Origin of the sequence: Vibrio sp. 10N.261.52.C2 (assembly GCF_041471425.1) — a bacterium.
GTDB lineage: Bacteria > Pseudomonadota > Gammaproteobacteria > Enterobacterales > Vibrionaceae > Vibrio > Vibrio crassostreae_C.
In genome coordinates, this window is the sequence record NZ_JBFROH010000007.1 from 1 (window position 1) to 115343 (window position 115343).

At 44.9% G+C, this 115343-nt stretch carries 92 protein-coding genes and 3 pseudogenes (1 of these 95 running past the window's edge); 48 read left to right on the forward strand and 47 right to left on the reverse strand.

Annotation, left to right across the window (positions count from 1 at the left end):
- Window positions 1–28 precede the first annotated feature (28 nt).
- Both AB4307_RS01215 and AB4307_RS01220 read right to left on the reverse strand, forming a co-directional pair.
- Complete coding sequence (locus AB4307_RS01215; RefSeq protein WP_263130830.1) at window positions 29–1081, reverse strand: sensor histidine kinase; 1053 nt, start codon at window positions 1079–1081, stop codon at window positions 29–31.
- 2 nt (window positions 1082–1083) lie between these two features.
- Window positions 1084–1743, reverse strand: a complete 660-nt coding sequence (locus AB4307_RS01220) for a DNA-binding transcriptional response regulator (RefSeq protein WP_263130829.1) — start codon at window positions 1741–1743, stop codon at window positions 1084–1086.
- 402 nt (window positions 1744–2145) lie between these two features.
- On the opposite strand from AB4307_RS01220, the gene AB4307_RS01225 reads away from it, so the two are divergent.
- From AB4307_RS01225 to AB4307_RS01240, 4 genes are all read left to right on the forward strand, one after another.
- Window positions 2146–3102 (forward strand): integron integrase, encoded by a 957-nt coding sequence (locus tag AB4307_RS01225; protein WP_372130837.1) that lies wholly within the window; start codon window positions 2146–2148, stop codon window positions 3100–3102.
- A gap of 109 nt (window positions 3103–3211) precedes the next feature.
- Window positions 3212–4111, forward strand: coding sequence for a homocysteine S-methyltransferase family protein (locus AB4307_RS01230; protein WP_372130839.1), 900 nt, complete (start codon window positions 3212–3214; stop codon window positions 4109–4111).
- A 113-nt stretch (window positions 4112–4224) separates the two neighbouring features.
- Window positions 4225–5235, forward strand: a complete 1011-nt coding sequence (locus AB4307_RS01235; protein ID WP_372130841.1) for a Gfo/Idh/MocA family protein — start codon at window positions 4225–4227, stop codon at window positions 5233–5235.
- Between the two features lie 10 nt (window positions 5236–5245).
- A complete protein-coding gene (locus tag AB4307_RS01240) occupies window positions 5246–6766 on the forward strand; it encodes an SgrR family transcriptional regulator (protein ID WP_372130843.1) in 1521 nt (506 codons plus the stop codon).
- 96 nt (window positions 6767–6862) lie between these two features.
- Here AB4307_RS01240 and AB4307_RS01245 read toward each other — a convergent pair whose 3' ends face one another.
- The 4 genes from AB4307_RS01245 to AB4307_RS01260 form a co-directional block, all read right to left on the reverse strand.
- Window positions 6863–7957: an HDOD domain-containing protein gene (locus AB4307_RS01245; protein ID WP_372130844.1), complete on the reverse strand. Its 1095-nt coding sequence runs from the start codon at window positions 7955–7957 to the stop codon at window positions 6863–6865.
- Between the two features lie 236 nt (window positions 7958–8193).
- Window positions 8194–9249: an alcohol dehydrogenase family protein gene (locus AB4307_RS01250; RefSeq protein WP_372130846.1), complete on the reverse strand. Its 1056-nt coding sequence runs from the start codon at window positions 9247–9249 to the stop codon at window positions 8194–8196.
- Complete coding sequence (locus AB4307_RS01255; protein ID WP_372130848.1) at window positions 9246–9764, reverse strand: TetR/AcrR family transcriptional regulator; 519 nt, start codon at window positions 9762–9764, stop codon at window positions 9246–9248. Before AB4307_RS01255 ends, AB4307_RS01250 begins: the two co-directional genes overlap by 4 nt.
- A gap of 155 nt (window positions 9765–9919) precedes the next feature.
- Complete coding sequence (locus AB4307_RS01260; protein ID WP_372130850.1) at window positions 9920–11053, reverse strand: multidrug effflux MFS transporter; 1134 nt, start codon at window positions 11051–11053, stop codon at window positions 9920–9922.
- A gap of 97 nt (window positions 11054–11150) precedes the next feature.
- Between AB4307_RS01260 and AB4307_RS01265 the strand changes: the two genes are divergently transcribed.
- The gene (locus AB4307_RS01265; RefSeq protein ID WP_372111209.1) at window positions 11151–11924 is read left to right on the forward strand and encodes an AraC family transcriptional regulator; all 774 of its coding nucleotides are present in this window, start codon (window positions 11151–11153) and stop codon (window positions 11922–11924) included.
- 99 nt (window positions 11925–12023) lie between these two features.
- Here the strand turns inward: AB4307_RS01265 and uxuA are convergent, their stop codons facing one another.
- The 3 genes from uxuA to AB4307_RS01280 form a co-directional block, all read right to left on the reverse strand.
- Window positions 12024–13211, reverse strand: a complete 1188-nt coding sequence (uxuA, locus tag AB4307_RS01270) for a mannonate dehydratase (RefSeq protein WP_017068145.1) — start codon at window positions 13209–13211, stop codon at window positions 12024–12026.
- Window positions 13212–13428: 217 nt separating this feature from the next.
- Window positions 13429–14211: an FCD domain-containing protein gene (locus AB4307_RS01275; protein ID WP_017068144.1), complete on the reverse strand. Its 783-nt coding sequence runs from the start codon at window positions 14209–14211 to the stop codon at window positions 13429–13431.
- Window positions 14212–14318: 107 nt separating this feature from the next.
- Window positions 14319–15302, reverse strand: coding sequence for a TRAP transporter substrate-binding protein (locus tag AB4307_RS01280; protein ID WP_029235323.1), 984 nt, complete (start codon window positions 15300–15302; stop codon window positions 14319–14321).
- 299 nt (window positions 15303–15601) lie between these two features.
- Between AB4307_RS01280 and AB4307_RS01285 the strand changes: the two genes are divergently transcribed.
- The 9 genes and pseudogenes from AB4307_RS01285 (at window position 15602) to AB4307_RS01325 (ending at window position 25453) form a co-directional block, all read left to right on the forward strand.
- Window positions 15602–16114 carry a TRAP transporter small permease gene (locus AB4307_RS01285; RefSeq protein WP_017068142.1) on the forward strand — a complete coding sequence of 171 codons (513 nt, stop codon included), beginning with the start codon at window positions 15602–15604 and terminating at the stop codon, window positions 16112–16114.
- Between the two features lie 15 nt (window positions 16115–16129).
- Window positions 16130–17437, forward strand: coding sequence for a TRAP transporter large permease (locus tag AB4307_RS01290; RefSeq protein ID WP_017068141.1), 1308 nt, complete (start codon window positions 16130–16132; stop codon window positions 17435–17437).
- Between the two features lie 96 nt (window positions 17438–17533).
- Window positions 17534–18997 (forward strand): fructuronate reductase, encoded by a 1464-nt coding sequence (locus tag AB4307_RS01295; RefSeq protein WP_372130852.1) that lies wholly within the window; start codon window positions 17534–17536, stop codon window positions 18995–18997.
- A 12-nt stretch (window positions 18998–19009) separates the two neighbouring features.
- A complete protein-coding gene (gene uxaC / locus AB4307_RS01300; protein WP_102394443.1) occupies window positions 19010–20422 on the forward strand; it encodes a glucuronate isomerase in 1413 nt (470 codons plus the stop codon).
- 3 nt (window positions 20423–20425) lie between these two features.
- On the forward strand, window positions 20426–21418 hold the full coding sequence (locus AB4307_RS01305) for a sugar kinase (RefSeq protein WP_372130854.1): 993 nt from the start codon (window positions 20426–20428) through the stop codon (window positions 21416–21418).
- 9 nt (window positions 21419–21427) lie between these two features.
- Complete coding sequence (locus AB4307_RS01310) at window positions 21428–22054, forward strand: bifunctional 4-hydroxy-2-oxoglutarate aldolase/2-dehydro-3-deoxy-phosphogluconate aldolase (RefSeq protein ID WP_017068137.1); 627 nt, start codon at window positions 21428–21430, stop codon at window positions 22052–22054.
- A 129-nt stretch (window positions 22055–22183) separates the two neighbouring features.
- A pseudogene (locus tag AB4307_RS01315) lies at window positions 22184–22687 on the forward strand (YgjV family protein).
- A 272-nt stretch (window positions 22688–22959) separates the two neighbouring features.
- Window positions 22960–25008: a glycoside hydrolase family 3 protein gene (locus tag AB4307_RS01320; protein WP_372130856.1), complete on the forward strand. Its 2049-nt coding sequence runs from the start codon at window positions 22960–22962 to the stop codon at window positions 25006–25008.
- Window positions 25009–25072: 64 nt separating this feature from the next.
- Window positions 25073–25453, forward strand: coding sequence for a hypothetical protein (locus AB4307_RS01325; RefSeq protein WP_017057786.1), 381 nt, complete (start codon window positions 25073–25075; stop codon window positions 25451–25453).
- Between the two features lie 290 nt (window positions 25454–25743).
- Here the strand turns inward: AB4307_RS01325 and AB4307_RS01330 are convergent, their stop codons facing one another.
- Complete coding sequence (locus AB4307_RS01330; protein WP_372130858.1) at window positions 25744–26691, reverse strand: LysR substrate-binding domain-containing protein; 948 nt, start codon at window positions 26689–26691, stop codon at window positions 25744–25746.
- 120 nt (window positions 26692–26811) lie between these two features.
- Between AB4307_RS01330 and add the strand changes: the two genes are divergently transcribed.
- Together add and AB4307_RS01340 are read left to right on the forward strand one after the other, a co-directional pair.
- Window positions 26812–27810, forward strand: coding sequence for an adenosine deaminase (gene add / locus AB4307_RS01335; protein WP_372130860.1), 999 nt, complete (start codon window positions 26812–26814; stop codon window positions 27808–27810).
- 118 nt (window positions 27811–27928) lie between these two features.
- Window positions 27929–28486, forward strand: coding sequence for a sugar O-acetyltransferase (locus AB4307_RS01340; protein ID WP_372130862.1), 558 nt, complete (start codon window positions 27929–27931; stop codon window positions 28484–28486).
- A 205-nt stretch (window positions 28487–28691) separates the two neighbouring features.
- Here the strand turns inward: AB4307_RS01340 and AB4307_RS01345 are convergent.
- A pseudogene (locus AB4307_RS01345) lies at window positions 28692–29311 on the reverse strand (HAD family hydrolase).
- 277 nt (window positions 29312–29588) lie between these two features.
- Here AB4307_RS01345 and AB4307_RS01350 point away from each other — a divergent pair.
- The gene (locus AB4307_RS01350) at window positions 29589–30296 is read left to right on the forward strand and encodes a GntR family transcriptional regulator (RefSeq protein ID WP_017065208.1); all 708 of its coding nucleotides are present in this window, start codon (window positions 29589–29591) and stop codon (window positions 30294–30296) included.
- 203 nt (window positions 30297–30499) lie between these two features.
- Here the strand turns inward: AB4307_RS01350 and AB4307_RS01355 are convergent, their stop codons facing one another.
- Window positions 30500–31699 (reverse strand): enolase C-terminal domain-like protein, encoded by a 1200-nt coding sequence (locus AB4307_RS01355; RefSeq protein ID WP_004732372.1) that lies wholly within the window; start codon window positions 31697–31699, stop codon window positions 30500–30502.
- A gap of 261 nt (window positions 31700–31960) precedes the next feature.
- Between AB4307_RS01355 and AB4307_RS01360 the strand changes: the two genes are divergently transcribed.
- From AB4307_RS01360 to AB4307_RS01370, 3 genes are all read left to right on the forward strand, one after another.
- Window positions 31961–33394, forward strand: a complete 1434-nt coding sequence (locus tag AB4307_RS01360; protein ID WP_017068132.1) for a PTS transporter subunit EIIC — start codon at window positions 31961–31963, stop codon at window positions 33392–33394.
- Between the two features lie 113 nt (window positions 33395–33507).
- Window positions 33508–34476: a sugar kinase gene (locus AB4307_RS01365; RefSeq protein WP_372130864.1), complete on the forward strand. Its 969-nt coding sequence runs from the start codon at window positions 33508–33510 to the stop codon at window positions 34474–34476.
- A 15-nt stretch (window positions 34477–34491) separates the two neighbouring features.
- Window positions 34492–35121, forward strand: a complete 630-nt coding sequence (locus AB4307_RS01370) for a bifunctional 4-hydroxy-2-oxoglutarate aldolase/2-dehydro-3-deoxy-phosphogluconate aldolase (protein WP_372130866.1) — start codon at window positions 34492–34494, stop codon at window positions 35119–35121.
- A gap of 105 nt (window positions 35122–35226) precedes the next feature.
- Here AB4307_RS01370 and AB4307_RS01375 read toward each other — a convergent pair whose 3' ends face one another.
- The 3 genes from AB4307_RS01375 to AB4307_RS01385 form a co-directional block, all read right to left on the reverse strand.
- Entirely contained in the window at window positions 35227–35766 is a 540-nt protein-coding gene (locus AB4307_RS01375) for a disulfide bond formation protein B (RefSeq protein WP_372130868.1), read from the reverse strand.
- Window positions 35767–35775: 9 nt separating this feature from the next.
- Entirely contained in the window at window positions 35776–35931 is a 156-nt protein-coding gene (locus tag AB4307_RS01380; RefSeq protein WP_017061085.1) for a DUF5993 family protein, read from the reverse strand.
- Between the two features lie 368 nt (window positions 35932–36299).
- Entirely contained in the window at window positions 36300–36560 is a 261-nt protein-coding gene (locus tag AB4307_RS01385; RefSeq protein ID WP_017061084.1) for a DUF5062 family protein, read from the reverse strand.
- A gap of 448 nt (window positions 36561–37008) precedes the next feature.
- On the opposite strand from AB4307_RS01385, the gene AB4307_RS01390 reads away from it, so the two are divergent.
- The gene (locus AB4307_RS01390) at window positions 37009–37224 is read left to right on the forward strand and encodes a hypothetical protein (RefSeq protein WP_029235681.1); all 216 of its coding nucleotides are present in this window, start codon (window positions 37009–37011) and stop codon (window positions 37222–37224) included.
- A gap of 162 nt (window positions 37225–37386) precedes the next feature.
- On the opposite strand, the gene AB4307_RS01395 is transcribed toward AB4307_RS01390, so the two are convergent.
- A complete protein-coding gene (locus tag AB4307_RS01395) occupies window positions 37387–38043 on the reverse strand; it encodes a QnrS family quinolone resistance pentapeptide repeat protein (RefSeq protein ID WP_372104839.1) in 657 nt (218 codons plus the stop codon).
- Window positions 38044–38363: 320 nt separating this feature from the next.
- Between AB4307_RS01395 and AB4307_RS01400 the strand changes: the two genes are divergently transcribed.
- On the forward strand, window positions 38364–38954 hold the full coding sequence (locus AB4307_RS01400; RefSeq protein WP_371721527.1) for a TetR/AcrR family transcriptional regulator: 591 nt from the start codon (window positions 38364–38366) through the stop codon (window positions 38952–38954).
- 108 nt (window positions 38955–39062) lie between these two features.
- Here AB4307_RS01400 and AB4307_RS01405 read toward each other — a convergent pair whose 3' ends face one another.
- The 14 genes from AB4307_RS01405 to AB4307_RS01470 form a co-directional block, all read right to left on the reverse strand.
- Window positions 39063–40310 (reverse strand): anaerobic sulfatase maturase, encoded by a 1248-nt coding sequence (locus AB4307_RS01405; protein ID WP_372130870.1) that lies wholly within the window; start codon window positions 40308–40310, stop codon window positions 39063–39065.
- A gap of 119 nt (window positions 40311–40429) precedes the next feature.
- Entirely contained in the window at window positions 40430–42175 is a 1746-nt protein-coding gene (locus tag AB4307_RS01410; protein WP_104216328.1) for an arylsulfatase, read from the reverse strand.
- 124 nt (window positions 42176–42299) lie between these two features.
- Window positions 42300–42731: a tetratricopeptide repeat protein gene (locus tag AB4307_RS01415; protein WP_048610280.1), complete on the reverse strand. Its 432-nt coding sequence runs from the start codon at window positions 42729–42731 to the stop codon at window positions 42300–42302.
- Window positions 42732–42925: 194 nt separating this feature from the next.
- A complete protein-coding gene (locus tag AB4307_RS01420; RefSeq protein WP_102487543.1) occupies window positions 42926–44131 on the reverse strand; it encodes an iron-containing alcohol dehydrogenase in 1206 nt (401 codons plus the stop codon).
- A gap of 234 nt (window positions 44132–44365) precedes the next feature.
- Window positions 44366–44809 carry a hypothetical protein gene (locus tag AB4307_RS01425; protein WP_004732424.1) on the reverse strand — a complete coding sequence of 148 codons (444 nt, stop codon included), beginning with the start codon at window positions 44807–44809 and terminating at the stop codon, window positions 44366–44368.
- An 85-nt stretch (window positions 44810–44894) separates the two neighbouring features.
- Window positions 44895–46310, reverse strand: coding sequence for a coniferyl aldehyde dehydrogenase (locus AB4307_RS01430; RefSeq protein ID WP_372130872.1), 1416 nt, complete (start codon window positions 46308–46310; stop codon window positions 44895–44897).
- A gap of 274 nt (window positions 46311–46584) precedes the next feature.
- Window positions 46585–47067 carry a MarR family winged helix-turn-helix transcriptional regulator gene (locus tag AB4307_RS01435; protein WP_017061075.1) on the reverse strand — a complete coding sequence of 161 codons (483 nt, stop codon included), beginning with the start codon at window positions 47065–47067 and terminating at the stop codon, window positions 46585–46587.
- A 362-nt stretch (window positions 47068–47429) separates the two neighbouring features.
- Entirely contained in the window at window positions 47430–48644 is a 1215-nt protein-coding gene (choV, locus tag AB4307_RS01440) for a choline ABC transporter ATP-binding protein (protein ID WP_372130874.1), read from the reverse strand.
- A gap of 2 nt (window positions 48645–48646) precedes the next feature.
- Window positions 48647–49489, reverse strand: a complete 843-nt coding sequence (choW, locus tag AB4307_RS01445) for a choline ABC transporter permease subunit (RefSeq protein WP_372129492.1) — start codon at window positions 49487–49489, stop codon at window positions 48647–48649.
- A gap of 95 nt (window positions 49490–49584) precedes the next feature.
- Window positions 49585–50556: a choline ABC transporter substrate-binding protein gene (locus AB4307_RS01450; protein ID WP_137001587.1), complete on the reverse strand. Its 972-nt coding sequence runs from the start codon at window positions 50554–50556 to the stop codon at window positions 49585–49587.
- Window positions 50557–50675: 119 nt separating this feature from the next.
- Window positions 50676–52403 carry a choline dehydrogenase gene (gene betA / locus AB4307_RS01455; RefSeq protein WP_372130876.1) on the reverse strand — a complete coding sequence of 576 codons (1728 nt, stop codon included), beginning with the start codon at window positions 52401–52403 and terminating at the stop codon, window positions 50676–50678.
- Window positions 52404–52475: 72 nt separating this feature from the next.
- Window positions 52476–53936: a betaine-aldehyde dehydrogenase gene (betB, locus tag AB4307_RS01460; protein ID WP_372130878.1), complete on the reverse strand. Its 1461-nt coding sequence runs from the start codon at window positions 53934–53936 to the stop codon at window positions 52476–52478.
- A gap of 92 nt (window positions 53937–54028) precedes the next feature.
- Window positions 54029–54631, reverse strand: a complete 603-nt coding sequence (betI, locus tag AB4307_RS01465) for a transcriptional regulator BetI (protein WP_017070135.1) — start codon at window positions 54629–54631, stop codon at window positions 54029–54031.
- Window positions 54632–55062: 431 nt separating this feature from the next.
- The gene (locus tag AB4307_RS01470; RefSeq protein ID WP_372130880.1) at window positions 55063–56160 is read right to left on the reverse strand and encodes an alpha/beta hydrolase; all 1098 of its coding nucleotides are present in this window, start codon (window positions 56158–56160) and stop codon (window positions 55063–55065) included.
- 288 nt (window positions 56161–56448) lie between these two features.
- Between AB4307_RS01470 and AB4307_RS01475 the strand changes: the two genes are divergently transcribed.
- From AB4307_RS01475 to AB4307_RS01495, 5 genes are all read left to right on the forward strand, one after another.
- Window positions 56449–57153: a response regulator gene (locus AB4307_RS01475; protein WP_017065179.1), complete on the forward strand. Its 705-nt coding sequence runs from the start codon at window positions 56449–56451 to the stop codon at window positions 57151–57153.
- A 35-nt stretch (window positions 57154–57188) separates the two neighbouring features.
- Window positions 57189–58508 (forward strand): sensor histidine kinase, encoded by a 1320-nt coding sequence (locus AB4307_RS01480; RefSeq protein WP_372130882.1) that lies wholly within the window; start codon window positions 57189–57191, stop codon window positions 58506–58508.
- Window positions 58509–58643: 135 nt separating this feature from the next.
- A complete protein-coding gene (locus tag AB4307_RS01485) occupies window positions 58644–58919 on the forward strand; it encodes a hypothetical protein (protein WP_372130884.1) in 276 nt (91 codons plus the stop codon).
- A 564-nt stretch (window positions 58920–59483) separates the two neighbouring features.
- Window positions 59484–61853, forward strand: a complete 2370-nt coding sequence (locus tag AB4307_RS01490) for a M4 family metallopeptidase (RefSeq protein ID WP_372130886.1) — start codon at window positions 59484–59486, stop codon at window positions 61851–61853.
- Between the two features lie 143 nt (window positions 61854–61996).
- Window positions 61997–63553, forward strand: coding sequence for a M28 family metallopeptidase (locus AB4307_RS01495; RefSeq protein WP_372130888.1), 1557 nt, complete (start codon window positions 61997–61999; stop codon window positions 63551–63553).
- Window positions 63554–63695: 142 nt separating this feature from the next.
- On the opposite strand, the gene lhgD is transcribed toward AB4307_RS01495, so the two are convergent.
- The 4 genes from lhgD to AB4307_RS01515 all read right to left on the reverse strand — a co-directional run bounded on the left by lhgD (window position 63696) and on the right by AB4307_RS01515 (window position 69999).
- Window positions 63696–64910, reverse strand: a complete 1215-nt coding sequence (lhgD, locus tag AB4307_RS01500; RefSeq protein WP_065584461.1) for an L-2-hydroxyglutarate dehydrogenase — start codon at window positions 64908–64910, stop codon at window positions 63696–63698.
- Between the two features lie 26 nt (window positions 64911–64936).
- Window positions 64937–67114, reverse strand: a complete 2178-nt coding sequence (locus AB4307_RS01505; protein ID WP_171732689.1) for a TRAP transporter permease — start codon at window positions 67112–67114, stop codon at window positions 64937–64939.
- A 213-nt stretch (window positions 67115–67327) separates the two neighbouring features.
- A complete protein-coding gene (locus AB4307_RS01510) occupies window positions 67328–68341 on the reverse strand; it encodes a TAXI family TRAP transporter solute-binding subunit (RefSeq protein WP_372130890.1) in 1014 nt (337 codons plus the stop codon).
- A gap of 317 nt (window positions 68342–68658) precedes the next feature.
- Window positions 68659–69999, reverse strand: a complete 1341-nt coding sequence (locus AB4307_RS01515; protein WP_102321268.1) for a sigma-54-dependent transcriptional regulator — start codon at window positions 69997–69999, stop codon at window positions 68659–68661.
- A gap of 230 nt (window positions 70000–70229) precedes the next feature.
- Here AB4307_RS01515 and AB4307_RS01520 point away from each other — a divergent pair, with 230 nt between their 5' ends.
- Together AB4307_RS01520 and AB4307_RS01525 are read left to right on the forward strand one after the other, a co-directional pair.
- A complete protein-coding gene (locus tag AB4307_RS01520) occupies window positions 70230–72293 on the forward strand; it encodes a sensor histidine kinase (RefSeq protein ID WP_372130892.1) in 2064 nt (687 codons plus the stop codon).
- A gap of 112 nt (window positions 72294–72405) precedes the next feature.
- Entirely contained in the window at window positions 72406–72570 is a 165-nt protein-coding gene (locus AB4307_RS01525) for a hypothetical protein (protein WP_016785428.1), read from the forward strand.
- A 20-nt stretch (window positions 72571–72590) separates the two neighbouring features.
- Here AB4307_RS01525 and AB4307_RS01530 read toward each other — a convergent pair whose 3' ends face one another.
- Both AB4307_RS01530 and AB4307_RS01535 read right to left on the reverse strand, forming a co-directional pair.
- On the reverse strand, window positions 72591–73124 hold the full coding sequence (locus AB4307_RS01530) for an AAA family ATPase (RefSeq protein ID WP_016785429.1): 534 nt from the start codon (window positions 73122–73124) through the stop codon (window positions 72591–72593).
- Window positions 73125–73177: 53 nt separating this feature from the next.
- Window positions 73178–73715, reverse strand: a pseudogene (locus tag AB4307_RS01535) (hydrolase).
- Window positions 73716–73905: 190 nt separating this feature from the next.
- Here AB4307_RS01535 and AB4307_RS01540 point away from each other — a divergent pair.
- The 7 genes from AB4307_RS01540 to AB4307_RS01570 all read left to right on the forward strand — a co-directional run bounded on the left by AB4307_RS01540 (window position 73906) and on the right by AB4307_RS01570 (window position 81000).
- The gene (locus AB4307_RS01540; protein WP_372130894.1) at window positions 73906–74475 is read left to right on the forward strand and encodes a porin family protein; all 570 of its coding nucleotides are present in this window, start codon (window positions 73906–73908) and stop codon (window positions 74473–74475) included.
- A gap of 233 nt (window positions 74476–74708) precedes the next feature.
- On the forward strand, window positions 74709–76331 hold the full coding sequence (locus tag AB4307_RS01545) for a phosphoethanolamine transferase (RefSeq protein ID WP_372130896.1): 1623 nt from the start codon (window positions 74709–74711) through the stop codon (window positions 76329–76331).
- Window positions 76332–76657: 326 nt separating this feature from the next.
- A complete protein-coding gene (locus AB4307_RS01550; protein WP_372130898.1) occupies window positions 76658–77593 on the forward strand; it encodes a CorA family divalent cation transporter in 936 nt (311 codons plus the stop codon).
- A complete protein-coding gene (locus AB4307_RS01555) occupies window positions 77593–78168 on the forward strand; it encodes a mechanosensitive ion channel family protein (RefSeq protein ID WP_017062014.1) in 576 nt (191 codons plus the stop codon). The genes AB4307_RS01550 and AB4307_RS01555 overlap by 1 nt, the downstream gene beginning before the upstream one ends.
- A gap of 268 nt (window positions 78169–78436) precedes the next feature.
- Window positions 78437–79264 carry a GNAT family N-acetyltransferase gene (locus AB4307_RS01560; RefSeq protein WP_065584472.1) on the forward strand — a complete coding sequence of 276 codons (828 nt, stop codon included), beginning with the start codon at window positions 78437–78439 and terminating at the stop codon, window positions 79262–79264.
- A gap of 152 nt (window positions 79265–79416) precedes the next feature.
- Window positions 79417–80256, forward strand: a complete 840-nt coding sequence (locus tag AB4307_RS01565) for a helix-turn-helix domain-containing protein (RefSeq protein ID WP_017062012.1) — start codon at window positions 79417–79419, stop codon at window positions 80254–80256.
- 111 nt (window positions 80257–80367) lie between these two features.
- Window positions 80368–81000 (forward strand): esterase/lipase family protein, encoded by a 633-nt coding sequence (locus AB4307_RS01570; RefSeq protein WP_017061192.1) that lies wholly within the window; start codon window positions 80368–80370, stop codon window positions 80998–81000.
- A 127-nt stretch (window positions 81001–81127) separates the two neighbouring features.
- Here the strand turns inward: AB4307_RS01570 and AB4307_RS01575 are convergent, their stop codons facing one another.
- On the reverse strand, window positions 81128–82102 hold the full coding sequence (locus AB4307_RS01575) for an arginine deiminase-related protein (protein ID WP_017061193.1): 975 nt from the start codon (window positions 82100–82102) through the stop codon (window positions 81128–81130).
- Window positions 82103–82688: 586 nt separating this feature from the next.
- On the opposite strand from AB4307_RS01575, the gene AB4307_RS01580 reads away from it, so the two are divergent.
- Both AB4307_RS01580 and AB4307_RS01585 read left to right on the forward strand, forming a co-directional pair.
- Window positions 82689–84539: an ABC transporter ATP-binding protein gene (locus AB4307_RS01580; protein WP_102398384.1), complete on the forward strand. Its 1851-nt coding sequence runs from the start codon at window positions 82689–82691 to the stop codon at window positions 84537–84539.
- 286 nt (window positions 84540–84825) lie between these two features.
- Window positions 84826–85530, forward strand: coding sequence for a DUF445 domain-containing protein (locus AB4307_RS01585; RefSeq protein ID WP_102398383.1), 705 nt, complete (start codon window positions 84826–84828; stop codon window positions 85528–85530).
- Window positions 85531–85640: 110 nt separating this feature from the next.
- Here AB4307_RS01585 and AB4307_RS01590 read toward each other — a convergent pair whose 3' ends face one another.
- A complete protein-coding gene (locus AB4307_RS01590; protein ID WP_004732526.1) occupies window positions 85641–86129 on the reverse strand; it encodes an Lrp/AsnC family transcriptional regulator in 489 nt (162 codons plus the stop codon).
- A gap of 278 nt (window positions 86130–86407) precedes the next feature.
- Between AB4307_RS01590 and AB4307_RS01595 the strand changes: the two genes are divergently transcribed.
- Window positions 86408–86578, forward strand: coding sequence for a hypothetical protein (locus AB4307_RS01595; RefSeq protein ID WP_019823299.1), 171 nt, complete (start codon window positions 86408–86410; stop codon window positions 86576–86578).
- A 614-nt stretch (window positions 86579–87192) separates the two neighbouring features.
- On the opposite strand, the gene AB4307_RS01600 is transcribed toward AB4307_RS01595, so the two are convergent.
- From AB4307_RS01600 to AB4307_RS01625, 6 genes are all read right to left on the reverse strand, one after another.
- Window positions 87193–88056, reverse strand: coding sequence for a nuclear transport factor 2 family protein (locus AB4307_RS01600; RefSeq protein ID WP_372130900.1), 864 nt, complete (start codon window positions 88054–88056; stop codon window positions 87193–87195).
- Window positions 88057–88177: 121 nt separating this feature from the next.
- On the reverse strand, window positions 88178–89068 hold the full coding sequence (locus AB4307_RS01605; protein ID WP_372130902.1) for a helix-turn-helix domain-containing protein: 891 nt from the start codon (window positions 89066–89068) through the stop codon (window positions 88178–88180).
- Window positions 89069–89343: 275 nt separating this feature from the next.
- On the reverse strand, window positions 89344–90870 hold the full coding sequence (gene putP / locus AB4307_RS01610) for a sodium/proline symporter PutP (protein ID WP_372130904.1): 1527 nt from the start codon (window positions 90868–90870) through the stop codon (window positions 89344–89346).
- 150 nt (window positions 90871–91020) lie between these two features.
- Window positions 91021–91725 carry a 1-pyrroline-5-carboxylate dehydrogenase gene (locus tag AB4307_RS01615; protein WP_372130906.1) on the reverse strand — a complete coding sequence of 235 codons (705 nt, stop codon included), beginning with the start codon at window positions 91723–91725 and terminating at the stop codon, window positions 91021–91023.
- An 11-nt stretch (window positions 91726–91736) separates the two neighbouring features.
- Window positions 91737–94874, reverse strand: a complete 3138-nt coding sequence (gene putA, locus AB4307_RS01620; RefSeq protein ID WP_372130908.1) for a bifunctional proline dehydrogenase/L-glutamate gamma-semialdehyde dehydrogenase PutA — start codon at window positions 94872–94874, stop codon at window positions 91737–91739.
- A gap of 181 nt (window positions 94875–95055) precedes the next feature.
- A complete protein-coding gene (locus AB4307_RS01625) occupies window positions 95056–95880 on the reverse strand; it encodes an AraC family transcriptional regulator (protein ID WP_372130910.1) in 825 nt (274 codons plus the stop codon).
- A gap of 483 nt (window positions 95881–96363) precedes the next feature.
- On the opposite strand from AB4307_RS01625, the gene AB4307_RS01630 reads away from it, so the two are divergent.
- The 3 genes from AB4307_RS01630 (at window position 96364) to AB4307_RS01640 (ending at window position 100688) form a co-directional block, all read left to right on the forward strand.
- Window positions 96364–97467: a PEGA domain-containing protein gene (locus AB4307_RS01630; RefSeq protein ID WP_017065149.1), complete on the forward strand. Its 1104-nt coding sequence runs from the start codon at window positions 96364–96366 to the stop codon at window positions 97465–97467.
- A 244-nt stretch (window positions 97468–97711) separates the two neighbouring features.
- Entirely contained in the window at window positions 97712–99541 is a 1830-nt protein-coding gene (locus AB4307_RS01635; RefSeq protein ID WP_372130912.1) for an SUMF1/EgtB/PvdO family nonheme iron enzyme, read from the forward strand.
- Window positions 99542–99905: 364 nt separating this feature from the next.
- The gene (locus tag AB4307_RS01640) at window positions 99906–100688 is read left to right on the forward strand and encodes a helix-turn-helix transcriptional regulator (RefSeq protein ID WP_372130914.1); all 783 of its coding nucleotides are present in this window, start codon (window positions 99906–99908) and stop codon (window positions 100686–100688) included.
- Between the two features lie 102 nt (window positions 100689–100790).
- Here AB4307_RS01640 and pdxH read toward each other — a convergent pair whose 3' ends face one another.
- Window positions 100791–101426, reverse strand: coding sequence for a pyridoxamine 5'-phosphate oxidase (gene pdxH / locus AB4307_RS01645; protein WP_017061203.1), 636 nt, complete (start codon window positions 101424–101426; stop codon window positions 100791–100793).
- Between the two features lie 167 nt (window positions 101427–101593).
- Between pdxH and AB4307_RS01650 the strand changes: the two genes are divergently transcribed.
- From AB4307_RS01650 to AB4307_RS01675, 6 genes are all read left to right on the forward strand, one after another.
- On the forward strand, window positions 101594–103516 hold the full coding sequence (locus tag AB4307_RS01650) for a sensor histidine kinase (protein WP_372130916.1): 1923 nt from the start codon (window positions 101594–101596) through the stop codon (window positions 103514–103516).
- A 68-nt stretch (window positions 103517–103584) separates the two neighbouring features.
- On the forward strand, window positions 103585–104871 hold the full coding sequence (locus tag AB4307_RS01655) for a sigma-54-dependent transcriptional regulator (RefSeq protein WP_017061205.1): 1287 nt from the start codon (window positions 103585–103587) through the stop codon (window positions 104869–104871).
- 112 nt (window positions 104872–104983) lie between these two features.
- Window positions 104984–106375, forward strand: coding sequence for an HlyD family type I secretion periplasmic adaptor subunit (locus AB4307_RS01660; protein ID WP_017061206.1), 1392 nt, complete (start codon window positions 104984–104986; stop codon window positions 106373–106375).
- Window positions 106376–106434: 59 nt separating this feature from the next.
- Window positions 106435–107103 carry a transglutaminase-like cysteine peptidase gene (locus AB4307_RS01665; protein ID WP_019823329.1) on the forward strand — a complete coding sequence of 223 codons (669 nt, stop codon included), beginning with the start codon at window positions 106435–106437 and terminating at the stop codon, window positions 107101–107103.
- 5 nt (window positions 107104–107108) lie between these two features.
- Entirely contained in the window at window positions 107109–109019 is a 1911-nt protein-coding gene (locus tag AB4307_RS01670) for a bifunctional diguanylate cyclase/phosphodiesterase (protein WP_372130918.1), read from the forward strand.
- Between the two features lie 18 nt (window positions 109020–109037).
- Entirely contained in the window at window positions 109038–111152 is a 2115-nt protein-coding gene (locus tag AB4307_RS01675) for a type I secretion system permease/ATPase (protein ID WP_017061209.1), read from the forward strand.
- Between the two features lie 124 nt (window positions 111153–111276).
- On the opposite strand, the gene AB4307_RS01680 is transcribed toward AB4307_RS01675, so the two are convergent.
- Together AB4307_RS01680 and AB4307_RS01685 are read right to left on the reverse strand one after the other, a co-directional pair.
- Window positions 111277–112947, reverse strand: a complete 1671-nt coding sequence (locus AB4307_RS01680) for a flagellar assembly protein A (protein WP_372099543.1) — start codon at window positions 112945–112947, stop codon at window positions 111277–111279.
- Window positions 112948–113367: 420 nt separating this feature from the next.
- Window positions 113368–115343 carry the 3' portion of a tRNA(Met) cytidine acetyltransferase TmcA domain-containing protein gene (locus AB4307_RS01685; RefSeq protein ID WP_372102663.1) on the reverse strand. Its footprint extends 118 nt past the window's final position, so only the last 1976 of its 2094 coding nucleotides appear in the window; its start codon lies off the right edge, out of view — the gene reads right to left on this strand; the stop codon is at window positions 113368–113370.

Genomic DNA, 115343 nt, shown 5'->3' on the forward strand with positions numbered 1-115343 from the left:
GACGCCATAGTCGTTTGTTATGTTCAGGCTAACGCTCTACTTCCAGAGTGAGTATAAAGTCACCAAATTGAATTCCATTTAACTCAAACTTCGCAGTGCCCGACTTTGCTGAAACGTTAATATTGTGCATATCACATATCATTTTAGCGAAGTACAATCCGTACCCCCCACCAGTACCATCAAATAACTCTGCTTGGCTACCTCTAGACTTTTTACTAAAGATTTTTTCTATCTCAGCTTCAGTGTTACAAGGACCAATAGATGATACTGTTACAGTTAGAGAACGTTGATTAATTTCTTCAAACTGCACTGTTACACTTTGGTTTTCTGGAGAATACTTGATTGCATTCTCAAGGATAACAAATGGTATAAGATCGAAAATCTGATACATATCGATCGTCATATGTGAAGTACCACGAAATGGCATAATTCTTACGCCTCGATCTCTAGCATAAGTATCTAAGCAGTGGCTAGCCTTTTGAAACTTCTTAAAAATACCTGTATTAAACTTTGATTGAGAAGTTATTACGTCCGGGTTTTCCTCTAAATCAAATGCATTCAATCTGACTGATATCAACGAGCTTGATGCAAAAATACTCTTTACCTTTTTTTGCACATGACTGAAATCACTTTCTTTAGTTAATAGCAATTCTTCACTTATTCTTTTGATTTCACCATTAAATCGACGTACTTCATGTATAGAAAAGTCAACCATATCAGAGTCAATTTCGCTTTCTCGACTAGGGGTTTGCAATAGTGATCGCGACTTATTGATACTTGCTAGAAAAACTTGAGGAGGAATTGTAGGTAGGTAATCGGGTAGCCTTTTAGTCTTCGTAACATCATAATAACCTTGAACTTTAACAGACGAGTACAAGCTAGGCTCAGTATCACCTGTACTATAGGTTGTTAACCCTGCTGGACAAGTATGAAACCCTTTTATCCCTTTAATTTTTTCATAGTGTTTTGCACAAACTCTAGTTTTTGACTTGAGACATTGTGTTGACGCATTCAAAAATGTTCCATCAACAACTTTATTATTATTTATATCCCAAACAGGAAACGCACTGCTATTTTTCATGATTAACCAATCACCAATTTAAAAACCAAACTAGCAACAAAACCTTGGACTACTCCTCTCACATCTTGAGAAAGTAAATTTAAAGTTTTTGGTTTACCAAACTTGGATGCGTCTTTTTCCAAAACCGCAGATATGTATTCTTGCTCTAGTTGAAATATAACTTTAGTTGATACATTGTTGTCAACCAAATATTGTCTAATTCTCTTCCATTGCTCTGTTGGCGAAGTGATTTTCCTTACAGTTTCATCGAGGATATCAACCCATTGATCTGAATCTATATCTTTGGATAAAACATAGTCAGACATTTTAAAGTATTTATTGTACTTCGCGTCAAATTGATGACCAGAGAAGGCAATGACCACCTTTGATGGGTAGTGCTTCTTTATCTCTTGGATAATATGCCCGCCCTCAAAAGGAGAGTTGAACGCCTTACCAATACCTTTGATATCGCAAATAACAACAGGGTAGTCAGCTACCGATCTAATATCTTCGATATCTTTTAATACTCGAATATTAAAACCATGGTGACGAATTATTTCTTCATATTGAAGACCTTGATCATCAATGCATAGTATATCAACAGCATTTCTTTTAAATTCAGCATCTCTATTAAGATTATCCAACTCACTCAGTTCATGAGTCTTACCAAAAAACCAAACCATCAGCTATCTCCGAAACTAATTGGGATGCCATTCTACTACATCTGATAAGCAACAGCTAGCTTATGAATTACAAACTGAACATAAGATTTTAATATTGTGCAAGCACGAATCCATCCGCTTAACATATCAAAAAGGTCACTCATAACCAACTGAATGCTATGCATTTAATATAAAAGTGGGTCTAAACAATAAGTGTGAAAACGTGCAAGCACATATTGCCGACTATGTAACGCTCGGCCTCATTCTTAACCCCTCCATAAATCTGAAGTATAATCAATAATTTAAAATAAGCCTCTCGTTAAATTCGTGCTCAATCAGAGTTAAAAACCACTCTTTTTTAAGTCATTAATTATTCAACAAGCAATAAACTGTCTGTATGTACAGATTTTGTGAGGGGAATATATGGCGAGTCAATTCATGCAGGCAATTTGCGAACATATGACGATGCGAGGCTATAGTCGCAAGACAATCAAAGCCTACTGTTACTGGATAAAATACTTCATTCATTTTCATAAGCTTAAACACCCTGAACAGATGCATGCCGCTGAAGTTGTCTCCTTTCTTTCTCATTTAGCTAATCAACAAAAAGTAGCCATCAATACTCAAAAGGTAGCTCTCAATGCTCTAGCCTATTTATACAATCAATTTATTAAGCAACCTCTAGGAGACTTAGGGTTTAGCTATGCGACTCGGTCTCGAAAAATTCCTAGCGTACTCAATCATGCGGAAGCTATCTCGGTGATCAATGAAATAGATCCTAAATATCAACTGTTTTTTCGCTTGTTGTATGGTTCAGGTTTGAGAGTATCGGAATGCCTGAGGCTTCGAGTACAAGATATAGATCTAAGACAAGGGTCTCTCACTGTTCACAATGGGAAAGGAAATAAAGACCGAGTGACAATTTTAAGTTTTTCACTCACTGAAGCTATACAAGACAAAATTTCACAAGTTGCAGTTCTGCTCGCTAAAGATAACTTGAATGGGTTTGGGCCATCTTTGCCTCACCGATTAGGTAAAAAATACCCTAGTGCCTATCGACAACTTGCTTGGATGTACCTATTCCCATCAAAATCCGTCACTCAACACTCTGAGTCGGGGATCGTATGCCGACACCACCTACATGATTCGGTACTCCGAAAAACGCTGAAGAAGGCGACTAACTCTAATAAATTGCGCCACAAGCGAATTAGTTGTCATACTTTCAGGCACAGTTTTGCTACGCAACTTCTAAAGTCAGGCTCCGATATCAGAACGGTTCAAGAGCTACTGGGGCACAGTGATGTTAAGACAACTCAGATTTACACTCACGTTATTGGGCAACACTTTAGTGGCACGACTAGCCCGCTAGACGGCTTATAACGAAACTCCCTCATCGATAGTTGAACCTTGGCTTGATGGCTTCTGTCTGACAAGGTTGTCTGATATGGTGACGGCAGAACTTCAGCAACTGTTTTAGATAGTATTAAATATGAAAACACTAACCATACTTGATGGCGGCATGGGCCGAGAACTCAAAGAAATTGGCGCGCCATTTTCTCAACCGCTTTGGAGTGCTCAAGCGCTGATTGAAGCACCCGAATTTGTCAGCCAAGCACATCAAAACTTTGTCGATGCAGGTGCTGAAATCCTAATCACCAATAGCTACGCGTGTGTGCCTTTTCACTTGGGTGCAGAGCTGTTCGAACAACGAGGTTTTGAACTAGCCGCACTGTCTGGTGAGCTGGCTAAAGCAGTTGCTAACAATGCTTCTCACACCGTAAAAGTCGCGGGCGCGATTCCACCGCCATTTGGCAGCTACCGACCAGACTTGTTTAAGGTAGAAGAGGCAGCGCCAATCATTCAAACGCTTTACGATGCCCAGGATCCAAACATCGATCTTTGGATAGCGGAAACCATCTGCAGCCTGCAAGAGTTCGAATCCATTCATGCGGTTCTTAAGCAGTCAGATAAGCCGTGTTACTACGCATTCAGTTTGGAAGATACCAAGGGCGATTCTGCCAATATTCGTTCTGGCGAGAGCGTAACAGACGCCATCAAACTTGCCTGCCAATCAAACGCGACAGGCATTATGTTTAACTGTTCAGTGCCTGAAGTGATGGATCAAGCCATTATCGATGCCAAGAAAGTGATCGATGAGATAGGCAGTGATTTAGACATTGGTGTCTACGCCAACAACTTTGCGCCTATCAGCAGCGAACATAAAGCTAATGACATGTTTCAAGAAATGCGTGAACTGGATGGCCAAGGTTACTTAGCTTACGCAAAACGCTGGCATGCACTGGGCGCGAATATTATCGGTGGCTGTTGTGGCATCGGGCCAAAACACATTAAAGCCCTAGCCGATTGGAAACACTCAATACAGAGCTAATCCTGAGCTTCAACTAGAATAAAATAAATAGAGAACAGGTTGAGAAATCTGTTCTCTATTTGTATGTGACGTCTCTGAGTACACTGATACAAAACAACGATTTGGAGTAACTGATGAGCGACACGCAACGAAAAATCAAATGGGGTATCGCAGGGCTAGGCAATATCGCCAATCGATTCGCTACCGCAGTCACAGAGCATTGTCTGCATGGTGAATTGTATGCCGTTGCCGCAAGAGATCACTCACGCGCAGCCACGTTCGCCAACAAGTTTGCTTGCGACAAGGCTTATGGTTCTTACGAAGAGATGGCGAATGACCCAAGTGTCGAAGCGGTTTACATCGCTACGGTTCACCCATACCACCAGCCACTTGCTGAACTGTTTCTGAAGAATAACAAGCACGTATTGGTCGAGAAGCCGGCTTTTACCAACCTTGGTGACTGGCTGGAGATGAAAGCTCTCGCAAATCAAAATGGTGTGATGTTGCTAGAAGCGATGAAAACAGTGGTGTTTCCCGCGTATCGTGAGCTTCAATCATTTTTGGTCGACAACAACATTCAGATAGACTCAATCGAAGCCAGCTTTGGCAACCATCATGACTATGAGCCCGACTTGTTTATCTTCAATCCGGATTTGTCAGGCGGAGCAACGCTCGATGTTGGGGTCTATGGGCTTTGGTTCTTTTACGATCTGTGCCGAACGCTGGGTGTAAACCCTTCAAAACCTCAGGTAGAGATGTCGTGTCTTTATGAGGGAGCGAATGTTGATACCAATGCATGCTTTACATTCTCTGGTGATATAAGCGGTAAGATATCGGCATCAACAGTGCAAAACCTTCCCCGATCAGCACACTTGAGTGGACCTGAAACCAAAATCACCATTCACGAAAAATGGTGGAATCCGGCCTTTATTGAGATTGAACATCAAGGGCAGAAGTCGACCATCAACAAACAAGTGACGGGCAATGGGTTCGAATTTGAAATCGACCATTTTTCAGATTTGGTGCTTCAAGGCAAAACTGAATCGAATATCCTAAGCTCAGAGATAACCTCTCGAGTTCTCGACACGATGGAAAAAGCACTGATTGACTCTGGCTATCCACATTTAACTCAACCTCGTCGTTAGGAAAAGCAAATTGGGCAACCTTAAGCGCAAGCTTGAATTGTATGAAAAGATATTTCAGGCTTTTGGGCCTGGAGTATCACATTGTCAGGTCAACCAACTGGCCACCCTGCTGCACGTAAGTGAACGTCATGTTCAGACCTTACTCAAAGCGATGACAGCACAAGGCTGGATTGAGTGGCAAGCTAGCTCAGGCCGCAGCAAGAAGGCACAACTCACGTGTCTGGTTGAACCCATTGAGGCGTGTTACCAATACGCACAAACCCAAGCTGACGCAGGCAACATAGAACAGGTGTTTAGCACCTTGAGCTTCAACGGCCGCAATGCTGGCACTGAGTTGCAAGCCTTTCTAAGCAATACCAATCCGTCGACGCAGAATATCGCGTACATCCCGTTTCACCGAGAACTCGAAGCGCTTCACCCTCAACGCGTGCTTAGACGCACCGAACGTTTCTTAGTTATGCAAGTTTGCCAACGCCTAACCTCCGTTAAGCACAGCAAACTCAGCGGCGATCTGGCTTATCATTGGCAGCCTAATCAAGATGCGACACAGTGGCACTTTCAGATTCGCAATGGTGTTCACTTTCATAACGGAAGAACACTCGAACCTCAAGACATAGCACGCAACCTTAACTCTCTCTGCCAAAGCAAAATATGGCGTCGCTGTTATCAGCATATTGATGAGGTCTCTGTCTCGGCAGGCAATGTGGTTGTCGTAAAGTTGAATCAACCTGATTGGCATTTACCGCGCCTACTTGCTAGGGCTGAAGCCTCCGTATTCGATCACTCATCACCGACTGATAGGCTGATTGGATCTGGCGCGTTCTCATTAGACATTTTCTCAAGCAAGATGTTGAGATTAAGCCGTAATAGTGCGTATTCACACAGCACTCCAATTCTCAATCGAGTCGAGTTGTGGGTCTATCCGGAATGGGCACAGAGCAAAGCTTGCGCTCAAAATCAGGTGTGCGTGAAACTGCCCGAGAAAACGACCACTGTGCGTTGCGATGGCCATGCTTCCCAACCGGAATTCGGCTCAACCTTCTTCAAAATTCAAAACCCAACGTTGTCGAAAACAGAGCGGGAGTTCACCGTTGAAGACACCTCTGAATGCCAAACCCTTTTCGAGCAATTATCAGTATCCGGCGACCACAAAACCAGCGTGGAATATGGGCACTACCTAACTCACTACCTAACTACCAAAGACGTCGCGCTGTGCAGTATTATTGATGAGAACGACACCTTCACTTCGTGGTTAAGCTTTTTCACTCGCTTCCCGTTTGAGGAATTAACTTTACCTTCTGAGATGCTAGAGACAATCGAACAAGGCTTAGCTTCAATAACAAACCAACCAGACTTTGAGTTAGCGATGAATGCACTGTTGTCGCTCCGGCATTGGTTGCATGAATCTGGGGTTGTGACTGAGCTCAAGCAAGAGGCGTTCAACTTAGAGGTTTCTGAAAAGATACACGGCGCACAAGTAAATGGTTTCGGTTGGTGCGAACTCGACAAGCTGTGGATTAGCCATTTGTAAGCGTATTTCGTAGCTGAATGTATTTCACAACCTAGCCCAACCAAGCTGCAACCAATCATTATGTTCAGTCACAGCGTAGGTCGAATAGGCTAAGGGTTAGCTCACTAGCGATAATTCAGACTCTTTATAGATACGGTTAGCCACTTTGTATGCAGCCGGAGACATCAGTGTCTCTTTGCATCTGCGCTTAAATTGCTCGACTTCAATCGTTTGTTCTTCCAGTAAATAGCACAGCTCACTCAAGTAGTTAGCTTCAAACACAGCTTGACCAAGTGGCGTGCATTCGTATCGGCTCGACTCTTGGTAGCCAATCGCGGTCAACACTGATTCTGGCAGTTCCCAGAACTTAGCAATGGTGTAAGTCAGGCGAATGGAGTAGCTGTTCATCAGGCGCTTCAATGCTAACGAGTTAGGTGGAACAGAAGGATCAACATGCTTGAAGGCTTCTACCATCATCTGGAAAATGATCATCTTGCCTAAGTTGCGAATTAACCCAACAAAATACGCCGCTGCTTGCTCTTCTTGAGATGAAGAGTCTTTCATCAACTCCTTAGAAAACGACGCGGTTTGAACACTGTGATTCCAAATTTTCTCACCGAAGTGACGCCAGTAAATATTGTTCCCCGGCGTGAAGTTCTTCATGTAAGAATTAACCACGCCTTCAATTAGCCCTTGTGAACCCATATTGAGGAAAGCAGTTTTTAAGTCAGTAACTTGTTTTTCACTGCGTTTGTAGAAGGCGCTGTTAGCCAGTTTAATCACATCGGCAGCCATACTCGGCTCGCGCTCAATCACTCTTAACAATGCATCGACATCAAACTCGTCGCTCTGTAATTCTGCCATTAACGTGGTTACAGAGGCTGGCATCACTGGCAGTTCATTAAGCAGGGCTTTTGGAGAGCGAATCAAACGTTCGATCTGACAAGCGACAAAATCACTAAATGGGTCTGACTCCGTTCGAAGACGAGACTCTCCAAACAAATAATCAAGGAACTCACCATCGTGAAGGCTAAGCGTATTATCGACGATTAATGATGATGGCTGAGTGGACGACGGCGGAACAAAGATTGAAGACTGAACAGAATCAGTAGCAACGGTTTGCTGCTGCTCTTGTTGGGCAGGCTCTGCAGAGGGTTTGTTTTTTGAATCAACAAAAGGTGAGAATAATGCCTGCAATACCCTTTTAAACATCAATACGGCTCCTAGATGAATACAACATAGATAGGGATATATAACGGCGGTGATTATCGCACAGTTAATTAATAAACCACACAATGATAAATGAATCATTAACCTTTCAGCTGTATAGGATCTGTTACTCAACGGGTTGCAAGACTGAGCCCGCCAGTATTCGCCAGAAACAAGAAGAGCGAGCACATAACGCTTGCTCGCTCTTCCATAAATCTAAACCGTGAAGCTGACTAAAACTAGCGTTCTGCCACTTCCAACACGATCTTACCAACATGCTTTTTCTTTAAGAACTCATCTTGCGCTTTATGGATATCGGCTAGCGGATAAGAATCTGCAACGATGGCGCCAATCTGCTGTTTCTCAATACGGTTGACTAGGTTCTGGAATACTTGTGGTTCTAAAACTGTGCAACCAAAAAAGCTGAGATCTTTAAGATATAAAGTGCGAACATCAAGCTCAACCATAGCGCCACCAATTGCGCCAGATACGGCATAGCGACCATGTGGTTTCAGCACTTCAAGGAATTCCGGCCATTTGTCACCGGCGACTAAGTCGATAACCACATTCACACTGCTTTCGCCTAGCGCTTTAACCAAATCTGCATCACGGGCAATCACTTCATCAGCGCCAAGTTCAAGTAACTGTTGGTTCTTGCTTGGGCTAGTGATGGCAATAACATACGCGCCGCGAGCTTTTGCTAGCTGAATAGCCGCAGAGCCCACACCGCCCGATGCACCTGAGATAAGCACGCGATCACCTTCAGCCACATTGGCACGAGTTAGCATGTTCTCTGCTGTTGAGTAAGAACATGGGAAAGACGCTAGCTCAACATCCGACATAGAACTGTTCACCGCGTAAGCATGCTTAGCTGCTACTTTGGTGTATTCAGCGAAACCACCATCGCATTCAGATCCGAAATACCATGGCTGTGGTAGATCTTGTCCATAAACCTCGGTCAAACAAGGCTCAATCAGAACACGCTCGCCAATACGTTCAGCCGAAACTTCGTTACCAACGGCTACGATGAAACCGCACACATCGGCACCTTGGATGCGAGGGAATTTCAACGCTTCGCCAGACCAACTGGCATCGTCTGAATCATCACTTTTTGCATACCAACCGATTCGCGTGTTGATGTCGGTATTATTAACGCCTGCTGCCATGACTTTGATCAGCACTTCATTAGGCTCAATTTGTGGAACAGCAATGTCTTCACGGTACCCAAGCATTTCTGCCCCGCCGTGTCCTAGCATCTCTGCGCCTTTCATTGTTTTTGGTATCTCGAAATTCATACTGTTTCCTTGAGTAATTTTGTCACCATCTTCTGTGCCGATGCCACTGCTTCTTCGCCTAAGACTGGCCACGCGCTTGATACTCCTTCATGAAGTAAAAACAGCGGTGTCGCGAGCTCCTCTCGCAGGCTCTGCTTGCCTATTAGCAAACGAACTTGTTCTTTATGCTGTGTAACCGCTTGGCTGATAAGCTCATTATCGGGAAACGCGGCCATCGCATTCATCGACATACACCCGTGCGGCGCATATTCTTCTAACCATTGTTGAAGCTTGTTGAAGATATGAGTAACCGATGCGAGCCCCTTTTCAGGCGACGTTTCCAACAAGAAATCTAGGTAACGTTGGTGTCGATACTCCAAGGCACCAACGATCATCGCTTCTTTTGAAGGGAAGTGTTTATACAAGGTTCTTAGGCTTACATCGCACGCCGTTTTCAGCTGTGCAACACTCGGCTCAGCAAAACCTTGCTGGCTAAACGCCACTTCAAGGCTTGCTGCAATCTGTTCTCTCAACATAGTGCTCTCTCAATACCCGACAAAGGGTAGAATGATTGTTCTACTTACAGGGTAGAACGATCACTCTACCTCTGTCAATATCCAAATTTACACACCAAGAAATGATAAATTCCGCGCCAAACAGGACACGGAATTTATCAATACAGATGAGAGACTTAGCGTTTGAGCTGGAGTCGGTTGCGTATCGTCACCAACACAGACAAAGCGCCGCAAAGTACCAACACCACCCCTAAATCTTGAATCATTCCCGCTAAAGCGAGCCCTGAGCCGATCAAGGTGTAATACATCAAACCAAACAGTGCGCCTGCACTTCCTGCTTGAGATTGGTAGCTGACTAATGTGCGACTCAACACATTGGGGATCGCAATACCAAACGCCATAACCACCAACATCATTGGAAGCAAGAACCAGATCGTGTGTTGTGAAAAATACACACCCACCGCACCTAATGTTTGAAGCCCTGCTGCGATACCAATCAGAGACATTGAAGACACTTGTCTCTTCAACAATGTCTTGTTCACCAAGCTTCCCAACAGAGTCCCGAACCCAAGCACAATGCCGCTGTAGCCAAACTGCTCAACGCTAAATCCAAGTTGAATGAAGGCAAATGAACCCAATTGATAATAGGAAAATAGCGCAATATTGAACGACGCAACCAGCAACGCAGACATCCATATATCGCTATCTTTGATCATGTGAATACTGAGTGACTTTAACTGCAATGGCTGCTTAGATTGTTGCGTTTCAGGCAATGACCATAGGCTATGTGCCAACAACGCTAACACCATAATAAACAAGGCAATAAACACATATTGATGCCCGCCCGCTTGGCTTAGTTGACCGCCAAGAAGCAGCCCGATGATTGGGCTAATCGACAGCCCCATCCCCATGTAACCAAACACCTTGGCCAGTTCCGCGCCGCTAAAGGCATCGCGCAACATGGTTTGTGTCACCACCGAGCCCACCGCAAGCCCGAAAGCACCCATGGCTCTGGCTATCATCAACCACGTAAAGCTGTCGGTTTGCATAGCAATAAGTGCTGAACAGGCGAATAACCCCATGCCCAGTAACATGGTTGGTCGGCGCCCCCATTTGTCTGCCAATATGCCCCATACCACAACACCGAGCGCAAACGCTGAGAAGTAGATCGAGAGGGTTTGCGCCGCTTGTGCGTAACTCACATCAAAGGATTTCGATATTGAATCCAGAGTCGGGCTATAGATGGTTTCTGCGATTTGAGGGAACATCAGCAATAGCACCATTTGCCATAAAGAAGGTTTTGTTTTCATCATTTTTCCAAGACCAGTGAACTTGACGAGGAGTCTAGGGGAAACTAACCTTGGCTCGTTAACAACATTAAAACCAAAAACAACAAGATTAGGACAAATGGCATTAATCAGCGAAACGATTGAGTTTGATGCAGACAGCTTACCTGCGCCCGTAATAGGGATTGCGGCAGAGCTAGGTCAGCATGATTCAGGAATACATCACCACGTAAAAGGACAGCTGTTGTATGCTCCACAGGGTTGCATCACCTTGACCTTAAAAAACGCCATTTGCATTTTGCCGCCGACTAAAGCCGTGTGGATCCCGCCTTATACCAAACATCGCGCGCAGATGACCAATGTGGTTGCTTATCGGTCGCTCTATTTTGATAGCAGTATTTACACCTGCCCAGAAGCGATTGAAATTGTGGAAGTGAATGAGCTTTTAAAAGCCCTGATCAATAAGATGGCTTTCTGGGATTGGGACGTTGCCCGCGAGCAAACCACCAATACCGCCAACCTATTCTGGGAAGAGTTTTACAGTGCTAACCAACACTCGTTTATCTTGCCACTACCGACAGATCGCCGCTTTAAAAGCTTTTGCAAACAAGTCCGAACCGATTCCTTTCTTGCCCCAGCCCTCTCGACATTAGCGAACTCGGTTGGCGCAAGCACCAAAACGATTACTCGATTATTCAAAGCCGAAACAGGCATGACTTACCAAGAGTGGCGACAGCAATGGCGCTTGTTTAAAGCGATTGAACTGCTCTCAGAAAACCGACAAGTCGGTGATGTGGCACATTTGCTAGAGTTCTCATCTAACAGTGCGTTTATCGCTTTTTTCAAACAGCAAACTGGACAAACCCCGTTGGCCTTTACCAAGTTAGGGGCGTGATTGTTGTTATCCAAACTCTGAAGTTTTACTGAGCTCAGATACAAAAAACCAGAACATGAGTTCTGGTTTTTAAAAGTATTTTAAAGCTAGATGCCGTCGTTACTTGGTATAGAAAGCGCGTTTCAATGCCATCTCTAAACCACGAACTTCAGCTAAGCCTTTCAATCGACCAATCGCCGAATAACCTGGGTTAGTGGTTTTCTTAAGGTCATCCAGCATTTGATGACCGTGATCCGGACGCATTGGAATTAAGCGGTGATCGCCCACTTCTGCACGACGATTTTCTTCATCCAAAATAGCCATCACAACGTTGTACATGTCCACATCACCATCGAGGTGCGCTGCTTCGTGGAATGTCATTGGGTTGCTCTCTTCACGCTTAGTTGAACGCAGGTGCGTAAAGTAAATTCGGTCACCGTGCTTTTTGATCATATTAACCAGATCATTGTCGCCACGAACACCGTATGAACCCGTACACATCGTCAAGCCATTCATTTTGCTCGGTACATGCTCGGTCAACCAATCAATGTCTTCGATCGTTGAAACGATGCGAGGCAAGCCTAGAATCGGACGCGGTGGATCGTCTGGGTGAACCGCCATCTTCAAGCCATTCGCATCACAGATAGGCATCAGCTCAGCGAGGAAGTAAGACATGTGCTCACGTAGCTTGTCTTTGTCGATTCCCGCATAGCGATCTAGCTGTGCTTGAAACGCTTCTAGTGTGTAACCTTCTTCAGCGCCTGGCAGGCCAGCGATGATGTTATTAGTCAGTTGCTGAATTTGCTCTGGCGTCATGTTGTTGAAGTAATCCAACGCTTGAGCTTGCTCTGATTCTGAATAGTCCGATTCTGCACCTGGACGTTTCAAGATATGCAGCTCAAATGCCGCAAACGCGATTTGGTCAAAACGCAGTGCGCGCGAGCCATCAGGCATTTCAAATTCTAAATCGGTACGCGTCCAGTCCAACACTGGCATGAAATTATAACAAACCGTATCGATGCCACACTCAGCAAGGTTAGACAGAGTTTGCTTATAGTTATCAATCCACTGCTGGTAGTTGCCAGTTTGAGTTTTGATCTCTTCGTGCACAGGCACGCTTTCTACAACCGACCACGTTAAACCTTTCTCTTCGATAATGGCTTTACGCTTGAGGATTTCTTCTTTTGTCCAAACTTCACCATTTGGAATATGATGCAGTGCATTCACAATACCAGTTGCGCCCGCTTGACGAATATCGTCTAGCGAGACTTGATCATTAGGGCCGTACCAACGCCACGTTTGTTCCATGAGACTTACCTTTCTTTAAGACGCACTTAGCCGGCTCGAATTAATCAAGCTAAATGCAATAACGACTTCTTAATGGCAGCAATGACAATTACTGCCCGAGATAGCACCGGTCTACGCCGGTCTACGCCGGTCTAAAGACGATTACCTATCTACAACCTATTGAATGAATCAGCTTTCAAGAGGAGCCTTGTCGCTGAATTCAACATTAGCTTCAGAACTAGCTTTCTGAGCTAAGCAGCACCACTGGGTTGGAGCTAAATAAGTAACCATCAAAGTTTGGGTCATCAATGTCTGACAGCGCTAACAAACGCTGTTTAACATTCTCAAGGTGTTGCCACATTGCGTTCTTAGCAGCGACAGGGTCTTTGCGCTGTAAGGCGGCGAGGATACGAGCGTGATCATCTAACCATTCTTCACGGTAATCTTGACCACTGATGTGAGAGTGGAGTTTATTCCACATTGGACTCTTTTCGCGTCGATCCCAGGATTGTTTCAACATATCTACCAGCACAGAGTTTTGAGTTGCCTCTGCAATACACATGTGAAATCTTTCATCTCCGCTGCAATCGGTAGTGCCGCTTGCAAGCTCTTCGCGCTCGAGTTCGAGTGCAGAGCGCATCTTAATGATGTCGCCCGGAGTGACCTGAGTTGCCGCAAACTCCGCGATATTACTTTCCAGTAATTGGCGGGCCTGCAGCATCTCGAATGGACCAGCGTCATCGCTGACCACATTCTCGCGAGAATGAGTAGGAATGTTCAGGACATAAACACCTGACCCTTTTTTTACCTCAACTAAGTTTTCAAGCTCTAGCATGATGATCGCTTCACGCACTACAGTGCGGCTTACATCTAGACGATCAGCAATATCGCGTTCTGGAGGTAACCTATCTCCGACCTTATACAGGCCTTCAATCAGTTCTTTTCTTAGTACTAACCCTATCTCCTGATAAGGTCTTTTCGGCTCGAAAGGCATCATGATGATATTGTCACTTCTTTCCATTGTATTTCTCTCGCCATCATAATGACCAAATATAATTGGTCAACCTCTATATCTTAAAATGCAGTAACACCTTGTTTTTGTATTACTCTTTTTTCTATATTTGCTCGTTATTCAACAGCCTGAATACGGTCAATCAATGCGCTCAATTCTGGGTCCGCTTTATCTAGCGCGTCGTACATAGGTTGAACCGCTAGTGCGAACGCAGCCTTGTCTGGTTCCACAAAAGTAACGCCCATTTTCTCGGCTTTAGCACGCTCTTTTGCTTCCGATTCAGCCCACAATTTTTTCATCAATTCAGATGAATCACTTGCCGCCTTCATTAGCGCATCTTGTTGTTCTGCAGTCAGTTTATCGTATGCTTTGGTTGAGATAACCAACACATCCGGAACCATCGTGTGCTCATCTAAGCTGAAGTATTTAGACACTTCACTGTGACGGCTCAAGCTGAAAGAAGGAATGTTATTTTCAGCCGCATCTACGACACCTTGCTGCAGTGCTGTGTACAACTCACCGTAAGCTAGTGGCGTTGGGTTACCGCCTAACGCTTTCACCATCGCAATTGCTGATGGGCTTGGTTGAACACGAACTTTCAAACCTTTCAGATCTTCTGGTGTGTTAATTGGCTTATTGGTATAGAAGCTACGCGCACCAGCGTCGTAGTAAGTCACACCAATAAAGCCGCTATCACGAGAAGAGTTAAGAATGTCACGGCCTACTTCACCATCAGTCACACTGTAGTAGTGCGCTTGATCGCGGAATAAGTAAGGCATGTTGAATGATGAATAAGCAGGAGAAAAAGCTTCTAGCTCAGCAGCATTACTTTTCACCATATCTAAAGCGCCGTTCTGCATCAGCTCCATAGATTCACGCTGTGTACCCAATTGAGCATCAGGGTAAATACGAATACGCACCTCACCATCAGTCAATTCACGTACTTCTTTCGCCATAAACGTCATCGCTTCATGTACTGCATGGTCACGAGGGTGGTTATGGCTCAGTTTCAATGTTGTCGCTGCATAAGCAGAAGCTGTTGCTCCAAAAGTCAAAGCAGCACCGACAACCGCACTAATCAAAGTTTTACGCGTCATCATCATTCTTATTCTCCGTGGATTGGTTATCCAAAATGTAGGGTGTTTTTTGTTATGGGCTCATATTGGGGCTCAAAAAAGGAACCGTCAAAGCTGAAATTAAAATTGATTGACCAAAGTCACAATAAAAACCCATAAATTGGTCAACCAAAATCATTTGTGAAGTTGCTCACGCCAACCAAAAAATGAATAGCTTATGATTCAGCCAGATTTTTGAACATCCCATCCCTACATAGAAACAATTTCTTACATTGGTAAACCAATTGTTATGAGATACGCAATTTTGTTGAAAGGAAATAAACATGAATAAATTGGTCAGTTACATAAATAGAGGGTTGGCCGCCTTTACAGTGTCTCTATCGTCTTTCTTGGTGCTATGCGTGATATGGCAGGTTCTATCCCGCTATGTTATTGGCAAACCAAGTACTGTTACCGACGAGCTCGCTCGTTACCTCTTTATGTGGGTAGCCCTGATTGGTGCTGCTTACACAACAGGTCTGAAACGCCACCTTGCCATCGACCTACTTACGATGAAGCTGACTGGCAAACGTAAATTAATCAACGAAATCATTATCCAAATAGCCATCGCTTCTTTCTCTTATATCGTTCTGGTACACGGTGGCAGCCAACTTGCAGCTAAAACACTTGCGATGGGACAACTGACTCCCGCTCTAGGTTTAGAAATGGGCTACATCTACTTCTGCTTACCGGTTAGTGGCGCTTTGATGATTTTTTACTCAGTCGTATTTACCTACGAACGCGTTAAACAATTAATGTCAGGTGACGATTTGATCACCGACTCACAACTTGATTGATAGAAGGATTTCACAATGGAATGGCAAGTAATACTGACATTATTCGGTAGTTTCGCTGTACTGCTTACAATCGGTGTACCGGTCTCTTTTGCGATTGGTTTATCGTCACTAGCAACCATCTTAATGAGCTTACCGCTTGAGCCTGCAATTGCTGTAGTTGCTCAACGTATGGCGGCAGGCCTTGATAACTTTGCACTATTAGCAATTCCGTTCTTCATTTTGGCGGGCAACATCATGAACCAAGGCGGCATCGCGCTGCGTTTGATCAACTTCGCGAAAGTGTTGGGTGGTCGTCTACCAGGTTCACTCGCCCACGTAAACGTGATGGCAAACATGATGTTTGGGTCTATCTCAGGCTCAGCGGTTGCATCGGCTGCTGCAGTTGGTGGCACTATGTCTCCTCTGCAAAAGAAAGATGGATATGACGAAAACTACTCGGCTGCGGTAAATATTACGTCATGTCCTGCGGGCTTGCTTATCCCACCCAGCAACACGCTGATCGTGTTCTCATTAGTTTCTGGTGGTACCTCTATTGCAGCATTGTTCTTAGCAGGCTACATCCCAGGCCTATTGATGGGCCTGAGCATCATGATGGTGGCAGGTATTATCGCGAAACGTCGTGGCTACCCAGTCGCAGCTCGTCCTTCCACATCAATGGTATGGAATACCTTCCTAAAAGCAGCACCTTCTTTAGCACTGATCGGCATCATCATGGGCGGCATCATTGGCGGTATCTTTACTGCGACTGAGGCTTCCGCAATTGCTGTGGTATACACGTTTGTTTTAGCTGTGCTTGTCTACCGCGAAGTGAAATGGGGTGATATTCCAAAGATCATCCTTGAGTCTGCAGTAACAACATCTATCGTTCTATTACTGGTTGGCGCATCAATGGGCATGTCTTGGGCAATGGCGAACGCCGATGTACCTTACATGATTGCCGATGCTCTACTCGCGGTTTCTGAAGACCCACTAATGATCCTACTGATTATCAACGTGATTCTGTTAATTGTTGGCATCTTTATGGATATGACCCCTGCGGTTCTTATCTTCACACCAATCTTCTTACCAATCGCGCTAGACCTAGGCATCGACCCTGTGCACTTCGGCATCATGATGACCTTCAACCTTGCTATCGGTATCTGTACACCGCCAGTAGGTAGTGCTCTGTTCATCGGTTGTTCGGTTGCCAACATTGCCATCGACAAAGTCATCAAGCCTTTATTGCCATTCTATGCTGCACTGATTGCAGCCCTAATGGCCGTTACTTTTATCCCTGAGCTGAGCTTGTTCCTACCTGAATTGGTACTGGGCTACGGTTCGTAATTTGGTCACAGATAGATTCTAAGACTGCTAAACACTCAAACGCTTTATCAAATAATAAAATCCCGCTGGTTCGCTGGCGGGAAAAGGAACTGAATAATGAAGACTGTTGCTAACTCTACGCTGCCAAACACTGTACTACGACCTGACTACGACCGTTCAGCACTCCAAAGCCGTATCGTGCACCTAGGCTTCGGTGCATTTCACCGAGCGCATCAAGCGTTGTTCACCAATGAAATGCTCAGCAAGACCAGCACTGATTGGGGTATTTGCGAAATTAACCTATTCGGAGGCGAAGACTTAATTGAATCACTTCGCACGCAAGATCACCTTTACACGGTTGCTGAAAAAGGCGCTGAATCCACAGACGTTAAAGTGATCGGCTCAGTGGCCGAATCTCTTCACCCAAGCCTAGACGGCATTGAAACCGTATTAGAAAAAATGGCCGAACCTCAAGTGGCTATCGTTTCTATGACCATCACAGAGAAAGGCTACTGCGCAGACCCAGCGACAGGAAAACTCGACAAAAATAACCCATTAGTCATCGCTGACCTAGCTAACCCAAGCGAACCTAAATCAGCATTAGGTTACATTGTGCAAGCGCTCAAAATTCGACGTGAACGTGGCTTAACACCATTCACGGTCATGTCTTGCGATAACGTGCAAGAGAACGGTCATGTAGCAAAAGCAGCGATCATTGAGTTTGCTCAACTGCTTGACCCAGAATTACGTGATTGGATTGAAACCAATGTCACCTTCCCATGCACCATGGTTGACCGTATCGTACCCGCAGCAACAGAAGAAACACTGACAGAAATTGCAGAACTGCTTGGTTGTGAAGACCCATGTGGCATCGCCTGTGAACCCTTCCGCCAATGGGTGATTGAAGATAACTTTGTGGCAGGTCGTCCAGATTGGAATGTCGCTGGCGCAGAGTTCGTAGAAGATGTGGTGCCTTACGAAGAGATGAAACTGCGTATGCTCAATGGCAGTCACTCTTTCCTTGCTTACCTTGGATACCTTGGTGGCTACGACCATATTTCCGACACTATGACGGATGCTGGCTACCGAAAAGCCGCTTTTGACATGATGATGAAATCACAGGCACCTTCGTTAACGATGCCTGAAGGGACTGATTTAGAAGGTTACGCAACCTTGCTGATCAACCGCTTCACTAACCCAAGCTTGAAGCACAAGACGTGGCAGATTGCGATGGATGGCAGCCAGAAGATCCCTCAACGTATGGGTGGCAGCTTACGATTCCATTTAGATCAAGGCTCAGATTTCTCGTGGCTTGCAACCGCCATCGCTGGCTGGATGCGCTATGTATCTGGCGTTGATGAGCAAGGCAATGAGATTGATGTCCGCGATCCAATGGCAGACACACTTCGCCAGATCTGCGACCAGCATGGACTCAATGTTTCTGTGGTTCCAGCATTACTTGCGGTTGAAGCGATTTTCCCTGCCGAGCTAGGCCAAGGCCCGCAGGTCATTGATGCGGTAAGTTCAGCGTACCAATCATTAATTGAACACGGTGCCGTTGCGACCGTGGCTGCGTTATAAGGAGTACAAACAATGAAGAATTTCTTATGTGAAGACTTTTTACTGTCGAATGAGACTGCACGTCGTTTGTACCATGAACACGCAAGCCACCAGCCGATTTATGACTATCACTGCCATCTAAACCCGGCAGAAGTGGCTCAAGATCGTCAGTTCGAAAACATGTCTAAGATTTGGCTTGAAGGTGACCACTACAAATGGCGTGGTATGCGTTCAGCAGGGATTGATGAGCGTCTGATTACTGGAGGCGCAAGCGATTATGATAAGTTCATGGCCTGGGCTAGAACCGTCCCTCAAACCTTGGGCAACCCACTTTACCATTGGACTCATTTAGAACTACGCCGCCCATTTGGTATTACTGGCACTCTCTTTGGTCCAGAAACCGCAGACCAAATTTGGCACGAAGGCAACGAGCTATTAGCGACACCAGAATTTAGTGCTCGCGGCATCATGAAGCAGATGAATGTGGTGATGGCTGGTACGACAGACGATCCAATTGATTCTCTTGAACACCATAAGGCGATCGCTCAAGACAATTCATTTGATGTACAAGTGTTACCAAGCTGGCGCCCAGATAAAGCCTTCAAAATCGAACTCGACACCTTTGTCGATTACCTGCGCCAACTTGGTCAAGTAGCCGATATCGAGATCCGTCGATTTGATGATCTGTTGAGTGCGCTAGACAAGCGTTTAGTCCACTTTAATGCCCATGGCTGTCGTGCGGCTGACCACGGTATTGAAGTGGTTCGCTACGCACCTATTCCATCAGAATCGGATTTGGATGCCCTGTTAACTCGACGCCTCAATGGCGAAACGCTCACCGATCTAGAATGTGCGCAGTTTTCAACAGCGGTTCAGGTGTGGTTAGGCAAGCGCTACGCCGCAATGGGTTGGGTAATGCAGCTTCACATTGGTGCTCAGCGCAATAACAACACGCGCATGTTCCAACTGTTAGGCGCAGATGCAGGGTTTGATTCGATCAGCGATAAGACGTTTGCCTTCGAATTGGCTCACCTGTTAGACGAAATGGATCAAAGCAACGAGTTACCTCGCACCATTCTTTACTGCTTAAACCCTCGCGATAACGAGATGATGGCAACCATGATTGGTAACTTCCAAGGTGGCGGCATCGCGGGCAAAGTTCAGTTTGGTTCTGGTTGGTGGTTCAACGATCAGAAAGACGGCATGCAACGCCAAATGGAACAGTTATCTCAACTTGGTCTGCTTAGCCAGTTTGTCGGCATGCTGACTGACTCTCGCAGCTTCTTGTCGTACACACGCCACGAATACTTCCGCCGAATTCTGTGTGACATGCTTGGTCGTTGGGCTGAAAACGGCGAGGTACCAAACGACATGTCACTGCTTGGCCCTATGGTCGAAGACATCTGCTTTGGTAACGCAAAACGCTACTTCGAAGAGAGGGCGTAACCGATGAAACATATCGCCATTATTGGTGAGTGCATGATCGAGCTGAACGGCAAACCGTTCGGCTCAATACATCAAACGTTTGGCGGGGACACACTCAATGCTGCGGTCTATCTAAGCCGCGGCTGCGAGGCCAACCTCAATCAAGATGAAATAAAAGTGTCCTACGTCACGGCTTTGGGCGCAGACCCGATTAGCAAGGGAATGTTAGAACGCTGGCAACAAGAGGGGGTGTCGACGGACCTTGTTCTACAAGACAGCCAACGTACTCCGGGTCTATACCTAATTCAGCTTGATGACGCAGGTGAACGTACCTTTCTGTACTGGAGAAACCAGTCGGCTGCACGCTACCTGCTACAGCACCCAGATTTCAATCAGATAAAGCAGGCACTGCGCAATGTCGATATGGTCTTTCTCAGCGGCATCACATTAGCGATTCTGCCTGAACAAGATCGTATCGAGCTATTGAACATCTTGGTTGCGTTGAAGGCACAAGGTGTTGAGATTGCCTTCGACAGTAACTTCCGCCCTGCACTTTGGCCACAAGACGAAAACCAAACCGTCAAAAACAGCTACCAGGCCATGTATACATTGACGGATTTAGCGTTGGTCACATTCGATGATGAACAATTAATTTGGGGCGATAGCTCTCCAGAACAAACTATCGAACGTCTAACGACGCTGGGTGTTAAGCGATGCATCGTCAAACTGGGTGCAGATGGCTGTCTCATTCAAGATGCCACCATTCAAAGTAACATACACCCAGATTCTGGTGCCGCTTCGGCTCCACTAGCGGTGCCAACCCTGCCTGTTGATCATGTCGTTGATACGACCTCGGCAGGAGACTCATTCAATGGCGGATTTTTATCGGCTTACCTTGCGGGCGAAGACTTAACAAAGTCATGCCAGCGCGGCAATACCATGGCAGGCGTCGTTATCCAACATCGTGGTGCCATTATTGCAAAAGAACTCACTCAAGCGGCCATCACAGCCATTTAAGGAATACCAATGTCTAACATCAAACAACAACTGAAAACACTGAAAGTTATCCCTGTGATCGCTATCGACAACGCTGAAGACATCATCCCTCTGGGTAAAGTGTTAGCTGAAAATGGTTTACCTGCAGCAGAAATTACATTCCGTTCGGAAGCTGCAGTTGAAGCTATTCGTCTACTTCGTGAATCACAACCAGATATGTTGATCGGCGCAGGCACTGTGCTCAATCGTGAGCAAGCTATTGCGGCTAAAGAAGCAGGCGCAACGTTCGTCGTCTCTCCTGGATTTAATCCAAACACGGTAAGAGCCTGCCAAGAGATTGGTATTGATATCATTCCTGGGGTCAACAACCCGAGTACAGTAGAAGCCGCTCTAGAAATGGGCTTAACCACATTGAAGTTCTTCCCTGCTGAAGCATCAGGTGGCATCAACATGGTTAAGTCACTTCTTGCGCCTTACACGGATATTGAAATCATGCCGACCGGTGGTATCAACCCAAACAACATTAAAGACTACCTAGCGATACCTCGCGTGCTCGCATGTGGCGGTACTTGGATGGTGGATAAGAAGCTGATTGAAGAAGGCAATTGGGAAGAGCTGGCTCATTTAACTCGTGAAGCCGTTAAGTTAGTCAATTAAACCTAGTGCAATAGCATTTTGACGTTATATCTAGCCCTCCTTTTGGAGGGTTATTTTATGGTTGAGCATTATTCTTTCAAAGTTAATATTTAATCGTGCTCGATAGCATCTTAAAAATAAAGGCTAAATATGGAAAACTGGATAACACAAGGAGTTGGCGGCCTGGCTTTTTGTATCGGTGTAATGGCATTTTGGCAAAAAGATGATATGCGTTTTCGCTACCAGATGATGATCTTTTGTTTTGTAATGAGTATCCATTTCATATTAATGGGCGCCATAGTGGCGGCTATAGGCGTAATTATTAATGCTATTCGCAGCTATGTATCGATAAAAACTCAATCGCGCAAAGTGATGTGGTTCTTTATTGGCTTGATGTGATGCATGACTTTACCCAACATGAATCATTTCTTTGAATTTATTACGGTTGTTGGTTCATCCGTTGCGACATGGGCACTCTTTTCAAGACAAGGCATCGCATTGAGGTCCTTGATCTTATTCAATTCTTTCTGTTGGGCTAGCCATAACATTTGGATTGGTTCGATTGGCGGGTCCTTTGTCGAAATCACCTTTATTGTCACCAACATGGTCACTATCTATCGTTTACATCAACGCAGATTGTTAACTATAAAATAGGCAATACATATTTTATTCTAGATTTAAAATATGGAAGTAATGCACCATTAATTAAATGGGAAATTAATTGGATATCAAAAAAGTAAATCTAATTAAGTTTACGTTATTTAATCGTCGTCAATATATTTCCAATACTAAATTGAATTAAATCACCAATTAAATTTATATGGTGATCCAAACCTTTAGTTTGACCTATTTTGGTTAACCAATAGTCCATTAATTATTAAAATTGGTCATGTACTTATTATTATACTAACAATAGGATCGTGACCATGAAGCGTCTTACCCTGACACCTATAGCAATCGCGTTGCTTCTTGCAGGATGTAACTCATCTGATAGCGACAATAACTTCCAGCAACCCCAAGTTCACTCTCGTGTTCATGATGTATTGAACGTTGAGGGCTACCAATTCCGAGATTCTAACGGTAATGGAACACTGGAGCCTTTTGAAGACTGGCGATTATCTCCAGAAGAGCGAGCAGCAGACTTGGTTAGCCGCATGACGCTAGATGAGAAAGCCGGCATGATGCTCATTGACACCTTAAACTCGTCCAAAGGTGGGCTCCTTAGTAGTAAAGGGCAAGACATGATTGGCGATGCCCAAATGACGCGCTTTATCTTCCGTAACAGCGTAGTTGAAACACCTACCAATGCGCCTGATTGCGATTCAGGCCGTTCAGGTTGTCAGATAACCCCAACAGAAGCTGCCCAGTTCATGAATAGTGTTCAAGAACTGCGTGAACAGACGCGAATGGGTATCCCCGCTCTATTCAAATCCAATGCTCGTAACCACATAGATCCATCAGCTAAAGCAGGGATCAACGTTTCTTCAGGTGCCTTTTCTGCTTGGCCTAAAGAGGCAGGTTTAGCAGCCACTCGCGACATGGATTTAATCACTGAATTTGCAGGTATCATGAATGAAGAATGGTCTTCAATTGGCCTACGCAGTATGTACGGATACATGATGGATTTGGCGACAGAACCTCGTTGGTACCGAGTACACGAAACCTTTACCGAAGATGCAGATTTAGCGTCTGACATTATGCGCTCACTTATCAAAGGGTTGCAGGATGGCGGTGAGGTCAACGAAGACAGTATCGCGCTAACCATCAAACACTTCCCTGGTGGCGGTCCACAAGAAAACGGTGGTGACCCACATTATGACTTCGGTAAAAACCAAGTCTATCCAAAGAACAATTTTGATTACCACCTAAAACCGTTTATTGCTGCGATTGAGGCTGGCGCTTCTTCAATCATGCCTTACTACGGCATCCCTGTAGATCAAAAGTGGATGCCAAACGATGTTGGTATGTCCTTCTCAAAAGGCATTGTTACCGACCTTCTCAGAGACGAATTGGGCTACACAGGTAACGTGAACTCAGATACCGGCATTATTGGCGATCGTGCATGGGGTGTGGAACACAAAACGATTGATGAGCAGATTGCCATGGCGGTCGAAGCTGGAGTCGATGTTCTTTCAGGTTTCCATGATAAAGAAGTCGTCGTGAAACTCGTGGAAAAAGATCTGCTTACCGAAGAGCGTGTCGACCTATCAGTCACACGCTTACTTGAAGAACAATTCAAGCTTGGCCTTTTCGAAAACACTTACGTTGATGAGAAAAAAGCCCAAGAGATTTTAGGCAACGAGAAGTACCAAGAACGCGCTGATTACGCACAGAAAAAGTCTGTCGTCTTACTTCAAAATACCAATAAGACTTTACCTCTAGCTGAATCAACCGCACAAAATCCTGTTGCTCTGTATGTCATGGGAATGGACGAAAACATTGCAGGAGACGACAAGTACAACTTTACCGTGACTTCCGGAGATTACGAAGCGGGAGAAACGCGTCCACCAGTACCAGCCGATACGGACTATGCGGTTATTCGTGTTCGCGTATCTAACGAAGGCTCAGATCCTGATCTTATCTTTGGTGGCGCGAACCCAGATGAACTCGATATTCTTGCGTTCAGTGAAATGGCTACAGCTGCATCTTGGCATATTGAACCAAGCCTAAGCGACATTAAAGCCGTTATGAACGAAGTGGGCGCTGACAAAACGGTATTGTCCATCAACTTTAGACAACCCTTCGTGCTAGACGATCAAAGTAATCTTAAGCAAGCCGGTGCCGTGATCGCCACATTTGGTGTCTCGGACAGCAACCTAATGGAAGTACTTTCAGGCAACTTTGCTCCTCAAGGAAAACTGCCATTTGCTTTAGCGAACAGTGCCCAAGCCATTCAAAACCAAGACTCAGACTACCCTGGGTATGATCAAGCCGACACCCTTTACCCGTTCGGACATGGTTTAAGTTACGAATAATATTTGAGCTAATTCAGGCAGTGTTGAGCACTGCCTTTCCTTCTTAGATACCAAGGACAAAGTCATGGAACATATCTTACAACTGGGTTGGGATGATCACGCTATTCCACATAAAATCTGGATAGAACAATACTACGATGGGTGTCGTATCTGCTTGAAAGTCGTAAAAGACGTTGAGCCAGAAATGCTCTCATTGATTGTTCCAAATATTGATGTGCAAACCACTCATAAGGCGTGGCAAGGCAAAGCGACGAACATTACACCAGCCTATGATGACGGCGTGTTGTTCACTCAAACTCGCTCGCTATTCAATTTGCCTCATGGCTGCGTGATTTGGGCGGTAACACATATCCAGATGCAAAACGGCTTAAAAATGTCGGCAGACAAATTGTGCTTCGTACCAAAATACAGCAATCAAGATTCTTGTTTTAAGGTTCCAGCATAACGTAACAACAAGCCGAGTCGCTTATCCAACTTGGCGCTAATCTGCGAAGAACCATAAAAAAGGCCAGCGTATACACGTTGGCCTTACTTCTGTCTGTCTGTCTGTCTGTCTGTCTGTCATCAGGATTAAGCACTAATCAATCAACACCAACGAATCGATGGCATTGGATTCATTTAGATATCTCATTCTTGGCGGGCATTTGGCACCCGTAATAAGACAATGCTCATTCGAAAAAGACGAAATAAATTTAAAAAACTTATTTCGCCGTTTTGATCATCGTAGCTCGCGGTTTACAGCTGAGGTTCTTGGGTCTTATTGACTATGAGGTCGCGAAGCCATTTGTGGCTTGGTTCAGAATCAAAGTAACGGTGCCAAAGCAAAAACAAACCACCGGGAACCAACTCAATAGGAATCGGCTTCATCACCAGTTCGCCACTCTCAATATAGTCACGAACCGAGTTGTACGGATAACACATCAGCAAATCGCTTTGTTTGCACAGCTTTACTGCGCTGGTGATGTCCGACACGTTGGCGGCTTTGTTAATTTGAAGCTGTTTGGCTTGCAAGATTTCCAGTAGCAACCAGTCGCCAACGCCACCGGTCACCAACTGTATATGTCGATATTTCAAAAAGGTGTCGAGATTCCACTCCTCTTGCAACGCAGGATGGTCATTACGCATCAAACACACCGAGTAATCCAAGCACAGCTCGACGTAGTCAAGTGCATCAGGAATACACTGCACGTGGGTAGAAGCGCGCTCATCTAGCTCAAAAATACCGATACCAAAATCCACTTCACGCTTTAATAATCGCTTGAAGCTATCGCTGCTCCACGTTGAACTGTTAACGGTAATGTGAGGCGCATCCGCGAGCGCAGTCGGCATAAAGTGCGGATAAATCGCCGTGTAGGCGGTTTCGACAAGGTCTATAGTGAAGGTACGCTCACTGTCTTTAGGGTCGAAAACTTCGGGAACGGTCAGCTTTTCGATTTGCAGTAGGATTTGATGGATCTTAGGCGCTAACGCGAGTGCTTTGGGTGTGGGGAATAGCCCTTTGGATTCTCGCTCAAATAGCGGGTCATCAAACAAAGCTCTCAGCTTAGTGAGCTGTTTACTTACCGCAGACTGGCTCAAAAAGAGTCGCTCTGCTGTTTTACTCACACTTCGTTCTTCAATAAGAACGTGTAGGCAAAGCAGCAAATTCATGTCGCATTTAAGTAAGCTTTTAACATCTACCATGATATTCCCTAAATTCAGGTTAATGATGATTAATTGTCACTTTAAATCATATCATGGTCTTGGTAAATTTAGCGCATGTGAGTTAACACGCTCAAATAATAATAGAATTAAGGAATACTCATGGATTTTCTAGCACTACCAAAGATTGATTTACACTGCCACCTAGACGGAAGTGTTCGCCCAGATACGATTATTGACCTAGCAAAACAGTACAATATCGAACTACCTGAAGATCGCGACGCGGTTGTTCAATCTCTAACGGTGCCAGAAGATTGTAAAAACCTAGATGAGTACTTAGCTTGTTTCAGCCTGCCACTGCAAGTAATGCAGACTGAAGAAGCGATTGAACGTATCTCTTTCGAGCTTTACGAAGACGCTGCACTAGAAAACGTTAAGTACCTAGAAGTTCGTTTTGCGCCAATCCTGCACGTAAACAAAGGTCTGTCTCTTGATACGATCATTGCAAGCGCAGTAAAAGGCATGAAGCGTGCTGAAGAGAAATACGACATCAAGGGCAACTACATCATGTCAGTGCTTCGTATGTTCCCTAAAGACTCGATCAAAGACGTGATCGACGCGGGCCAACCTTACCTAGGTAAAGGCGTGGTTGCGTTTGATATCGCAGGTGGTGAAAAGCCAGGTTTCTGTGCTGAATTCCCAGAATACACACAATACGCTCTTGAAAAAGGCTACCGCATTACCGTGCACGCTGGTGAGCAATGGCATGGTCAAAACGTTTACGATGCAGTAACTATGTTGGATGCTGAGCGTATCGGCCACGGTGTCCACATCCAAGGTAACGAAGACGCATACAACATCGTTAAAGAGAAGCAAGTTGCACTTGAGACTTGCCCAACAAGTAACGTTCAAACTAAATGTATTCACAAATTCAGCGACCACCCAATTGCTGAATTCAAGAAAGACGGCATCGTTGTAACGATCAACACAGATAACCGCACTGTGTCGAACACTACCATGACCAACGAAGTAAAACGTGCGTGTGAAACATTCGGTCTAACAAAAGAAGATTACGTAGAAATCTACAAGTACTCTGTAGAAAGTGCGTTTGCTTCAGACGAAGTGAAACAGCACCTAATGGGTTTCGTTGAGCAAATCTAATTTGAGCAATCTTGATTGCTAAGTAGAAAAACAGGAAGAGAAAGGCTTAGGCTTTTCTCTTTTTTTATGTCCAATTATCCGTATTCTAATATCGATGTTGACGAATGGGATGCAAACAATGAAAACAGAACTCGAGAAAATGCTGTCCGGCGAGATTTTTGATGGCGCAGACCATGAGGTAGACCACATGCGCACTCATGCCAGCAAGGCGCTATCAGACTTGAATCAATGTTCAGACGATACTCAACTGCCAAGTCTTCAGGCTAATCTGTTTGGTAAAGTAGGAAGCAGCGTTGTCCGTCCTCCTTTTCATTGCGAGTTTGGCAAAACCATCGAGATCGGTGACGACACCTTTATCAACATGAACGTGGTGATGCTTGATGGCGCGAATATCAAGATTGGTAACAATGTATTGATAGGGCCAAGTGCCCAGTTTTACACAGCCTCCCACTCACTGGATTATCTCAGCCGCCGTAAGTGGGAAACTTTCTGCCTACCTATCACAGTCGAAGATGATGTGTGGGTTGGTGGAAACTCGGTCATCAACCAAGGCGTGAAGATTGGGGCTCGCTCGGTTATCGCAGCGAACTCAGTGGTTAACAGCGATGTACCGCCAGATTGTCTATACGGTGGCACGCCGGCGAAGTTCATTCGACACTTGGATACTGAGCAATAAAGTTAAATAGAAAAATAAAGCTCATTAAAAGAACAAATAGAAAAAGAGGCGATGTTCATGATGAAACAGCGCCTCTTTTTAATCGATTCGTTTTAGCTTTTATCAGTCTTTTCTATCCGTCGTTTTTCTACTTATCTTGCCTACCTAGATTATCTACATAGAGAAACCTGACTAAAATAGATAGCTTGAGAATTTCGCTACATGATCACGTAAATTCGACGCCAAGAGCACGAAGTTCGTTCTCACATTGCGCAGAATCGATAAACTGAATACCCGCCATACCTACGGCCTTTGCTCCTTCTACGTTGTAAGGCATATCATCAATGAACACCGTTTCTGAAGCCTCCAGTCCATTATTTGAAAGCAACGCTTGGTAAATCTCAGGCTGCGGTTTAAGCATGCCAAGTTCAGCGGATACGGCTGCGCCATCAAACAAAGGCCAAAATTCGTAGGTGGCTTTTAGGTGTTCAACAATCTCGACCACGTTGTCGGTAAGTGCATACACACCATACCCAGCACGCTTTACGCGCTCGATAAGGTCGACAGAACCATGCAATAAGATCTGCGTTTTCTTAACGTAATAAAACAGGCGGTCGCACTCTAATGAAGATAAATCGAGCTCTTGTTGGTAGCGAAGTTTGGCTTCATTTTCGGTTAAGAACCCTTTGTTCAAATCCGACCAAATCGCACTTTGGAAAATCGAAAGCGCTCGGGCTTCAGGGTCGGCAATGTTACCAAACGTTAGTTGAGTAATTTCCAGCGGCGACCAACGCACAATCACATTACCCACATCAAATACGACATTTTGATTTGATTCGAACTCATACCCTACTCCTGAATTAGTCACTTAAAATAGCAACAACACAGACATTAAATGCCGCACGTTAAAGTTCATAATCTTGTTTTACAAAATGAGGACTAGAATCACAAGATGTAATCAAGTCAGCGCAAAAGGTGGTCACTAGTACCCCTAACTAACCCTATTTATCATCACCCACTTAACCTTCTATGTTACAATTATGAGTCATTCAGAGCGTACTGAATCCCTGATTTAGTTCACTATTCTTTAGTCACAGTGAATACACTTTAAAGTTATTGATCTATGAAAAAGTACGAGTTAGTTGTCCAAGATATTGTGAGCAAGATCTGTCAAAACAGTATCAATCATAAGCTTCCCGCGGAAAGAGAACTCTCTGAAATATATGGGTTATCTCGATTTACTATTCGAAAAGCGCTAGCCAAGCTAGAGGCTATTGGCATGGTGAAATCTAAGGTGGGTTCTGGTTACTTCGTCAACACTTCTCTCATTGGTACACCACTGGTGTACAACTCCATTACTGAAAACAGTTTTGAAGAGATCTCTTATAAAAAGCTCCAACTGAATAAAGCGCTACCCGATAACCACGAACAGCAGATTTTTTCTTTAGACGACAATGACTACATCTGGAAAATTAGACGGCTTCGATTGATTAACAACAAAGTAGTTCAGATTGAAGAAGCCAAGATCCCTGTCAGTGTCTTCCCAGAGATGAATGCCGAGATCATTGAAAGCTCAATCCAGAAACATGCATTGGCGAAAGGTCTTCAGATCGATAGCTACTTAACGACGTATCAAGCGATCAACGTATCTAAAGAAGACGCGGAGTTGCTCGGCTGCAAAAAAAATGCCGCGGCGATGAATATCACCAACCGAGGTTTCTTAGCATCGGGGGATCTATTCATCGTCAGCGATATCATCGACATCAAATATCAATGCACCTATCACACTCCTTTTAACAATGAGAGCATGAGCTTCCGAGATAAGAAGTAACCTTTTAATTCGATTTAATATGGTTAATTTTTATAGATATAAGTTAATTACTCTATAGATTAGCCACTAATATTATTTCACATCTAATATTATTAATTTAATGATACTAGAAATATACTTACCAGATAATACGTAATATCTGGTAAGTATATTAAATAAGAAAATGGCCGCTTATAGCGACCATTTGATATTAAAAATACGAGTTAAGGGGTATGAATCGCGCCGTCAGGAAGGCGACTTTGAGTCCACTCGTGGGGGCGATACATAACAGGGAACTCGGCTGCAACCTCTCGGTCGATTTCAACACCAATACCTGCGATTTCAGAAGCGTATAAGTAGCCATTAATTGGCTCTGCAGCGTTCGGGAATACCTTGTGTGTATTCTCGTTGTACTCGACATGTTCTTGAATGGCAGCATTGTGTAAATGCACATTCAAATGCGTGTTTACCGCTGCGCCAATTGGCGTCATATCTGGCGGGCAATGCCATGCAATACGAACACCGAAGTTCTGACATAGATGGCCGAGTTTCAGAGCTGGGGTAATACCACCAATCTGTGAAACATGGCAACGAATGAAATCAATGCGGCGGTTAGCAATCAATGATTTCCACTCTTCAGGGTTATTAAATAACTCCCCTAAACCTAATGAAACTGAGCTCTGGCTGCGAATATTATCCAACCATTCCGTTTGATTTGGCGGCAGAATATCTTCAATGAAATACGGCTTATATTGCTCGACTTCCTTCGCAAATTGTATCGCTTGGTTCGGGAATAGGCGCTCATGAACATCATGAAGAATATGGAATTGGTTACCATATTTCTCTCTCAGCGACTTAAACATCGTTAGAGTATTGTCCATGTACTGATCTTGGTCGTAGTACGAACCTTCAGTCGGGTTTTGAGTGGTATGCAAATCCGTTGGAACGCCGCCATAGAAACCAAGCTGACAACGAATGTGCTTGTAGCCTTTGTCTAGGAAAGATTCCACCAGCTCATAAATCCCTTCCATCGTGTCGCTCGTCGCGTGTGTGTATACAGGAATAGCATCACGAGACTTACCACCAAATAACTGGTGTAACGGCATACCCGCCAATTTGGCTTTAATATCCCACAGTGCCATATCAACACCGGAAATTGCATTATTGATAACAGGGCCATTTCGCCAATAAGCGTTGACCATCATCATTTGCCATAAGTCTTCAATATTATTGGCGTTTTTACCAATAAGAATAGGTTTTAAATATTCATCGACCATTGTTTTTACAGCAAGCGGTCTTTGTTGGAATGTCGCACAACCAAACCCTGTCACGCCTTCATTCGTTTCAACTACCACGGTAATGAGGTTGTGTCTGTCTGGTTTAGTAATAATACAATGGATATCAGATATAATAGTTTCTTTCACAATTAAATAACCTAAACTTAAGTCAACTCCTATTATCTAACCGCTTTAAAAACCACATTTCAAGCGCTAATTTTGCGTAAAAATAATTGGTACGTTAAGTGATTTTTTTTTGATAACCAAAACATACCAATTGGCCAAAAACGGTGAAAAAATAATTTTTCGGATTTTAAGTGTGATTGAGATCTCTTTTTACTCCGTTGGATTTAAATTGGTTGTCGTTATGATTGCTCGAGTTAAATATATTCCAATAACAGGTGTAGTATGCAAATGGTAGAAAAAAGTGATGCCGTTATTAATAACTCGAAGTCATCATCGAAGAAGAAAAATTTCAAAGAAAATATACAGTTATTAATCACTGCACTTGGTGGTGAAGACAATATCGTGAGTATCACGCACTGTATGACAAGGCTGAGATTCAAATTAGCAGACGAGTCGCTGGTAGACGAAGAAGCAATCAAGCAGATCGCAGATGTGAAAGGTGTGGTACTTCAACAAGGCCAAACTCAAGTCATCATCGGTGTTGAGGTCGAGAAGTGGTTCAACGCGCTATCAAACACTCAACAAGCTGACGCTAATCCGGCTGATGAACTAGAGAAAGGCAAGCTGTTCCAAGGCGTGATGCGTATTGTCGCAGGCATCTTTGGTCCGGTTGTACCCGCAATCGCTGGCGCGGGTATGTTGATGGGCCTGTTGTCTGGTCTTATTGCAACCAATGTTATCTCTGAAACCTCAGACACAGTTTATTTCTTCCGCTCGATCTCTGTTGCTGTGTTCTTCTTCTTACCTATGCTGGTTTCTTTCTCTGCCGCTAAGGTATTCAAAGTAAACGAATACATTGCGCTTGCTGTCTCTTCAGCAATGCTAGCGCCTCTGCTTGTTGATAAAGCAACAATGCTAAAAGACGCAGGCGCTGCTCCGGAGCTGACCGTTCTTGGCGTGGTTCCTATTGAGCTGCTCAACTACGGCGGCGCGATTGTTCCTGCGATTCTAGCAATCTGGTTATTGTCTAAAGTGACTCCGTTAGTTGACCGCCTAGTTCCTTCTTCTGCGAAGCCTGTATTTACACCACTGCTTGCCTTTACGGTAACTTCGACCATCACGCTATCATTTGTTGGCCCTGCTGGTATCTGGCTAAGTAATGGCGCAGGTTGGGTGATGAGCTCACTACTGGAAATCTCTCCGACGTTAACAGGCTTTGTGTTTGGTCTAACTCGCCCGATCACCATCGTATTTGGTATCCACCACAGCATGACGCCAATCAGCCTGAACAACTTTGCACTGTATGGTAAGGATCTACTTATGCCAATCATGTGTTTGGGTAACATGGCAATTGCTGGCGCGACAATGGCTATCTGGCACAAGCAACGTAAAACGGTTTCTAAAGAGCAATCTTCAATTACGATGGGCTCAAGTGTTACCGCTATCTTAGGCATCACGGAACCGGCTCTATTTGGTGTACTCACGAAATACACCAAAGCGATGATGACCGCGAGCTTGGCTGCAGGCGTGTTCGGTGCTATCTCGGTAACAATCGATACGCACTTAACAAGCTACATTCTTTCTTCTGTATTCAGCTTGCCAGCTTACCTTGCAGGCGGTACGCAAAACTTCATTCAAGCACTGATGGGCGTGGTGGGTGTATTTGCACTGTCTTTCGTCCTAACGATGTTGTTCGTAAAACTAGACAACAAGTAATCGGCTAGTCTCACTCCCGTAAGATTAGAATCGAAAAAGCATGACCATATCTCATTATGGTCATGCTTTCCTCAATACGAACAAACCCAACCTTTCCTTTCTAAGGCTATATTATGACCCACATCGCAATCATCGGTGAGTGCATGATTGAACTGAATGGGGCTCCATTTGGCGACATGCATCAAAGCTATGGTGGAGACACATTAAACGCGGCAATCTACTTGAACCGCAGCGCTGCGGTTAGCAACCCCATGAACTGCAATAACACTGCGAATCCAGCGATGCGAACTAGCTATGTCTCGGCGCTTGGCTCTGACGCTATCAGCCAAGAGATGCTTAACCGATGGCAAGATGAAGGACTATCAACCGAATTCGTGCTTATTGACGAGCAGCGTTCACCCGGGCTCTATCTCATTCAACTCGACGATGTTGGTGAGCGCACCTTCCTATACTGGCGCAACGATTCGGCGGCTCGCTACATGGTACAGCACCCCGATTTCGATAAGATAGCCAACCAACTTCACGATGTTGATATGGTGTTTCTGAGTGGCATTTCCCTCGCGATACTGCCACACAGCGATCAGTTAAAGTTACTCACTATCATCGAAGGCCTACGTGAACATGGCGTTACCATCGCCTTTGATAGTAACTATCGACCAAAGTTGTGGAGCTCAGAGGCCGCAACTAAAGAATGCTATCTATTAGGCTATAAAACGACCGATATAGCCCTAGTCACATTCGATGATGAACAACTGTTGTGGAGCGATCAAACGCCACAAGACACCATAACAAGGCTGCATACGCTCGGTGTCAAAACCGTTGTTGTCAAGCTTGGTGCTGAAGGCTGCTTGATCAGCGAAAACCCCGCAAATGAGCCAGTAAAAATCACAACGACACCTGTCGAGACTGTGGTTGATAGCACCTCTGCTGGCGACTCTTTTAACGGCGGTTTCTTATCTTGCTATCTCGCTGGAGGTTCTATTGAAGAAGCCTGCCATCAAGGTAATGCATTAGCCAGATTGGTGATTCAACATAATGGCGCAATCATCCCAAAATCCATCACCGACACTCTTTCAAACTGATATTAAGAAGTACACATGTCTACAATTAACGAACAGCTAAACGCACTTAAAGTTATCCCTGTTATCGCCATTGATAACGCAGAGGATATTATCCCTCTAGGAAAAGTATTGGCTGAGAATGGGCTTCCAGCTGCTGAGATTACGTTCCGTTCAGACGCCGCTGTTGAAGCTATCCGACTGCTTCGCCAAGCACAGCCACAAATGCTGATCGGCGCGGGCACCATCTTGAACCGTGAGCAAGCACTTGCAGCAAAAGAAGCGGGCGCAACGTTTGTGGTATCACCGGGCTTTAACCCGAACACAGTTAAAGCATGCCAAGAGATCGGCATCGATATCATTCCAGGTGTGAACAATCCAAGCACCGTTGAAGCGGCATTAGAGATGGGCTTAACAACCTTGAAGTTCTTCCCAGCAGAAGCATCTGGTGGGATCAGCATGGTTAAATCGCTCGTTGGCCCATACGGCGATATTCGACTAATGCCTACAGGCGGCATTACGCCATCAAACATCGATAACTACTTAGCAGTGCCTCAAGTATTAGCCTGCGGTGGTACATGGATGGTGGACAAGAAGCTGGTTATAAACGGGGAGTGGGACGAGATCGCACGCCTAACACGCGAGGTTGTTGAGCAAGTGAATCGCTAGTCGAAAGCTAGTCGAAAACGTTCTAGAAAGGACAAACTCCCTTGATTCCATAGCAACAAAGCCACAGCACATGCTGTGGCTTCGTTGCTAACTCTAATGAGTCGGTTAATTGAGCAACCAATAACTCACTGGGTTATCAGGACATTGATAAGGCCCACACTCAGTAAACGTAGCAATGGCATTGAGCGCAACCACAACGATTGCCAGTAAGCACGCAATACGCCCTAGATTGCTCATTTTGTATGGTTCTTGAGTCTCTGTCTTATTCGTTAGTATCAAGATCACAGCAACCGCAAAGATAGTGGCCGTGAACAAAACAAAAGCCCACGTATAGTAATGCATCCCGAGGATGGGGCTACCATAACCCGGAGTTCCGGGAATCACATGTAATGAGACCTGTCTTAGGGAGGTTGCAACACCATATAAAGCACCAATTAGGACGATGCCATAGTGGCGAGATTGAGGCCCATAAACCACATTCAACATGAAGCCAAACACCACCATCACAAAGCCAATACGTTGTAATAAGCATAACGGACAAGGCAACTCATTAAGAACAAACTGAAGAATAAAGCCGATCAACAAAACGGCTGTCATACCCAGCAAGCCCAGTGTATTCAAGAGAGTTAACTGATTTCGATTCATGCTAACTCCTTACAATAAGATCGATAGTGGGTCGGTGGCATGATGGTTAAACCAATACAAACCTAGGATCACTGAGCTAGCAAAAAAGCCATAAGCAGCGGTCTTCTTATCGAAAAACGCGCATAGCATCGCCACAAGTAACAACAAAAACAGTAAAGACATCATAAGAGGAATTTCCTTTCTATTTATTCTGTTCAGTCAGACTAAACGTCATAATGAATATCCACACCGATGCTCTTAATCATTCAACTTCGGTAAATCGATGGATTACGAATTGAAAATCATCAACTTAATAGTTGTTAGTAAGATCCAAGCTGTCAAGTTTGGAGCCTCGTACTTAATGCTCACAAATACGTTGAGGCAACTAATGAACCGATGATGCGCATTAATGTTGATGGGCAGGTAAGATTGGCGAATCTGTGAATGAAGTTAGGCTTAGGAGATATCAAGAGGCTATTTTTACTGCTCCATAAAGCAAAAAACCCAGCGAAAAATCGCTAGGTTTCAAATATAAAAAATGAGGTAATACAAGTTTACTTCAGCGGGTCATTGTCCGGCAGTGCCTTATGAAGCCAGAGTGCTAAACGCTTCTTGATGTTCGCGCCATCAAGCTTATCGTCCGGTAACGGTGTGATCTGATTGACTTCAACAAGGAACAAGTACACCGCTTTAACCTTTATCGGTTGGGATGAATTTGGCAAATCAAAACCTTGTAGCTTAGCCATCTTAAAACCGACTTCAACTGCTTTTTTTACCAGCTTATCTTCATTAATGATCTTCGCGGTTTTCGACATATCATCTCCATCATCTTTATCGAATGAATACTGAGTATATCAAACCGAAAAACTCACAAGATTACTTCGATCTCAATTTGAGGAGTCGCTTTGATAAATAACGTAAAACGAATAACAGGCTCTAGGATGACTCTAATTCGCTTGATAGTTACGCCACCAATACCTGTACGCAAACGGTCTCTTAACAGAACACTCAATAAATGAGATCTTAAGTCAAAAAACAAAAATTCGAATAATATTTGACTTAGCATTCCAAAGAATACGGAATATTATGATGTTCATTTTGAAAGTTAAAATTCAATAAAAGATCAATAAACTGCTGTTATTTAAATGGTTTAATACTAATTCGACTTAGATCATATTTACAACCAATTGCAACCAATTGTTATTTACAAAATACTCACTAAGAAAATAGAATAAAACCACTAATTTTATACTGGTGTTGAAAATGCGTTACCTCTGGGCTTCATTCTGTCATAAAAATCCAATTCCAGGTCGAATTGTTCATATCCTTGTTATGTTGATAGCGCTAGCTTCTATCACCATTCCATTGATTTCAAAAGACGCCACAACCATCTTAACTTCACTGTGTGCTGCTCTAGTCTGTTTCGTCGTTTTTGTCTTCTTTGCGCTCGCCGACAAAATGCGCTCAGGCATGCATTAATCAACCAATCAGTTCTCTATCACCAAGCATTCTCTTTTTAAAAATTCATTATAAAATGCTGGTTACCAAATACGGAAAAGCCCAAAGTTATTAGCTTTGGGCTTTTCTTCTATAGCGAATTCTTACATATTCCAAATAGCCTGTAGTTAGAAATTACAGCTATCAATCAGGCATCACCACAATACCCATGGTTTCAAGCAGTTGCTCTTGCTGCCAAGCAACGATTTTAATCCCCGATGTGTCTACCTTGCGAGGATCTAACCCTTCTAATTCAGCATGGCATAAATTAGCACCTTGCATACTGAATTGCCCCCATACATCTTCCGAGAACACACCTCGGCTGAGATCAGACTCTTTCAGTGACGCGCCGCCAAGGTAAGTGCCTATCCAACGATTCTCAAACAGCTCACACTTCTCTAAACAAGCTTGTTCAAAATTGGCGTATGACAGATTACAGCCCGTAATATACGCAGAGCAAAAGTACATTCTATTGCTTACCTGATTGGCAAAGTTAGCGCGAGTAAAGTTCGCCCCTTTCAGGTCGCATTCACGTAGCTCAATCCCATAGCAATTCGCATTACTAAAATTCGCCATCGCCAACTGGCAATTCTGGAAGCTTGCATCTCGTAAGTCGGCAACATCAAAGTGGCATCCCTCAATATCGCCTTGTTCAATAAACTTACAGTTAATAAACGTTGCGTCACGTAAGTTCGAACGTCTGAAATCACAACGGATAAACGTACAGGCTGTAAATGTAAGCTCTGATAAGTCTTGCTGAGCAAAATTGTGGTGATGATAAGTGCTGTTATTGGTGTCCATTTAGCCCCCTAAAGAAATTAAGCTAAGACTACCATTGCGATCTTAAGAAAACACCAAATTAAAAACGAACAAAAACAGCAACTTAAAACACCCTGATTTAGCCATTTTAAGGCACCAAACAAGCCCTTTAAGGTTGTTATTTTCGATTTATAGGATGTGCTTATCTTGAAAAAAGTTTTGTCGCTTAGAAGTACCAATAAGAGAAAAAGTTACTTTGACGAAACGAGTCAATTATTGACCGCGTCCTAACGCGCTAGACTGGACGGTTGGTATGTTGCTCGTTACACTATTCCTCATTCTCAGCATAAAGAGTAAGAACAATGAAAGACATGCGACAAGCTATGCTCGATGCAGGATTTAGCCTTATTAATGAACACGGGTTTGCTGGTGTTGGCCTGATGAAGATCATCAACCAAGCGGAAGGCACGAAGGGTTCTTTTTACCACTACTTTAAATCCAAAGAGCACTTTGGTGAGATCCTTCTTACTAACTACTTTGATGAGCATCTCGCTAAGCTGGATGACTTTTTAAGTGATGAGTCGCTTTCTCGTCGTGACCGCGTTAAAGCCTATTTCGAGTTTTGGTGTGCGTCGAAACTGACTGAAGACTTCAATATCCAATGTCTTGTCGTAAAACTGGCGGGAGAAGTAGCTGGTTCTGAAAACCCGTTGCAATCGACCATGGCAGAAGGTGCAGAAAAGATCATCCTGCGTATGGCAAAGCTGTTTGAAGAAGGTAATGCCGATGGTGATTTCACTATCGCAGAGCCAGAATCGCTATCTCGAACGCTTTATGGCTTATGGCTAGGCTCAACGCTTATGGCCGCTATGCAGCGCAACCGTTCGATTCTAAACAATGCCATGGATGAGACCATTCTTGCCATGATCTCGGCACAAGAATCGGCTGACTAAATACCCCCGTAACCAGAAGCCAAATACCAAATACCAAAAGGCTCGCACAATTTAGTGAGCCTTTTATCTAACTTTAAATCTTGATTGAATCCATTCACGCCTACTCCATTACCCCAGACGAGACGCAATATTATTGGCTTTGAGTAAACCCTTAATAACCGGGTCGACATGCTTGAAGAAGCTCAGCCAACCTTCACAGAGATAATTTAACCCCGCTTCACCATCTCGGCTTGTGATGATACGGTTTTTGGGGCATTCGCCATGACATGCAAATTTAAACTCACAGGCTTGGCATTGTTTCGGCAGAGACTTTTGTTTGGCGAACCCAAAACGCTGCTGCTTTGGCGAAAAGGCTAAAGTTGAAAGTGCTTGTTCCTGAATATTACCCAGCTGAAATTCGGGAAAGACATAATGGTCACATGAATAAACATCGCCATTGGGCTCAACCGCTAACCCTTTTCCGCAGATCTCACTCAAGATACACATGGTGCTTTCTCTGCCCATCCATACTCCGACAAAATTTTCAAAGTACGGCACTAATACCCGACCAAAATCGTGCTCAAACCACTCGTCAAAAATGGTAGTGAGGAATTGTCCCCATTGCGCAGAATCGACACTCCAAGCTTCAACCTCACCTGATACAGGAATGATCGCTTGTTGGTTGCTCAACCATTTATTGTTGGTATGAGCCTCACGCTTATCGACCACAGGAATAAACTGCAATTGCTTCGAACCCACTTCATCGCGTAGAAAGCGATAAACCTCGAGTGGATACTTACCTGTCACATCATTCACGCAGCTTAGAGTCGCGAACTCGACGTTATGTTGTTTCAAGTAGCGAATGCCACGCATTGTTTGAGAAAAAGTGCCTTTGCCTGCACGGTTAGTTCGGTAGTGATTATGTAGGTGCTCTGGTCCATCAATACTGACGCCAATGATAAAGTCATTCTTCTTGAAGAACTCGCACCACGCATCATTCAATAACGTTCCGTTGGTTTGAAGGTCATTGCTGATCTTACTGTGGTTGGGACAATATTTTTTCTGCAGCTCGACGACCTTTTGAAAGTACTCAATCCCCAACAAGGTAGGCTCTCCACCATGCCAAGAAAAGATGATTTCAGGCGTGTTCTGCCCCTCTATGTACTGTTTGATATAACGCTCTAACAGGACTTCATCCATCGTATATTGAGAGCCTTTTGGGTATTCAAGCAGCTGCTGTTTTTCTAAGTAATAGCAGTAGGTGCAGCTGATATTACACACCGCCCCAATCGGTTTTGCTAGCGCTTGAAGCTTGCTGTGTGCTTTGCCATTGAACTGTGGAATTGAACTCAAGTTTGATAGCGATAATGTCGTCATGAAGAGTGCCTCGATGTAAAAGTTATTGTATTAGCCAAAACAATTCGTAATTCCTTTACACGGTGTTCATCGACCAACCAAGCTTAATGGCATTAGGTTGGCCGAGTGGTTCATTTCCTCTATTTCACGTTTTCAAACGGATTCCACGCTTCGTCAACCGGGACGATGTTTTGCGCTTTTTCGTACTCTTGATATTCAGCGACCATTTCAAGGAACAGATCTGGCATTTGATTTCTCAAGTCATGTTGCTCAGCTGGGTCTTTCTTGGTGTTGTATAAGTGCCACTCACTGTCGCCACCCATTCCCGTAGAGATTCGAATGATCTTATGATCACCTTTTAGCAAAATCCCGCTACCAAACAATTCAAATGGAATCGCATTATCGGCACTGTGCACCTCTGCCGTTTCCCCTTTGAAGTAAGGCAACAAGCTCACACCACTCATCGGCGCGACTTCTCGACCTTGATATTCCGTTCCTGGATGCTCTACCTCTGCAATTTCAAGAATCGTGGCTGCAATGTCTTTCACTTGGGATAAGTCATCTGTCTGAGTTCCCGGTTGCAACGCATCTTCACCGGCTAAAAGCGCTTTGGCTGGCTTAACGATAAATGGCACACGGAGACCGCCCTCTGCTGTGTAAGCTTTGTACCAAGATAGGCCACCGGTTGAAGCGCTTGCCCACTCAGGGCCAAGTGACACACTGGAGTTCGCCTTACCCAAATTTTCAGTCGAATTATCGAAATGATGAGCAGTCCACGTTCGGATCAAATCACTGATATTTTCACCGGTAATATCCGCCGCTTCTGGACCGTTATCAGCTAGATACATAATGTAGGTATTGTCGTATTCGCCGATTTCTTTCAGGTAATCGACTATCTGGCCGACTTGTTGGTCCTGCATTTCCATCATGCCCATCGCGACAGCCATTTTCTTGCCGTACCACTTTTGTTCTTTTTCAGAGAGCGAGTCCCAAGGTCGGCTTAATGAATTACGTCCTGAGATATCAGCCTCTTTAGGAATCACGCCCATCTCTTTCATACGTTCGAAACGGTCTTCTCGAACCGAGTCCCAACCATGTTCAACGTAATAATCGACTTTATCTTGATAGGCCGACTCAGGCGCTTGCAGTGGCAGGTGAATACCGGTGAATGGGACGTAAGCGAAGAAAGGCTTGCCGTCGTCTTTTTTGCTGTCGATCATCTTGATGATCTCGTTGGTGTACACTTGGTCTGAGTATTCGCCTTTGTATTTATCCTCAACCACTTCACCGTTGCGGTAAGTTGGCTCAACTTCAACGCCGGGGATATCGCCTTTTTGCAACGCATCCGCTGTTGCTGCGTTTTTGGCTGGGAACATCATATCTCGGTTAAAGTGATTCGAACCGCCCGCTAAAATACCGTAACTCTCCCCAAAACCTCGATCATCCGGTAGGAAGCCATCCTCGTGTCCCAAATGCCATTTACCAGAGAGGTAAGTGTTATAGCCGCTCTCTTCAAGCAGCGTGGCGACCGTGACACCTTTCTTGGTGAGGTAGCCTTCATAACCCGGCTTACCAATCGCGCCCGGATAGACGGCATAGTCAAAGGTGCCTAGCCCAACCTCGTGGCTGTTTGCTCCGGTTAGCATCATAGAGCGCGTTACCGATGAGGTTGGGGACGCGTGAAAGTTAGTAAACTTAACCCCCTCTTCAGCCAGCGCCATTAGGTTTGGGGTATCCGCTTCTGAACCATAAGGCTGTGTATCGGCAAAGCCCACATCATCGCCAACAATAACAACAATATTCGGCTTTTCTGATTCAGCCGCAAGAGCAGCACTGCTTGCCGCCGCCATTGCCGTGAACACTAAAGATTTCTTGAATGTCTGCATAAGACGTTCTCCAATTTCTGTGATTAACTTGTTTCAGTAATTAACTTTTCTGCGAGTAACTTTTTCTGTGATTAACTTTTTCTGTGGTTAACCGTTCTGTGATTAACCTGAGTTAGGATTTGAATTAATGCGCGGCTTGCGACATCCAATGTAATAAGTCGAGCGCAGGGTCATACTCTTGAGCTGCTGCCATGCCTATCCAGGTGACAGCTTCCGCTTGGCTGGCTTGAACGCCACTTCCAGAGATATACATCAACCCAAGCTGTGTTTGAGCTTCAGGGCTACCGTTATTGGCTGCGGTGACGAACCACTCCGCGGCTTTTTCATCATTCTGTTCTACGCCCTCTCCGCTCAGATATAAGTAAGCGACAGAGAGCTGGGCATCCAATTGCCCTTGGTAAGCCTCATCCAACAATTGCACGACATCTTGATGCTGCTGCGATTGATCCATGGTGGCTGCGTTCTTAGAGCTTTCGCTTCCAACGCTTGCTTTGGCAAAAAACAGAGCAGCCAAAACACCAGTCAGAATCACGGTAGTTAAACGTTTATTGATCATTTATTTCCTCCTCGGGAATAAAGGTCACAACGTCCCTGTTGAATGAGTTAGGTGAAAAGTAGGAATGGCGCGATGATGCACAAGCTTGATAGCAATACGTTTTCAATTTTCATAATTGGCTCTCGAGTAATAGTTGTGAGTGAATCAGGGACTGAACTAAATGGTCATAAAATTCAGCCGATTAAGACAAAGACTTAAATCGCTTTCTCAATGATGGTTTCAATCGTCTGTTTCGAGATTGGGTAGAACTGAAAGCAGATGTCTTTTTCAATCGCTTCCGCAATGTTGCTCTTCTCTTGCTCATCAAAGTCCCAGCTGCTGAAACGCTTCATCGCACCGACACTGGTTTGGAAGTTGTTTAAAAAATCCAACACTCTCTGGTAAACCATCTCATCGGTTCCGGTAGTATCGACCGAGAAAGCTTGAGCTAACTTCGCCGCATTCGGCATATAGAATTCCGGCAGCGCTTCAATCACAACCGGCATCAGTACTGTGTTGGCATCACCATGTGGAATGTGGCTAATCGCACCAAAGGCGTGAGCACAGTTGTGAATCGGAATGCCGCCCAAAGACGAATAGAAAGCAGAGATCGCCATGGTACTTGCTTGAAGAAGATTGCCGCGCGCGGTTAGGTTTTCTGGCTCTTTAAGTGCCAAGGGTAAGTTTTCAACAATCAGTTTTGCAGCCTGAATGCCGTAAGCGTCGGTGAATGCATTACTCATTGGCGAGACAATCGCTTCAACAGCGTGTGTTAGTGCATCCATGGCGGTAGAACGAGTAAGGTGAGCAGGCAGCTTAGTGGTAACGGTTGGATCAAGAATCGCGATATCAGCTTCCAATCCCGATGCGACTAGGCTTGCCTTAATGTTTTCATGTTCGTTGTAAAAAACAGCAATCGGAGAGGCTTCTGCGCCCGTGCCAGCCGTTGTCGGAACCGCAATGTGTGGCACTCGAATGTCTTCATTGTTTGGCCACACATCCATATGACCGCCGCCCGCAATCACCGTACGGATATCATCTATCTGCTTATGGAATGCGTATTTCACACCTTTAGAAGCATCAATCACGCTGCCGCCGCCAACAGACAAGATCGCATCAGCATTGACGCTGTTTGCAAACTCAATGGCAGCGTTGATGTTGTCGCAAGTCGCGTCTGGCGCGATATCGGTGTACACACCAACAAGCTGAACCGCTTGTTCATTGCCTGGCTGGTTCACCTTTTCGTTTACAAACAACGCCGAGAACTGCTCAACAAAGCCAAGAGACTCCAAGCCTTTATCAGAAAAGAGCACGACTCTTTGCGCACCTAAGCGACCAAAAAGAGAAGGGATATTTTCAATGCCATTCTCTTGAGCATGAACAATGGTTTTAAGTTGAAAGTTAAAATTATTGGTTGTCATGATATTTACCTCATTTCTAGTTGATGACTAAACAATAACCAATACAAACCGGTCGGTCTAGGGTGTTAATGTCAAAGATATGTCAATTAAGATCTTTATGGATCATTGCCCCAAAACGAAAAAAGCCCGCAAATGCGGGCTGTAGTAATAAGTAAGCTAGTGAGTGATCATTAAATAAGTGTCATTGACTCACCATCAGCAACTTATTAACTATTAACTATTAACTATTAACTATTAACGAAGATGAGCTGGCACCTTGCTTTTGTCTCTAGTGAGGTAGTAATACAGGTAAACTAAAGAGTAGACAGTCACAAATCCATCGAGCGCAAATACACCGCTCCAACCATAAAACCACTCATAATCGTTGATACACACGTTGTATAAGAATATGCCCACAAACATCGACTTCTCAAATGCACTGTAAATCATGGTCGAAGTACGCAGCGATTTGTACTTCGCCGAGAACATCAACAACACACCAATACAGCCAACCATGACTCCCCAGTGTTGATAGGTACCCATAAGATACTCTTTGTTCACCATCATCGTATCGTTGTACGAGAACAGCGTTTGCATACTCCAATCAGGCGCAAGGAAAGTAGAGAAAGCGGTTGCGGTTAAGAATCCTGTAACCATCAAATACGCTTTCATCGTTCGTTCAAAAAATCGTTCCAACATAAAAATAACCTCTTAAAATAACGTCGTAAAAATAATTTCTTATAAATAACTTCTTGTAGATAAATTGGGTAATGACAGAAATGATTTACTTGCCAAGCATGCTCATCACTGCGGTCTTTAATTCGTTGTCTTCTTTTGAAAACAGATGCTTAACTCGATGATCTAAGCCTGTTTCCAAGACGGTTTTGGCATGGGAGAAAGTAAGGAAACCTTCTTTGCCGTGATAATTTCCCTGCCCTGATTCACCAATGCCACCAAACGGCGCGTCATCAACCGCTAAATGGAAAACACAGTCATTGATACACATTCCTCCGGAATGAACTTGATGTTTAACCTGAGCTTGTAAGCTCAAATCAAAGCTCATTAGATAAAGCGCTAACGGCCTTGGTTTGCTATTGATGACTTGGAACGCCTCTTCGATATTGCGATACGTAATCAAGGGTAATAGTGGGCCGAAAATTTCTTCGTTCATCACTTTGGATGACAGGCTTGGTTCAACGATCAAATGTGTCACCAATCGATGAGTATCTAGGTCCATCGCTTCGTCATGGCAAGCAACGATTCGTGTCCCAGCTTCCTGCTCTTCATTCAATAAACCAACAATACGATCACATTGGCGAGGGTTAATGAGCGAGGTTAAACTCTCAGAGTAGATCCCTTCATCAAACAAGAATTGGTACTGTTTTTTATACTCAAGAATGAAGGCTTCAAGCTTATCTTCAGGGAGTAGCACGTAATCTGGAGCGACACATACTTGGCCGTTGTTTAGGCTCTTGCCATAAATGGTTCGCTCTACCGCAATATCTATCGGCATGTCTTCTGCCACGATAACCGGCGACTTTCCACCCAGCTCTAGCGTGACTGGAGTTAGCGTGTCAGCCGCTGACTTCATCACTTGGCGACCCACTTGGGTTGAACCCGTAAACAAAAGATGATCAAACGGCAACGCCGAAAATGCGGCTGAGATTTCTACCTCACCTTCAACCAAGCACACCTCATCGGCATGGAATACTTCCGCCAATAGCGCTGTTAATACTTGGTTCGTCGCTGGGGTAAATTCGCTCATCTTGATCATGGCGCGATTGCCAGCAGCCAGAGCAGAAATAAGCGGGCCGACGGATAACATGATCGGGAAATCCCACGGAGCAATAATCCCGACAACGCCTTTGGGTTGATAAACCACCTCCACACGAGAGGTTGAAAGTAATGGACCGGAATGACGAATTGAAGATGTCGACCAATGAGGCAAACATTCAATGCTGTGATCAATATTTCCGATACAAGGCAATATGTCAGCCATCAAAGTGTCTTGTCGGCTACGGTGACCATAGTCCTCACTCACGGCTACACACAAACGATCTGTGTAATCGATAAGCGCAGATTTAAGTGCGAGTAGCTGCTCAATTCTCTCCGATATCGCTGGCATCGGTTTCTGTGCAAAAGCTCCCTGCATGCTGTTCAACTTCATAGTCATTTGTGTTGGCGTCAATTCGTGTTTCATACATCACCTCGTGGTTAAGATGAACACACAATAATACACAACAGACCGGTCGGTCTAGAGTTTTATTGTCAGAGAATCGTCAATGGAGTTTTGATGACAATCCAATAAGGCGGCTACAAACGGGGCAAAAAGTCAGGGGAATTTAAAATAAGAAGGCGTAACTAACACGCAAGGCAAATAGAGATTTTAAATGGCAGGATCAAAAATGGCCGCTTAATGCGACCATTTAATAATTACTTAAGTTATTGTTCTAAAAAACAATTTAAAATTAACGTTAACTCTTGGCTACGTTTGCAATGCCTTCAAGCTGAAGTACTGGAGCGGCGTCGATGTCTTCTGCGTTCATCATTGATGATACTCGCTGCATTGAAGAAAGCAGTAAGCTTTGCTCCCACGGCTCTAGGTTTTGGAATTTTTTAACGAAGTTATCTTGCAGCGGTGGCGGCGCATTGTTTAGCAACTCTTGACCTTTTTCAGTCAGGTTTGCGTGTACTTTGCGTCGGTCTGACGAGCTGCGAACACGTTGTACATAGCCATTCAGTTCCAAGCGATCGATGATCGTGGTTGTGGTGGCTTGGCTTACATTGGTGTGATTAGACAATTCTTTGATCGTCACATTACCCATTTCTTGGATTGCTCTCATTAAGATTAATTGAGGGCCAGTCAAACCATACTCTTTACTCAGCTTTTTCGAGTGTAAATCGATAGCGCGAATAATTTGGCGAATAGCGACCAGGATTTCGTCATGTTTGTCCAAGATGCAGACCTTTGTACTAATATACTGTGAATGGTTTTACAGCGTCGAAGCGATGATATGTCCTGATTATTTACGTCAGGTGAGCTCGAATTACACTGTAAATTGATAAATTACTTCATTGATTTTTCCGCATTGTACTGATGTTCATACTATTCTCAATCTTTTCTATACCACTAAACTTGCGTGGTACGGCACTTTTACTTAATGAAGGGGAAATGCAAGCTTCAATGAAGGTAAAAATAGTGAGTCCGAGAATACAAGTTCAAACAATAATATATTTTAATAATCATAGAGGTAGAGAGACTTAACCCTCTCCACCTAATAAAAAACCAGCCCTAATCGCCAAACTGCAAAACGAAATTTTACGCGGCTGTATTCATCTGAAAATTACCCGTTAGTGCGTTGTAAAACTCGCTGTTATCCAGAATACCGACCAGTTGATTGTCTTCCACCAGCAAAATCGGGTGGTTACTGATCTGCTTGAGCTTAATCGCATCACGCATGCCAATTTCCGGACTTGCCACGACCACACTCGACGCGCTGATCGCGGTTAGGTCGTCAGACTCGCTCCACTCGACAAGCGCCAAAGCAGATTCACCTTTCACAGATAAAGCACCTTCATTCTGTTCAATCCAGAGATCTTTAGAATCGCAGATCTTCCAGCTTTCATTCTCTTGCGTCAGTGAATCAAGAGGCTGCATCAAAGAACGACCTTTAAGCACATTCAATGGATTGGTGTGTGCAACGAAGTCTTTTACGTATTCTGTTTTTGGCGTCAATACGATCTCTTCAGGCTTACCGTGTTGAATCAGCTTTCCTGACTCCATGATCGCGATGTTGTTACCAATCTTCAGTGCTTCATCTAGGTCGTGACTCACGAACAGAATCGTCTTGTTGAGTTTGTTTTGCAGCGTGATCAGTTCATCTTGCAGCTGAGCACGAATCAGTGGATCAAGCGCCGAAAACGGTTCATCCATCAACAGAATGTCGGTGTCCATTGCAAACGCACGCGCCAAACCAACACGTTGCTGCATACCGCCAGAAAGCTCATGCGGATACTTGGTTTCCCACTCTGCCAAACCCACCATTTCAAGTTGTTCACGCGCTTTAGCACGACGAACATCTTTGGCTACGCCTTGCATTTCTAGACCAAACGCCACGTTATCTAACACGTTTAACCAAGGCATTAGGGCAAATTTTTGGAACACCATAGAAACGCGGTGAGTACGAAGATGACGCAAGGTCGCTTCGTCGCACTGTTCACCTAAATCAACCTGCTTGTCTCCATCTTTGATCGCCAATGAGCCACGGCTGATCTCATTCAGGCCGTTAACTGCGCGAAGCAAAGATGATTTACCAGAACCAGACAACCCCATCAGCACACAAATCTCGCCTTCTTCAACGGTCAGCGACACATTATCTACGCCAACCACTTGGCCAGTCTCATCAATGATCTCTTGGCGAGTTTTACCTTGGTCGAGTAGCTCAAGCGCTTGTTTCGATTTATTACCAAACACAACATCGAGATTCTTAATGGTAATCGCGTCCATTGTCTTTTTTCCCTGAGAGTTAGACATGATTAAGCTTCCTTCTGGTTTGGTGTTTTGCACAAGCGGTCAAGGATGATTGCGACTAATACAATCGCTAATCCAGCTTCAAAACCTTGTGAGATGTTCACTGTGTTCAATGCACGAACAACAGGTTTACCAAGTCCGTCAGCACCGACAAGAGCGGCGATAACCACCATCGAAAGCGACAACATAATACATTGGGTTACACCCGCCATGATGCTTGGTAGAGCCGCCGGTAATTCGACCTTCATCAGCAATTTCATGCGGCCGGCACCAAACGCTTTACCCGCTTCAATCAACTCTTCAGGCACTTTAGTGACGCCTAAGTAGGTTAAACGAATCGGTGCAGCTATCGCGAAAATAATGGTAGAGATTAAGCCAGGAACAATACCCAAGCCGAATAGAACCAGAGTTGGAATCAGATAAACGAAAGTTGGGACTGTCTGCATCAAATCAAGAATTGGACGCAAAACTGTATAGAGCCAAGGACGGTGAGCAGCCATGATGCCAACCGGTACGCCAATTAATACGGAAATCGTTGTCGCCGCAAAGACGAGAACAAAGGTTTCCAGCATTTCTTGCCAATAGCCGAGGTTAAGAATAGTCAGCAGTGCTGCGACCACAAAGATCACCAGCGAAGGTTTACGGTGTAAGTACCATGCAATAGCAGCAGTCATCACGATTGGCAGAGCAGGCGGCATCCACTTAAATACATCGACTAAAAACATAATGACGGTTTCTAGAAAAATCGAAATAGCGTCAAAGAATCCTGCTGCATTGATTGTTAGCCAATCAACACCCGCTTCCATCCATTGTCCGACAGGGATTTTGTTTTCCGTAATAAAATTCACAATATTGCCTTTTATTATGGGTGGGCTACTTCAAACCAATCGATAAATTGGCAAGCCCACCTTTATTATTTATGTAGCTGTTGAGATAGGTAGAACTAAGCTTTAACTTGCTTTAAGTATTCAGTGACGGCTTGAGTCGCTGATTCACCTTTATGCGTTTTTACGTTGTCTAACCAAGCTTCAACTTGTTGAGGATTCTTGTTCAACCATTGTTGAGCTGCTTTTTCTGGCTTCACTTTTTGGTTAAGAATCTCTTCCATCAACTGGTTTTCCATCTCTAGAGTGAATTCTAGGTTTTGTAGAAGTTGACCGACGTTTGCACACTCAGACAGGTAGTTTGAACGAACGTTAGTGTAAACATTCGCGCCACCGTAGTTAGGGCCAAAGAAGTCGTCACCACCTGATAGGTATTCCATCTCAACATTGCTGTTCATTGGGTGCGGCGCCCAACCTAGATAAACGATCCACTGGCTACGACGAGCAGCGCGAGATACTTGCGACACCATGCCCGCTTCGCTTGATTCCACTAGGCTGAAATCTTTCAAGCCAAACGCGTCTGAATCAATCATTGATTGTATTAGGCGGTTACCGTCGTTACCCGGCTCGATGCCATAGATGCGGTCTTTAAATTTGTCGGCATGTTTTGCTAGGTCGGCGAAGCTTTTTACACCTGAGTCGTACACATATTTTGGTACAGCTAGTGTGTATTTTGCGCCTTCAAGGTTGGCACGAACGGTTTCAACCGTGCCCGCTTCACGGTACTTAGCAATATCGCCTTCCATAGTTGGCATCCAGTTGCCTAGGAATACGTCAATATCGCCGTTCGCCATTGAAGAGTATGTCACCGGTACTGAAAGTAGGTCGGTTTTGGTTTTGTAACCAAGGCCTTTTAATAGTTCAGAAGTAACGGCGGTTGTTGCGGTAATGTCAGTCCAGCCTACATCAGCGAAGCGGACGTTTTCACATTGCTGTGGTTCAATAGAAGCGTTAGCACCAAATGCAAATGAACTGATGGCTAATGTTGCTAATACCTTTTTTGTAGCGGTTTGTTTATGTTGAGTCGTCATAATGATTCCTTTTTATCTTTCCTTTTTCTGCCCTAACTCATACTAATCAGGGCAGTTTTGCTGACTTTTGACTAATTTTGGTTGTTACTTTTTATTATTTTTATCTCAATAACAGAGGCTTACGCTTCTCTTACTGGTTTATTGATTCTTTGCTTCTCTTGCCATTCAGGTGCAATCCACACTGGAACGTCCTGCTCTTTGAGCATTGGCTTACCCAAAATCAAATCGGAAGCACGCTCAGCCACCATAATGGTCGGGGCGTTCAAGTTTCCGTTCGGAATAACAGGGAAAACAGATGAGTCAACAACGCGCAGATTATCAATGCCGCGAACGCGACACTCTTCATCAAGCACTGCCATTGGATCATCATCAGCGCCCATTTTGCAGCCACATGAAGGGTGGTACGCACTTTCCACGTTCTGTTTAACCCATTCGTCGATTGCTTCATCGGAAGTCACACTTAGACCCGGCTGAATCTCTTCACCTCGGTAAGCATCCATTGCTGGTTGAGACAAAATCTCACGCGTTAGACGAATACAATCGCGCCAATCTTGGCGGTCTTGCTCAGTCGAGATGTAGTTGAAAATGATCTCTGGCTTGGCATGCGGATCAGCAGAAGTGATCGCAACCGTACCGCGACTTTCTGGCTTATTAGGCCCAACGTGTACTTGGAAACCGTGACCATCAAAGGCCGCTTGTCCGTCGTAACGCATCGCTGCTGGCAGGAAGTGATATTGAATGTTTGGCCACTTCAATCCTTTACGAGAGCGAATGAACGCACACGATTCAAAGTGGTTAGTAGCACCCAGACCTTTGCGAGTCAGAATCCATTCCGCGCCAATCATGCCTTTGCTCACCAAGCCAAGCTTGCTGTTGAGTGTGATCGGTTCGTTGCAGTGATATTGGAAGTACACTTCTAGGTGATCTTGAAGGTTTTCACCGACACCGCTTAGTTCGTGTTTAACTTCAACGCCAGCCTTTTCAAGCACCGCTTTCGGGCCGATACCAGAAAGCTGCAGCAGTTGAACAGAACCGATAGAACCCGCAGAAGAGATCACTTCTTTGTTCGCCACAGCCACTTGAGTATTGCCTGACTTTTCAAACTCGACCCCAACAGCTTTCAGCCTTGATTGACCTTTTGATGACTGGTCTTTTACGACGAGTGCTTCAAGTAAGAAACGACGCGCCACGATACCTTTCTTCAAGGTCAGGTTTGAACGCTTCAATGCTCGACGTAAATAAGCGTTAGAGGTTGAGGCTCTAACACCCTTGTCTACCGTCATATGCATAGTGCCGAAGCCTTCTTGCTGGTAGCCGTTGTAATCGTTGGTTTCTGGGTAACCAGCGTCTTTACCTGCATCGATGAATGCTTGGTAAAGCGGGTTAAGCTCCATATCGTTACCATTACAAGTGCCGACAGGGCCATTGTCACCACGGTATTCATCACCGCCTTTGTTCCATGATTCAGCGCGGCGGAAGTAAGGCAAGCATGCTTGATAGTTCCAACCCGCTGCACCCTCTTCTTCCCATTGGTCAAAATCACACGCGTGGCCACGAACATAAACCATGCCGTTGATCGATGAGCTGCCGCCTAACACTTTGCCACGTGGGCAGTGCAGTTCACGTCCATCAAGGCCCGGTTCTTTCTCTGTTTCAAATTGCCAAGCGTACTTTTCAGTATTCATTGGGTAAGAAAGCGCGGTTGGCATTTGGATAAAAATACTCTTATCCGTGCCACCAGCTTCCAGTAATAAAACGCTATGTTCACCGCTTTCCGTTAGCCTATCCGCTAACACACAGCCGGCCGAACCCGCGCCGACGATAATATAATCGTAGCGTTGTTCCATGTTTTGATTTCCCTGAGATGAGTCAGTAGGGCTAGCTCTGTTAAGCTAACCCATAAAATTGAGTGTTACGCGTTAGGCATAAGGGCTGGCGTAGTCGCCAAGTTCAATAAGAATGCTCTTAGTCTGCGTATAGTGAAGTAGGGTTTCTGGTCCATTTTCACGGCCAATACCTGAAAGCTTGTAACCACCAACAGGCATTTCTGCAGGAGAGTCCCCCCACGTATTAACCCAACAAATACCAGCCTGCATTTGATGGATCACGCGGTGAGCACGAGAAAGGTTTTGCGTGAACACGCCAGCCGCTAGGCCATATTTGGTGTCGTTAGCGCGGCGAATCACATCGTCTTCGTCCGTAAACCTCAACACTGACATCACAGGGCCGAAGATCTCTTGCTGAACGTGAGGCATGTTGTCTTCGCAATCCACAAACACGGTTGGGATAACAAAGTTGCCGTTTTCGAGGCCGTTATCTGTCACTTGATAGCCGCCCGTCAGCAGGGTTGCACCCGACTGTTTTGCTAGCTCAATTGCTTCAAGGACTTTTGAAAGGTGTTCTTTAGAAATCAACGCGCCGATCTGAGTCTCCATGTCCATTGGGTTACCAATGATCAGCTTCTCAGTGCGTGTTTTAAGTTGGTCGATGAATGCGTTGTAGATGTTTTCGTGTACATAAACACGGGTACCGTTAGTACACACTTCGCCTTGGGTGTAGAAGTTAGCCACCATCGAAGCTGAAACTGCATCATCCAATTTCGCATCATCAAACACGATCATTGGTGACTTGCCGCCAAGTTCCATGGTGACTGATTTCAGCGTCTTAGCGCTGTCTGCCATTACCGCTTTACCGGTACCGGTTTCGCCCGTGAACGACACTTTCGCGATGTCTGGGTGCGCCGTTAGCATCTGACCAACACGGTAATCGCCCTGAACCACGTTGAACACGCCATCAGGAAGACCAGCTTCGGTAAAGATCTCAGCAAGCTTGAGCGCTGTGAGCGGCGTTTCTTCTGAAGGCTTGAAAATCATCGCGTTACCCGCGGCCAATGCCGGAGCTGATTTCCACATCGCGATTTGAATGGGGTAGTTCCACGCACCAATGCCCGCACAGATGCCTAGCGGTTCGCGGCGAGTGTAGAAAAATTGAGATTCGCTCAGCGGTTGTTGGTCGCCTTGTAGTGTTGGTGCCAAGCCAGCAAAGTATTCAATAACATCAGCACCAGACGCCACATCCACTTCAATTGCTTCTTGCAGCGGCTTGCCCGTATCAACAACCTCAAGGTTTGCAAGGTCATTATTTCGAGCTCTAAGTATTTCCACTGCCTTCAAAAGAATGCGGCTGCGTTCCACAGCGGTCATTGCAGACCATACCGCAAATCCGCGCTTCGCAGATTCAATAGCACTGTCGACATCTGCTGAAGATGCTTGGCCTAAGGTCGCGATAGGCTCACCGTTGGCAGGGTTAATGCTATCAAAGGTTTCACCAGAGGTTGCTTTAACCGCTGCGCCATCGATGTATAACGAGTTCATTTCCATTTGAGATTCTGACTTAATTATTGTTATTAGACTCTACTGGTCTATATGTGAGTATTGGGTGGTCGTTCTAGGTCTAGCGCTACCACTGCGATCTATTTGCTGTAACACGAGTAGAACGTAAGTTGTTTATCTAGATAATCATTGATGATGGCACGCGCCTTTTGAGCATCGATACCATCTGGGTTTAATGTGCCTCTCAGCCACAAACCATCAATCAGAGACGCAATCCCGTGAGCAACGAGATCCGCTTGTTCATGATTCAAAATACCTTTCAACTCAAGACGTAAGTGTGAAATCAAACGTTTTTCATTCACACGCTGCAGTCTTTTCAGCTGCTCGTCATGCATTGAATATGACCAAAATGCCAACCACGCCTTCGCGACCTTATTTTCTGCTTGGTAACCTTCGAAGTTACCATCGATGATCGCGTTGATTCTCTGTTGGTGAGCATCAACAGGAAGTGCTTTTAGTGACGTGGTGATGGTATTAGAAAGTTGGCGAAGGATTTCACGCATGGTCTCTTCGAGCAGCCCATGCTTCCCGCCAAAATAGTGATTAATAATGCCAGTGGAGACTCCCGCTTCTTTGCTGATCAACGCAATACTCGCGGCATGCAAACCCACTCGATCAATCACCGTCATGGTGGCTTGAACAAGCTGTGGTTTACGTATATCAGGCATCCCAACCTTCGGCATTTCTCAGTCCTTTTATTTTATATTGAACGTTCAGTTAAATATAAAATGACAGAAATTTAGTTAGGGTTCAAATGATTATTTAAAACAAACTCGTAACAATACAGCATTCAAAACAACAAAAATCACTATGGAACAACAGCTTAAATATCATTCAGAGCACTAACGAAAACAATTAAAGATTTGAGGTGTGATAGTTATTGGTCAAATGTTTTTGCTTAGAAAGTTCAAGAATCAATCAGTGAGAGTCCTTGTAGAAACTTTTTGGGGAGGGAGTGGAAAGGAAGTATCAAGGAATTTTCATACTGAAATTTAAGACAAGGAAATCCACAATCAACACAGGTAACGAATCAAAAAATGAACAAAAAAGGTTGGTGACAACAACGTCATCACCAACCTTATCAAGTCGTTTCTTATGTTATTACGAGCCTAAGCTACTCAATGCGTGTGATGAAACCGTATTTATCTGACTCAGCCTTAGTCACCCAGTGTTCGCCAGAAGCCGGAGCAGAATCTAAAGTGAAGATATAGAAATCGATTCCTGTATCTCCCATTACCTTTTTAAAGTAGGTCGCTTGCTTGCGATGACTTTCGTTCGTGTATGGGAAATCTTTGGCTGTTTTATCATCCTCAGCCCAACTATGCACACCAACCTGTTTATTAAGCTCAATAGCTTTGGAGGTATCTGCTCGTTGCAAAACTCGTGGGTTACCCGCAGCGAAAAGATCCGTGCCGCCAGAGAACACCGAGCCCGTAGGCGTTACGATCGTCGTCATGTTGTTACTGTGGATCATGCGCCCGGTGTACATATTGATATCATCGTCAGCGCTGCCACCAATATGGTTGGTAAACTTCAACGTCATCTCACTGCCTTGATACAATTTCACGATATCAAAAAGCTGAGAATAGGTTGATGCGCCTAGAGTGGAAGTAATGCGATCAACAGCGCCAGTCTCGTTGAGCACATCACGGTAAAAAGCGTTGAAAGCAAACGAGGTGGTTATCGTTACCTTGTTCCCACTTTTAGTGTTACTCAGAATGGTAGACCCAAGGCTAGTCACGTATTGAACCAGTTCATTGTGATACTCAAGCTCGACGGGTTTATGAGTATTCGTCGTCGTGTTAATTAACGTGGTGTCATTGCCGATTGAACGTTGAGCAACACCACAAGCAAATGAATCAAAAAGCTTACCCTCACTGTAAATCGCACAATCGTCAGCCCTTGCATCAGGGAGGTACAGATCCACACTTTGACCTAAACTATCCGCAAGCCTAACTACTTTTTGCTTATCACTAATATCTTCCGCAAACAGAACGGTTTCATACTGCACACCGTTGTAATCAAGCTTTATGGATTCTTGGACCTCTTGTCGCTCTTTATACAACTCACCCAGTTTCGCTGATGAAAATACGTAATCCGCTTGAGGTTTTGCTTGCGCTTTGTTGGCAGCTTTACCTGAGTTAGAGCTTGAGTTACAACCCGCTAGCAGAATCAAAGGTAACGCCAGTAATGCATTTCTATAGTCGTTCATACAGTTATTCCCAAAATGTTTGATGGGAAAATTCTATTATTTAAAGATCAAAACATCTGTCGTGCGAATGTATGAGAATGTCGAGCCTATTTGAACGATGTTTTTTATTTTCCTATAAATGCCAATTCATCATTGAACTAACTTATAAAGTGTTTAATCATTCGCTTTAGGTATTTGGCGAAGCATCTGAACTTATATGCAATAGCGTATAATCGTAATGGTTCATCACGACGAAGACTCGCTCACCTAATCTCAATAAGTGAAACGCACGACAAGGCTGATAATGGAATGACAAAACCTAAAATGATCATCGTGGAAGACGATTTGAAACTTCAGAAAATGTTGCAGGACTACTTCGTCGCGCAAGATTTTGATGTCACGGTGTTGGACGATGGCAGTGATGCCGCACACACCATCCTCACGGAGCAACCTGACATCGTACTGCTGGATTTGATGCTTCCTGTAACTGATGGACTTACAATCTGCCGACAGACGCGTACGCACTATAAAGGTAAAATCTTGATGCTCACCGCTAGCGATGACGACTTTGATCACGTCGCTGGTTTAGAGACAGGGGCTGATGACTATGTCACCAAGCCAATCAAACCAAGAGTTCTGCTGGCCAGAGTTCGTTCGCTATTACGCCGCCAAGACACCAATACCGCTTCAGTCGATGACTCAGACACCCTTCAGTTCGATCAACTCGTTCTGAAAAACACTTATAAGAAGTGTGAACTTTATGGTGCGGTTTTATCACTCACTGACAGCGAGTTTGACCTACTTTGGTTATTGGCAAGCAACCCAGACACGCCGTTATCTCGTGACTACTTGACGCAAACATTGCGCGGGATTGAGTACGACGGAATAGACCGGACGATTGACAACAAGGTTGTACGTCTAAGGAAGATTTTGGGCGACGACCACACACCAGCAGAGAAAATTCAGACCATTCGCGGTAAAGGCTACTTATTTGTTTCGACCGCCTGGCGTTAACCTCGCTCAATACGAGCGTAATAGAGAGAGCGATTATGCGACGTATCTTTTTGGAGTCCCTATTAGGGCTGTTAGTTTGCTTCATGGCCGGCCTTGTCGCCTACGAGATTAGCGTCTATCAGCTCAATACCGACTACGAATATGTACTGGAAGATTACGAAGCGACTGCCCACCAGCAATTGATCGAAAATATCGCTAAAAATCAGGGTCTTGAAGCTGCTCATCAAGCGATAAACCAATTTGTAGAAACCACACGAAATAAACTGGTTACGTTCAGCCCAGACGATGAAATACCAGGCCCCGTTTCAGAGTTCTTCAGTACCAATCCGAATACCTTTATCTTTCACGATGATGAGCGTGACCTATGGTTTCGCTTAGCAAGCAGCGACAATACCTATCACTACCTCCCCAACAGTGAAGCGTTCGTTAGGCAAAAAATAGAGTTGGAGGATGACCTCATTTGGTTGTTCTTTTTAGCGAGCTTTATCTTATATGGGTTATGTCATCTATTTATTATCTTCCGCCGAGTTAAAAAGCTTGAGGCTGCCACTCTGCGTTTTGCGGAGGGCGATCTCTCGACACGAGCCGAGACTTCAAGTGGTATTGCGATTGGTTCACTGAACAAATCCTTCAACCTAATGGCCGACCGAATTCATCGCTTGGTAGAAAGTAATCGCTCACTCACTAATGCTGTCGCTCATGAACTGCGCACGCCAATATTCCGTATTCAGTGGCAAGCTGAAATGTTGAAAGACACCCAGCTAAACGCAGAGCAAGAAAGCACGATTGAGAGTATTGTCGAAGACACGGAAGAGATGGAAAAGATGGTCGATGAACTATTGTATTACGCCAAACTCGATAGCACTGACCTAGAAAACTTAAAAAAGCCATTAGAGATTCGAGACTTTCTCGACCACGCAATGGCGCGTTGGAACAAAGACAGTCAGCTCAACATCGACCTTTCACTACCAGCGCAACCTAGCTCAATACTTGCGGATGAAACACTACTCAACCGAGCACTAGATAACCTCGTGCGTAACGCAATGAAGTTCGCACGCTCGCAAGTGTCGATAGAAGCAAGCGTGCACCAAGAACAACTGAAAATTGCGGTACATGACGATGGTGATGGCGTTGCAGAGGAGCACCGAGCACATCTGTTCGATCCCTTTTATGTTGGCGACAAAGCACGTAATAAAGCTAAGAGCGGCCATGGGTTAGGGTTATCTATCGTCGAGAAGATCTGTGCTCAACATAACGCAACTGTGGAAGTGGGTCAGAGCCAAGCCTTAAAAGGTGCAGTATTCACCATAACCATTCAGCTATGTAATGATTCAGCTGACAAACCCATACAGTAACGACAAAACACCTCTGGAATAATGTTCAACATCGGTCGGGAGATGCAGTCTCCCATGAACTTATTAAATCTAGATAATCATGCCACTGCCTTTGTGCCTTGCCATCTAGGTTCCAATCATTCTTAAGGTATTTTTATGAAAAAGTTATTAGTTGTTTTAGGCATTGTTTCTCTAGCAGGTTGTTCAGGTATTAACCACAATGAAGAAGTTTACACAGCGCACGCAGAGAGCTTCAACATTGTAGGCTTCCAAGTTCCGGGCAACACTCAAGATCGTGCAATGGAATGGGTTCCTGAAGGCGCAACCGTCGATACCGTTACATCAACAAATTCTGATACGACCTCTGTTTTGGGTGTTATCAACCGTATTATTGGTATTGAATATGTTCAAGTTGGCGGTAAAAAGCAGTAATTCGCTTTAGTCGCAGACCATAGCTAAGTGTATTAGTTACGTACCTTTAATCAGTAGCCTGCACAAACTAAGTTAATCTAAGCCAGTGACCCGTCGCTGGCTTTTTTCATCCAGCCGTTTTTGTGCTCTGTGCCAAATAAAGCCCCATTTGGCTAACTCTCTTGTAACTAACAATTCAGAAAATAAGCCCCAAAATCGTCAATTTATTATCAAAATTGCCTTTAAACTCGCTTAATCGTCTTTCGCTCAAAATGACACTTCCAAATCGTTGATCCTTCTATCAACCCAGAGCCCGCTAATTGAGGCACAGATCTATTTACCTAGAAATCTTAATTTCCAATAAAAAACAACACCTAATAAAATTGTCATGATTTTATAAATAAAACCTATGAGTGCGTTCAAAAATAAACAGAAATGATAACTATCTGTAAATACGAGAAATATAAGTTTCATGAATAAAAGAGATCATTGCCATGCTACTAATTAATCAGATCGAATGATGTAAATTCGTTGTGATAATTTTGTTACTTTTTCATGGATTTTACATGGAAAGAGAAAATAACAATGAAAATGAAAAAGCGTTTAGTTGCCGTTGCTATAGCGAGTGCTATGTCTTTATCAGTACATGCAAGTGAATCCGTTAACATCGATCAACCGATCAACTTTACTAGCTTTTCTGGGTTGAACTCTCAGTTAGGTGTCAGTAACGCCTCTAGCTTTAAGATGGTGAAAGAAGTAAACCTGAAAAAGCGTGGTATCTACAAAGTTAAGATCCAACAGAACATCTGGGGAACACCGGTATGGGGACATTACCTAAATGCCACCCAAAGTGTCCAAGGTGGCGCACTTAAGTCCGTTCAAGGTCGCTACCTTAAAACAACGACCTTAGAGCGATCTTTTGTTAAGCCATCAATCAACAGCGCTCAAGCGGTTGAACTCGCAAGTAAAGATCTAAAGACTCAAGGCTTAACCAGCAAATCTCTAGACAACGTTCAACATCAGCTATTTATCTATCAAGGCTCTGTGAAGCAAGGCATCGGACAGCAAAGCGTAGATAAAACACGACTAGTGTACGTTGTCTCTTACCTAGTAGAAGGCAGTGAACAGCCGACTCGACCGTTCACCATGCTAGACGGGCACACAGGCAAGGTCATCGACCGCTGGGAAGGTATTGCCCATGCTCAGATCGGTACTGGCCCTGGCGGCAACGAAAAAACCGGCATGTACGAATACGGCACCGACTACCACTACCTTGATGTTCAAGAAGTGGGCACAGAGTGTGTAATGGAGTCTGAAAATGTCGTTACCGTTGACCTTAATGGCGCGACCGACGGCGACACCACTTACAGCTATGAATGTCCTCGTAACGAATATAAAGCCGTGAACGGCGCATTCTCACCACTCAACGATGCCCATTACTTTGGCAACATCGTGTTCGATATGTATAAAAACTGGTTCGACACAGCGCCACTCTCCTTCAAGCTCATGATGCGTGTTCACTACGGTGAAAACTACGAGAATGCATTTTGGGACGGCAGAGCCATGACCTTTGGTGATGGGGAGAGCTTCTTTTACCCGCTTGTTAGCCTAGATGTATCAGCCCATAAAGTGAGCCACGGTTTCACTGAGCAAAACTCAGGTTTGGTTTACGCAAACCAATCCGGTGGTATGAACGAAGCCTTCTCTGATATGGCAGGTGAAGCGGCAGAATACTACATGAAAGGCACCAACGACTGGATGGTCGGCCGTAATATCTTTAAAGGCGACGGAGCTCTACGCTACATGGACGATCCATCACGAGATGGTTCTTCAATCAATAATGCATCCGAGTACTACGATGGCTTGAATGTGCACTACAGTTCGGGCGTGTTCAACAAGGCCTTCTACCACCTTGCAACCACGCAAGGCTGGGATACTAAAAAAGCGTTCGAGCTTTTCGTGCTATCCAACCAAATCTACTGGTCAGAAAACAGTGACTTCTGGCAGGGTGCTTGTGGCGTGAAAAACTCGGCAACAGACCTTGGCTACAATGCCGATGACGTTGTTTCTGCGTTCGGTCTTGTGGGTGTTACCCCATGTGCAGAGCCACCACTGCCACCAGAACCGGAATATCAACGCCTTGAAAATGGTGTTGAAGCCGCAGTTGCTGGTGAAACAGGTTCGAAAACTTACTTTGATATCGAAGTACCATCAGGCCAAGAGAAACTGACGATTGATCTTGCTGTGTCTACGGGTGACCCAGATATTTATGTCGGCCTAGATTATGCGCCAAGCTCTCAGGAGAATATCTGTAAGAGCGAAACCGTGACCGATGAAGTGTGTGTGATTGAAAACCCAACCGCAGGTCGTTACACGGTTAACGTTCTAGGTTACTCAGATTACGCAGGTGCAAATCTGAAAGCGTCGTACGAATCAGGCAGCGCTAACGTGCCGCCCGTCTCTTCTTTCGAACACACGATTGTCGGTAAAGAAGTCGAGCTACGCAGCACAAGTTCAGACAGCGATGGTCAAATCGTTTCTTACCAATGGAACCTTGGCGATGGCAACACACAAACCGGTGAAGTGGCTCGTTATACCTACGCTGAAGCTGGCGACTACGTGGTGACTCTAACCGTGACTGACGATGCAGGCGTTGCAACATCAACAAGCAAGTCGATTACGATTGAAGGTGACTCAGCGGAAGGCTTCCCACTAAAACTGAAGTTTGGTAACAAAAACCCGAATGGCAAAGCTCGCGTTAAGCTGGCATGGGATTACGACACCAACGACTACTTCGTGATTAAGCGTAATGGCAAGAATGTTGGTGCTACAGACTTTAACTCATACGTCGACAAGTTCCGTCACAACGGCACAGTAGATGTGGAGTACCAAGTGTGTACCTCAAGCGATATCTGTTCAGAAACCAAGCACTACCGTTTCATTAAAACACAATAATCGATAGTAAATTCAGGGCTCCGAAAGGAGCCCTTTTCGCGGTTATCTGCTTAAAAAATGAAACATCTACACAAAAACATCCACGTATTACACAAAAATCACACCAATCAACACAACAATACTCACCATAAAAAGGACGACAAATGGCTATTCAAAAAAGCATGCTAGCTTTGGCTGTGCTCGGAGGCTCTTTAGCCTTAACCACCAGCACTTCGGCTTACGCATCCCTAGGTATCACACCACCAGCGAACGAAGAAGTCTGGATCACCACCGATGCTGACGCACAGCATATAATGACTCAACATGGCGCAACGGTTTATCCAAGCGTGACGGGGAACAAGCATTCCATCGTCGCGAAAATCAACCAGAAAGAGCTGGCGAAACTATCCAGCCACATGCATGAAGAAACTCACCGTTGTGGTGGCTACATGGTGCACGAAGACAAAGCAAGCGCACTCAAAGCCGCAGCGATGCCACTGACAATGAACACCTTCGAAAAACCGGTGATCAGCCATCAAGATACGGTGAACGACCTACTCGCTCAGGTCGAGCCGAACAACATGGTCACGACCATCGAAAATCTAACCAACTTCACCAACCGTTTTTATACTACTTCTACTGGTGTCGCTGCTTCAGATTGGCTTTTAGAACGTTGGGAGACGGAAATTAAAGATGTGCCTTATGCGTCTGCACGCCAGATCACGCATGCCGAATATCCGCAAAAATCCGTTGAAGTGACACTGCTTGGCGCTAAATATCCTGAAGAGATCGTCGTTGTTGGTGGGCACCTTGATTCGACCGTTGGATCTTGGACAAGCGAAGGCACCATCTCACCCGGAGCCGATGATGATGCGTCTGGTATTGCGACCGTAACTGAGTCGCTTCGCCTGATGATCGCCAGTGGCATTCAGCCAGACAAGACCATTAAGTTCTATGGTTATGCTGCTGAAGAAGTAGGGCTACGTGGCTCACAAGATGTCGCCAACGCTTTAAGAGATGAGCAAGCCAACGTTTTGTCCGTATTGCAATTAGACATGACCAACTACAACGGTTCTGCGCACGATATCACCTTCATCACGGACTACACCGACAGCAACCTCACCGCCTACTTAAGCGAGCTAATCGACACTTACGCGAGCGACATCAGTTACGGTTTTGATGATTGTGGCTATGCCTGTTCTGACCACGCATCTTGGCACAATGTTGGCTACCCAGCTGCCATGCCATTCGAAAGCATGTTCAATGATTACAACCCAAGTATTCACACTGAGCACGACACGCTTGAGAACTCCGATCCTACGGCGACACACGCGACCAAGTTCGCCAAACTAGCCATTGCTTACCTTGTCGAAACCAGCCTTGATTCACCCGTTGCAGGCCCTAAAGAGCTGCAAAATGGCGTGCCTGTTAAAGGACTTACTGCAGGATATGGTGAAGAGCAGTTCTTCACATTTACGACTCAAAGTGCAGGTCAGTTAACGGTAACATTAACCGGCCCTCGAAGTGGCGATGCCGACTTATATGTGAAACACAACGGCACCGTATCGAAAGCGAACTACGACTGCCGTCCATACCAGAACAGCAGCAACGAACAGTGTGTATTAGACATGCCTGCGGGGGAATTCAACATCATGGTGCGCGGCTACCGTAACTTTAACGATGTCACCATCGTCGCTAACTTTGTGCCGGATTGGCTGTAAGGTTGGTTATTTACTAACAATTAATCCGAGCAAACACGGCAAAAACTAAAAATCCGCAAGCCCACGATCATAAATAGATTGGAGCTTGCGGATTTTTTATTGTCTTCGGAGAGCATCTCAACTTAATAACCTTTAGTTATCATCAAGCCGTCTTTTTCATTACCTTGCCACAGATGTACTCACCAATCGGCATTGCAGAGGTCGCAGCCGGTGATGGCGCGTTACATACATGTAAGCTTCTTGGGCTTTCGGCAAACAGGAAATCATGGACCAAGGTGCCATCCTTCAGTACCGCTTGAGCACGAATCCCAGCAGGATAAGGCTTAAAATCATCAACCGTAATACTCGGGCAGTATTTGTTCACTAGCTTTAGATATCCCGGTTTCCACCACGAGTTCTTAAACTCGACCAAACCCGTTTTCAAGTGATTCGCAGTCACTTTCCAAAAACCCACAAAGCTCAGCATCTGCCAAGTGTCCTTGAAGCTAAAGTTAAGCTTGCCATAACCTTCTCGCTTCCAGCCTTGAACTGCATTTGGCCCTACTGTTACGGAGCCATCAATCATGCGTGTTAAATGCACGCCCAAGAAAGGCAGTTCTGGGTCAGGGATCGGATAGATAAGATGATTCACCACTTGGTTGTGCTTAGCGTCTAACTGATAATACTCACCGCGATAAGGCACGATTTGGAAGTCGGTTTCGATGTCTAACATCTTGGTCATTCTATCGGCCATCAAGCCAGAACACGTGATCAAGAATCGACTGTTCAGTTGAAGAGTCTGACCATCTACTTTGCACGTTAACTGCACTTCATCTTCTTGCTCATCGGCCATGATCACTTCCGTACCAAGGCTAAGCTTACCACCCGCCTCAACAAACTCTTGAGCCATCACTTCGGTGACTTTTTTGTAGTCGACGATACTGGTGGTTTTGACATAAATCGCACCCAAACCCGTGATATTTGGCTCGGCAAGTTTGAGCTGAGCTTGATCCAACAAATCAACATCAATATCGTTATCGTGGCAACGCTGATAGAGCGCATTCATTCGCTCCACTTCTTGCTCATTGGTCGCGACCAACAACTTACCGCAGTTTTCGACGGGGATATCGTGTTGGCTACAAAAGGCGATGGTGCGCTCTACGCCGCGTTTACAAAAATCCGCCTTTAAACTGCCCGGAGCGTAGTAAACACCAGCATGAATCACCCCGCTATTATGGCCAGTTTGGTGCTGCGCGAAACCACGTTCCTTCTCGACTAAAAGGATACTTTTATCAGGGTGAGCTTGCTGTAATTGCCAAGCCGTCGACACGCCAACAATGCCGCCACCAACGATAATATAGTCGTATATTGAGTTCATAATATTCCTACATTCAATCCTTTTAATTATAGGGAAGACGCGACAGTGTTAGACCCGGTTTGAGGTAACTTTTTTTCCTCACTTTCTGATTCCATTTTCACTTGATTAGCATCGTATTTACGACCGCTGTAGATAAAGATGCCAACAAAAATGGCAACACATACCAAACGGATCACGACTGAAACATCAGGCCATACTAGAGCTATACCTACCGCAACCAACACTACTCTAGTAATAATATTAACTTCGCTCTCTAGATAACCTTCAATCGCCGCGATAAACGCGTAAGTACCAATAACAGCAAAGCCACCCGTGACTAACACGGAGATCACATCCCAACTTACCAAGTTAGTGTAGGCAATCAACAATGGTACTAAATACAAGCCTTTGGCTATCTTCCATGCCATTAATCCCGTTCTCATCGGGGGTGTTTTAGCAATGGTTGCAGCCGCAAATGCAGTTAAACAAACAGGCGGAGTCACGTTGCTGTCTTGCGATAGCCAGAAAATGATCAAGTGGGCAGAAAGCAGTGCAAGGCTGATCGCTTCTAAGCCAAGGCTCTGTTCAAGCAGAGTTTCCACAAAATCAGCAGGGACTAACGCAATCATCTCTTTGGCTGTTTCAAGTGCCATTGGCGCGTTCAGCAAATCAAGCTTATCTGGCGCAGCCAACATGAAGATAGCTTTCGCCTGTTCCGGTAACTGTCCCGAAACCAACAGGTCGAGCAACTGACTTTCAGCAATCAGTTTATACAAAGCTGGTGCAGACAGAGTACCCAACACGATATAAGCCGCGGTTACTGGTAACCCCATGCCCAGAATCAAAGACGCCAGTGCAATTAAGGCGATCATCACCAACAAATCGCCGTTCGCCCAGCTGTTGATCATCAACGAGAAGGTGTTACCAATACCAGTCGTGCTGATCACGTTGATCACCAGACCAATGCCCACTAGCAACACAGCCGTGGTCGCCATGTTTTTTGCGCCTTGAGAAAGCGCTTCGATGATCGCCTTTGGACCCATTTTGTGATTTTTAGAGAACCATGAAGCCACCACGACAGACAGAATCGAGATGCCCGCAGCGTAAGTCGGCGTAAAGCCCTTCACCAACAGAGTCACTAACACCGCTAATGGGATCAGGTTGTGCCAACCCGACAGCAATACTTTCAATAGAGGCTCACAGCCAGAAGTCACCTTTTGCACACCACTGCGTTTTGCTTCGATGCGCACGAAGAATGCCACAGACAAAAAGTAGATAAGCGCAGGAACGAAGGAAACCGCAATAATATCGACATAAGGAATTTGCGTGTAAGAGGCCATGATGAACGCGCCCGCACCCATAACAGGTGGCATCAGCTGCCCGCCAGTAGATGCAGCCGCTTCAACACCTGCCGCGAAGCGCGAAGGGAAACCTGCCTTTTGCATCAAGGGAATACTGATCACGCCCGTCGATACTGTGTTTGCTACGCTCGACCCGGAGACTGAGCCCATCAAGCCGGAGCCGATAACGGCAATGAAACCAGGGCCACCAATCACTTTGCCCGCCGCGGCACGAGATACATCAATAATGTAGTCGCCGACACCAGATCGAACTAAAAATGCGCCAAATAAGATGAACATGAACACGAAGGTCCAACTGATTCTTGAGATCGAACCAAACATCCCTTCTGATGAATAAAAGCTTCGATAAAGTAACGTCTCAAGGCTTAAACCCGGAAAATGAAAAATACCGCTTGTCCATTGTCCCCAAAGCACTACATAACTTAAACACACTAAGATAAGCACTGGAATGAACCAGCCCATAGTGCGTCTAATCAGCTCAATGACGATGGCAATCGCCAAGATAGAGAAAAACCAATCACTGGCGATAAATTTTACGCCTCGGTCATACAACGCATCTTCTGCAAAGGGGATGTAGATAAGACAAGCCAGAGCCGCCAAGGCAATTCCGATATCGACCGCCAGCGCTATCTTGCTCTTTTTCAGTGAGATATGAGCGGGATACCAAAGCGCGCAAATGATTGCGAAACCAGCGAAATGCGTCGCCGAAATCCAAAGCTCTGGCAAGGTAGATAAGGTATTAAACCAAATATGTAGGAGGGAGAGTATCACTCCCATTGTCGTTATTGCTTTGCCTACCCAAGGGAAATCTGTTCGGGTAGGCAATTCGAATTTTTTCAGTTCCTGCTGCAGCGAATCGCTCATAGAAAACTCCTGCTCTCCACAGCCAAACGCGCAGAGAAAATCCATAAAGTAGGGTGGTGCGTTTTCACTTCAAATAATCGAACGAATCGGAGACGGTCAAATCAAACAAAGCAACCGAAACATATGAAAACGCACCAAGCAATTAATTAACGCGAATATTCAGTTCACGCCAAATAGCGAGTTAAAGATAAATGGCTAATCGAAGACAAAGGGTTAGTCGACGATCAACTCAGAAGGGATTTCTATACCCACATCTTTATAGTAACGAGCAGCACCTGGGTGAAGCGGAACAGGAAGGCCTGCGATCCCTTTCTCAAGTGCCATTGCTTTGGTTGCTTTGTGGATACCTTGTAGGAAAGGTAGGTTTTCATAGATAGCTTTGGTCAGTTGATACACATCGTCTTCAGAAATGTCTTCACGAACCGCTAGGAAGTTAGGTTGGGCAATCGTAGTAATTGGTTTATCGACACCTGGATAAGTGTTTGCTGGGATCTCATACTTGGTCCAAATATTGTAATCACCATTCGCTTGTTTGATTTGTGCATCGGTAAACGACAAGATTTGAATATCTTCACCCAGTGCTGCAAAGGCTTGCGTCACCGCACCAACAGGAACACCAGCAGGCGTGTTCATACCATCAATTGTGCCATTTTGTAATGCGCTCGCACTGCCACCATAACCCATAAAGGCGAGTTTAAATTGTTCTGGGTCCACGGATAAGCCTTGCATGATTTGACGACCTGAGTTTTCAGTCCCAGAGTTCTTCTTACCGATAGAGAATTTCTTACCGTTTAGGTTCTCTAGATCGCTTACCGTACCTGTTTTTGCTAGATCTGAACGCACAATAAAGTGTTCTACGTTTTGCCATAACATGGAAACTGAACGCAGTTGAGTTTGTCTGCCAGATTTCTCATATGGCCCTAAACCCTGCCAAGCCCAAGCACCATACAAACCTTGTAGAATAGCGAACTGAGCTTCGTTCTCGTTCAACAACTTTACGTTCTCACCCGAGCCCGCAGAGCTGATAGCCGCTAAAGAAAAATGCTGCTTAGGCGCAAGCTTAACTTTACTCAATGTCGCTAAGGCCACACCCACTGGATAATAGGTACCACCCGTTGAAGCCGTCGCTAAAATATAGCTGCGATCTTCTTCAGCTGACGCATTACTGATAAGGCCAAGAGAAGCCATTGCTAGCGCTAAAGTTTTAACCAGCTTGTTGTATTTCATTGTTACTCTCCATGTAGGGTTATTCACGTTATATTTTTGTTAACAACAATAGATAGCAAGCGTAATGCCAGTTTTTAACTATTTGTTTTAATTTACTTTTATTTTAAAACCTATTCAAAATAAGCCGTTTTTTGCTTATTCCCCTGTTATTAAGTAAGCCATTTTTGGCTTATCGGCTACCGGAATTAACACCTGTAGATCGGGAAGCAAGTCACACTATGTTGCAGTTGTGTGATCAATGTATGTAAATTGATAAATATGCAATGAGCCATTTATTGCTCATTAAAAATCAACAAGCACTGCGATGAAGCCGCTCTCTAAGGGTCAACATAGTCACTTCGATTTAACCCATAACGCACCATCTTTTGGTTCAATGTTCGACGAGGTAAATCCAAATCTTGCATCACGTCATTGATACGCCCTTTATAACGAACTAAGGCATCATGAATCACTTTCCTTTCAAAGCTCTGTACTTGAACCGCCAAAGGGATGCCCGCCGTTGTGGACTCTGTGACAGAATTGGGACGACACGCCAAAATATCCCCAACGGTCAAGCTTTCATCCAATGCAAAACGAATCGCAACATTACGCAGTTCACGCACATTGCCCGGCCACGCATACGAGAGCAGTGCATAGCGATCAGCCTCACTGGCTATACGTGTTTCGGAATTGGCTTCTTGGGTGAAGTGTTCAAACAAAAGTAAGGCATCTTCTTCACGCTCACTGAGTGGAGGCAAATGCAGCTGGGCAACATTCAAACGATAGAATAGATCTTGGCGAAAGTCGGGGTGATTCAGTAGATCGCTTTTCGAGGCAGAGACCACTCGTAGATCAACATGTTGTTGCTGATTCCCCCCCACGCGTTCGACGACATTATCTTGCAAGGTACGCAGCACTTTTACCTGCATCGACAGCGGCATACTCTCTATTTCATCAAGGAACACTGTGCCTTTGTCGGCAAATTCCAGCTTACCAATGCGTCGTTTGGCCGCACCAGTAAACGCTCCGGCTTCGTGTCCAAACAGCTCGCTTTCAAAGAGATTTTCTGGGATTGCGCCACAGTTGAGCGGAACAAACGGATGGGTTTTACGTTGGCTGAATTCATGTAAGCAAGAGGCGACCAGCTCTTTACCACAACCCGTTTCACCATAGATGATCACGTTGGTGTCTATGGAAGCGACTTTCTGGATTTGCTCGCGCAGTTCACACATCACTTTACTGCGACCGATCAGCACCTGTTCAATGCCCTTAAGGTTATCCAGATAGTTCTGACGACTGTTTCTGTCTTGGCCACTTTGATGTTTATCTACCGCTTCCGATACCGTTTGAGACAGACGCTCTGGGTCGAATGGCTTCTCAATGAAGTCATAGGCACCTTGCTGTAAGGCTTTCACCGCCATATCGACATCACCATGCCCAGTAATCAAAATAACAGGCACATCTGGCACAAGACCTTTGAAACGCCCTAGCAGATCAACACCATCAATATCAGGTAAACGAACATCGGTGATAATGGTTTGAAAATCACCCTGCTCTACGGCGTTTAACGCATCTTGTCCTACTTCAAATGCGGTGACATCGAAGCCCGCCAGCTGCAACCATTGGCTGGTTGCTTGACGCACAATCGCGTCATCTTCAATTAAAGCAATACGCTGCATAGTTTGGTTCCGCCACTCTACATCTGATTAATATCGTCCACGGTATGTAAAAAAACCTCAGACGAAAAGGAGCTAGCTCCCACTTTGAATAACACTCCTTTAACAGTTTAATAATGTTTGTTAGCTTCGATTTGTCTCACACTCCACCTTCCAAGCAATAAAACAGTGAAGCTTCGTATCTCATTAACTTGAATAGGTAAATCACTAATTTTAAAAGGATTTAATCAAGCATGGTTAACAACAATCGATATTGGTTATTCCTATGTGCCTGTTTATTGATTGGATTGGTGCAGGTTACCACCAAGAATGGCATCAGCCAGTGGAAACTCGAGCAAGCCCAACGCTACGCCGAACAACGCTTCCTTGGTTACATTGCAGAAGCGAGGCGAACCCTTAAGCGTTTCTATTATCTGCCCTACCTGGTAACCAATGATGAAACCACGGTTCGTTTTATCGATGGTGAAGACCGCCTTGAAAAACGCATCAAGAAACAGCTGATTCAATTGGATAAAGCCGCCAATACCAAGGGCTGGTATCTGCTTTCTGGCGAAGGGGACTTGTTGGTATCGAGTGTTGAAAGAAGCAAACTGAGCAATAAGAACGCCAGTACAATTGTTTCGAAGATCCACCAACAAGGTGGTGCGATTTCAGTGGTGACAAAAAACAAAGGCGTGACACCCGATTACTTCATAGCGGCACCCGTATATCGAGCCTCTGATGTGGTTGGCATTGTCGCGGTGCAAATCGATTTGTCATTGTTAACCGATCAATGGTTTGCCGATGGTGAGGCGATACTGTTTCAGAACCCTCGCGATCAGTTCTTTCTCTCCAGTGACAACAGGTTGAGTGCCGATTGGTTCAATGACACCTTCAATTCTCAGCCCACAGCGACAAAACGTGAGCTGTATGACCAAACCCATATTCGCGTGTGGCGATTGCAAGATAAAGATTACCTAATTCAGTCCATCAAGTTAGACGATCTGAATTGGCGTTTAACCTACCTAACGCCATTAACCAGCCTCAACCAGACCACGAACTGGATCAGCTGGAGTGTGGCGGTTGGCTGTCTTTTCATTCTGTTACTGTTGGTTATTCTTTACCAAAGACGCCAGAAAAAGCTCAGCAATCTGAGAATCCAAAAGCTTATCGAAGAGTCTGAGAAACGACTGTCTGGGATGATCAATAAAACCCATGTTGGGTTAATACTGATCGATAAACACGGACGCATTCACGATATCAACCTGATGGCGAAGAACTACTTTTCACTATCTGATTCAATGATCAATAACATCAAGGCGTGGCAGTTATTTGAGGCAGGTAATCCGAATTCAACCACCTTGCAACTGCTCAAAAACTTAGAGCAGCATCAAGAGCTGGCCGAGATAACTAGCGTCGAAACCATGGCAAGACGCAGCGATGGCAGCTACTTCCCTGTTTTATTCTCTATTAGCGCCTTTCCTTGGCATGCGACGACTTACTACCTGTGTACCGTAATCGATATCAGCAAACGTAAGAAAGCCGAAATTGCGGTGCAAAACGCCAATAAAACGCTACAACTGCGGGTCGAAGAGCGAACTCAAGATCTAAAAGATGCGCAGCAAGAACTTGTCGAATCTAGCAAACTGGCTGCACTAGGGCGGATGTCGAGTGCGATTACTCATGAACTCAATCAGCCGCTTACTGGCCTAAAAACGCTACTTTCAAGTAACCAGCTATTGATGGAAAGAGGCGAGACCAAGATGTTGAAAGCGAACATGGACTTAGTCATGAGCCTGATCGACAGAATGGCTAACATGACCAGCCAATTGAAGTCGTTCGCCTTCCAAAGACTTGAAAAGCCTTACCCAGTTTCACTGACAGACGCACTGCAAGAAACCCTGCGAATTCATCAAGCCGAACTGGAAAACGTCGATATTCGCGTGCGTGTCGCTTCCAATATTTCGATGGTAATGGGAGAAGAGGCGCGACTTCGTCAAGTGCTTGGTAACCTGCTTAGAAACGCTGTCGATGCCACGCAGAATCAGAAACCAGCAACCATTGTGATCAGCGCTCATACCGAGCAACAACGCGTGATCATCAAGGTTCAAGATAACGGTTGTGGTGTGTCTGAAGATCAACTCGAAACCATTTTCGAACCATTTCATACCAACAAAAAGATGGGCGAAGGCTTGGGGCTCGGGTTAGCTATTACAGCCAACAATGTACGGGATATGCAAGGCACCTTGATAGCAAAGAACAACCCAGACCAAGGCATGACATTCACATTAACGCTGAAGAATATAGATAGTGAGTAGTTACTAATAAGACTCAAAAATTACGATAATTGACTCGTATATATTTTAGCTTATTAAGAGAGTACATCTTGGTAGGTATTCGTGTCTGACGCATGAACCGGTTGAGCAAACAGTGACTAAAGTATCAACGAAACAATCAAGCAAGAACCTAGACATCAACCGCACTCTGTTCAAAGGGCAAGACGTTGAAACCGCAGCCAGCTGGCTACATAACACCAGACAAATCATTGCTGTCGGTATCGGTGGCGGTTCGACAATCGCCTCTCAAGAGCCGTAACACCGACTGTTTCGATTAATCTAACCAACCGAGGCTAAGATAAACTCGACTCGTACCTCAACAGATAGCTTAGGCACTTCCACCAGCTGATAACCAAACTGATTATAGGCTGTCACCATCTTTTCATAGGTGGCGATCGCTTCATCAAAATCTTGCTTGCGCTCTTGGTCATTGATGAAAATCGAATCCCATGGCGGGAAGATAAATACCTTGCTGTTGTATTCCAGTTCATTACAGTTATTCAGCAAAGACTCTGAAATAGGCAACGTTTCTAACAAGCTGTAACCGTATGAATCTACGATGCTTCTATCAAAGAAAACGAGTTGCTCACTTTCCTCAAACGCTTGGTAATTCGCTAACTCCTCTCGCACCATTTCGTCACGAAAAGTCACTTTATCTAACCACGGCAAGGCTCTACCTTGTTGCTCGACTTGTTGCTGAATCACTTTACGTCCAACTTCTGGTGCGCAGCGATAGCCCAGACTTTTCAAAGCATCGATGACTGAGGTTTTTCCAGATCCCGGCCCTCCGGTAAATACGATTAGATTGTTCAAATAAACCTCTTCAAAATGGAAAGTTAACGAATCGGACCTAAACGAAACCCAAGTTAACGAATCAAGGATAGAATGAGCTTAAATTCTGGTGCGCGGCAATCTTTCACTAGCTCGTATAAGCTCATTTCTAATCCCGTAATTTGGACACCAGCGTCCTGTAATCGGCTGATAGCCAACTTCTTATTCAATGCTGTCCGTGAACCAATACAGTCGCCAACTACCTGAACCCTGTACCCAAGCTCCAACAAACCCAATGCGGTTTGATAAACACAAATATGAGCCTCAATCCCACACCAACCAAGTCTCTACATCCTTGGTTTGAACCGCCTCAACAAACTTGGGCTCATCACACGCGTTAAACGTGAATTTAGGTATTGGTTTAGCATCACTCAAAAGGTCATTGAGTTCATCAACCGTCGCACCTAGCTTCTCTGGATTCTGCTCCAAACGAATAATTGGCAGACCCAAAACCTGTGCGCCCTTAATCAACTTTCCACAGTTAGAAATAAGTGTCTCACTCTCATCAACAAGGCGTGCAAGCTTACCTTGCACGTCCACAACCACCAAACATGTATTTTGTTTCATTAGCATGTGTATTCCTTGTTTTTGGCAGCCTAACTCACTAAGCAACCGGATGAGCATTTTATCTACTATGTAACGATTTAGCTTACAAAGCCATACAGTAATACGTATAAGACTACGGAATAATGCTCACCAACGGTCGAAAGGCCGACAACAAAAATAATTGATACTGCATGACATTAAAGAGTGAGTAAGAACAATGAACAAATTCGCGAAATCAGCATTAGCACTGGGTTTAATCGGCGCGGTTTCTCTTCCTGCATTAGCAGCAGGCACTGACGGTGGTGCGTACATCGGTGGCGGTCTTGGTGTGTACCAAGATTCTGATACAGACGGTCAAGGCAACCTAGACTCAGACGGCATGGGTTACAACCTATACGGCGGCTACCAGTTCAACCGTATCGTAGGTGCTGAGCTTGGCTACAACGACTACGCAGACTACAAAAAAGGTACAGAAAAAATGTCTCCAACGTCTGTTTCTGTATCAGCAAACCTAGGTTACACGTTCGACAACACGATTCGTCCGTTCGTATTGGCTGGTTTAAGCTCTGTTGACCTACACGCAAATAAGAGCGCTGGTTACGATGATGACAGCGGTACCGGTTTCCACTTTGGTGTTGGTGTTGAATACACGCCAATCGAACATCTAACACTACGCCTAATCTCACAAGCAGACGCAGTGAGTGTTGAGAACGACTACGGCTTTAAGAAAGAAGACAAAACACTTGCCTTCAACAGCATTAGCTTCGGTGGTTCTTACAACTTCTAATGTGATTGAACCACATAGAATAAGCTGAACATACTAATTCACTTTGCTGTTCCACCTTGTCATGAAGGTCACTCAGTAAAGTGAATTTTTTGTTTCTACACGCACTATCGCGTCATTTCACTTTAGCCGGTTTATCGCTCACCATTACTTACTGAGCTTTATGCGTTGATATTAGAGCTTTCTTGGTAGCGAGACTAAAATAAAGGGATAAGAGACGCAGGAAAACAAGACCTATGAATCTACCAAGCTTTAACATGTCGATAAACAAGCTGCCTTTTGTGTTGGCCGTGTATTATCTGCTTGTCGTCAATCTACCTCTCTCCCAAGAACTGTTTAGTATTGTTCAGGCATCGAAGTCTGAAAGCGTTGCGTTTCTTATCTCCATTCCTATCTTCTTCCTTGCTGCCTTTAATTTAATCTTCCAAGTCTTCAACTGGCCTATTTTCTCTAAGCCGTTTTTCATCTTATTGCTGATCACCTCAACCTTAGTCAGCTACAGCATGTTCAATTACGGCATATTCGTCGACTACGGCATGATAGAGAATGTGTTTGAGACCAATAGCGGTGAAGCAGCCAGCTATATCAGTGGTCACTCGATCTTATGGCTACTGGCTATGGGTGGTATTCCATCTCTCATCCTGTTGTTTACCAAACTTGAAAAAGAGTCTTGGAAGGATTTCTTTGTCTGGAAATCGATTGGCTTGCTCTCTTCCTTGATCGTCATTGCGATTATCGCCGGGCTTTTCTACAAAGATTACGTATCGATTGGTCGCAATAACTCGCACATCAAAAAGATGATCATTCCGACCGAGTATGTAGCATCAACAGTCAAATACATCAATAACACCTACATCAAACAGCCCATCCCCTATCAAGAATTGGGATTAGATGCTCAACTCAAGCCACAAGCAAAAGCGGCAACCAAACCGACCTTATTGGTGTTTGTGCTTGGCGAAACCGCTCGCGTGTATAACTACCAATATTATGGCTATGAGAGAGAAACCAACGCTCATACCAAGCCTTATAACCCGATATTTTTCTCTGATGTTCAGTCGTGCGGTACAGCCACCGCAGTTTCAGTACCCTGCATGTTCTCGAACATGAATCGCAGCAACTATGATCGCGACAAAGCCTACAACCAAGATAACGTGGTCGACATTATGAACCGCGCGGGCATTCACTCTATTTGGAGAGAACATGATGGTGGGGATAAGGCGGTCGCACATCGAATCAAAGAGATGACGCTCATCGCCAAAGACAGCGACCCATTGTGTAATAACGACGTATGCTACGACACAGCGATGCTAGAGAACTTCGAACAAGATACGCAAGATCTCAAGCAAGATAGCATCATTTTCTACCATATTTCTGGTTCTCATGGCCCGACTTACTTTGAACGCTATCCAGAAGAACATAAGAAATTCACCCCAGACTGCGCTCGTGCAGATATCGAAAACTGCACCAAAGAGCAAGTGGTTAACACCTACGACAACACCATCTTGTATACGGATTTCTTTCTCTCACAGGCTATGCAAAAACTAGAGAAACTCACCGATAAGTACAACGTGGCGCTGATGTACATTTCCGATCATGGTGAATCTTTAGGGGAAAACGGCGTCTACTTGCACGGTATGCCTTATTCATTGGCACCGAAAGAGCAAACCCATGTGCCTATGATCATGTGGATGTCTGATGGCTTCGCCGAGCAGAAAGGGATAAACCAAACCTGCTTAAGAAAGGCGGGGAAAGAGCAGAGCTTTTCTCACGATAACCTGTTCGACTCCTTGCTTGGCCTAATGGACGTGCAAACCAAAGAATACCGAGAGAACCAAGACATTTTTGCTTCTTGTCGCTAGTGCTTTTGCTTATGTAAACCATCGGAAAACTCGAGTTGCCTGAGCAAGCTCTCCGCAACCTCCCCTAAAAAGAAAAGACCTCGGTCTTTTCTTTTTTTCGTCGCTAACATGGAGCCAGAGTGCTAATTTATAACGACGAAACAATGAGCTACATTTAATAGAGACAATAATGGAAGAGTCCGTCGTACTCCAAAGACCAACATGTCTTATTAGACTTCATCTCACTCACATCGCTCATTGAACTTACCACGATTAAGCTCAGTTCAATACCGCGCCTGAATGGCGCCTAATATCAATGTTTACGTCATATCATTAAGGACAAATGAATGGACGCTTTCATAATTTCAAGCTGGCAATTTTCTGAGGGGGTGGCACATGAACACACCACCAGCCCAGCCTCATTCGAGCAATCAACTTGGTATCACTGCCAAAGAGATGCTGACGGTTTGAGAGAATGGCTCCACAGTAATACGGTTCCAAATGCCATCATCGATTCATTACTCACCGATGACACCCGCCCTCGGTTCGAACAATTTGGCCACGACTGTTTTTTGATGATTCTGCGAGGCATTAATCTAAACGAAGGTGCTAACCCTGACGACATGCTTAGCCTACGCATCTTATGGTACAAAGGCACTTTAATATCGACACGTAAAGTTCCTTCAAAAGCGGTCAGTAATCTGATATCTGATCTCAAACAAAACCAAGGCCCTACATCATTACCTGATGTGTTGTTGGGCATGATCCGTGGAATCAACCACAGTATTTCAACCTTCCTAGCACCCGTCGAACTATTAATTGACGAGTTAGAATCTACATCCAATATCGACATAAGATCCTTTAACGCTCTACATTCAAGGCTACTCAGACTGAGGCGTTATTTGAAGCCACAGAAATACGTTTTTGAAGATTTAATGAGTGACCTACCTGCGCCATTGAGTAAGCACAACAGTCATATAAAGAACAGCCTTGATACCATCCTGAGAATTAACGAGTCTGTTGAGTTTTACATCGAACAAATTAATGTATTTTTAGCGAGCCTAAGTCAGCAACAAGCTGAAAAAATGAATAGAAATACGTACCTATTTTCTATCATTGCAGGTATTTTCCTCCCTGCTGGGTTTTTCACCGGTTTACTGGGTGTCAATATCGCTGGGATACCCGGAACAGATAACCCGATAGCATTTCCACTATTTTGCGTTGGGCTGCTCGTGGTCATAGCGGCAGAGGTCGTTATTTTGAAAAAATTGAGGTTTATTTAATGGTTGAGTTTTTGCAATCCAATATGTGGCTTAGACAAGTAGTTTTAGGTTTACTTCTTATCACTGTGTATTGGGTGATCAAACGCTTAGGTAAGAACTGGATAGAAACATTAGCGGAAAATAAGCGTGTCGAATTGAAGCGAAAGCAGTTCGTGATTAAGTGTTTCAATATTGTTCTGTTTCTACTCTTCATCGCTGTGTTTACGATTGTTCTTAACTTGGGTTTTGGTGATATTTCTCTGTTCTTGTCTTCGATATTTGCGGTGCTGGGTGTCGCTTTATTCGCGCAATGGTCGATTCTAAGTAACCTCACAGCCAGCGTACTAATATTTTTCGTCTTCCCTTATCGCATTGGCGACAGAGTAAGAGTCGCGGAGAAAGACGAAGACATCAGCGGTGTGATCATCGATATCACCATGTTCCATGTTATTCTTCGACACAGTTCGGGCAACATTATCACCTACCCTAATAACCTGATCCTACAAAAAGGCGTGATAAAGGTATTAGTTGATCCTGAGTTAAAGAGTGAAACTGTCGATACAAAACTCATCAAAGCTGAAGACTCAGATAAGTAATGCGCCCTCTGTTGAACTTCCACATCAATAAGTTCAACAGAGGGTAAGATATCTTGCCCTCTTTCAATTAACATAAGCTCTCCTGTTAATACTTACACGCCTTTCAAAACTGTCGTTTTTATTCAATATCAATCTAGAGTACTCACCTACAATTGCTGCTATTGAAACGTGGCTTGGCTAATCAATTTATCTCATCGTCCGTTGACGCACCTGAGAACAAGATGACAACCACGCACTCTACCGAATCGAAACAACAGGAATTAACGCGATGTTAGACATCAAAAAAATCTCAGTACTTAGCGACTTAAGCGAACTTAAAACGGCTTACTTTGCTGAATCTACAGCTCCACTCGATGGCATGTGGCATTTTGGCTTTGTACCTATGTCTGACCATTACGGCTTTTACGAAGATGACAAACTTGTGGGGTATTGCGTATTGAACGGAGAAGGTTACTTACTTCAATTCTACCTAGCACCAACAGCCAACACCAATATAGAAGACTTGTTTACCTTAATCGTAGAAAACAACAGCTCTGTGATTGGTGAAGTGAAAGGCGCATTCGTAAGCACGGCAGAACCACAATACTTGTCACTATGCATGGATAACACCCATTCATTTAAGGTGAACTCCTTGATGTATTGCCAAGACCAAGAAGCTAACTCTAGTCGTAATTCAGGTCGTATTGAAGACATCGAGATGACTCTCGCGACGCAAGAACAACTCGATCAATTAGTCGAATTTGCTTCATCAACGATTGGTGCGCCAAAAGAGTGGTTAACCGGCTACTACGGCAATTTGATTGCCCGCCAAGAGTTATGGGGCTACTGGGAAAATGGCAGCGTTCTCGCAGCCGGTGAGTGCCGTAAGTTCGATGAGCATCAAACACAGTTTGCCGACCTGGGTATGATTGTCGCTCAACAAGAACGCGGTAAAGGCTTAGCGACGCGTGTTCTTAACTTTCTAAAGCAGCACGCTAACCAGCAAGATTTGGAAGTTATCTGTTCAACAGAAAATAGCAATATTGGCGCGCAAAAAGCTATCACACGCGCTGGGTTGTCATCAAAGCATCGCATCTTACAGTTTGATTTTCGCTAGTTGAAAACTCAGCTTTACCTCGCACTGAGCATGCGCACTCAGTGTGAAGTGAAGCTAAGATGCCAAGCGCAAGCACTTAGTATGGATAAAACTGTCACAGACAACGATATCCACATATAGTGGTAAAGTACTCATCAGAAATAGAAGTTCGAATGATCAATTGGTTACAGTCGCCAAAATCCCCTGAAATCGCTCAGTTCATTGATTGCTACTGGCTTATCGAGAAAACGCCCGATGCCCAAACTCATCAGTTTCCGATACTCAACCCTGACCCTTCAGCGCATTTAATCCTGTCCCCCTGCGATCAGCCGTATCACTACACAATAGAGCAGCAAGTCGAGCAAGGGGTTGGCAGCCACCTGTTGCTGCCCCATCACAAAGCCATTGAACTTGATCACTCGAAGCCGTTTATTCACTTGGGCATCAAGTTCCACGTTGGTGCTTTGTATTCGTTAGTCACCCCTGATTGCCCGCACCCAAGCCTAGATCGCGTCAATACCATCGACCTTGCAGATTTACTAAACAACTCTGATGTCGATACGATGTCACTGATTAAGCTTGCTCAAACCGACTTTGAAGCTTGTTGCCAGAAGCTGGATGATTTACTACTTCCATGGTTATCGACCGGTAAAACAGATAGACACAGTGAAATCACTCACAAAGTGTTGGGTGTACTTGATTCGACGCCGATTGCAGAGCTTAGCGACAAGCTGTTTTGCTCGCAAAGAACATTAGAGAGAAGCTTCAACAAGGTAACAGGGCTGACATTAAAACAGTGCCAATCGATGAACAAACTCGAAGCTATGTTGGAATACTTGTATAAGAGAAATTTGGATGACATCGACTGGATGGACGTCGCCTTTCAATTTGGGTTTAGTGACCAACCGCACCTAATTCGTTACCTCAAGAAAACCATTGGCCTAACACCCAATACCTATGCCAAACAAGGGGGATTAACTATAGACGTTTATGGCGGGGTCAGGTCAGAATAACGAACTGCCACTACGACACTCTCTGTCTATTGTGTCCCATTCACAGCAAGTTTTGTTGAGTTTAGAATTGCGACTCCATATACTGAAAACATCATCAGACGGAGGACAAAAATGAATAATAAAAACAAACATATAGTTTTAATTCATGGTCTATATATGCCTGCGTTGATCATGCTATATCTGGATAGAAACTTCAAAAAACGCGGCTTTACAACGCACAAGTTTGCCTACAACTCGCTGCGTTTCCCTTCTGCAGCCAAACGCCTCAATCGCTTCGTAAATGCTCGCTTTAATGAGTACGATGAGGTCTATTTCTTTGGTCACTCACTCGGTGGCTTGCTGATTCGCCACTACTTTAAGTTCTACCAACCCGACTTTGCAGACACCTGCATTATTACCGCAGGTACGCCGCACAATGGGGCAACCATAGCCAAAACGCTTTCGAATCATGGTCTTGGATTTATATTTGGTTCGAGCAAAATGATCTTAAGTGATGGCTTGGGTGACTACGATATTGATGTGCCGATTGGCGTGATTACAGGCACCTACGACGCCGGAGTTGGACGTATTGTACTGGGGAAAAACCCGGGCGATGGCACAGTCACACTCGAAGACGCCAACCTGAGAGGAGCAACGGATACTTACGCCCTCAAACTCAACCACACGGCGCTTGTCTACTCCAAAGAAGTCGTAACACTGTCGGCTCAGTTCATCGAACACAGAGCTTTTAAGGACGCTTCATAGCTTATTTCCATTAGCTTTTGCGCGTTGACTCCTGTATCGAGCTCTGTTCTCTTATATGTGAAAGACAAAAATACCACTCTGCGATAAGAGTGGTATTCAAAGATTCATTACTGAAAGTGAGTGCTTGTTACAGACGATTTACTCGCGTTGGTAAAAACACCTCACCCAACATGCATCGCACCGAACCACCGCCAATGTCTTCAATCGTTTTCACGTTAAATGGCAGCAGTTTTCCATGCGTCGAAAGCTGAGCTAACTGGGCTGGAGAAAACGCATCGTAAGCCGATTGAGACATCGCGATCACCTTGTCGCCATTCACGGTTTCAAGCTGCAGGATGTTGCCACAGAAACGGTTCATCTGATCAATTGAGATAGAGATAACCTGCTTATCTTTAGCAAGCGACTTCACCACAAAGCGGCGCTCAAACTCTGGGATCACTTCATCACAGATCACGCAGAAATTATCACCAATCGCCATCATCACATTGGTGTGGTAGATCGGCTGACCAGACGGCAGTGCTGTTTGGAATGACACCACGCGAGAATAACCAATGCGCTTCGCATAATCTTCTAACACTTCGCGGTCACAACGCTGAGAAAGCGCAGCGTAGATGGTCTTGTTGATATGGTCGATCACCATCACGCCCGTGCTCTCTAGATAAGAACCTTGCGCGATGTAAGACTCTAGAGACTCGCTATGGTTAACAATGCGACCCGACGCTTCTAACGCTTCAATAAGAGCATTTGGCTTAACTTCATTCTGACGGTTTTCACACGCCATAGGGAACGTGAATAAGCTTCCATCACTACAGGTACTGAACCAGTTGTTTGGGAAAACAGCATCCGGAGTTTCAACGCCCAATTCTGGGTAATCAAACTCTACAACTTGCACACCTTCTTTACGCAACGAAGCGACCATAGCTTTAAATTCGGCCATCGTTTCTACTTTCACCTCAGCTTCGGTCAGATTAACTCTGTGCTGAAATTCGTTATCACGTGCTGTTTCTTCGTTAAATTTAAACTCTTTTGGTGGCACCATAACAACGCAATTGGCGTTTTGAACATTAGTGATATGAAGTGATTTTTTGTGTAGGTTTAACATTTCAACCGTCCCTATCTTTTATTTACTTCAGAATTGTAAACAACTTGTTACAACAAGATTCACTGAAAAGAATATTGATTTGAATATTTATCCCAAACAATTACTGCAGATCTTAGATTAATCGGTAATTTTTACTGCAAGATAACAGCACATCAGAAAGAACCAACTGTATGCATATTCGTTAAGTCACTTTATGGATAAATATTCTGATTCCATTTTCTCGCCCATCACGAGTTTTGATTACAATTCAATCCATTTAACGTTAGGATTATCACCGTTGCATAACAATCAATTACGTTTGAAATAAGCTTAACTTTTCCTGTCTAATTCAATCTAAAATACGCGTCATGAAAGACACTCTTTGGACCTTTCCTGTATCGCTTAGACAAAGTTTTAGTGTTTTAAAGCCAAGTGCCTAAATAGGCGCTAGAACAAAATCCATCGAATGACTTAATGCTGATAAGAACCCATGGGCGCTTATATAATTTCAAACTAAGGCAGTTAAATTTCGAATCAAGACCATAAAAACAAAGCTGCACCAACGATGCAGTCGCTTATAGATGCACTAGTTTATAAAGGGAAATCTATGTACAAGAAATTTGAAGGCTTTACTGAAGCCTTTCCAAAGGGAGAGCCGATACAACCTCCTACTGGCATACTGGCATTCTGCCGCCATTACACTCGAGGTTTCGAAAAACCATTGATTTTGCTCGGGTTGATGAGCATGACCATCGCGATCATCGAAGTCGCGCTGTTCGGTTACATGGGGCAATTGGTCGACTGGCTATCAACAAGCAACCCAGACACTTTCTTAGCAGACAACGAATCGACATTGATGGGGCTCGGTATTCTGCTGTTGGTTGTGATGCCAATCTTGATCAGTGTTTACTCGCTATTGCTTCACCAAACTTTGCTGGGCAACTACCCAATGTCGATTCGTTGGTTAGCACACCGCTACCTTTTGAAGCAAAGCCTGTCCTTCTATCAAGATGACTTCGCCGGACGTGTCGCGACTAAAGTGATGCAAACCTCGCTCGCGGTGCGTGAGACCGTGACCAAAATGGTCGATGTGTTTGTCTACGTAACGGTTTACTTCACGGCGATGCTGTTCATGCTTGCTGAATCAGATTGGCGCTTGATGGCCCCGATGCTGATTTGGCTCTTCGTTTACATCGGTATTCAACTGCACTTCGTGCCAAAGCTAAAAGACGTTTCTTCAGAGCAAGCGGATGCTCGTTCATTGATGACGGGTCGTATTGTTGATAGCTACACCAACATCGCCACCGTGAAATTGTTCTCACACAGTAAAAGAGAAACCGAATACGCAGAAGAAGGCATGGAAGGCTTTTTAGATACGGTTCATCGCCAAATGCGCTTGGTTACTGGCTTCAACATCTGCGTTGAGTTCGCTAACTATCTATTGGTGTTCAGCATTGCGGGTATCTCTATCTACCTATGGTTAGACAACGCGATCACCGTGGGTGCAATCGCGATTGCGGTCAGCTTGGCTCTGCGTATTAACGGCATGTCGAAATGGATCATGTGGGAAATCGGTGGTCTGTTTGAAAACCTAGGTACCGTGATTGATGGCATTAAAACTCTGTCTAAGCCTATCGCTATCGAAGACAAGAAAGGCGCGAAGCCTCTGGACGTTCCACAAGGCGGTATCCACTTCGACAACGTGAGCTTTAACTACGGTGAGAATAAGGGGGTGATTAACAACCTCAACCTCAACATCAAACCGGGTGAAAAAGTGGGCTTAGTTGGCCGTTCGGGTGCAGGTAAGTCGACCCTAGTTAACTTACTGCTGCGTTTCCACGATGTAGAAAGTGGCCGCATCCTGATTGATGACCAAGAGATCTCGAGCGTTACTCAAGATTCCCTGCGTAGCAACATTGGTATGGTGACTCAAGATACCTCACTGCTGCACCGTTCGATCAAAGACAACATTCTTTACGGTCGACCAGAGGCATCAGACGAAGAAGTATACGCGGCGACTAAACAGGCGCACGCTCATGAGTTTATCGAAACGCTAACCGACCCGTTTGGCAACGTTGGTTACGATGCTCAAGTGGGTGAACGTGGCGTCAAGCTTTCTGGTGGTCAGCGTCAACGTGTCGCTATCTCGCGTGTTCTTTTGAAAAATGCTCCCTTACTTGTTCTCGATGAAGCCACTTCTGCACTCGATTCTGAGGTAGAAGCCGCGATTCAAGAGAGCTTGATTGAGCTAATGGAAGGCAAAACGGTTATTGCGATTGCACACCGCCTGTCGACCATTGCTGCGATGGATCGCCTGATCGTGCTTGATGCCGGCAATATCGTAGAAGAAGGCACGCACCAAGAGCTGATTAACCAGAATGGTATTTATGCGCAGCTATGGAATCACCAGACTGGTGGCTTCATTGCCGATGATCTTGAGCAAGCTACGAACGCTTAAATTTTGTGCTATTTTAAAAGTGCGATGTGATTCACACCAATTTGTTAATTAACGGTAAATTACATATAGCAGAATGTTATGTTGTAATTATATAATGACATTAACACCAAAGACGCCTCGCTTGCGCGTTCTGGAATAAGGCTAGACTTCGGGGGGAGGCTAGCCTTTTTTATGCCTGCTATTTGGTGCTCTTTGCTACCTGCCAAATAAACTTCATCGATCCTTTTGTTTTTTTCTTGGCGTTTTTTTCTTAAAATGCGCGCAATATTCTTTCTAGAGATCAACCATGAACAAAAGTGTCTTAACTAACGTTATTGCGTTAGCACTGCTTGCTGGCGGCTATGCGACAGCAAACCAATACTTGCTTTACGCAGGCCTATTCGCCTTTTCTGGTGCCATCACCAACTGGCTTGCGATTCACATGTTGTTCGAGAAAGTACCCGGCCTATACGGTTCTGGCGTTATTCCAGCGCGCTTTGAAGAGTTCAAGGCAGCCATCAAGCAACTGATGATGGAGCAATTCTTTACAGAAAGTAACATCGACCGCTTCCTAAGCAGCGAGATGACAGGAAAGTCGCTCAATCTAGAGCCTGTGATTCAGAAGATCGACTTTAACCCTGCATTCGACTCACTGGTGCATGTTATCGAGAACTCTCAGTTTGGCGGTATGTTAGCGATGGTTGGTGGCACAGAAGCACTAGAGCCAATGAAAGCGCCATTTGTTGAGAAGATGCAAGAATCTGTGATTGAAATCAGCAAGAGTGATTCTGTAAAAAATGCCATCAAAGACGAGCTAGAATCGCCTGCGATGATGGATGAAATTAAAGAGAACATTGAGGCGATCATCGATCAGCGCTTGAATGAACTAACACCTAAACTGGTTAAAGAGATGGTTCAGACCATGATCAAGAAACACCTTGGCTGGCTTGTGGTTTGGGGCGGTGTATTCGGTGGTGTGATTGGCTTAATCTCTGCGGCCATTACGCTGTAAGCCGAACAAGTTTACCGGATTGCTCTTTATCTGACGCTCAACAAAAAATGGAAGCTTATTAGCTTCCATTTTTTATATCTAAATCACCTTGGTAAGGCGAAAGCAGGCCACTATTTTAGAGTTGCCAACAACTCAGGGTTCACGCCGAAGCCCTTTTTATGCTCTTCAATCACCACTTCACTGCGTGTCTGAATCACACCAGGTAGAGTACCCAACTTCGTTGCCATAAACGCTTGGTACGCCTTCATGTCTTTTACTCGAACCTTGATCATGGTGTCAAAGTCACCCGACAGTGAGTAGCACTCTTCCACCTCAGGCATCATTTCCACGGCTTGGGCAAATTTGTCGAAGATCGAAAAGCTAGTCTGATCGAGACGGATATGGATAAAGACTTGAACATCGAGTCCCAGCTTTTCTGAACAAAGCTCAGCATGATAGCCCGTGATGTAGCCCTCTTTCTCCAATCGCTTGAGTCTATCAGAGCAAGGTGACGTCGTAAGGTTGACCTGTTTTGCCAGTTCAACAACAGGTAAACGCCCTTTCATATGCAGAATTCTTAGTATCTCTTTATCGATACGATCGAGCTGATGCTGAGACATAACATTCCTTAAACATTCTAAATTCCGCTCAGTATATTCCATACCAAGTGCAATCGAAGAAAACCTCGCTCACACATTTAAAAACTAAATGCACGGATGATATTCACGCCAGATATAAACACATACAAATAGATAAGAACCCTTATAAATCAAACTCTGGTTATTAACAAATTATTATAGAAATGACCCGATTAACAAATAAGTTGAGCCGGAAACGAAAGAAAGGATATAGGCCAAAGTGAATAATATAATTATCAAAGAGAAAGGATGACTCTATTATGAAAACGCAAGAACTCGCATATAAACCTTACGGTATTGGTTCATGGACACACGTAACGGTATCAAAAGATGTTGCTCAGGCACTAGCAAATGAGTACTCAAACTACGGTTGGGATGTGAAAATTGATGGCGACGCCATTGATGCAGAGCTAGCACTCAAAGCCGCATAGAAACGCAAAAACCTCCTAAAACGGAGGTTTTTTGATCTAAGTTAGTGAGCGCTTACTGTAAGTTAAGCTAAACCAACTTGGGGAACAGTACTTCCTGTTTCGCAACGGCAGTTACACGTGCGGCAGAAGTGCTGAGTTTCCATATCGTAGTACAGGTTTCCACTAAATAGTTTTGACGTCCATTGCATCATACGGCCAGAAGCTGTCTCGGGCTCTGATTCACAACGTTTCATTATAGACTTATGTAGTGTTGTTTTTTTACATCCTTTGCAATAGAGATCTGGCATACCTTTGTCCTATAGGTCTTTAGTGGTTACTGACAATTGACACATCATGTCCAATTCAGTTCAACAATTCACCGAGCTAATCACAAAAGTGAGCGCTAAGTTCAAAAAATAGCCATTTTTCTGTTTTATTTTTTGACGTCAAACGCCATTAATATGATTGATCTTTCATTTACCGATCCAGATCCTACGCTTTCAATTTACATTGTAAACCCCCTTAAAACCGACTCCTCAACGCGATCTTCCATCAAATACACCAACAAAAAAACGGCACTCCCATTATGAAAGTGCCGATTTATAAAATCATTTTAGGTTCAATATAACTCCAACTTAGAAGCCAAATTTACCATTGTCATTTTTCCACTCTGAGCGCGCAGGAATGGTTTCGATGGTGTCCCAGTGCTCAACGATCTTGCCGTTATCAACACGGAACAGGTCATAAAAAGCAACGTGGTTATTCATGAATTGGCCTTCACTGATCGACAACACAAAGTTACCTTGACCCAAGATCTTATGGTTAGCGGTATAAACCATTGGCATGCCCGCTTCCGCTAACGCCCCCAAAGCTTCACCCAAACCGCTTAGGCCATCGGCTACACCTGGGTTGTGCTGTAAGTAAGCACTGTCTTCATTGTCGATATAGTTATTAATCTTCGCCATATCACCACCGATCAAGATGTCTTTGACAAACCCATCGACAAGCTGTTTATTTTGATCCGTTTTCTCTAGGTCTACGACTTTAGTCGCACCATCTAATTGAGTTCGTCCACTTGCGTTTGGCTTAGCAATTTCTTGCAGGTTGTCCCAATGCTCAACTATCTGTCCCTCTTCAAAACGGAACACGTCAAAGCCGACTTTAGGGCCGAAGAAGTTGTATTCAGTGTGTGTTACTACGAAATCACCGTCTTGAAATGAGCGTTTCACTTGCGCTTTCGCTGAACCTTCTGGAAGCATTTGTAATACTTCACCAAAGCCCGCTAAGCCATCACCTACCACTAGGTTATGTTGAATGTACTTTTCAGGGTTAATGTAGCTCACCGCTTTTGCATCACCCGTTTCAATGCTAGAAATGACCGCTACCGCTTTTTCTTGAATAGACAGCTCTTGTGCAGCCACAGAACCGGTAACAACAGAAGCAGCAAGTACGCCAGCAGTTAGTAGTGTTGATTTGAATGTGTTATTTATTGTTTTCATTATTGAGTCCTCTCGTTGGCTTGGAAACTATATTAGTCAACGAGAGAGGCTCACGGCAGAGTGGATTTAGGCAGAAAAATGGTAGATATCGAACCTTAGATGATTCGTTTCGACCCATTCACTATTCAGAGAGGGAAGGCTTGGAGTACTTCTTTTGAAACTCACTAGGCGTCATCTGAGTATGATTTTTAAAGTACTTAACGAAATTACTGGCGTCTTCAAACCCAAAATCCGATGCCATTTTCTGAGACGTAATATTGGTTACCACCAGCTGACGCTTCATTTCTAAAACAGTAAAAGAGTCGATGATCTGCTTAGCAGTTAACCCCGTTGCGACTTTGCACACTTGGTTCAACGTCTTGTAGGTGGTATTAATTTGATTGGCGTACCAGTTTGCATCACGCACGCGCAGGTAGTTGTTTTGAAGCAATTCGAAGTAGCGGGCAAACTTAATGTTCTGCTGCAAACTCAAAGCATCTTGCTTCACTTCTGGTCGTAGGCGATGAAGAATCAGAGCTAGTGCTGAGAACAAGTACATGACAATCAAGGGATCGGATTCTGCCTGATTCAGCTCCGTCATAATTTGCTTAATAATACTTTGCGTCCGCTCTTGGTGGGACTCGTCTAGTGACAACAGTGCCGAGTGCGCCTTGTTCAAGTGAGTAGGCGTGTAGTTTGGCAACTTCATATTAGCGTGAACGCTGTCTAAGAACGCTTGAGTAAACAAAACCGCAGTGCCTTGTGGCTTGTTACTAAAATCAAAGGCGTGCACCTGCTCTCTTTGAATGAACAACACGCTCCCTTGGCTAAAAGGATAGTCCTCAAAATCGACCATGTGCGTGCCAGAGCCTTGTTCAATAAACAAAATCAAGAAGAAGCTAACACGATGAGGCAATTGAGGATCGTGGTTAATATTGCTTTCTGAATAGAGCCGAGACAAGGGCACAAACTCCAGCTCAGCTTGCGCCGTTTTCTCGTGGTTAAAGCTAATATTCGGGATTACTTGAGGCACTATAAACTTCCTATTCATTCACTCAACGACTCTTAGCAAGAGTAATGTATCGCCGCAGGAACTGAAATGCTCTGAGCCTAGAAGTATGACTTAGCCAGCGTCACCAACAAGGTAAACATGCTCAATACACTCAACTTGCCAGACGCAACACAAGGTCAAAGCATTTAGATATAGGCAAAAAAAATAGAGCCACCGAAGTGACTCTATTGCTTTTATTTTTCAATTTCTTTTTAGCTAACGTTCTTTGCTAATTCACATCTGTTTTACAATGTAAATTAGTCTAGCTCAACGAGGTTCTTCTCGAACTCAGCGTGCTGCTTCTTAACTTCGTCTTCAGGCTCGCCCGTAATTAGACTCACGATAACGATAGAAAGAGTCGATAGGATGATTCCCGGTACAATTTCGTACACATCGAACCAACCGCCCGTGAACTGTTTCCAAAGTACAATCGTAACACCACCAACCACGATACCCGCTAGAGCGCCGTTACGGTTCATACGAGACCAGTACAGGCTCAATACGATAGCTGGGCCGAATGCAGCACCAAAACCAGCCCATGCGTAAGACACAAGGCCAAGTACTGAACTGTCTGGCGTCATCGCTAACACAAGTGCAATAAGAGAGATTAGGATTACCGCGAAACGGCCTACACGAACGATCTCTTCAGACGTCGCATCTTTCTTAAGTACTTGCTTGTACAGATCTTCTGCTAGTGCAGATGAAGATACCAATAGCTGTGAATCCGCAGTACTCATGATTGCCGCTAGGATTGCAGCAAGTAGGATACCTGCGATTACTGGGTGGAACATCGCGTTCACAAGAAGCATGAAGATCTTCTCACCATCATCTAGCTTAGGAGCACCAGAGTTAGTCACGTAGATTAGACCGACAAGACCCACTAGCATTGCACCAACCATAGACAGTGCAGACCATACCACCGCGATACGACGCGCTGTTGTTAGGTCTTTATTGCTACGTGTTGCTTTGAAACGAGCAAGGATGTGTGGCTGACCGAAGTAACCTAGACCCCATGCCGCTAGCGAGATGATCGCGATAGCAGAAAGAGGCTCACCTTTCGCATCATTCCATAGCGTGAGTAGCTCTGGGTTGATGTTATGAAGGTCAGTAGATAACTGGCCAAGGCCGCCGTTCATTGCTGCGATTGGTACAATCAATAGCGCAGCAGACATTAGTAGGCCTTGAACCAAGTCAGTCCAAGATACCGCTAGGAAACCACCAAACAGGGTGTACGAAACCACACATACGGTACCGATGATTACCGCAGTTGTGTAATCTAGGCCGAATACCGTTTCAAACAATTTACCACCTGCTACCAAGCCTGAGCTTGTGTAGAAAAGGAAGAATAAAAGGATAAAGAAAGCAGAAATTGTTTGGATCAGCTTAGAGTTATCGTTGAAGCGACGAGATAGGAACTCAGGCAGCGTCAGTGATTCAGTTGTAATACTGTAAGTACGTAGGCGTTTAGCACTGATTAACCAGTTTGCCCAAGTACCAACCAGTAGGCCACCAGCAAGCCAGAATGCTTCAAAGCCAGCAGCATAAGCGTAACCAGGCAGGCCAAGTAGCAACCAACCACTCATGTCTGATGCACCAGCAGAAAGTGCAGCAGGCCATGGGCCTAACGAACGACCACCTAGGAAGTAGTCAGTTGAGTTAGATGTACGTTTGTAAGCAATAACACCGATCGCTAGCATCATAATTAGATACGCAATGAACGTCGTCGTTATTGCAAAACTGTTTTCTATCATTTGATAGTCCTCATTTTGTAGAAAGCCTTCCATGCCTAATTCAATGCAAGACACTCACCGTAAAGGCAAGCGAGTGCATTGAGTTAGGTATTCAGGCTCCAAAGCACTAAGGGTTGAATCCAAAAATGGAGAAACCAAAAAATGGAAACAACCAAAGGAGCTTAGAGCCAATTTTACTGAAGGTTAGTGAGCTTCGCTTCCAAGTTCGAGCAAGGTCGCGTTACCGCCCACGGCTGTTATATTTATAGTTCGCGTACGCTCGGTAATGAAGCGCAGCGATAGGTGTGGATCATTAGCAACATTCATTGTCGCCAGATCCGTTTCAGCCACTAAACCGACGATTGCACCGTCACGCTTAGCAAGCTGTAAATTGATAGCTTGTGCCGTTTGTGAATTACCCACGTAACCTGCACTTCGCACATCGCAAGACAGCAGCTGTTGAGCAGCGTCATACGAGGAAACCTGTACTAAGTTAGTTGGTAGATTCGCTTGTTTTGCAGCATCAGCAATTAAGGTATTGAACTGCACGTCATCACTGCACAATTGAACGCTGTTACCTGCCAATAGTGCTGCAGTAATCATCGCTGTTGCAGTTTGCAGTGCCGGCACTTTCTCTTCGCAATCATCAACAATCACCAAAGCTACACCGCGGCCAGCGGCATACAACTCATTGGTTTCGCCCGTAGGACCCGCCATTAGATGATGATCTGAAAGCAGCGCAGACGCTTGCTCTAGATGATAAGTCGCCACCGCTGCCAGAGGCGCAGATTGGCTTTCGATCTCTGATTTAAATGAAAGTACCTGAGCACTCTTATGATCAAAGTCGGTAAGATTCCATTGTTCCCACGCTAACAAAGCATCAGAAAAACCTGTCACTTGATGAACCATGATGCTGCTCCTTATACCTTGTCTTGTGATTGAGAAAAATGAACATCAGTAAAGCGGTATAGGTAGTGAGGACCACCCGCTTTAGGGCCTGTACCCGACAAGCCTTGACCACCGAATGGTTGAACCCCAACAACAGCGCCCACTTGGTCACGGTTGATGTAGCAGTTACCCACACGAATGTGTTTCTCGATCCAACGATAAGTTGTTTCGTTACGGCTGTGGATACCCATAGTTAGGCCAAAACCGGTTTGGTTGATTTGGTCTACTACTTGTGTCAACTCACTCGCTTTGAAGCGTACGATATGCAGCACAGGGCCAAACTGTTCTTCTTTCAAGCAGCTGATGTCATCGATTTCAAACGCACTTGGTGGAACAAAGTCACCATGTTCACAATCCGTACCTAGAGAAAGTTGAGCCACCTTCTTCTGGGTATTGGTCATGTTTTCTAAGTGTGCCAACAACTTCTGTTTCGCGTTTTGGTCGATAACAGGGCCGACATCGGTTTTATGAAGATGTGGAATGCCAACACTCAGCTCGTCCATTGCACCGTGAATCAATGCAATTACACGGTCTGCGATGTCTTCTTGGATGTAAAGCACACGCAGTGCAGAACAACGTTGACCAGCTGAAGCGAATGCCGAACGAATAACATCACGAACTACCTGCTCAGGCAGTGCGGTACTGTCGACGATCATCGCATTCTGACCACCGGTTTCCGCGATAAACGGAACAGGCTTAGCGTTACGACTCGCCAATGACACGTTGATACGTTGTGCTGTTGGTGTTGAACCCGTAAAGGCAATGCCCGCAATCGCATCGTGGCTAGTTAGCGCACTGCCGATCTCAGCGCCACGACCCGGTAGTAACTGAATCGTGCCAGCAGGGAAACCCGCTTCATTCATCAGTTCAACGGCGCGAGCTGCAATCAAGCTTGTTTGCTCGGCAGGCTTAGCCACAACCGTGTTACCCGCAACCAAAGCTGCTGTAATTTGGCCAAGGAAGATAGCTAATGGGAAGTTCCAAGGGCTAATACAAACGAACACACCACGACCTTGTCGAGAAGCGATTCGTGTTTGGCCATCAAAACCTTTTAGTTCGAAACCTTGTAGGTTATCTGCTTGTTTTGCGTAGTAACGACAGAAGTCGACTGCTTCACGCACTTCATCAACGCTATCGTGAATCGTCTTACCCGCTTCTTGATGACAAATCGCCACCAGCTCAGCTAGGTTGTCTTCCATTAGGTCAGCCAGCTTCTCAAGTGCAGCCGCTTTGGTTTCAACCGATGTTGCGTTCCAATCAGGGAATGCAGCATCTGCGCCAGTGATCGCTGCGGAAACATGATCAAGGTTAGCGAAAGCCACCTGACCCACATTAATACGACGATCATAAGGTGCAGTCACTTGCTCAACGTTCTGATCAGCCTTGATCATGCTTTCGGCAAGAGATTCACCGTTGATCACAGGGCCAGCAGTCCATTGATTGTTTAAGAAGCCTTTTACTTGCTCTTCAAACTGATGCGCTTCGCTTTCAATATCAATGTTTACACCGTATGAGTTTTTACGCTCAGGGAACACCGCTGGAGGCAGAGGAATCTTAGTGTTGTTCAATGTATCGAATGCCAGAAGCATATCGACAGGGTGTTGAGTCAGCTCTGCCACTGGGCAACGAGCGTCAACCAAACGGTGTACAAACGAGCTGTTTGCGCCGTTTTCTAGCAAGCGACGTACTAGGTATGGCAGTAGATCTTTATGGCTGCCAACCGGCGCGTAAATACGTACCGACTGTTGGTAAGCTTCCATCGCATGGTTGTAAAGAGAATCACCCATGCCGTGTAAGCGTTGGAATTCAAAGTCTTTATGCTCGGTCATTACTGCAATAGCAGAAACCGTGTGAGCATTGTGACTCGCAAACTGCGGGAAGATCTTGCCACGAACGCTTGGGCTCAGTAGGTAACGCGCACACGCAAGGTAAGCCACATCCGTCGCTTCTTTACGCGTGTAAACTGGGTAATCAGTAAAGCCCGCTTGTTGCGACCATTTGATTTCACTATCCCAGTACGCACCTTTCACCAAGCGAAGCGGGATCAAATCACCCTGCTCTTTCGCTAGGCGGTTTAGCCATACTAGAACCGGTAGTGCACGCTTTGAGTAAGCTTGAATAACCAGACCAAATTTACCCCACCCTTTTACAAGGTCAGTGCGGTACAGTTTTTCGAATAGTTTAAGAGATAGCTCTAGGCGATCCGCTTCTTCCGCATCAATCGTAATTGCAACATCAAGCTCTACTGCGCGGCGCAATAGCTGCTCTAACGTGTCGCAAAGTTCTGTCAATACGCGGTCTTCATTCGCCACTTCATAACGTGGGTGAAGCGCAGAAAGCTTGATAGAAACAGACGGTGCTGGGCTAGATTTTGAAGAGACGTATGTGTCTCGACCTACGGCTTCAATCGCCATTAGGTAATCTTTGAAGTATTTGTTTGCGTCAGCAGTGGTCAATGCCGCTTCACCTAGCATGTCGTATGAGTAGGTAAAACCTTTATCACGCATAGACTTACCGTTCTTTTGCGCTTCAGCAATGCTGCGGCCAAGAACGAATTGGTGACCCATCACCTTCATTGCTTGGTGCATCGCTTTACGAATTACCGGCTCAGAAAGCTTGTTCACTAAGCGGTTTACCGCTTGACCTGCACTCTGCTCTTTAGATGAAAGCCCAACTACCTTACCCGTTAGCATCAATCCCCAAGTGGATGCGTTAACAAACACTGAGTCAGAATTCTTTAGGTGAGATTTCCAATCCGCAACGCTGAGTTTGTCGCGAATCAATGCATCAGCCGTTGCTGAATCAGGAATACGCATCAAGGCTTCCGCCAGACACATCAGCAAGATGCCCTCTTGAGTATCTAAGCTGTATTCAAGCAACAGTGCATCGATCATCTGGATAGAAGTCTTATCCGCACGGATAGCTTCGATCAATGAGGTCGTTTTCTCTGAAATTTGCTGCTTTTCTGACTCAGAAGGGGTAGCTAGCGGCAGAAGTTGCTCTAGCCATTGGGTTTCATCCACCATATATAATGGTGAGATAAGCGACCATAGATCAGTAAGCGACTGCTCATTGAATTCTGGCTTTAACACATCAGTAGCTGTAAACATGCGTTTTCCTTAATCTCACACCCGGAATTAGCCCGGGATCTCTACAATGGCTGCAGTGTATTTAGAGTATATAAGGATTACTTGTCAAAAACTCCGAGTTTTTTGCTAAAAACTCGCTTTATTAACAAAACAAACACAACGTCACATATGAAACTTTAAAATAATATGCCGTTTTGTTTCACTATTTAACAGAAATTTTCTTTTTGTATTGGGATGGAGACATGCCTTGAAGGCGTGAAAAGGTATGAGTAAAAGAGGATTGACCGGAGAAACCCGCCAGCTCAGCGACCTGGCCAAGGCTAAGATTACCTTGTTCAATTAAGCGGCGAGAACGATCGATACGCTTACCTAATACATACTGGTGAGGAGTAATGCCCATTTGCTCTTTGAATAGCATGTGGAACTGGCTTTCGCCCAAAAACACGCTGCCTGCAAGCTGCGCGACGGAGATCTTATTCGCGAGGTGTTGCTCGATATAGCGATCCAATGCTTCAAGATCAAAACGCGAGTCTTTAATTGAGGTTTCAAATGCCGAGATGTGTCTTTGCATCAGAGCGATCACCGTGTCATTGCAGGCACGGCTTAACAATAGATCATCCGGGCTCGCCTGCATTTCTTGCACCAACATATGGATAAGCTTTTGAATTTGCGCGTCTAATTGAAAGTAGACGTTCGAAGATTCAAGCTGGTTAATCTTCTCTAGCATCAGCGGGTCGTCGTCACTAGGCACGGGCATGTTAAGCACCAAAATATCGGACTGACCGACCACACCACCGAAAGCATGATCAGAGCTCGCCGTCACCACACAACCTTGTCCAGGGCCAACAAGATTCCCCTTACCGCTGACTTCAAATTCAGCCTGACCTTTTAAACCAATCACCACCTGAGAATAACTATGATCGTGACAATCCATATGCGATGGCAAAGTGATGATCTCAGCAGGTCTAGGGCCAGTAAGGCCTAGCGGAGAAAGGTCTAGGTTAGGAAAGGGTAAAGGTTTAGACATGACAGACAAATACTCGGGTCAACATACTAAGAATAATACTCTTAAATGCGCATAAGATGAATTTGTAAATGTTCTTGAGAGTTATTTGCTCGCGTGAACGAAAAGATCATTATCGCGATCATCATGATCATGCCTCCGGAAAGATGATCAAGAGTGTACAAACTACGGGCTATGTAAAACCAATCGTTCCGGCGAGTTTAGGGGCTTCACAAGCAATGACACAAGCACGAAAAACCATGTGGTCAATAAATGCTTTTTCACGCCAACATAATGAATAAATTTTCTTATATAGCTCAAATAATTGGCTATAAGCCTGTAAAAAGTGTATCCGAAGTACCGAAACTTGGCTTTTGAGTAGATTGGATAGCAATAAAACGGTATAAAGACGGGTACTGTGTTAATTGCTAATAACTAGTGACTCACAACTAGGAAGTAGACACTTTATTAACGAGCCAATTTTCAATCTACAAGTTGCAGGGACCTATGACTAACTTTCGAATTTCAGCGCTTTTACTTGCGCTATCCCCACTTTGGGTATCTGCATCGGTATCCGCTGAAGAACTGAATCAAGTCGATCCCGTTTCAGCTATCGATGCAAAGCTAACAGAGAAAAACTCAGATATTGAGCGTATTTCAGCAACCAAAGTATCGGCGACTGAAAACCTAAAACAACTTCAAAACAAGAACAGCAAGTTGTTGCGCGAAGGTGAAGAACTTAAGGCAAAACGTAACAGAGCCAAGTCTGTACTCGACAAACAGTACAGTCGCTTGCTTGAAGATCCAGAAACAGATTTAGTCTCTTTCCAGAAAAGTTACCAAGACGCTTGGGCTGCGGTTAAAGAGAATCAATCGTCTCAGCTAGATAACGAACAAGCGATCAACGAGAGCGAAATTCACCTTTCTCAAATCAAGCAAAAGCAAGCTCGCCTGAATAATGAGCTGGCAAACTTGAGAGAGTCAAAAGTTGAAGCTCGCGTAAAACGTATCGCAACAGAACTGCGTGAAAGTGCGGTGCTTGAAACCAGCTATACCACCACATGTTCATCAACAATGACACTTGGTGAGTGTACTGCACAGGGTAAACACCTGACCAATCAAAAAGCCGTGCAAACGTTCAAGAGCCAATTACTTGAGCAGCTCACAGAAAGCACACTTGCGAAGCAAAACTTACAAGGTGTTCAGCTGAATATCCATGTTCAAGACAGCCAAGCGATCAAGAGCGGCTTCTCTGGTAACAACTCTTACTTCATGCAGATGCAAGCTCAACTTCAAGCAAAACCTGAAGCAGTTGCAGCATGTAACCTATTGAATGTTTCGACTCGCTACTGTTTAACAGGCAGTGACGCAGCAGTCGTTAAGAAGAGTGACAAACAGTGGGCTAACGTGACGGTACGTTCTGATCAGTACAACGACTCAGTAACCATCAACGGCATTAAGTATGGCAGCACCCCTCTTGAGGTTGCGCTACCAAGTGGTCGTCACCAAGTAACCATTTCAAAACAAGGTTACGAGTCTTACAACCGCACAGTTACCATCAACGGCAGCGACACGATTTGGGTTAAGCTTCTTCCTAGCAAAGAAAGCTAAACACCCTTTGTATATAGAGCCTGAGCCAATTCAAAACGCTTAGCTCGATATCAGATAGCCGTGCCTATTTCACAAAGCTGAATGAACACTCGCCATTTTGTTGATAGTTATAAACTGTATGATCGTTACAAATTTGTATGGTCGTTATAACCTTGTTTTATCGTTATAAACAGTAGCTGCAGACGAAATGGCGTTCTCGTTTAGAATATTCGATTAACCTAAATTACGATTGAAGTAGCCCATCATGCGCCAAGGTCTTCCTACTCTATTATTTGCACTTGCTCCATGCTTAATGACGCCAGCTGTTTTTGCTGAGGCAACACCACCAGCGATCGCGTCATCTGTCACCGACATTGAAAGCTCACTTTTTGAAAAGCACGCCGAGTTAACGGCTATCGAAAAGAAATTAGCCGACAAACAAAACGAAGTCGACAATCAGGCGCAGCAAACGGCACGTCTAGCTGAGTTATCAGCTCAAGCAGAGCAAACACTCGCAAAGGCAAAAGCCAGCCTAGAGCAAGATTACACGCGCATGATTGATGATCCCGATTTCGATATCTCGCTTGCTCAAAAACGCTTCCAAGACGCTTGGAAAACCGTAAAAGAAGGCAAACTTGCGATTTCAGACTCAGAGCAAAAGCAGCAAGGCTTGGTGATGGAGCTTGAGGCTATCCAAGCCGAGAAAGCCGCGGCAGAAGCTTCAATCGCAAACCTAAACCAAGACAAGCTAAGAGCAAGAGCAGAGCGACTAAGGTACGAGATCACTCAGACGGAAGAGCAAACTGTTAGCTTTACCAACCGTTGCAGCAGCGATATGACACTGGCGCAGTGTTCAGACCAAACGGTGACTTTGGCACTTCAAAAAGCGGTAAAACAATTCCAACACAGCCTAATCGATAACGCGACTGAATCGAAAACAGTGAAAGAGCACCTTGCGTCTGCTTCGCTGAACATTCACGTTCTGCAACACAAAGTGAAATCCTCTGGCTTCTCTGAAGATAACCGTTACCGAGCGGTGATTGCGGCGAACCTAGAAACTCGTCCAGATAAGAACACACCTTGTCGCCTGCTTGGTATTCAGTCATCAAACTGTTTCACACAAAGCGAGCAACAAGCCAACGAGCAGCAAAAAGAAGTTGCTTGGGTTAACTTGGCGGTGCGTTCAAATCAATACAACGACAATGTTTCTATCAACGGCGTGAACTATGGCAGTACACCGGTTGAAGTGATGTTACCGACGGGCCAACACATGGTCACGATCGAAAAAGAAGGCTACCTTTCTTTCCATCAAGAGCTGAAGATAGCCCGCGATCACAACCTACGAGCCGTATTGCAAGCGAAACAGAATTCATTAAATGTCGGCACCAAGTTTGCCGATCCGATGGGTAACGACATTCAGAGCCCTGAAATGATTGTTGTCGGCTCGGGTCGCTACCTACTGGGTGAAAATAACGCACAACAAGTGACGATCAAACAGCCGTTTGCATTAGCCGCAACACCAACCCGTGTTCAAGACTTCAAAGCATTCGTAAAAAACACAGGCTACCAGACAGACGCTGAGCTGATGAACACCTGCGATACATTCGTCAATGCAGAGATCACAACCGTTTCAGATAAAGACTGGCAGAACCCAGGCTTTAAGCAAGCTAATAACTCACCGGTAGTTTGTGTTAGCCAAAACGATGCCAAAGCTTATACACGTTGGTTATCTAAAAACACCGGCTTCACTTACCGCTTGCCAACACCACAAGAGTGGGAAGCTGCAGCAAGAGCTGGCCAAGACACCAACTTCTGGTGGGGCAATGAATTCCGTTCAGGCAAAGCCAACACTGGCTGGGCGGGTACACCATGGTCAAACGTTAGTACATCTCCGGTTAAGTCATTCCAACCAACACCAACAGGCTTCTACGACATGGTGGGTAATGTATGGGAATGGACAACCGTTCAGAAAGGCCTAGCGAAAGGTGGCGCGTGGAGCTTCTCTCCTGAAGAAGCAAAAGTGTTTAACGAACTGTACGTACCGCCTTCAACGGCAGCGAACTATCTAGGATTCCGAGTAGTACGAGAGCTGTAGGCTCCCAGTCATAGGCTCAGAACCCCAAATATTTACTCTAGGTTCTCAATTATCACATTGAGCAACATTTATAGGGGAATTCCCCCCTTATGCATAAGCACTCCTAGGAGTAGATTCGTCGATAGAGTAGTAAGTCACTCTGGGTATCAAATTGATGCCTCAGTTTAATTTACCTGACCCTCGTAAATTAGACTGAAAATCTTCTACATGTCGACAAGGCATATCTTGTCTTTAGCCAGCCCCTCTTCAGGCTGGCTTTTTTTTGCCTGATTATCACCCTTTATGCCCATCGATTCTCCGTGATTGACACAGTTAATCAACAGTCCGTTTAACTGTCAGTCACCCCTTATTTTTCGTACTCTAATTGCCATTGCAGCGCTATAAGAAACTGATATCATTGCCATACCTCAGCTTACGAGATAAAACCTTGCCAGATCCACTCAACTCCATACATCGTTCTTTATTCGAACAACTTCCAGGCTGCTGGGGCTGCAAAGATACTGACTCGGTCTTCGTGTATGCCAACCTTGCTTACAACCAATTGATTGGCTTAAAACCCAATGAGACTTGTACTGGCTTGACCGACTTCGACATGCCCAGTCAAACCACTGAGTGCGCACAAGATTTCAGGGCTCAAGACAAACATGTAATGGATACACGCAGTACCCTTAAGATTCTCGATATTCACCCCTATCCAGACGGACGCTGGCACGCCCATATCTTTACCAAAACCCCTTGGCTTGATGATGACGACAACGTCCAAGGCACCATCTTCTATGGCCAAGAGCTTACCGATACCGCGATCTTAGAGGTTGGTCATTGGGTTTGTCAGGCCACAGGAACAAAAGGCGATCAGGCATCGCTTGCGGGGTCAGAGCCGCGCGTGTCTAAGCTGCAAAAGCGGCTGACTTCGAGAGAATCAGAGGTACTGTTCTTACTGCTTTTCGGCAAGAAACCACAGTACATCGCGTTGACGTTAAACATTTCAATCAAAACGGTCGAAGGTCATGTCGCCAGATTGAAACAGAAGTTTGATGCACGCAGTAAAAGCCAATTGATTGAGTATGCATTGGATTCAGGATTGGGCTCAGTGATCCCAGAAACTCTGCTCAAAAAACAGATCTCTGTTGTTCTTCACAGTAACTGATTGACTGTTCATCTGAAAATGCAGACAAAAAAATGCCGTTGATTTGATAAGTCTAATCAACGGCATTTTTAGATCTGTTAAGCAGCTAAGCGATCAAAAAGCCTAAGGCGCTAGGCGATCAATATCCCAACTGTTGTCTTGGCGAGAGAACAAGAAACGGTCGTGCAAGCGGTGTTCACCACCTTGCCAAAACTCAATGCTATCTACACGTACACGGAAACCACCCCAGAAAGAAGGCACGGGAATCTCGCCTTTGGCAAACTTCTGTTTAAGCTCTAGATACTTACCTTCTAAAATCCCACGCGCTGAGATGCGGCTACTCTGCTTACTTGCAATCGCGGCCAATTGGCTCTCTTTTGGACGTGACGAGAAGTACTTCATATTTTCCATAGCCGTTAGCTTTTCAGCCGTGCCCGTAATATGAACTTGTCGCTCAAGTGGATGCCAAGGAAAGTGCAAACTGATTTTGCTGTTGTGCTCAAGCTGGTGCGCTTTACGGCTACCTAGGTTAGTGTAAAAAACGAACCCGTCTTTATCAACATTCTTCAGCAGAACAATGCGTTGGAATGGCTGACCATTTTCATCAACCGTAGCAACTGTCATGGCAGTAGGGTCCGTCAACTTCGCTTCAATGGCTTGCTCTAGCCATAGGTTGAATTGCTCAATCGGGTCTGCGGCCAAGTCTTTACGTCTCAATCCACCCTTAGCGTATTCGCGACGAATATCTGTCAGTTCCATTTGGTTGCTCCTTTTAATTTTTTTGTGATTTTGCGCCGTAATCCTTTGAAACACAAGTCTAAGCCATGGTTTTGTCTCACAGAAGGTGCTCTGTGTTAACAAGATCTCGGTACTCTCTCCATCATATTGATAATCTTTATACAAACCGATGACAAGCTGAGATCCGAGTGACCAAAATACTGCCTAACCTAATGACGCCCTTTGTTTTATTCTCATTGTTATTGGGAGCTGCAGGGCTGACCGCAACCCACTTTATGGCAGTACAATTCCAAGAAAAAATCGTCACTCAGCAACTCGATGAAGCGGCGAATAAAGCCAATCTACAAATCGATTCTGAACTGGATAAATTCAAACAGATCCCGGATTTGCTCAGTCATGACCCGCGCTTGCTCTCTTATTTTGACTCATCACAACGAGCAAACAAGATTTCCGCTGCGCAGCTCAATCAATTGCTGTTTGAATGGTCGAATCAAAGCCAGGCCGACACCATCTATATTCACGACCCGAGCGGTACTGTGGTCGCTTCCAGTAATTACCAAAAGCCTCGTACCTTTGTAGGTGAGAACTTCTCGTTTCGTCCCTACTTTGCTTCTGCCATTCAAGGTAACAACACACAATATGTCGCGCTAGGCGCTCGCTCGAACGTACGAGGTTATTTTCTGTCTTCACCTCTGTATATCGACAAGGAAGTTGTTGGCGTTATCACGGTAAAAGTGAGCTTAGAAAATCTCGAAAACATCCTGACCAGCGACGATTTTGAGATCGTAGTACTCGACTCTAACCAAGTGGTCTTTCTATCAAGCCAAGCTCCGTGGCTTTACCATTCATTGTTGCCATTAACGCAGCAACAACAAACGGATATCGCACTTCAACGCCAATACGGTCAAAGCGAAATTTCGATCATCGAAGCCTTTCGTTCTTCAAGCTCTCAGTCAGAAGCGAGCAATACCAATCAATCTAGCAACCTTCAATCCAATGAAATCCGAAAAGAGCTCACCGCCAACCAGTTATTCAAGCTTGGTGCTTTTAATCTTTACCCTGCAACGGTCAGCAACAACCAGTACCAAGTTGTCGCACTAAAAGAGACCAGAGCTGAACTTATTAAAATCTTTCAGATCGATGTCATCTTCGTGGTGATTTACAGCTTGGTGATGCTCATCGCTTGGTCGTGGCGCCAGACTTATCTCGCGAAAGTGGCGTTGACCCGACTCAACCAAAACCTAGAGCAAACCGTTGATAAACGCACTCACTACTTGAAGCAATCCAATCAGCAGCTGCAACAAACCCTTTTTCAATACCAAGAGTCGCAGTCGAAGTTGAAACAGACAGAACAAGAGCTGACACAAACCGCGAAACTAGCGGTACTCGGTGAGCTGTCAGCCAGCATTAACCACGAAATCAACCAACCGCTTGCAGCACTGCGAACCTACAGTGAAAACAGCTTAAAGCTACTGGAAATGGAACGAACCGATTTAGTGAAAAGCAACCTTGAGAAAATGATTGGCCTCAACAACACCATTACCGACATCATCGCGCGACTCAAAGTCTTTACTCGCAAGGTCACCAAACAAGAACATCATGTGGCGAACCTGCATCAAGCGGTCAATAACGCCACTAGCATTCTCAGTGCGCTGATGATCAAGCAAGGCATTACGCTAAGGCTAAGCACGGTGCCAGATGACATCAATATTGCGATTCATCCAACCGAACTCGAGCAAGTACTAGTGAACCTGATTCACAACGCGACTCAAGCGCTGCAACAACAAGTTCTTGAACACAAAATCTTGCAGGAGCAACAAAACCTGGAAAGCGTTGACCAACAGGCTAGCCCACAGATAGGCATCGAATGGCAACTGCATCATGACGCTTGTCAGCTGATCATTTGGGATAACGGAATTGGCATGCCGAACGATAAGCTAGAACAGCTGTTCGACCCGTTTTTTACCACCAAACCGGAAGGCTTAGGGCTAGGGCTTTCAATATCGAAACGGATTATTGAAGCGTATCACGGCACGATCAGCGCGAACCGATTAGAGCCTTCAGGCATGGTATTCTCGCTAAGCATCCCGTTATATAACGATAAGGGCTAACACGCCGTTGTTATCGCTGATTAGAAAACGAATCTCACATACTGCTAAGGACTCGACTTTTGCACTCTATGCCTAAACTCTATTTTGTCGACGATGAACCCGCCATTCGAGACTCCGTAGAACAAGCCATGCTCATTGAAGGCATCGATATCGTCTGCTTTCCCAATGCTATTGAGGCATTAAAGAAAATAGATACCACGCAAGCCGGAATTGTCATCACCGATATTCACATGCCAGTGATGGATGGCATTCAATTAACGCAAAAATTACTGAGCCAAAACCCTCATTTTCAGGTCATCGTACTTACCGGACATGGTGACGTGCAAACCGCGGTATCCGCAATGAAAGCCGGCGCTTACGATTTTCTGGAAAAGCCATTTGTGGTCGATGCCCTACTCACTGCCGTTAAAAAAGCCGCAGATAAACTCGCACTGGTTGAAGAGAACAACCTATTGCGCAAAGAGTTGGCAATGCAAAATCAGGTTGGCCCAAAACTGATTGGTCAATCTCCATCAATGCAGGCATTGCGCCGAGAATTGATCACCCTAGATACCAAAACTAACCCACTTCTATTGTTTGTTGGTGATTTAGGGACGGGGAAAAGGGTCACTGCACAATACACCCATGATTTACACAGTCATCAAACCGCGGAGCTTTGCCCTGTCGCGGCGTTTAATTTGCCACGCAGTGACGAAGCGACATTCCATCAGTTTGTTTTGCAACTGTTCTTAAAGCATCAAGGTGGAACACTCTATATCCATGAAACAGAAGCGTTAACTTCGCAGCAATGGCTATGGTTAGCCGCTCTAAAACCCACTCTACTTCATGAAAACTCATGCAAGACCAATGCAACTTGTATCATTATCGCAACTACAGTAGTTCCTACTACAATTACAGGTGAACTACGCCGGTTTAATTTACTACCCTTGGCGCAAAGAACGGAAGATATTGGCTCTTTATTCAAACACTTTGCTCGTGGTGCGGCCAGTCGCTATCAGCTGCCACCCCCCGTCATTACAGAAAAAGAGATTCAGCGACTCATTGCAACGCATTGGACGGAGAACATTCGTCAGCTTCGCCAACATGCCGAACTCAGAGTGCTGACTCAAATTAAGCAGCCGTCGCTCGACAGCGATACTGATGAGCAAAATGAACTCGATATGAGCATTGAAGAGCAACAACAGTCGTTGAACCAACGCACCGATAGCTTTGAACAAATTATCTTGATTGAGGCGCTACATCGCCATCAAGGTCGTTTAAAAGAGGTACAACAAGAGCTGCAGGTGTCGCGAAAAACACTGTATGACAAACTAAGAAAGCACCAACTCGATAAAACAGATTTCAAGAACCGATAAGTCTTAAAAAATATATAAATTCAAAGATTTAAATGAGCAAAATCTTAACATTTATCAAAAGTAAGAATACACTCAATAGGCTTGCACTTTTATTTAGCGAACAAGGACTGTTATGAGTCAGAAAAATTTCAGCAAATTGAACGAGACCGAGCTTGAGTATGTCGATGATAAAACAGCGGCACTACTCCTCAATACGCCCACCAGTGCGCGAATTATGTTGTGGGTGATCGTTCTGTTTTTTATTGCTGCTATTGGGTGGTCTGCATGGGCAGAGATCGACAAAGTTACCGTTGGCCAAGGCAAAGTGATCCCCTCCTCTCAGATCCAAGTGGTACAAAACCTTGAAGGTGGCTTGGTTAAAGAAATCTTAGTTAAAGAAGGCCAACGCGTTCAAAAAGGTCAACAACTGCTGTTAATCGATGACACACGATTCCGTTCTGACTTCCGCGAACGTGAACAACAAGTCGCGAACTTGACCGCCAACGTGTTAATGCTTTCCGCTTCCCTGACCAGTGTTGTCATCAATGAAGAATTCTCTGAAAAAGAATGGAAGAAAAGTGTCACTCTCGATTATGGCAAGCTTGCGTTCCCACCTAAATTCTATGAACTTCAACCTCAACTGGTTAATCGTCAAAAAGCAGAATACCGTCAAGATCTCAATAATCTGAGAAACCAGCTTTCCGTTTTTGATCAACAAGTTGAACAGAAACAGCAAGACCTAGTTGAGATTAAAGCGCGTGTTCGAAACCTAAAACAGAGCTACCAGTTTGCTCGCCAAGAACTGGATATCACCAAACCTCTCGCCGATGAAGGGGTGGTACCACGAATTGAATTACTTAAACTGCAAAGACAAGTGAACGACACTCGCCGAGAAATGACTTCGAGCGAGCTAAAAATTCCTCTTTTACGCTCAGCAATCAAAGAATCCATGCTCAGCCGTATTGACGCCGCACTGAACTTCCGCTCCGAACAACAAGAAAAACTCAATCAAGCCCAAGACAAGCTCTCTGCAATGACCGAATCTGCCGTTGGCCTAGAAGACAGAGTAAACCGTACCGTGGTGGTTTCTCCTGTAACAGGCACCGTTAAAACATTGGGTATTAATACTGTCGGCGGGGTTATCCAACCGGGTATGGACATCGTTGAGATTGTACCAACAGAAGACTCTCTATTGGTTGAAGCGAAAATCGCCCCGCAAGATATCGCGTTCCTACGCCCAGAATTGACTGCCATCGTTAAATTCAGTGCTTATGACTTCACTAAGTACGGTGGTCTAGAAGGCGTGTTAGAGCACATCAGTGCCGATACCACTCAAGATGAAGAAGGCAATAGCTTCTATATCGTGCGCGTGCGCACCGAAAAACACAATTTTGGACAGAACGAAGAGTTGCCAATCATTCCAGGTATGACCGCCTCTGTCGATATCATCACGGGTAAAAGAACCGTGCTTGAGTACATGTTGAAGCCACTATTAAGCGCTCAAAACAATGCACTAAAAGAGTAATGACGTTTGATGTTTGATAACGCCTTTCAATACACAGCAAATAGACAAGAGCAGAGGTTATGAAGTCTCGGATTTCGCTATTGCTGCTGGTCCTCACCTCTTTCACCTCTGTGGCGCTCAACAAGAGCGACCAACGGTGGATAGATGCAGTGACCAAAACCTACGGCGATAGAGCCGGAAAGCGAGTGGCAACATGGCGCTCAAATATGACGTCATACGACGGATTAAGTGAAAAAGAGAAGCTCAGGTCGGTGAACCAGTTCTTCAACCAGATGTACTTTGTCGATGACAACATACTGTGGGGAAAGAATGATTACTGGGCAACACCACTGGAATTTTTAGGCAGCAACGCCGGTGATTGTGAAGACTTCACAATCGCAAAATACTTCTCTTTGCTTGAACTGGGCGTCCCAGATAAGAAATTACGATTAGTGTACGTAAAAGCACTGGAACTAAACCAGTTCCACATGGTGTTAGCTTACTACTCAACACCGAGTGCAGAGCCATTAATTTTGGACAACTTAAACCCTGAAATTAAACGCGGTTCCAAACGCCCAGATCTAAGACCAATTTACAGTTTTAACGGTAAAAACCTTTGGTTGATCAAGTCGGCAGCAGGCAGCGGCAAGTTGGCAGGGAAATCTTCAAGATTGAGCTTATGGAACGACTTACGTTCACGTGAGCGCTCTCTAAAATTAAACAAACCCATTATCAATTACGATGAGTAGGTACAATGACTTTATATAAACAGCTTGTGGTCGGGATGGTTGCAGTGTTCATACTGCTGATGACGTCAGTTTTTATGATCGAATTCAATACCACCCGTGGATACTTAGAGGAGCAGCAACGCTCTGAGGTAAGTAATACCATTAATACTGTTGGACTGGCTCTCGCCCCTTACCTAGAAGAAAAGGACAAGGTGGCAGTGGAGTCTGTTATCAACGCCCTGTTTGATGGCAGTTCTTACTCAGTCGTTCGATTGATCTTTCTCGATAGCGGTGAAGACATTCTCCGCTCATACCCTGTAAAGCCAACTGGCGTACCAGAGTGGTTTACCAACCTAAACCTGTTCGAGCCTGTTCATGACCGCCGCGTGATCACCAGTGGCTGGATGCAATTGGCCGAGGTCGAGATCGTAAGTCACCCAGGCCCTGCCTACGATCAACTTTGGCAAGCATTCATCCGCTTACTGAGCATATTTGGCACGATCTTCTTGCTCGGTTTGGTGTCTATCTCTTGGATCCTTAAGCGCGCTTTACGCCCGCTCTCGTTGATCATTACCAAGATGGATCAGATCGCCAAGAATCAGTTTGGCGAACCTCTGGCTCGTCCAAAGACAAAAGATCTCACCTTGGTTGTCGATGGTATCAACCACATGTCGACTCAAGTTGAACTGGCATTTAAAAACCAAGCGAAAGAAGCTCAGAAGTTACGTGAAAGAGCATATATCGACCCTGTATCTCAGCTAGGTAACCGTGCTTACTACATGTCTCAGTTAACTCAATGGTTAGAGGAGTCGAGCTTAGGTGGTTTAGCGGTACTTAAAGCGGAGTTTATCAGTGAAGAGTACGATGAAAAGGGCTATCAAGAAGGTGATGCCTTGGTTCATCAACTGGCTGAACAGCTGCAAGCTTCAATTTCATCTCCAGATATCACCATCGCTCGTATTTCTAGTGACGAGTTCGGTTTCATCATGCCAAACATTGATGAGAGCGAACTGAAACTTGTCTCGAGCAGCATCGTAAACTGTATCCAGAGCCTAGGTTCAGACCCAACAGGCACTGCGAATCCACATATTGCTCTTGGTGTGACCTACAGCAACAAGCGTAAAACCAGTACTGAAATCATGTCGCTGGTGGATAACGCACTCTCAAGTGCCAAGGCGAATCGAGAACTTGCTTACGGCTACGTAACCGCAGACGATCACGGCGCAGTGATGGGCAAACAACAATGGCGTATGTTGGTTGAAGAAGCGATCATCAACGACCTCATTACCTTCCGTCTGCAGGCTGCAAACAATGCCTTTGGTAAAACGTATCACCAAGAGGTGTTCTCTGCGATTGAAAAAGATGGCGTGCGTTACGGTGCTAACCAGTATCTATACGCGCTAGAACAGCTTGAAATGAGCCACATTCTCGACCAATACGTTATTGAGAAGATGGTTGAAAAGCTCAATGCAAAAGAAGTAACCAGCCCAGTCGCTATTAATCTCTCGCCAAGCAGTATATCTCAACCAAGCTTCATCCGTTGGATCGGTAAGACGCTTGAACAGAATGCTTCAATCGCTCACCTGTTGCACTTTGAGATTCCAGAAAACTGCTTCATCAACGTTCCGCACTACACGGCACTTTTGTGTAACACCATTCGCAACGCTGAAGCGGTGTTTGGTGTCGATAACTACGGACGTAACTTCCAATCACTGGATTACATCAACGAATACCGTCCAAGCTATGTGAAGCTAGATTACCTGTTCACACATAACCTTGATGACGAAAAACAGAAGTTTACCTTAACGTCGATCTCTAGAACCGCTCACAACCTAGGCGTCACCACCATCGCGTCTCGAATAGAAACTCAGACTCAGCTAGATATTCTGTCTGATAACTACGTAGAAGTGTTCCAAGGCTTCATTGTTGATAAATAGTTGTAAGGGTTATATCACATGCAAGATCCACTATTGAACTCACTGATCTACGTTAGCCGGTATTACGGGTTAGCTAACTCGCCCGAAGCGTTGATCAATGGGCTACCACTATCCGATGGAAAGCTAACCCCTTTCCTATTCCCACGCTCTGCTGAACGAGCAGGATTAGTGGCAAAAGAAAACCGTTCCGACTTAGAAAAGATTCCTCACCTGATACTGCCTGCGGTCTTACTACTTAAACAAGGTGAGGCGTGCGTTCTCAACAGTATCGATTTAGAGAAGCAAGAAGCGGAAATCATTACTGCGGAAAGCGGAATGGTGCCAATCATCATTCCTGTCGAAGAGCTGAAAGAACAATTCATCGGCCGCTACTTCTTGGTAAAGAAACAGTTCCGTTATGATGAACGTTCACCAGAAGTTCTAAAAACACGTAAAGGGCATTGGTTTTGGAGCACGATTTGGGAATCTAAAAACATCTACCGAGATGTGTTGATTGCCTCCATTCTTATCAACATCTTCGCGATTGCCGCGCCGATGTTTACACGCTTGGTGTACGACAAGGTAGTTCCCAACCTCGCCTTTGAAACTTTGTGGGTGCTAGCGAGTGGTATCTTTGTCGTGTTCCTTTTCGATCTGCTTCTCAAGTTAATGCGCAGTTACTTCATTGATGTCGCGGGGAAAAAATCCGATATCCTAATTTCCTCTAAATTGTTCAGTAAAGTTCTGGGTATTCGCATGGAAGCAAAGCCTGCCTCTGTTGGCGCTTTCGCGAAAAACCTGCAAGAATTTGAATCAATCCGTGAGTTCTTTACCTCAGCAACCATTGGCTCGTTAATCGACCTCCCCTTCGCACTGATGTTCTTAGCGCTAATTTGGTTAATGGCTGGAAACCTTGTGTTTGTTCCCGTTGCTGGCGTGGTCATTTTGATCGTCTATGCATTGCTAATCCAAGGTCCACTGCGCCGTACCATTGAGGAAGGCTCTCGTCTTGCTTCGCAGAAGTACGCGAACTTAATCGAGAGTTTGGCAGGGTTAGAGACGGTTAAGCTGTTCAGTGCGCAAAGCCAATTCCAATTCCGTTGGGAAGAAGCCGTTGCTCACATGGCGAATTGGAATATCAAAAGTCGACGCATCACTGACAGCATCCAAAACACCGCCGGCTTTGTTCAGCAAAGTACTAACGTTGGTATGATCATCTTTGGCGTGTATCTAATTGCAGAAGGTGAACTTACGATGGGTGGCTTGATCGCTGCAACCATGTTGAGCGGCCGAGCGATTGGCCCGCTTGTTCAACTGTCTTTGCTTTCGACTCGTTACAACCAAGCAAAGTCATCAATGACTCTGATTGAGCAAGTGATGTCGATGCCTGATGAACAAGAAGAAGGTAAACGCTACATTCACCGTCCGATTATTCAGGGCCATATCGCGCTAGATAAAGTGACGTTCCACTACCCAGATTCACCAGTGGCTTCAATTAGAGACTTAACCCTCAATATTAGTCCTGGTGAGAAAGTAGCAATCATTGGTCGTATTGGTTCAGGTAAAACCACACTAGAACGTCTGATTATGGGCCTGTACAAGCCCACAGAAGGCCATGTACGTATTGATGACACGGATATGGAGCAACTGCATCATGTCGACGTACGACGCAATATAGGTTGTGTTCCGCAAGACAGTAACCTGTTCTACGGTTCAGTAAGAGACAACATTACTTTAGGTCGTCCTTTGGTGGATGACCGTGACGTGATGGATGCAGCAAACCGTGCGGGGGTAACCGCGTTTACTCAACAAGATCCTGCAGGTTTGGAACGCCAAGTGGGTGAAGGTGGTGCCTTGCTGTCTGGTGGACAACGTCAGTCAATTGCCATTGCTAGAGCCTTCCTTGGCCGTCCGCCAGTGTTGTTGATGGATGAGCCGACCAGTGCTATGGATAACCGTTCAGAGATGCACATCAAACACCAACTTAACCAATTGCTACCAAGCGAGACGTTGATTCTGATTACACACAAAACGTCGATGTTGGACATTGTCGATCGAGTGATCGTAATGGAGAAAGGCTGCATCATTGCAGATGGTCCAAAAGCACAGGTTCTTTCAGACCTTAAACAAGGCCGAGTGAGAGCCGTTAGTTAGAGCGCTCAAATCACCTAAATAAATCATTATCAGTAGAAACCCAAAGGGGAGCATCAGCTCCCCTTTTTCGATTTGTCAGTATCGGCACCTTAACCATACGTAACTTTGTGTTCAGCACAAAAGTCTACAAAGCAATATCCTCTTGCTCCATCTTGAATGAACATTGGATCTCGTATTGGTTGAATGAGAAAACACTTCCACCATGGGTTCGCTTGGTTGTGACTGTCTCATCACCAAATTGAATCGTCACTCGGGTATACACTTTTTCGTGTACCTCTACAGTGCATTCAGCAAGGTTGGTTGCAAACTCCGCTTCGAGTGTATCTAGCTGCGACTTTGTGTTTTCAATTGCGAGGTTATTCTTCTCACGTTGCTGCTCTATTTCTAGGGCTTGCTCTTCGCTTCTCTCTGCTTTCGGGCGCTTCTTAAATTCTAACTCTTGGCGAATCACACCCATGGTTTGCTCTTGAGTGTATTTATAAGTTTCCTTCAGCTCAGCTATCTTTTGGCGGTAACCATCGTAGCGCGCAAAACCATGTACCTTAGTTGCGGTGTCTCCCTCAACACCTAAGAAGACACATTCTACTTTTCCGCCAACTTTGGCTTCACCACCGCTTAGCGTGCCGTGTTTTTTCAAGCTGTCCATCACGATAAGGTTGTTACCACAGCGAATGTCATTACTCATACTGTGCACACCAAGTCTAAGGTCGTTGGCCGTTTGTAGCTCAGCATTCTGTGCGTAGCTTGCTGTGATAGAGCCTTTACTGAATACCTTACAACTTTTTGGCTCCCCCTCTTTAGTCGTATGGCCGATAATGCCTTTGGCGACTTTGATATCCCCCTGGGCTTGAACTTCGGCCGATTCGATAAAGCCACCAACCGTAACACTTCCGGTCGCCTTGACGATCATCCCCGGCTCGATGTTGCCAGAGACGAAGACATTACCTTTAAATTTAACATGCCCAGTTGAGACATCGACGTTGCTGACACATAAGGCGTCATCCACTTCGATGGTTCGATCTTTAATGATGGGCAATCCAGGGTGTGAGGCGAGTAGTAAATTGGGATCTTCAGGGGAGATGTAGGTGCCCTTTCCTGGCTTGATTAAACTGTCTTGCCCAGGAAGCGGTGGGATAATTCGGCCTTGAACGGTAAAGCCAGCGATACCTTTGGTAGCGGGGGTACGTTTCATTAAGTGATCATTTTGACCAACGGTAATGGTTTGTCCCAAGTCTCGCATATCAATCTTGCCTTCGTCTTTGCTGCGAGGCTTCAAGACTTGGCGAGTAATATCTTCAACCAAAGCGGCAAACTTAGCATCCTTACCTTTTACTGGTTGTGTCCCTTTAGCGACGGGCTGAGTAAACTTTTCCCCGGGCTTAAGTTTGCTACTCATCATCAGAACTTTTCTGAGCGCTAACTTATTTATTCCTTTTGTTATTTGAGCTAGAGATAAGCACTGAATGATGTCGCTACCACGCAGTGGGTGTCCATTGTAGGGACCAGTGACCACGAGACTCGCCAACATCTCATCATCAGACAGTTCGACCGCAACAGTGGCATTTCGAACTTCAGCAATCAAGATTCCTTCATAAGCTTCACCCTTACCTTCTTTAGCAAGAGTAACGAAACGCAACACCTCTTCTTCGAAAAGAAAATAGTTTGATGCATTCAAAGCTTCCAAGGTTGGTGGCAGCGTCTTGTTATCAAAGCTTGCGTCAACCACAATCCCGGTTGGCAGACATGCCATTACTTGTTGCTTGTCTTCCGACAATGTAACGATGTTATCCCACATTCGAATTGAGTATCCCTAATGACTCAGTTGTTATTCAGTCTATATAATTCATTCTGCGCTGAGTATCACATTATTAGAATAATCAGCGTCACATCACTTACTTTCGATTCTGCAAACATGACTCATAAATAAGACTTACACATTTTATGATCTGCTTCGCCTTTACAAATACATAGGAAGATTTTTTCAGAATATTTCGTGTGATTGAATGTCGATTCGATATTGGTGCAAGATAGTAAAGGCGAATAGCTTTAGAAGATTAAAGGCTGTCATGGAGAGATGAAACAGAAGTGATGTAACAGATAGTCAGGGTAAAAACGGATTTCAATATGGAGCTTCAGTTTACAGTGTAAATCCAAGATTCTAATTTACACTGTAAATCTAATTTGTAGCGGTCAGTCTATTTAAATGATGGCTAGCCTATTTACACTGTAAATTTGCTAACAGAGCATCGACATCTTTACGAAACTGAATCTCTGCTTGTTTACGACCAACCAGATTAAACTGTTCGACACAAGCCTCCCACTCTTTCTGCTGAACAACCTTTGCGATGAGTAAGTCAGAAATACCTACGTTTCGATCGTTACTGAGTAGAATCAAGTTCAGTACGCTGAAGCTGATCGCATCATAACTGTTGCCACCGTTCACGTAATTTCTAACTAACTGAGTTTCAAACTCGCTAACGGTTTGGACACTCTTTGGCAGCAGATCTCGCACCATATCGGTTTCAAGTGAAACCAAAGAACCTGAAACAAGAAAACAGTAGATACGCTCGAAATGATTTTGAACTTGGTTTATCCAGCCTTGAGAGTTTGAGTTAAGCGCCTTAACCATCAGAACCGAGTGACAGCCACTTGCCTGATCTCGCTGGTGGCCGATGTGCACAGCTTCAAATTCACTACGCCGCCAAAAAGAAATCAATTCGCTGGTCGCGCCAAAGCTTGTCGCCAGATAATCTGCTTGGCTGGTTTGCTGTGATAACTGAGCCAACATCCAACGGCCAATACCCAAACCTTGATGACGCGCTGAAACGGCAATGCGCATCACTCGAAGGCAACGACTGCTCGCCGCATGAGTACAGCCAAGTTGGTTTGCCAGTAATACTGGAGCAAGGTGACCTTGAGGCCTGCGTTTTCCAAGTTGAATTTGAGTAATCAACTCGCTGTCCAAACCACCCTCTTCCGTCACCAACATACAACCTAAACATTCACCTTGCTGCCAAGCGGCGTATAAACGGATTGCTGGATTGTTGAGAAACTGCATTAAGTCATTAGGCGAGGTCTGATAGTGCGCATCCACAAGAAGAGAAAAACATTGTTGTAGCTGCTCAGGATTAGCCAAGCATTCTGCTTTTGATAACTCGACTAAGTTTAATTTTTTGATTGCGTCAGCAGAAAAGCCATCGAGTTCATCAACCGCCGATTCAGTGACTGATGCGTCATTACCAAGTAGAAAGCAATCAAACAACCAATCCTCTAGCGGATCTTTGTTATTCCAACGAATCGGTTGTTCGAGCTTAAAGCCTTTCCACCCCGGACGATGCTCAGAAAGCCAAGACTCAAACTTAATACCGAACCCTCGCCCACTGCCTTCGTAACCATGTACCGTGGTTGAAAAGACCATACGGTGATAGATGTCGACCATGGATTTAAGCATCGGAATTGGAATTGCAGCTGCTTCGTCAACCAATAACAGATCGCAATCAGGCTTAGATTTAAGTAATTCATCTGTTGCGACGAATCTTAAACTGCCACCTTGATGACGAATGTGAGTAGCGTTTACCACTTCGCAAGATTCCAACCCTTGGCCAGCATGAGAAAATACCGGCTCTACCGCTTTCACTGAAGGTGCAGTAACAATAATATTAAAACCGTGACGCTCAACTAACAGCTGCGCTGCGGCAATACCCAATGTCGAGCTTTTACCACGCCCTCTATCCGCAGTGAGAATCAAAGGACGTTTACGATGTCCAGACACCACTTTTTTGACTAATTCAACAGCCGTGTTTTGCTGTTCAAATTTATCCAATCCGTTTTGGGCGCTTTGCATCTGAGGAAGAGCGTGAGTTGCTTGAACTACATCGCCGGCTTCATTGTGTTGTGAAACAGAAATCAGTTTATCGAAATGACGTTTTAACCAACGTTGGCCAAAGCTTTCACTATCTTCAGAGGCATTAACTTTTGGCGGCAACACCAACAACAACCCACCACCAACTAACGAACCCAACGCGGCACTAAAACCATTCGCATCGAACTGCTCTCTAAAATCACAAACAAGAACTTGGCACTCACGACCAAGCAGTTGTTGGCCTTTTTTTACTGGAGCATGAATCACACCTTCAAATGGCGTACCGCCAACCTGGAAGATGCTCGGAGTGTTTGAATCTTGAAGGAAGG

Coding starts and splice junctions, on each gene's coding strand:
- AB4307_RS01235 (WP_372130841.1), top strand. CDS start 4,225: ATGAGCGACACGCAACGAAAAATCAAATGGGGTATCGCAGGGCTAGGC.
- AB4307_RS01290 (WP_017068141.1), top strand. CDS start 16,130: ATGGAATGGCAAGTAATACTGACATTATTCGGTAGTTTCGCTGTACTG.
- putP (WP_372130904.1), bottom strand. CDS start 90,870: ATGGAAGGCTTTCTACAAAATGAGGACTATCAAATGATAGAAAACAGT.
- AB4307_RS01310 (WP_017068137.1), top strand. CDS start 21,428: ATGTCTAACATCAAACAACAACTGAAAACACTGAAAGTTATCCCTGTG.
- AB4307_RS01590 (WP_004732526.1), bottom strand. CDS start 86,129: ATGTCTCAGCATCAGCTCGATCGTATCGATAAAGAGATACTAAGAATT.
- AB4307_RS01430 (WP_372130872.1), bottom strand. CDS start 46,310: ATGAAACACGAATTGACGCCAACACAAATGACTATGAAGTTGAACAGC.
- AB4307_RS01665 (WP_019823329.1), top strand. CDS start 106,435: ATGAAGTCTCGGATTTCGCTATTGCTGCTGGTCCTCACCTCTTTCACC.
- AB4307_RS01275 (WP_017068144.1), bottom strand. CDS start 14,211: ATGGAAAGAAGTGACAATATCATCATGATGCCTTTCGAGCCGAAAAGA.
- AB4307_RS01485 (WP_372130884.1), top strand. CDS start 58,644: ATGAAAAAGTTATTAGTTGTTTTAGGCATTGTTTCTCTAGCAGGTTGT.
- uxuA (WP_017068145.1), bottom strand. CDS start 13,211: ATGGAACAAACGTGGCGTTGGTACGGCCCTAATGATCAAGTCTCGCTA.
- AB4307_RS01490 (WP_372130886.1), top strand. CDS start 59,484: ATGAAAATGAAAAAGCGTTTAGTTGCCGTTGCTATAGCGAGTGCTATG.
- AB4307_RS01330 (WP_372130858.1), bottom strand. CDS start 26,691: ATGGTAGATGTTAAAAGCTTACTTAAATGCGACATGAATTTGCTGCTT.
- AB4307_RS01680 (WP_372099543.1), bottom strand. CDS start 112,947: ATGTGGGATAACATCGTTACATTGTCGGAAGACAAGCAACAAGTAATG.
- AB4307_RS01520 (WP_372130892.1), top strand. CDS start 70,230: ATGGTTAACAACAATCGATATTGGTTATTCCTATGTGCCTGTTTATTG.
- AB4307_RS01285 (WP_017068142.1), top strand. CDS start 15,602: ATGAATAAATTGGTCAGTTACATAAATAGAGGGTTGGCCGCCTTTACA.
- AB4307_RS01575 (WP_017061193.1), bottom strand. CDS start 82,102: ATGTTAAACCTACACAAAAAATCACTTCATATCACTAATGTTCAAAAC.
- AB4307_RS01515 (WP_102321268.1), bottom strand. CDS start 69,999: ATGCAGCGTATTGCTTTAATTGAAGATGACGCGATTGTGCGTCAAGCA.
- AB4307_RS01660 (WP_017061206.1), top strand. CDS start 104,984: ATGAGTCAGAAAAATTTCAGCAAATTGAACGAGACCGAGCTTGAGTAT.
- AB4307_RS01350 (WP_017065208.1), top strand. CDS start 29,589: ATGAAAAAGTACGAGTTAGTTGTCCAAGATATTGTGAGCAAGATCTGT.
- AB4307_RS01495 (WP_372130888.1), top strand. CDS start 61,997: ATGGCTATTCAAAAAAGCATGCTAGCTTTGGCTGTGCTCGGAGGCTCT.
- AB4307_RS01225 (WP_372130837.1), top strand. CDS start 2,146: ATGGCGAGTCAATTCATGCAGGCAATTTGCGAACATATGACGATGCGA.
- AB4307_RS01220 (WP_263130829.1), bottom strand. CDS start 1,743: ATGGTTTGGTTTTTTGGTAAGACTCATGAACTGAGTGAGTTGGATAAT.
- AB4307_RS01395 (WP_372104839.1), bottom strand. CDS start 38,043: ATGGACACCAATAACAGCACTTATCATCACCACAATTTTGCTCAGCAA.
- AB4307_RS01625 (WP_372130910.1), bottom strand. CDS start 95,880: ATGTCTAAACCTTTACCCTTTCCTAACCTAGACCTTTCTCCGCTAGGC.
- AB4307_RS01280 (WP_029235323.1), bottom strand. CDS start 15,302: ATGATGACGCGTAAAACTTTGATTAGTGCGGTTGTCGGTGCTGCTTTG.
- putA (WP_372130908.1), bottom strand. CDS start 94,874: ATGTTTACAGCTACTGATGTGTTAAAGCCAGAATTCAATGAGCAGTCG.
- AB4307_RS01405 (WP_372130870.1), bottom strand. CDS start 40,310: ATGACGACATTATCGCTATCAAACTTGAGTTCAATTCCACAGTTCAAT.
- AB4307_RS01340 (WP_372130862.1), top strand. CDS start 27,929: ATGAAAACAGAACTCGAGAAAATGCTGTCCGGCGAGATTTTTGATGGC.
- AB4307_RS01360 (WP_017068132.1), top strand. CDS start 31,961: ATGCAAATGGTAGAAAAAAGTGATGCCGTTATTAATAACTCGAAGTCA.
- AB4307_RS01565 (WP_017062012.1), top strand. CDS start 79,417: ATGATCAATTGGTTACAGTCGCCAAAATCCCCTGAAATCGCTCAGTTC.
- AB4307_RS01230 (WP_372130839.1), top strand. CDS start 3,212: ATGAAAACACTAACCATACTTGATGGCGGCATGGGCCGAGAACTCAAA.
- AB4307_RS01545 (WP_372130896.1), top strand. CDS start 74,709: ATGAATCTACCAAGCTTTAACATGTCGATAAACAAGCTGCCTTTTGTG.
- AB4307_RS01585 (WP_102398383.1), top strand. CDS start 84,826: ATGAACAAAAGTGTCTTAACTAACGTTATTGCGTTAGCACTGCTTGCT.
- AB4307_RS01550 (WP_372130898.1), top strand. CDS start 76,658: ATGGACGCTTTCATAATTTCAAGCTGGCAATTTTCTGAGGGGGTGGCA.
- AB4307_RS01390 (WP_029235681.1), top strand. CDS start 37,009: ATGCGTTACCTCTGGGCTTCATTCTGTCATAAAAATCCAATTCCAGGT.
- AB4307_RS01470 (WP_372130880.1), bottom strand. CDS start 56,160: ATGAACGACTATAGAAATGCATTACTGGCGTTACCTTTGATTCTGCTA.
- AB4307_RS01415 (WP_048610280.1), bottom strand. CDS start 42,731: ATGATCAATAAACGTTTAACTACCGTGATTCTGACTGGTGTTTTGGCT.
- betA (WP_372130876.1), bottom strand. CDS start 52,403: ATGGAACAACGCTACGATTATATTATCGTCGGCGCGGGTTCGGCCGGC.
- AB4307_RS01375 (WP_372130868.1), bottom strand. CDS start 35,766: ATGAATCGAAATCAGTTAACTCTCTTGAATACACTGGGCTTGCTGGGT.
- AB4307_RS01370 (WP_372130866.1), top strand. CDS start 34,492: ATGTCTACAATTAACGAACAGCTAAACGCACTTAAAGTTATCCCTGTT.
- AB4307_RS01295 (WP_372130852.1), top strand. CDS start 17,534: ATGAAGACTGTTGCTAACTCTACGCTGCCAAACACTGTACTACGACCT.
- AB4307_RS01245 (WP_372130844.1), bottom strand. CDS start 7,957: ATGTTTAAAAGGGTATTGCAGGCATTATTCTCACCTTTTGTTGATTCA.
- AB4307_RS01505 (WP_171732689.1), bottom strand. CDS start 67,114: ATGAGCGATTCGCTGCAGCAGGAACTGAAAAAATTCGAATTGCCTACC.
- AB4307_RS01615 (WP_372130906.1), bottom strand. CDS start 91,725: ATGGTTCATCAAGTGACAGGTTTTTCTGATGCTTTGTTAGCGTGGGAA.
- betI (WP_017070135.1), bottom strand. CDS start 54,631: ATGCCGAAGGTTGGGATGCCTGATATACGTAAACCACAGCTTGTTCAA.
- AB4307_RS01450 (WP_137001587.1), bottom strand. CDS start 50,556: ATGACGACTCAACATAAACAAACCGCTACAAAAAAGGTATTAGCAACA.
- AB4307_RS01420 (WP_102487543.1), bottom strand. CDS start 44,131: ATGACAACCAATAATTTTAACTTTCAACTTAAAACCATTGTTCATGCT.
- AB4307_RS01255 (WP_372130848.1), bottom strand. CDS start 9,764: ATGTTGAGAGAACAGATTGCAGCAAGCCTTGAAGTGGCGTTTAGCCAG.
- AB4307_RS01215 (WP_263130830.1), bottom strand. CDS start 1,081: ATGAAAAATAGCAGTGCGTTTCCTGTTTGGGATATAAATAATAATAAA.
- AB4307_RS01580 (WP_102398384.1), top strand. CDS start 82,689: ATGTACAAGAAATTTGAAGGCTTTACTGAAGCCTTTCCAAAGGGAGAG.
- uxaC (WP_102394443.1), top strand. CDS start 19,010: ATGAAGAATTTCTTATGTGAAGACTTTTTACTGTCGAATGAGACTGCA.
- choV (WP_372130874.1), bottom strand. CDS start 48,644: ATGTCTAACTCTCAGGGAAAAAAGACAATGGACGCGATTACCATTAAG.
- AB4307_RS01560 (WP_065584472.1), top strand. CDS start 78,437: ATGTTAGACATCAAAAAAATCTCAGTACTTAGCGACTTAAGCGAACTT.
- AB4307_RS01425 (WP_004732424.1), bottom strand. CDS start 44,809: ATGTTGGAACGATTTTTTGAACGAACGATGAAAGCGTATTTGATGGTT.
- AB4307_RS01305 (WP_372130854.1), top strand. CDS start 20,426: ATGAAACATATCGCCATTATTGGTGAGTGCATGATCGAGCTGAACGGC.
- betB (WP_372130878.1), bottom strand. CDS start 53,936: ATGGAAATGAACTCGTTATACATCGATGGCGCAGCGGTTAAAGCAACC.
- AB4307_RS01325 (WP_017057786.1), top strand. CDS start 25,073: ATGGAACATATCTTACAACTGGGTTGGGATGATCACGCTATTCCACAT.
- AB4307_RS01250 (WP_372130846.1), bottom strand. CDS start 9,249: ATGAATTTCGAGATACCAAAAACAATGAAAGGCGCAGAGATGCTAGGA.
- AB4307_RS01380 (WP_017061085.1), bottom strand. CDS start 35,931: ATGATGTCTTTACTGTTTTTGTTGTTACTTGTGGCGATGCTATGCGCG.
- AB4307_RS01675 (WP_017061209.1), top strand. CDS start 109,038: ATGCAAGATCCACTATTGAACTCACTGATCTACGTTAGCCGGTATTAC.
- AB4307_RS01655 (WP_017061205.1), top strand. CDS start 103,585: ATGCCTAAACTCTATTTTGTCGACGATGAACCCGCCATTCGAGACTCC.
- AB4307_RS01265 (WP_372111209.1), top strand. CDS start 11,151: ATGGCATTAATCAGCGAAACGATTGAGTTTGATGCAGACAGCTTACCT.
- AB4307_RS01595 (WP_019823299.1), top strand. CDS start 86,408: ATGAAAACGCAAGAACTCGCATATAAACCTTACGGTATTGGTTCATGG.
- AB4307_RS01410 (WP_104216328.1), bottom strand. CDS start 42,175: ATGCAGACATTCAAGAAATCTTTAGTGTTCACGGCAATGGCGGCGGCA.
- AB4307_RS01385 (WP_017061084.1), bottom strand. CDS start 36,560: ATGTCGAAAACCGCGAAGATCATTAATGAAGATAAGCTGGTAAAAAAA.
- AB4307_RS01540 (WP_372130894.1), top strand. CDS start 73,906: ATGAACAAATTCGCGAAATCAGCATTAGCACTGGGTTTAATCGGCGCG.
- AB4307_RS01670 (WP_372130918.1), top strand. CDS start 107,109: ATGACTTTATATAAACAGCTTGTGGTCGGGATGGTTGCAGTGTTCATA.
- AB4307_RS01510 (WP_372130890.1), bottom strand. CDS start 68,341: ATGAAATACAACAAGCTGGTTAAAACTTTAGCGCTAGCAATGGCTTCT.
- AB4307_RS01555 (WP_017062014.1), top strand. CDS start 77,593: ATGGTTGAGTTTTTGCAATCCAATATGTGGCTTAGACAAGTAGTTTTA.
- lhgD (WP_065584461.1), bottom strand. CDS start 64,910: ATGAACTCAATATACGACTATATTATCGTTGGTGGCGGCATTGTTGGC.
- AB4307_RS01260 (WP_372130850.1), bottom strand. CDS start 11,053: ATGAAAACAAAACCTTCTTTATGGCAAATGGTGCTATTGCTGATGTTC.
- AB4307_RS01635 (WP_372130912.1), top strand. CDS start 97,712: ATGCGCCAAGGTCTTCCTACTCTATTATTTGCACTTGCTCCATGCTTA.
- AB4307_RS01570 (WP_017061192.1), top strand. CDS start 80,368: ATGAATAATAAAAACAAACATATAGTTTTAATTCATGGTCTATATATG.
- add (WP_372130860.1), top strand. CDS start 26,812: ATGGATTTTCTAGCACTACCAAAGATTGATTTACACTGCCACCTAGAC.
- AB4307_RS01600 (WP_372130900.1), bottom strand. CDS start 88,056: ATGAAAACAATAAATAACACATTCAAATCAACACTACTAACTGCTGGC.
- pdxH (WP_017061203.1), bottom strand. CDS start 101,426: ATGGAACTGACAGATATTCGTCGCGAATACGCTAAGGGTGGATTGAGA.
- AB4307_RS01480 (WP_372130882.1), top strand. CDS start 57,189: ATGCGACGTATCTTTTTGGAGTCCCTATTAGGGCTGTTAGTTTGCTTC.
- AB4307_RS01365 (WP_372130864.1), top strand. CDS start 33,508: ATGACCCACATCGCAATCATCGGTGAGTGCATGATTGAACTGAATGGG.
- AB4307_RS01400 (WP_371721527.1), top strand. CDS start 38,364: ATGAAAGACATGCGACAAGCTATGCTCGATGCAGGATTTAGCCTTATT.
- AB4307_RS01630 (WP_017065149.1), top strand. CDS start 96,364: ATGACTAACTTTCGAATTTCAGCGCTTTTACTTGCGCTATCCCCACTT.
- AB4307_RS01475 (WP_017065179.1), top strand. CDS start 56,449: ATGACAAAACCTAAAATGATCATCGTGGAAGACGATTTGAAACTTCAG.
- AB4307_RS01320 (WP_372130856.1), top strand. CDS start 22,960: ATGAAGCGTCTTACCCTGACACCTATAGCAATCGCGTTGCTTCTTGCA.